The organism is Arthrobacter sp. NPDC080086 (genome assembly GCF_040702285.1).
The window spans coordinates 1-115099 of the sequence record NZ_JBFBKP010000004.1 but is presented as its reverse complement, the minus strand read 5'-3'; the positions used below and the strand labels follow the sequence as shown (position 1 = coordinate 115099).

The following is a 115099-nucleotide window of genomic DNA, read 5'->3' as shown; positions in this document are numbered from 1 at the left end:
GCGGCGAAGGCGCTCAGGGAAACGAGGAACGCGAAGGCAAACGCCGCCCGGGAACCCCGCCAAAGGACGGCGACGGCGGCGAGCGCGGCGGCGGCCGCCTCGACGACAAAGAGCGTGCCCTGTCCGAGTCCCTGCGGCGAGCCGGCCTGGTAGCCGGGCGCCAGGTGAAGATGGACCCCGGCGTCGACGGCCAGGCAGCCGGCCGTCAGCAGCCGCAGGGCAAGGCCCCGGCTCCGGTGGCCGGCAACGCCCCGGTGTGCGGTGGCGCTCATTTGACCACCAGCGTTCCGTGCATGTTGGGGTGGAAGGTGCAGTGATAGGTGTAGGTGCCGGGCGTCCCCGGCGCGGTGAAGGTGGCCGTGCCGCCGCTGCCCTTGACCGTGACGTCGAAGGTGCCGCCCTGATCGGCGGTGACGGTGTGCGCGGCGCTGTCCGTGTTTGTGACCGTGACGGTGCTGCCCGCCGCCACCTCAAGGGTCGGGCCGTAGGCGAAGTTCTTGATGGTTATGGCGGCCCCGGCGGACGGTGACGTCGACGCGCCGGAAGAGGCAGTGGTAGCGGACGCGCCCGTGCTTGTTGAGGCGGCTGTGCTCGTCGAGGTGCCGGCGGTGTCCATCGGCATGGCGGCGCTCGCGGAGGTGCCGGACGGGGGAGCCGTGCCGCCTCCCGAGCCGCAGCCGGCCACACCCAGCACCAGGGCCGCGAGCGCAGCGACGACGCCACATTTTCTTCCGGTGACCATGACCCACCTCCGGCGAATCAGTTGACCTAAGCAACCCGCCTTAATTCTGCTCCTCATCGGTGCGGATGGCGCCGGGCATTTTGGCGGGTATTGCGGTGAGGGGGGCCGGGGCCGCCGCCGAGACGGCCTCGGTCCTAGCGTGACCCCGAGCGGGTGGCCTCCCACTCGCCGCGAAGGATCGAGAAGACTTCCTTGTCGTAGCGGGACCCGTCGAACACCCAGCTGCTGCGGAGCACGCCCTCCGAACGCATGCCGAGCCGCCGGGCGATGGCGACGCTGCGCAGGTTGTCGGTCCGGCACCGCCACTCCACCCGGGAGACGCCGCGTTCCTCGAAGGCCCATTCCATCAGCAGGGCGACCGAGCGGGTGACGAGTCCGCGGCCCACCGCGCCGGGTTCCAGCCAGCAGCCGACCTCGCAGATGCCCCAGCCGGCGTCGAAGGCCACGAACATGACGCCGCCAATGATGCTGTCCCCGTCCCAGAGGCCGTAGATGCGGGCGCCGTCGCGGGCGGTGGCCGTGGCGTAGCGCTGCAGGGTGGCCCGGGCGCCCTCGACGGTGTCGGTGACGAAAGCCGGTCCCACCCAGGGGCGGATGTGGTCCCGGGCCCGGTCCATGTGCTCGGCGAAGGCCGGGGCGTGCCACGGCTCCAGGGGTTTCAGGACGACGCCGTCCCGGACGGCCGTTTCAAACAGTGAAGAAGGCATGCCGGGAGCTTAGCTGATAGGCCGGCGCGGTCAGGCGGCCTTGACCAGGGGGAGTTCGTCCCAGTGGGTGGTGTAGCGGGGGGAGAGCATGTCCCGCCTCATGCTCCAGTCCGGTCCGCCCCGGATGCCGCCGAAGCCCAGTCCGATGGAGCCGCGGCCGTAGCGGCGTGTGATGTCCTCCACCAGGCTCCCGATGTGGCGTTCCTCGCGCGGATTTTCGAACGGGGACAGCGGTGCCTGGTTCCCGGTGGGCCGAAGGTCGGTGACCATGATGCCGGCCTTCGCGTACTTCACGCCGTCCACGATGCGGGGCAACAGCGCATGCGCCGCCCGCGTCAGGATCACCGGATCCGCCGTCGGCATCGGCAGGACCACACTGACCGTGGGGAACGAGACGTCCCGGGCGTTGAAGTGCGAGGTGCCCGCGAACGCGGTGAGGAGCTTCGCCTGCAGTCCGTGCCGGGACAGCCGGGCGGAGGCCTGTTGCCCGTAGACGCTCAGGACCTGCCGGAACCCGGCTGCCGAAGTCAGCGGGGTGGAGAAGGAACGGGAGAAGATCAGTTGGTCCCGTCCGATGCGTTCCTCTTCCAACGGGATGCATGGGGTGCCCTGCAGTTCCAGGACGGTGCGCATCATGACCACGGAGAACCGGTCGCGGATCATCACCGGGTCCGCGCGGGCCAGGTCCAGGATCGAGTGGATGCCGAGGGCGTTGAGCCGCTTGGTCAGCCGGGTGGCGACGCCCCAGATTTCGATCACCGACAGGCTTCGCATCAGGCGCTCGCGGGCGGCGGCGGGCACGGACTCCCAGTGGCAGACGCCGTCGAAGGCAGGATTGTTCTTGGCCCACTTGTTGGCCAGCTTCGCCAGCGTCTTGGTGGGGGCGATGCCGACGCAGACGGGCACGCCGACGTTGCGTCGCACCGCCGTCTTCATCTGTCCGCCCAGCGCCAGCAGTTCCGCAGGGGTGCCCTTCACCCCCAGGAATGCCTCGTCGATGCTGTACACCTCCAGCCAGGCGGAGAAGCGGCCCAGCAGTTCCATCACCCGGGCGCTGATGTCGCCGTAGAGTTCGTAGTTGCTGGACAGCGCCACCAGTCCCCACTCCCTGGCCCGTGGGGCGAGCTTGAACCACGGCTCGCCGAGGGGAATCCCAAGCCGCTTCGCCTCGGGTGACCGCGTGACGGCACAGCCATCGTTGTTGGACAGCACGACGACGGGACGGCCCTCCAGGGCGGGGTTGAAGGCGCGCTCGGCGGACGCGTAGAAGCAGTTGACGTCCACAAGGGCGATCTGGGGCAGCTGGCGCATCGGGGCGGGCCTGGCCATGACGGCGCCCTAAACCACGTGGAGGCAGCGCGTGGCGACGCCCCAGACCACGAGTTCGGACAGGGACGGAACCCTGATGTCCGGGTAGGCCGGGTTCTCGGCCTGCAGCACCACCCCGTTGCGGGTGATCCGTAGCCGCTTGATGGTCAGCTCGCCGTCCAGGACCGCGACGACGACGGATCCGTCCACGGGTGTCAGCGCCCGGTTGACGATCAGTTCGTCCCCGTCGCTGATCCCGGCGCCCTCCATGGAGTCCCCGGAGACCCGGACCACGTAGGTGCTGGTGATGTCCTTGATCAGGTGCTCGTTCAGGTCGATGCGGCCGTCGAAGTAGTCCTGCGCGGGCGAGGGATAGCCGGCCGCCACCGGCACCGGCGAGATCAGCACCGAGAGGAGGGAAGTGCCCGCGTCTATCACGCGGGGTCCGATAATTGCGCCCACAACACACCTTAGTTCGAATATATGTTCTAATCTAAGTGTAAACCCGGGGGCGGACACTGGACCGGGGGAAGCCCTTCGGTAGTAGGCTTCGGGGGTTGGCCGCGCCGGGCGGCCCGCTGTTTGGGGGTAGTGGTGGCACGAGCACGTTGGCTGGCGGTTGTGGCTGTGGGAGCTGCCCTGTGCGGCGGGGCTGGGCAAGCCGTCGCGGCCCAGGCCGTCGCGGCGCCGGCCGCCTTGGCGCCGGCGGAGGTGGTATCGACGGGCGGGACGCCGGTCGACGTCGTCGTCGGCCCGGACGGAACCGCCTACATCGGCGGCTACGACGGCCCCGGCGGGGTCCTGGTGATTCCGCCGGGCGAGCCGGGCCCTACGCGCCGGATCACGACCGGCCCCAACGTGGCCGGACTGGCCCTGGGGCCGGACGGAACGCTCTACGTGGCCCAGCAGCAGGGTGGCTCCGTCGGCGGGGCCGAGATCGGCGTCGTGCCTCCCGGTGCCGCGGCCGTCGCCCGGACCATCCCGGTGTCGAGGGGCAACCACCTGATTGCCGCCGGCCCTGACGGCACAGTGTATGTGCCGAACCCGGAGAACAAAACGGTGCTTGTCCTTGCCGCCGGGGGCACGGCGGTGGACCATGTCATCGGGGTCGGGGCGGGACCGGTGGAAGTCGCCGTCGGCGCGGACGGCACCGCCTACGTGGTCAACCAAATCGAGGGCACGGTCTCGATCGTTCCCGCCGGCCAGGCCGCGGCATCCCACACGATTCCCACCGGGACGGTGGCCGGCACCACGGAGAATCCCCACGACATCGCCGTCGCCCCGGACGGCACGGTCTACGTCACGAACATCAGCACGAACAAGGTTGCGGTCATCGGGACGGGGGCGGACCGGGTGGGCTACACCATCTATGTCCCCGGCGGCCCCACCGAGGCGGCGCTCGGACCCGACGGGACGCTCTACGTGTCGAGTGTCCTCACCCCGGGGATATCGGTGATCAAGCCAGGCTCCCGGACCGTCGATTCCACCATCCCGACCGAGGGACGCCCCGGGCACCTCGCGGTGGCCCCGGACGGCAGCATCATCGCGGCGACGCCGGGCACCGGCCTGGGCAACGGGTCGGTCTCCCGCTACGCACCGCCGGCGCCGTTCCCTGCCCCGGGCCCGGCCGGCCCCGGGGCAGGGAACGGCGCAGGAGTGGGGAACGACGCCGCGGTGGGAAACAATGCCGGGCCCTCGCCGTGGAGTTCGCCCGGCGTCGTTGCGGGTGCCGGCGGAGTGGCGGTGATCGTCGTCGCCGCCCTGGTGCTGTTGCTGGGCCGACGCCGTTCCCTCAGAGCCGACGGACGCGACGGCGACGTTACCGCCGAACAGGCGTAGGGCTGGGCCGTCCCGATCCAGTAGCGGCGCTTGCCGTTCCGGGTGTCCTCGTAGGCGCCGCCGTTCTTTTCGATCGTGGCGCGGGAGCCCGCGTTGTCCTCGTCGCAGGTCAGGAGTGCCCGATCGATTCCCAGGCCGCGGGCGATCGGCAGCGCCTCCGCCAAGGCTCCGGCGGCATGACCGCGCCGCCGCGCCGACGGGCGGACGCTGTAGCCGATGTGCCCCACCTCGTTGAGGAGGAATTCGTTCAGGTGGTGGCGGACCGCCAGGGAGCCAAGGAATTCGCTGCCCTCGACAATCCAGAGATACGTACAGGGCACGTAGCCGGGCTTCCGCGGAGTCCCCGGTCGCGCGTCCCGGCGCAGAGCCTCCACAAAATCGGCGAACGCGGCGGAACCCGCCAGGTCCGCGTCGGGCCGATGCTCTATCCCGCCGCCATCCTGGTGCGCGCCGTCGAACTCGGCAAAGGCCTCCAGCCAGGAGGCGTGATACGTGTTGTCGGGTACGGTAAGCCGGGCCATGCCCCGATCCTAGCCGGGCCGCGGTGTAACCCTGTGGACCCGTGCGGCTACTCGAAGCGGGACGGGTCACCCATGCCGCGGCGGACCACCTCGGCGGCACCGCCTGAAAAGTCGATCACGGTGGTGGGCTCCGCGCCGCACTCGCCGGAGTCGATGACGGCGTCGACCACGTGGTCCAGCCGCTCCTTGATCTCCCAGCCCTGCGTCAGCGGCTCCTCCTCGTCCGGCAGCAGCAGCGTGCTGGAGAGCAGCGGTTCGCCCAGCTCCGCCAGGATGGCCTGGACCACGGTGTGATCCGGAATTCGCACCCCCACGGTCTTCTTCTTCGGGTGCAGCAGCCGCTTCGGGACCTCCTTGGTGGCCGGCAGGATGAAGGTGTAGCTGCCGGGGGTCACCGCCTTGATGCTCCGGAAGACGTCGTTGTCGATCTGGACGAATTGACCCAGCTGCGCGAAGTCCTTGCAGACCAGGGTGAAGTGGTGCTTGTCGTTCAGGTGCCGGATGGCCCGGATCCGGTCCAGCGCCTCCCGGTTGCCCAGCTGCGCGCCGAGGGCGTAGCAGGAGTCCGTCGGGTAGGCGATCAGGCCCCCGGACTTGAGCAGCTCCACCACCTGGGTGATGGAACGCGGCTGCGGGTTGTCGGGGTGGACATCGAAGAATCTCGCCATGGCATGAGCTTACGCCCGGCCGCGCGGGGCACATCCATTCCGGCCCGGCGGCTGTGTCGCGTTTCATTTGGGCCCGGATCGGTGCTACCCCTTGAGGGACACCGCGCGACGGACGCACCGATGCAGCACCGACGAAGAGGAGTAGTACATGACTTTGCCCCGGGATGAAGACAGCTCACTGCGGCACTGGAGCGCGCGTCTGATCCAGGCCCTGCAGATCCTCGACCTGGAGGTGGACCACGAGAAGCTCGTGCAGCTCGCCGACGAATCGGTCAAGGCGGTGGGTCCGCACGCCGACGCCGTCAGCGCCTTCATCGTCGGCTTCGCCGCCGGAACGGCGTCCACCCACGGGCGCAAGAGCGTCGACGAGGCCGTCACGGCCGCCGCGGACAAGGTGATCGAGCTGTGCGAGCACGGCGAAGAGGGCGGCCCGGACGAGAAGGGCTGGACCAAACGGGCCCAGTAGCCCGCACAAAACGCACAGGCAACAGCCGGCAGGCCGCATCCCCGAGGGGACGCGGCCTGCCGGCTTTTCCGGAGAGATGCTAGGCGGACACCGTCACGCCGGGGGCGGCGTGCAGGCGTCCCGGGCCGTCCGGCTGCTGGTCCGCGCTGGCTTCGAGCCGCACGATGACGGCCTTCGAGATGGGCGTGTTGCTTCCCTCCGCGGTGTGGTTCAGCGGCACCAGGACATTGGCCTCCGGGTAGTACGCTGCGGCACAGCCGCGCGACGTCGGGTACGAGACCACGCGGAACTTGCGCAACACGCGCTCCTCGCCGTCGTCGTGCACGCCGTGAATGTCCACGTACAGACCGTCCGTGAGCCCCAGCTCGGCGATGTCGTCCGGGTTGACGAACACCACGTGGCGGCCCTTCTTGATGCCGCGGTACCGGTCGTTGTGCCCGTAGATGGTGGTGTTGAACTGGTCGTGGGAGCGCATGGTCTGCAGGATCAGCGTGCCCTCGGGGCGTTCGACGTGTTCGAGGTAGTTCACCGTCAGCACGGCCTTGCCCGTGGGCGTGGCGAAGGTGCGCGAATCGCGGGGACCGTTCTCGAGGATGAAGCCGCCTTCCTGGCGGATCCGCTCGTTGTAGTCCTGGCAGCCGCCCACCACCCGGGAGATGTGGTCGCGGATCAGATCGTAGTTCTTCTCGAAGCCGTCCCAGTCCGCCGCGATCCTGTCGCCCACCAGGGCCTTGCCCAGGCGGCTGAGGATCGCGGGTTCGGAGAGCAGGTGGTGGGAGACCGGTTCCACGCTGCCCCACGAGGGGTGCACGGCGCAGACGGTGTCCTCAACGGAAACGAACTGCTCGCCGGATTCCTGGATGTCGATCTCGGTCCGGCCCATCGTGGGCAGGATCAGCGCCTCGGCGCCGGTCACCACGTGCGAGCGGTTGAGTTTGGTGGAGACCTGTACGGTCATCTCCGTGCCGGCCATGGCGGCCTCCGCGGCGTTGGTGTCCGAGACGGCGGCCACGAAGTTACCGCCCATCGCCATGAAGAACTTGATCTCGCCTTCGCGCATCTTGTTGATGGTTTCGACGGCGTCCACGCCGTGTTCGCGCGGCGGCTCGAAGTCGAACTCCTTTCCGAGCGCCTCCATGAAGGACTGCGGCATCTGCTCCCAGATACCCATGGTCCGGTCACCCTGGACGTTGCTGTGGCCGCGGATCGGGGAGGCGCCGGCCCCGGGCTTGCCCATGTTGCCGCGCAGCAGCAGGAGGTTGATGATCTCCTTGATGGTGGCCACGCCCTTCTTCTGCTGCGTGACGCCCATGGCCCAGGTGATGATGACCTTGTCCGCCTTCAGGTACCGGGCGGCCAGCTCGTCGATCTCCTCGGAACGCAGCCCGGTGGCCTCCAGGACCTCCCGCTCGTCCAGCTGCGCGAGGTGTTCCTTCAGTTCGTCCAGGCCCTCGCAGTGCTCGGCCAGGAACGCATGGTCCAGGACCGTCCCGGGGTTGCGGGCCTCGGCGTCGAGGACGCGCTTGGAGACGGCCTGCAGCAGGGCCATGTCCCCGCCGATCCGGATGTGCATGAACTGGTCGGCGATGGAGGTTCCGTGGCCGATCACGCCGCGGACCTTCTGCGGGTTCTTGTAGCGGTGCAGCCCGGCCTCCGGGAGCGGGTTCACGGCCACGATCTCGCCGCCGTTGTGCTTGCAGTTCTCCAGCTCGGTCAGCATGCGCGGGTGGTTGGTACCCGGGTTCTGGCCCATGATGATGATCAGGTCGGCGTCGGCGTAGTCGTCGAAGTTCACGGTCGCCTTGCCGATGCCGATGGTCTGGCCCATCGCCCAGCCGGAGGACTCGTGGCACATGTTGGAGCAGTCCGGCAGGTTGTTGGTGCCGTAGCCGCGCACCAGCAGCTGGTAGAGGAAGGCCGCCTCGTTGGAGGTGCGGCCGCTGGTGTAGAAGGACGCCTCGTCCGGGGAACCCAGGCCGTGGAGCTTGTCCGTGACGATCCGGATTGCCTCATCCCAGGAGACGGGGCTGTAGTGGTCTTCGCCGGCGGCCTTGAACACCGGTTCGGTGAGGCGGCCCTGCATGCCGAGCCAGTAGTCGGACCGGTCGCGCAGTTCGCTGACCGAGTGCTCGGACCAGAACGACGACGGAATCACCAGCGGCGTCGCCTCCCAGGTGACGGCCTTGGCGCCGTTCTCGCAGAACTCGAACGCCTTGCGGTGGTGCGGGTCCGGCCAGGCGCAACTGGGGCAGTCGAAGCCGTCCTTCTGGTTCATCTTGAGGACCGTTTTGCGGGTCCGGTTGGGACCCATCTGCTTGATTGCCGGCTCCATGGAGTGGTAGACGCCGGGAACTCCGGCCGCCCAGTGCTTGGGCCGGTCGCCGACCTCCAGGTCCTTTTCGTTCGGTTCCTGTACCTCAGGTGTCTTGCGAGCCACGACAACTTCCCTTCTGCAGACGCCGCCGTTAGCCCGGCGGCGGGCACAACTCCTCTACGCACCCTACCCGCCTACGTGAGACACGACTCTCAGCCGGACCGGAGCGCCGCGGGGAATCGGCGGGGGCGGGCTATTCGGCCGCGCGTTCGGCGAGCGTCGCCTGGATCTCCCGACGCAGGACCTTACCGATCAGCGAGCGCGGGAGCCGCTCCATGACCACCACCCGCCGCGGCACCTTGTACGCGGCCAGGTGTTCCCGCGCGAAGTCCCGCAGGGCGCCGGGGTCCACGGCGCCGCCGGCGTCGGGCACGACGGCGGCCACCACGTCCTCGCCGCCGCCGGGCCGGGGGACGCCCACCACGGAGACCTCCGCGACGCCGGGGAACCTGGCCAGGACGTCCTCCACCTCGGTGGGCGAGACGTTGAAGCCGCCGGTGATGATCAGCTCCTTGATCCGGTCCCTGATGGTCACGAAGTGGTCCTTGTCGACGGAGACGATGTCACCGGTCCGGAACCAGCCGCCCTCCAGCAGGGCCTCCTCGGTCTCCTGCGGGCGGTTCCAGTAGCCGGCGAAGACCTGCGGGCCGCGAATCAGCAGTTCGCCTTGTTCGCCGGGCGCCCGGTTGACGGCGACGTTCCGGGGATCGACCACGCGGATGTCGGTGAGCGGGAAGGGGACCCCCACGGTGCCGGGCTTGCGGCTCGGGCCGAAGGGGTTGCCCACGGAGATCGGCGAGGTCTCGGTCAGGCCGTAGCCTTCGATCAGGTACCCGCCGGTGGCCTTTTCCCAGGTCTCCACCGTGGCCACCGGGAGGTTCATGGCTCCGGAGATGGAGTACCGGATGCCCCGCAGGCTCACGCCCCGGCGGGCTGCCTCCGCGGCGAGCCGGTCATAGATCGGCGGGACGGCGGGCAGGAACGTCGCCGGCGAGCGCCGGTGCGCCTTCAGGACCAGGCCGGCGTCGAACTTCGGGAAGAGCACCAGCCGCGCCCCGATGCTCAGCGAAAAGGTCATGCAGAGCGTGAGCCCGTAGGCATGGAACATCGGCAGGACGGCGTAGACGGTTTCCTTCCCGTCCTGGAGGCCGGGTACCCAGGCGCGGCCCTGCGCGGCGTTGGCCTGCAGGTTCGCGTGCGTGAGCATGGCACCCTTCGGTGCGCCGGTGGTGCCGCTGGTGTATTGCAGGACCGCCAGGTCCCCGGGCGCGGGCCGCTGGTGGCGCCGCTTGAGCCGCCCGGCGTCCAGCAGCCGGTGCCATGGCAGCACCTGCCGTTGAACGACGGCGGCCCGGGTTCCGCGCGCCGGCTTCCCGGCGGCCAGGGCGGCGCGTGCCTTCCGTGCGGAGGGCAGTGGAAGCCGCAGCGCCAGCCGTTTGCCCAGCGGCATGGCCGGGATCAGCTCCACCGACACCACGGTGCGGACGCCGATGTCCGCCGGCAGCCGCAGCACCCGGTCCACGGCCTTGTCCCAGACGATCGCGACGGTGGCGCCGTGGTCCTCGAACTGATGGCGCAGCTCGCGGTCCGTGTACAGGGGGTTGTGTTCGACGACGACGGCGCCCAGGCGCAGCACCGCGTAGAAAGCAATGACGTGCTGCGTGCAGTTGGGTAGGACCAGGGCCACCCGGTCCCCGGCGGCCACCCCCAGCTTCTGCAACCCGGCGGCCACACGGTTGATCTGCGCGCCGAGCTCCCGGTAGCTGGTCCGCGCACCGAAGAACTCCAGCGCCGTCCGGCTGCCGTAGCGCCGAACGGACGCCTCCACCATGTCCACCAGCGACCCGGTGGGCAGCACCAGGTCGGCCGGAACGCCGTCGCTGTAGAGGGCGGTCCAGGGGCGGTCCGCCCACGGGAGGCCCGGCACCTGTGGTTCCGGGAGATTCTTCTGCTTCATGCCTGGTCCTTGCCGTGGGGAGGGGGTCCGGCCGCTGACGGGTCGGGGCAGTGGTTCGCGGCGGCTGCGGGACAAGTCGGCCGCCCCGAAAAAGCCTACTGCCCGGTACCGGGTCCCGGAGCGATGGGCGCTCCCAGTGGGCGGTCACGGCGGGCTGTCCGCACGGTGGCGAGGGGCGCCGCGGCGCCGTGACTTTCGGCCCTAGGGAGCGTGGGCGATTGCGCGGAAGGTGGGGGTGACGGACTCGGGAACGGAACGCACCATGACACACGACCGGCCTTCCCTGCGGTTCCTCGGTGCGACAGACACCGTGACCGGTTCCCGGTACCTGCTCGAATCCGGCGGCCGCCGCGTCATGGTGGACTGCGGGCTGTTCCAGGGCTACAAGCGGAGCAGGGAACGCAACCGGACCCCGTTTCCCGTCCCGCCGCACACTATCGACGCCGTCGTCCTCACCCACGCCCACCTGGATCACACGGGCTACGTCCCGGCCCTGGTCCGGGACGGCTTCAAGGGGCCCGTCTACGCCACCGACGGCACCACCGAACTGTGCAAGCTGATCCTGCCGGACAGCGGCTACCTCCAGGAGGAGGAGGCCAAGTACGCGACCCACCGGGGGTCGGCCAGCCACTCGCCGGCCCTCCCGCTTTATACGGCGGCGGACGCGGTCAGGTCGCTGAACAGCTTCAAGGTCAGGGAGTTCGATGACCCGCTGGAGCTCGGCGGCGGCATGGAGTTGACGTTCGTGCCGGCGGGCCACATCCTGGGCGCCGCCCAGGTGCACGTCCGGTTCGGCTCGCAGTCGCTCCATTTCACCGGGGACCTGGGCCGGAGCGATGATCCGTTCATGTATCCGCCCCGGCCGCTGGGAGATGTGGACGTCCTGGTCACCGAATCCACCTACGGGAACCGGAAACACGCGGAGGCGGACCCGGAAGAGCAGCTGGGGGAGATCGTCCGGCGGGTAGCCAAACGCGGGGGCGTGGTCCTGTTCGCCGCGTTCGCCGTCGGCCGCGCTGAAACCCTGATGCTCTACCTCTCCAGGCTGCGGCGGAAGAACGCCATCCCGGACATCCCCATCTACCTCAACAGCCCCATGGCCATCGACGCCTCGGACATGTACCAGCGCCACCCGGAGGAACACCGGCTCCGGCCCGAGGAGTACCGGGGCATGTACACCGTGGCCACCTTCACCCGCAGCGTGGACGACTCAAAGCTGCTAAACCTGCGCGGCGGGCCGATGATCATCATCTCCGCCAGCGGCATGCTCACCGGCGGCCGGGTGCTGCACCACCTCGCGGCGTACGGGACGGACCCGAAGAACGCCGTCGTCCTCAGCGGCTACCAGGCCGGCGGGACCCGGGGAGCGGCGCTCGCCGCCGGCGAGCGCAACGTGCGGGTCTACGGCGAGGACCTGACCATCCGGGCCGAGGTCATCCAGATGGAGAACCTCTCCGCCCACGCGGACACCGACGGGCTGATCGCCTGGATGAAGGCCGCGCCGCGGGCCCCGCGCATCGCCTACGTCACCCACGGCGAGCCGGACGCCGCAGACGCCCTGCGGCTGCGGATCAAACGGGAGCTGGGCTGGCGGGCCCGGGTTCCGGAGTACCTGGAACGGGTCGACCTGGGGAACCCGCGGTGAGCGCGCAGGTCACCCGCTCGGCGGTGTTGAGTGAGATCCACGCCCTGGCCCGGCCTTTGCGCAGCGACCGGGACCTCGACGCCGTCGTCCGGCGCGCGGCGGACTGCCGGTTCACCGCCATCGGGGAGGCCTCCCACGGCACGCATGACTTCTATACCTGGCGGGCCACGTTGAGCCGCCGGCTGATCGAGGAGCTGGGCTACACCTGGATCGGGGTGGAGGGGGACTGGCCGGACTGTTGGCGGATCAACCAGTGGGTGCGCGGCATCACGGGGGCGGAACAGGGCGTGCATTCGCTGCTGGCGGGGTTCCAGCGCTGGCCCACCTGGATGTGGGCGAACGAGGAGGTGGCGGCGTTCCTGGACTGGCTGCGGACCTGGAACCTGCACCGGCCGTTGTCCCGGCGCGTGGGCTTCTACGGCTTGGACGTGTACTCGCTCTGGGACTCGCTGCGGGAGATCATCGCCTGGCTCCAGGCCCACCAGCCCGACGCCGTCCCCGCGGCGATGCGCGCCTGGCAGTGCTTCCTGCCCCACCACGAGGACCCGCACCAGTACGCGTGGAGCACGCGCCTGGTCCCGCAGTCCTGCGAGGCCGACGTTGTCGCCCTTCTTCGGGAGATCCGCGCCCGGGCCTTCGACGCCGCGGAGCACGAGGACGACGACGCGTTCGACGCCGTCCAGAACGCGGAGGTCGCCGCCAACGCCGAGCACTACTACCGGATCATGGTCCGCGGCGACCGGCAGTCCTGGAATGTCCGGGACCATCACATGGCGGACAGCATCGACCGGCTGAGCCACCACCTGGGGCCGGAGTCCCGCGGCATCGTCTGGGCCCACAACACGCACGTGGGCGACGCGCGGGCCACGGACATGGCGGTGGACGGGCTGGTCAACGTGGGGCAACTGCTGCGGGAGCGGCACGCCGCCGACGGGGTGGCGCTGGTGGGCTTCGCCGGCCACCGCGGCACCGTGCTGGCCGCCGGGGCCTGGGGGACCCCGGAACGGATCCTGGAAGTCCCGGTCGCCCGGCCGGACAGCCACGAGGCGTTCCTGCACGAGGCGCTGGGTGTGCCCGCGGTGCTGGACTTCGGCGAGGACCGCACCGGCCCGTGGCTGGGCACCTGGCTGGGGCACCGGGCGATCGGCGTCGTCTACAACCCGGAGCGCGAGCGCGGCAATTACGTGCCCACACGGATGGGGGACCGCTACGACGCCCTGATCTGGCTCGAGGAGACCTCCGCCGTCCGGCCGGTCCACCACGAGGGACCGCCGCGCGAACCCGAATTCGAGACCGAGCCCAGCGGCTTTTAGCCCCTGCCGCAGCGGCGTGCCTGCCCCGAAAAGGTGCGGGGCTTAAGGCCCTAACCCGCCCCGCGGACCCGGGACACACTGAGGTGTCGGCGGCTCCCAGGGGCGGCCGGCGCGTCATGCCAGACAGCAGCGGCCACGGCAGCGGCTCGTGCGGCGTCCGGGCGCAGCGGTCACAGAAGGGTGCGCTGCCGGGACCGCCGCGGCGGGGCGGCCAGCCTGGCCTACGACGGAAAAGAGCGATCAGCATGAGTAAACCAATCGTCGTCGGCGTCAACGGGTCCGCGGGCAGCGACGCCGCGCTGGCCTGGGCGCTGGAACGGGCCGCCGCGGACAACGCCCCGGTCCTCTGCGTCCACGCCGTGGACGACCGCTGGATGTCCCCGGACTTCCAGTACCACGAGCTGATCCGCCAGTCCGGGATGGAGCTGCTGGAGAAGGCCAAGGCCGCCGCCGCTAAGCAGGCCCCGGACGTCACGGTCGACACCGAACTGCGGCACGGCAGCCCGGGCGCGGCGCTGCGCGAGGCGTCCCAGTCTGCCGCCCTCGTGGTGGTGGGCGGCCACGACAAGCACTGGCTCGACGGCGGCCCCATGACGGACCGCGCGCTGCAGGTGGCGTCCGCCTCCGAATGCCCGGTGGCGGTCATCCCCACCCAGCGCGGCACCGGCAACCGGGGCGTGGTGGTCGGCGTCGACGGCTCCGAGGAATCCCTGCAGGCCGTGGCCTACGCCGCCGCCGAGGCGGACCGCGGCGGCGACGAACTGACCGCGGTCCTCGCGTTCCGGAACCCGGCCCGCTGGGTGGAACGGCAACTGCCCGAGAGCGGACTGGCCGAGACGATCGTCGAGGAGGACCGGGTGGTGCTGGCCGAATCCGTCGCCGGGCTGCACGACAAGTACCCGGACCTGGTGGTCCATCAGCGCCTGGAAACAGACACCGACCCCGCGAAGGCCCTCTCGGACCTGGCGGGGGAGGCGCGCCTGCTGGTGATCGGAAGCCGCGGACGCGGCGGCTTCTCCCGGCTGGTGCTCGGCTCGACCGCACACGCGGTGCTCCTGAATGTCCCGTGTCCCACCGTCGTGACACGGGTCCACAAGGTCAAGCACGGCGACTGAGCGGTCCTGCCGACGGGAAGCCCCCTCCACGGAGGGGGCTTTTCCCGTGTCCGGGCCGGTGCGAGGATGGGGCGGTGGATTCGATACTGACCTTCGTGGGCCATTACTGGTGGCTCGTGTTCCCGCTCAGCGCCCTGGGCGGCAGCTGGGCCGGCGCCTGGCGGAAGGCCGCCGAACGGCGGCACCGGCGCCGGGTGGAGCTGTACCAGCTGAAGAACCGGCAGGCCGAGGCGGAGCAGAGCAGCCGGGCGGAGGTGCAGCAGGTCCTGGACGCCCATGACGCCGTCAACCGCCGCTGGCTGGACTATGAGCTCGACGTCGGCAAACTCATCGACTTCCCCGCCATGACGGACGTCCGGGAACCCCTCACGGTGGCGTTCCTGCGCGCCAAGCGGGACGCGGACGGCCTCCGCCCGGCGGGAACGGAGCCGCCGGCCGCCGCCCGGCTCGCCGAGTACCGGAACGCCGTCAACGCCTTCGAGGTGGCCTTCGACGTCGCCGAACGCGAGGCCAGGCGGATCCGCGACAGCAAGTTCACCGGCCCGGAACGCGACCGGCTCGCCACCGCCCGGAAACTGCTCCGGATCGCCTCCGACGCCGGGTCCACCCCGGCCGAACGGCAGACGGCGTACAAGCGGGCGCGGCGGGAACTGGACGGGCTGATCGTGCTCCCGGACGCGACGACGGCGGCCCTGGAGGCCAGGATCGCCGTCGCCCTCGACGCCGGGACGAGCGAAGACCTCCCGCGCCCCTGAGCGGGCGGCGCCGCTTCGGCCGCCCCCGGGTGCCGGGGCAGGCTTTCCCGCTGTTTTGCCGTGCCCCCGTTGGCACGTACGATCTATAGGGTTTCAGGACAGCTTTGGTGAACCGCGCAAGTGGCACCTGCCAAACGGCGGGTGAACAGTGAATGACAAGGCCGCCACGGGGAATGAAACTGCTGACCGTCGACTCTGCAGATTGGGCAACAGGTGGAAATCACCGTAATGGTGGCGCTAGTCATAGCACTGGCGCTGTTCTTCGACTTCACAAACGGGTTCCATGACACCGCCAATGCGATGGCCACGCCCATCGCCACCGGTGCCATCAAGCCCCGCACCGCCGTCGCACTCGCCGCGGTGCTGAATCTCGTGGGCGCGTTCCTGTCCACCGAGGTGGCCAAGACCGTCTCCGGCGGCATCATCCGTGAGGGCTCGGACGGCATCCAGATCACCCCGGAAATCATCTTCGCCGGCCTCATGGGCGCGATCCTCTGGAACATGATCACCTGGCTCAAGGGCCTGCCCTCGAGCTCCTCGCACGCGCTGTTCGGCGGGCTCATCGGCGCCGCCATCGCCGGCATCGGGCTGCACTCGGTCAACTTCACCTCCGTCCTGCAGAAGGTGCTCCTGCCCGCCGTGTTTGCGCCGGTGATCGCCGCGATCGTCGCCTACATCTGCACCCGGCTGGCCTACGCCCTGACCGCCCGGCACGATCCTGAGACCGGGAGCAAGCTGACCCAGAAGCGCGGCGGCTTCCGCACCGGCCAGATCTTCACCTCCAGCCTGGTGGCCCTGGCCCACGGCACCAACGACGCCCAAAAGACCATGGGCATCATCACCCTGGTCCTCATCGCCGCCGGCAGCCAGGCACCGGGCACCGGACCCCAGCTCTGGGTGATCGCTGCCTGCGCCCTCGCCATCGCCATCGGCACCTATTCCGGCGGCTGGCGGATCATCCGCACCATGGGCTCGGGCCTGACCGAGGTCAAGCCCGCGCAGGGCTTCGCCGCCGAGACCAGCACCGCCGCCGCCATCCTGGCCTCCTCGCACCTGGGCTTCGCGCTTTCCACCACGCACGTGGCCTCTGGCTCCGTCATCGGCTCCGGCATGGGCCGCCGCGGCACCACCGTGCGCTGGGGCACCGCCGGCAAGATCGTCATTGGCTGGCTCTTCACCCTCCCCGCAGCCGGCATCGTCGGCGCCCTCACCGCCCTGCTGGTGCACACCGGAACGGTCGGGTTCATCATCGCCGCCGTCGCCGGCACGGCCGCGGTGGTCTACATGTTCGTCGCCTCCCGGAAGTCCCACGTCGGCAGCCACAACGCCGTCGAGGTCGAAGAGGCCGGCCAGGCCATCCGGTTCGCGAAGAAGAAGGCAGCAGCCGTCAGCCGCGGCAACAAGTCCAAAGGTGGCCGTAAGTAAATGAAATGGCTTGAACTCTTCCAGGTGGCCGGCGCGACCCTCGTCGCCGCGGTGCTCATCACCGTTTTGTACTCACTCGGGGTGCGGCTCACGGCCATCGCCGGCGACAGCAGGACCGAGCAGCCCGGCTGGGTCCGGCCGCTGTCCTACGCCTGCTTCGGCCTCTGCGGCATCGCCGTCCTGGCCGGGCTGTACCTGATCATTCCCTACTTCTCCAAGTAGCGGCTCAAAGTAGCGGCGGGGTCCGGGCCCCCGCGGGGCTGGGAACCCGGCGGGCCCTTGGCTAGGCTGGGCCCATGGCTGACTTCCAGTACTTTGTCGCGGCATCCCTGGACGGCTACATCGCCACGGACGCGGACGGCCTCGACTGGCTGCTGCAGTTCGACGGGTTCGACGGCGGCGCCGAGAGCTACGATGCGTTCCTCGCCGGCGTCGGGTGCGTCGTCATGGGCGGCGGGACCTACGCGTGGCTGCTGGACCACCTGTCCGAGGGCTGGCCGTACCCCGGCATCCCGTGCTGGGTCTTCACCCACCACGAACTCGGGCACGTGCCCGGGGCGGACATCACCTTCGTGCGGGGTCCCGTCGCCGAATTCGCCGACGACCTCAGCTCCGCGGCAAAGGGCCGGAACGTCTGGGTGGTGGGCGGGGGAGTGCTCGCCGCACAGTTCGCCGACGCCGGGCTCCTGGGCGAGCTGATTCTCTCCGTCATCCCGGTGGTCCTGGGCCGGGGCAAACCGCTGCTGCCCCTCGCCGGTCCGACGGCGCCGCTGGAGCTCCTGGAATCCCGGACGATGGGCCGGGGCGTGGTAGAGCTGCGATACCGGCTGCCCGCCCGTTCCTGAGCCGACCGGCCGAGCCGACCTGCCCGGCGGCTACTGGGCCGGGTCGACGGCGGTGTCGGGGGCGTTGTCGCGCAACAGGTTGGTGATGCGGGCGGTGGAGAGCCGGCGGCCCTGCTCGTCCGTCATGACAATCTCGTGCGTGGTGAGGGTGCGGCCCAGGTGGATGGCCGTGCACGTTCCCGTCACGGTGCCGGAGGCTATCGACCGGTGGTGCGTCGCGCCGACGTCGACGCCGAGCGCGTGCCGGCCCGGGCCGGCGTGCATGGCCGCGGCGAACGACCCCAGGGTCTCGGCGAGCACCACATGGGCTCCGCCGTGCAGGATCCCGGCCACCTGGGTGTTGCCCTCCACGGGCATGGTGGCCACGGTGCGTTCCGGGCTGAGCTCCACGAACTTGATACCCATCTTCACCACCAGGGACCCGACGCCCATCCGGCCCAGCCAGCCATGCAGTTCCGCGGGAATGCCGGCGGCTTCCAGTTCGGCGGCGTACGGGGCCGGCGTGAAATTGTCGATCATGCCAACTAGGCTGGCACCTGTGAGCGAAACTACCAAACCGGCCCCTTCCGCGTCCGCAGTGGACACCCTTCAGCCAGCCGCACCGGCGGCGGAGAGCCCCGCCGGGAAGGCCCCGGCCAAGGCGGCCGGCCACAGCCTCGCCGACCACCCCTCGGCCACCGAAGCCCCCGTCATCCCGATCACGGACCAGCCCCGGCTCCTGGTGCTCGACGGCCACTCCATGGCGTTCCGCGCGTTCTTCGCGCTGCCCGCGGACAAGTTCTCCACGGCCACCGGCCAGCACACCAACGCCATCCACGGCTTCACCTCCATGCTGATCAACCTGATCAAGGAGCTGAAGCCCACGCACATCGCTGTCGCCTTCGACGTCTCCGACGACACCACCCACCGCAAGGCCGAATACGACGGCTACAAGGGCGGCCGCAACGAGACCCCGCGCGAAATGAGCGGGCAGATCGACCTGATCGATAGGGTCATGGGCGCCTGGGGCATCAAGACCATCAAGCTGCCGGGCTGGGAAGCGGACGACATCCTGGCCACCCTCGCCGCCCAGGGCGAAGCGGCTGGCTTCGAGGTCCTGCTGGTATCCGGTGACCGTGACGCGTTCCAGCTCATCACCGACAACGTCTTCGTTCTCTACCCGCGCAAGGGCGTCAGCGACATTCCCCGGATGGACGCGGAAGCCATCCAGGAGAAGTACTTCGTCAGCCCCGCCCAGTACTCCGACCTGGCCGCCCTGGTGGGCGAAACCGCCGACAACCTTCCCGGCGTCCCCGGCGTCGGACCCAAGACCGCGGCCAAGTGGATCAACCTCTATGGCGGCCTCGAGGGCGTGCTGGAGAACATCGACTCGATCGGTGGCAAGGTCGGCGACGCCCTCCGGGAGAACGTCGACGCCGTCAAGCGCAACCGCAAGCTCAACCGGCTGCGGACCGACCTGGAACTGCCCGTCACGCTCGAGGAGCTCGCCGATCCCAGGCCGGACCAGGGCGCGCTCGAGGAACTCTTCGACACCCTCGAATTCAAGACCATCCGCACCCGGCTCTTCGCCCTCTACGGCAGCGAGGTCACCGAGGCCGAACGCGAAACCCTGGCCACCCCGGACTACACCGTCCCGGCCACGGCCGAGGAACTCGCCGCATTCCTCGCCGGCACGCAGGGCAAGCGCGCCGCCGTCGCCGTGGACCTGGTCCCCGGCCGGATCGGCGAGGACGCGGCCGCCGTCGCGATCGTCCACGGCGAATCCGCCGTCTACCTCGACCTCACCACCCAGGACGCCGACACCGAGAACATCCTCGCCGCCTGGCTCCGGGACCCCTCGGCCGCGAAGGTGATGCATGGGTTCAAGGGTGCCCTCAAGGCGCTCTCCGCCCGCGGCATGGAGCTGGACGGCGTGGTCGATGACACGGCCATCTCCGGCTACCTCATCCAGCCGGACCGCCGCAGCTACGAGCTCGCCGAACTGGCCCAGCACCACCTCAACCTCACCGTCTCTAAGGAAGAGGCGAAGGCGGGGCAGCTGGAGCTGGCGTTCGACGGCGACGACGAGGCCTCGGCTGGCGCGTTGGTGCACGTCGCCGCCGTCGTCCAGGCCCTAAGCCGATTCTTCGAAGACGAACTCAAGGACCGCGGCGCCCTGGACCTGCTGACCACCCTGGAACTGCCGGTCAGCCGCGTCCTGGCGGACATGGAACTCGCGGGCATCGGCATCGACATGCAGCGCATGGACGAGCAGCTCTCCGACCTGGCCCGGGTGATCGACAACGCCCAGCAGCAGGCCTTCGCCGCGATCGGCCACGAGGTGAACCTCGGCTCGCCCAAGCAGCTGCAGACGGTGCTGTTCGAGGAACTCGGCCTGCCCAAGACCAAGAAGATCAAGTCCGGGTACACCACGGACGCCGCGTCGCTGAAAAACCTTCTGGAGAAGACGGGGCACGAGTTCCTGGTCCAGCTGATGGCGCACCGCGAATCCTCCAAGCTCCGGCAGATGCTCGAGTCGCTGAAGAAGTCCGTGGCGGAGGACGGCCGGATCCACACCACGTACGCGCAGAACGTTGCCGCCACCGGCCGGATCTCCTCGAACAACCCGAACCTGCAGAACATCCCGATCCGCAGCGAGGAGGGCCGGCGCGTGCGCGGCATCTTCGTGGTCAGCGACGGGTATGAGTGCTTGCTCTCCGCCGACTACTCGCAGATCGAGATGCGCATCATGGCGCACCTCTCCGGCGACGCCGGCCTGATCCAGGCGTACAAGGACGGCGAGGACCTGCACCGCTTCGTCGGCTCAAACATCTTCCACGTCCCCACGGACCAGGTCACCAGCGCCATGCGCTCCAAGGTCAAGGCCATGTCTTACGGCCTGGCGTACGGGCTGACCTCCTTCGGCCTGTCCAAGCAGCTGGAGATCTCCGTGGACGAGGCCCGGACCCTGATGAAGGACTACTTCGACCGGTTCGGCGCCGTCCGCGACTACCTCCGCGGCGTGGTGGAGAAGGCGCGGGTGGACGGCTACACGGCCACCATCGAGGGCCGGCGCCGGTACCTGCCGGACCTGACCAGCACGGACCGGCAACTGCGCGAGAACGCCGAACGCATCGCGCTGAACTCGCCCATCCAGGGTTCCGCGGCGGACATCATCAAGCGCGCCATGCTGGGCGTCTCCGGGGCCCTGGCGGAGCAGGGGCTGAAATCCCGGATGCTGCTGCAGGTCCATGATGAACTGGTCCTGGAAGTCGCCGCCGGCGAACGCGACGCCGTCGAGAAGCTCGTCACCGAGCAGATGGGCGCCGCCGCGGAGCTGTCGGTGCCGCTGGAGGTCCAGATCGGCATCGGCACCAGCTGGTACGAGGCCGGACACTAGCCGGAGCGCCGGGGGCAGCCGGCCACCGTCAGGCAGCCACCGGCAGGCGAACGCCGGGTTTACGTTTCACACAGTCATCAGGGGGAGTAGCACGTGTCAGAACAGTATGAGATCCGGCGGTTCACGCCCGCGGCCAAGGGCGAGACGGCCTACCCGGAGGCGGTTGCCTGGATGCGCGCCGTCGCCTTCGGCTTCCACGACGACCGCCGCACGGAGGAACGCGTGGACCGCGGCATCGCCATGCAGCGGACCGACGGCCGGGTGATGACCGGCGCCTACCAGACCGGCCGGGTCGCCGCGCACTCGCTCGACGCCGACATCCCGGTGGCCACCTTCGGCACCATGAACAAAACGCTCAACATCGGGTTCGGGCGCCTGCTCGACGCGCGGCTGGTGACGGCCGTGACGGTCCGGACCTCGCACCGCCGGCGCGGGCTGCTGCGCCGCATGATGGTGCAGGAAATGGAACTCGCCCGGAAGGAAGGCTTCGCCGTGGCGGCGCTGACCGCCTCGGAGGCGTCCATCTACGGCCGCTTCGGCTACGGGGTCGCCACGGCGGAACAGTCCATCAAGGTGGACACCAGCGCGCGCTTCGTCCTCAACCACGTGCCCGTGGGCAGCGTGGAGGTCGCCGATCCCAAGGTTCTCCTGGAGCTCGCCCCGCAGATCTTCGACCGGGTCCACCGCCAGACGCCCGGCTCCGTGGGCCGGCATGAGTTCTACCGGCAGTTCGTCTCCGGTGAGGTCAGCCGGGAAGCCAACGAGGACCCGAAGATCAAGACCGCGCTGCACTATGGCCCGGACGGGACCGTGGACGGGTACGTCTCGTACAAGTTCGGCGGCTGGTCCAGCACGCCGGCCACCATGGAGGTCGTGGACCTGGTGGCCGCCACCCGTGACGCCTACCTGGAACTGTGGCAGTACCTCGGCGCCATCGACCTCGTGGAGCGCGTCACGTGGCAGGAGGCTCCCGTGGACGACCCGCTGCCGTGGGCGCTCAAGGACCCCCGCTGCGTGGAGGCCTCGGAACCCCGCGACATGCTCTGGCTGCGCATCCTGGACGTGCCCCGGGCCCTGGCGGCCCGGCACTACCCGGCCGACGGCCGCCTGGTGCTGGCGGTCGCCGACGGCCTTGGGATCGCCGGCGGCACGTTCGCCCTCGACGTCGACGGCGGGACCGCCACGGTCGCCGACGTTACCGGGCAGGGCGCTGACCTGCCCGCGGACCTGGAACTGGACATCGCCGACCTGTCCTCGATGTTCGTCGGCGGCGTCAACCCGGTCACCCTCGCGGCCGCCGGCCGGATCCGGGAGCTCACGCCGTCGGCCGCGTTCCGCGCCGCCCGGATGTTCGCCGTCGAACGCCCCCCGCACTGCCTCACGCACTTCTAAGCGGGCCGCCCGTGGAGGGGCTGTTCAGGATCTCGCGCAGCCCGGCACCCGCCCGGTGCCGGGCTGCGCCGCGCCCGCATGCGCTTTGACCGGGCTTGGCGGATGGCACTAGACTAAGCGGGCGTGTACTACGTGTGCGCAACCAAATCCACAGAATCAGGATGACCCGGCAGATCGCCCGCGATCTGCCGTGCTTTCTCCCCGTGTCGCCGATGCGGGCTGGACGGTCTGCCTGACCGACTCACTATCCACAACGGAGCCCCTACTACATGACCATCACCTCTACCGAGAAGTCCGGTACCCCTGTCGTCGCGATCAACGACATCGGGTCCGCTGAGGATTTCCTCGCAGCTGTCGACGCGACCATCAAGTACTTCAACGACGGAGACCTCGTTGAAGGCACCGTCGTCAAGGTCGACCGCGACGAAGTCCTGCTCGACATCGGTTACAAGACCGAAGGTGTCATTCCCTCCCGCGAGCTGTCCATCAAGCACGACGTTGACCCCGGAGACGTTGTCTCCGTTGGCGATCAGGTCGAAGCCCTGGTGCTCACCAAGGAAGACAAAGAAGGCCGTCTGATCCTCTCCAAGAAGCGTGCTCAGTACGAGCGTGCCTGGGGCGACATCGAGAAGGTCAAGGAAGAAGACGGCGTCGTCACCGGTACTGTCATCGAAGTTGTCAAGGGTGGTCTTATCCTCGACATCGGTCTGCGCGGCTTCCTGCCCGCATCCCTCGTCGAGATGCGCCGCGTGCGCGACCTCGCTCCGTACATCGGTCAGCAGATCGAAGCCAAGATCATCGAGCTGGACAAGAACCGCAACAACGTGGTGCTGTCCCGCCGTGCATGGCTCGAGCAGACCCAGTCCGAGGTCCGCTCCACGTTCCTCAACAAGCTGGAAAAGGGCCAGGTCCGTCCCGGCGTCGTTTCCTCGATCGTCAACTTCGGTGCCTTCGTGGACCTGGGCGGCGTCGACGGCCTGGTTCACGTTTCCGAGCTGTCCTGGAAGCACATCGACCACCCGTCCGAGGTTGTCGAAGTCGGCCAGGAAGTCACCGTCGAGGTTCTCGAGGTCGACCTGGACCGCGAGCGCGTTTCCCTGTCGCTCAAGGCTACGCAGGAAGATCCGTGGCAGACCTTCGCCCGCACCCACGCCCTCGGCCAGGTTGTTCCGGGTAAGGTCACCAAGCTCGTTCCGTTCGGTGCGTTCGTTCGCGTCGAAGACGGCATCGAAGGCCTGGTCCACATCTCCGAGCTCGCCGTGCGCCACGTTGAGCTGGCCGAGCAGGTCGTCTCCGTTGGCGACGAGCTCTTCGTCAAGGTCATCGACATCGACCTCGAGCGCCGCCGCATCTCGCTGTCCCTCAAGCAGGCCAACGAGGGCGTCGACGCCGACAGCACCGAATTCGACCCGGCTCTGTACGGCATGGCCGCAGAGTACGACGAAGAGGGCAACTACAAGTACCCGGAGGGCTTCGACCCGGAGTCCAACGAGTGGCTCGAGGGCTACGAGACCCAGCGCGCCGCTTGGGAGCAGCAGTACGCTGACGCCCAGACCCGTTGGGAAGCCCACAAGAAGCAGGTTGCCCAGCACGCTGCCGACGACGCCGCTGCTGCGACGTCCGGTGACAGCGACTCCGGCACCACCAGCTACTCCTCGGAGCCGGCTGCGTCCGAGTCCAACACCGGTGGCGGCACGCTCGCTTCCGACGAGGCTCTCGCCGCCCTGCGTGAGAAGCTGACCGGCAACTAATTGCCAGCGGCCCGGGTTTCCCGGGCCACACACCGAGGGCCCCTGCACCATGCAGGGGCCCTTGGTGGTTTAAGTGGCGTCTTCAGCCGGCGAGGATCCGGTCCGTGGCGTCGTCCGCCGTGCCGTCGAAATACCGGTCGAGCAGTTGCTGGAATTCCGGTTGCCCGGGATCGGCCCGGAGGAACAGGGTCGCCGAGGACTGCAGCTTGCGGGCGTCGATGCCGCCGAAGATCTGCACGGCGCTGCGGCCGTCGACTTGGAGCACGGCGCGGGCACACTCCAGCAGCCGGGGGCCGAGCACCGGATGCGCCAGATAGGCGCGGGCCTCGTCCAGCGACGCGATGGCATACATGCGCGACGTCGCGCTCATGCCCAGGCCGGCGACCTGCGGGAAGACGAACCACATCCAGTGGCTGCGCTTGGCCCCGGCCTCCAGCTCGGCCAGCGCCTGCCGGTAGGTGCCGCCAGAGTCCTGCGCCGTCACGAACCGCTCCAAGTCATAGTTGCCGCTCATGCCGCTGCTCCCGTCCTTTGCCCTCGGCTGTTTCCTCCCATCGTGGCACACCCAAGTGACTCGCAGCTGAGGCCGTTATCAATGCTCACAACGGCCTCAGCTGCCAGTCAGATGGGTTGAGATCCTAGGGGAGCGGGATCCGGGCCGTGACCCGGGTGCCGTCGTCGGCGAGCGTCGCACCAAGGCCCGCCAGCAGGGACCGGGCCGCGGCGTTGACGGTGGCGGTGTCCGCCGTGAGGACCGCGGCCCCTGTGGCCGCCGCCTGCACCGTGACCAGCCGCAATGCCTCCCGGCCGATGCCCCGGCCGCGCAGGCTCCGGCGCAGCCAGATCCCGGTTTCAAGCACCAGGGAGCCCCCGGCGGTCCCCGGGACAGACACAGCCTTGAGCCGGACGGCACCGGCAAGCGTACCTCCCGCCGTGACCGCCCAGGTTTTCTCCCGGGCCGGCCCCTCCAGCCCGGCTGCCGCGGCCCGGTGGTAGGCGCGGAACCATCGGACGCGGTCCGCATTCCAGCCCGGAGACCCGCCCCCCGGTGGGGTTACCTCGTCGGCGTCCGCATCGTCCTGAGCGACGGCCAGCAGCCGCTTCAGCACGGCCTCCGTAACGTCGAGAAGTGCTACGTCGATGGGTGCCAGGTCAATGGGCGGCACGTCGGTCGGCTCTGCGGCGTCAGGGGAGCGGGACATCGACCCACTCCGTCCCGCCCGGTTGCAGGGAGGCCCCGCCGGCGGTGAGGGCGGCCACCCGCTCCGCGGCCCGGTCCAGCCCGGCGGGATCGTCCGGCAGCGCCAGCCGCAAGACGGTGGCGTGCTGCTCGTAGGCGGCCTCCGTCATCACGAACCCGGCGGCGCGGAGGTCGTTCTCCAGCCTTCCGGCGGTGGCGTGCGGCGCGGCGACGGAGCAGGTCCTGAGCCGCTGCCGGCGCACCATTGGCGCCAGGTCCAGGGCGGCGGACACCGATTCGGAGTAGGCGCGGACCAGGCCGCCGGCGCCCAGCAGGATACCGCCGAAGTAGCGGACCACGACGGCGGTGACGTCGCTGAGGTCCGCGGCGCCCGGGACGGTTTCGCGTTTCAGGAGCGCCTCCAGCATCGGGATTCCGGCGGTGCCGGACGGCTCGCCGTCGTCGCTGGAACGCTGGACGTCCCGGTCGGGGCCCAGCACGAACGCTGAGCAGTGGTGCCGCGCGTCGTGGAATTCCCGCCGCAGCCCGGCGACCACGGCCCGGGCCTGGTCCTCGTCGGCGGTGCGGGCGATCACCGTGATGAAGCGTGAGCGCTTGATCTCCAGCTCGTGCCGGAACTCCGGACCGGCGGGGACGGTGTAGGCGGTGGCCCGGCTCTCCTGGAATTCGGCGTCGTCAGGCACCCGTTCAGTTTAGTCTTGAGGTGTGCTGAAGATCGGTTTGACCGGCGGGATCGCCTCGGGAAAGTCAGTGGTGGCTTCACGGCTGCGCGAGCTCGGCGCCGTCCTGGTCGACGCCGACGCGCTGGCCAGGGAAGTGGTGGAGCCGGGCACGCCGGGGCTCGCGAAGGTGGTGGAGGCGTTCAGCTCCGCGGTGTTGGGACCCGACGGGCGCCTGGACCGGCCCCGCCTCGGCGCCCTCGTGTTCGGCGATCCGGAGCGGCTCGCCGTGCTCAACGGCATCATCCACCCGCTGGTGCGGGAACGGGCCGCGGCCCTCACCGCCGCGGCCCCCGCCGGCGCCGTGCTGGTCCAGGACATCCCGCTGCTGGTGGAGACGGGGCAGGGCGCCCACTTCCACCTCGTGGTGGTGGTCGACGCGCCCGAACCCGTCCGGGTCCGGCGGATGGTGGAGCACCGGAAGATGACCGAGGATCAGGCCCTCAGCCGGATCGCCGCGCAGGCCGGCCGGGAGGAACGCCTGGCCGCCGCCGACGTCGTGCTCGAGAACGCCGGCTCCAAGGACGAACTCCGGGACGCCGTGGACCGGCTCTGGAAGTTCCGCCTCACCCCCTACGCCGACAACCTCAACCGGCGCCGCGTGGCGGCCCGCACCGGTGGCCCCGCGCTGACCCCTGCCAACCCGGACTGGCCGGCGCAGGCCGCCCGGATCATCGCCCGGCTCCGGGTGGCGGCGGGGGAGGAGGCCCTGACGCTGGACCACGTGGGGTCCACCGCCGTGCCCGGTCTGGCGGCCAAGGACGTGCTGGACCTGCAGCTGGGCGTCGCGGACATGGCCGCCGCCGACCGGCTGGCAGCCGCCCTGACCGGCGCGGGTTTCCCGGTCTGGCCGGGCGTCCTCGCCGACCACCCCAAACCCGCGGACGCGGACCCCGGCCAGTGGGGGAAGCGACTGCACGGCAGCGCCGACCCCGGCCGGGCCGTGAACCTCCACCTCCGGGCCGCCGGCTCCCCGGGCTGGCGGTTCGCGCTGTGCTTCCGCGACTGGCTGCGCGACGACGACGGTGCCCGCGCGGCCTACCTCGCGGAGAAGCGCCGCGCCGCGCGCCTGCACGAGGTGGACCGGTCGACCGCCGGGTACGCCGCGGACAAGGAGAACTGGCTGACCGCATACGCCGTTCCCCGGATGGAGGAGTGGGCGGCCCGCACCGGCTGGCAGCCGCCGTCGTACGGCCTCCCCGGGGGCGGCCGTACCGCCCAAAGCTGAATCGGCTGTTCCTGTCGGTGCCCGGCGGTAAATTAGATTCATGAGCCTTGCCCAGGAAATCAACCGTGTCGTGGCGCCCTTCGAAGTCATCAGCGAGTTCAAGCCCGCCGGTGACCAGCCCGCGGCGATCGCCGAACTCACCGAACGGATTACCAACGGCGAGAAGGACGTGGTGCTCCTGGGCGCCACCGGTACCGGTAAGAGCGCGACGACGGCCTGGCTGATCGAGCAGGTCCAGCGGCCCACCCTGGTGCTGGTCCAGAACAAGACCCTCGCCGCCCAGCTGGCCAATGAGTTCCGCGAACTGCTGCCCAATAACGCGGTCGAGTATTTCGTCTCCTACTACGACTACTACCAGCCCGAGGCCTATGTCGCGCAGACGGATACCTTCATCGAAAAGGACTCCTCCATCAACGAGGAGGTCGAACGGCTCCGGCACTCGGCCACCAACGCGCTGCTGACCCGGCGCGACGTCATCGTGGTCGCCACCGTCTCCTGCATCTACGGCCTCGGCACGCCGGAAGAGTACATCTCCGGGATGGTCACGCTCCGCCGGGGCGCCGAGATGAACCGCGATGATTTGCTGCGGAAGTTTGTCTCGATGCAGTACGCGCGCAACGATATCGACTTCCACCGCGGCACCTTCCGGGTCCGCGGCGATACCGTCGAGATCATCCCGATGTATGAGGAACTGGCCATCCGGATCGAGTTCTTCGGCGACGAGATTGAGAACATCCAGACCCTGCACCCGCTCACCGGCGAGGTGCTCCGCGACGAGGATGAGATGTACGTCTTCCCCGCCTCGCACTACGTCGCCGGGCCGGAGCGGATGGGCCGCGCCATCAAGCGGATCGAGGACGAACTCGCCGACCGGCTCAAGGTCCTGGAGAGCCAGAACAAGCTCGTCGAGGCCCAGCGTCTCCGGATGCGCACCACCTACGACCTGGAAATGATGCAGCAGATGGGGTTCTGCAACGGCATCGAGAACTACTCCGCCCACATCGACGGCCGTGAACCGGGCACCGCCCCGCACTGCCTCCTCGACTACTTCCCGGACGACTTCCTGCTGGTCATCGACGAATCCCACGTCACGGTGCCGCAGATCGGCGCCATGTACGAGGGCGACATGTCCCGCAAGCGGAACCTGGTGGACTTCGGCTTCAGGCTGCCCTCCGCCATGGACAACCGGCCGCTGAAGTGGGACGAGTTCCTCGAACGCGTCGGCCAGACCGTGTACCTCTCGGCCACGCCGGGCAAGTATGAACTCGGCAAGGCGGATGGTTTCGTCCAGCAGATCATCCGCCCCACGGGCCTCATCGACCCCGAGGTGATCGTGAAGCCCACCAAGGGCCAGATCGACGACCTGCTCGGCGAGATCAAGACCCGCACGGCCAAGAACGAGCGCGTCCTGGTCACCACGCTGACCAAGCGCATGGCCGAGGACCTCACCGACTACCTCGTGGGCCACGGCGTGAAGGTGGAGTACCTGCACTCCGACGTCGACACGCTGCGCCGCGTCGAGCTGCTGCGCGAGCTGCGGATGGGCGTGTTCGACGTCCTCGTCGGCATCAACCTGCTTCGTGAGGGCCTCGACCTGCCCGAGGTGTCCCTGGTCAGCATCCTGGACGCGGACAAGGAAGGCTTCCTCCGCTCCGCCACCTCACTGATCCAGACCATCGGCCGTGCCGCGCGTAACGTCTCCGGCGAGGTGCACATGTACGCGGACAAAATCACCGACTCGATGGCGCAGGCCATCGACGAGACGAACCGCCGCCGCGCCATCCAGGTTGCCTACAACAAGGACCACGGCATCGACCCGCAGCCGCTGCGGAAGAAGATCGCCGACATCACGGACCAGCTGGCCAAGGAGGATGCGGACACCCGCGAATTGCTCGCCAGCGCCGGAAAGGGCAAGGGCAAGAACGGCGGCAAGGGCGGAGCGAAGGTCCGCGCCGACGGCCTCGCCGCGGCGCCCGCGGAGGACCTGGTGGGCCTGATCGAACAGCTCACCGAGCAGATGCACGCCGCCGCCGGCGAGCTGCAGTTCGAGCTCGCCGCCCGGCTCCGGGACGAGGTCGGCGACCTCAAGAAGGAGCTCCGGCAGATGCAGTCGGCAGGTCACGCCTGAGGTAAACTGGGAGGCACGTAGGGGAGTATCCCAAAGCGCTACGATCGTCAGCACGCATGGCACGGACGCCATGCCGGACGTAGCGGGCACCACACCAGATCCAGGAACGCGTTCCTGGCCGCCGTGGGGCCGGAGAGACTTACACCGCTGAGTCATGCCCTCCGAAAGGTTTCTACGTGCCTGAACTTCCCCTCTGGTTTGAGATCGGCTCCTTCGCCGTCCTCGGCCTGATCCTTGCCATCGACCTGCTGCTGGTCCTGAAGCGGCCGCACGAGCCGTCGATGAAGGAAGCCGGCCTCTGGGTCTCGTTCTACATCGGCCTGGCGCTGCTGTTCGCGGGCGCCATGTTCCTCTTCACCGGCCCCGAGTACGGCGGCCAATTCGTCTCCGGCTGGGTCACCGAGTACAGCCTGAGCATCGACAACCTGTTCGTGTTCATCATCATCATGGCGCGCTTCTCGGTGCCCCGGAAATACCAGCAGGAAGTCCTGATGGTGGGCATCATCATCGCCCTGATCCTGCGCGGCATCTTCATCATGCTCGGCGCGATCGTCATCGAGCAGTTCAGCTGGGTGTTCTACATCTTCGGCGCGTTCCTTCTCTGGACCGCCTGGAAGCAGGCCCAGGACGAGGGTGAGGACGAAGAGGACCGGGAGAACCCGCTGATCGCAAGGATCCGCCGCGTCCTGCCGATGTCCGAGAAGTTCGACGGCGGCAAGATCCGCACCGTGGTGGACGGCAAGAAGGTCTTCACCCCCATGGTGATCGTCTTCGTCACCATCGGCCTGACCGACCTCCTCTTCGCGGTGGACTCCATCCCGGCGATCTTCGGCCTGACGCAGAGCGCGTTCATCGTCTTCACCGCCAACCTGTTCGCCCTGATGGGCCTGCGCCAGCTGTACTTCCTGCTGGGCGGCCTGATGACCCGGCTGGTCTACCTCAAGCACGCGCTCTCGGTGATCCTGGCCTTCATCGGCGTCAAGCTGGTCCTGCACGCCATGCACGTCAACGAGCTGCCCTTCATCAACGGCGGCCGGCACATCGAATGGGCCCCGGAGATCCCCACCTTCGTCTCCCTCGGCGTCATCGTCGGCACCATCATCATCGCCGTCGTCGCCAGCCTCTACAGCTCCAAGGCCACCACGGCCAAGCTGGACGCCCGGCTCGAGGAAGACTCCCGCAAGAGCCTCACCGACGCCGAGTAGCGCCGACCCAGTACCGGCTAGCGCCGGTCGCGCTGGCAACAATGCCCGGGGAAGCCAGCGCTTCCCCGGGCATTGTTGTGCCCAGGCTGTGCCGGGCGGTGTCAGGCCGTGTGGGCCCGTGCCATCCCCAGCAGGCGGCCGAAGATCGCCTCGCCGTCGTCGGCAATGCCGTCGTGGTGGAACTCGTCCGTCTCCCAGACCTGCAGCCCGCGCACCGCGCGGGCGGTTTCCAGCGACAGGTCGCGGTCCACGTAGATGTCGTCGGTGTAGACGGCGGCCGCGACCGGCACCGTGGTGGCGGCCAGTCGGTCCAGGTCGTACAGCGGCGCCCAGTCGTCCTTCTCTGCCAGCAGGGCGGCGACGGCGCGCAGCGGCTCCAGCGCCGGGTCCTGCTCGAAGTACCAGGGGTAGACCATCTCGCCGGTGAGCAGCGGGGCCGGCACGTCCGGGCGGAACTCTGGGTGGTCCTGCAGCACCCGCAGCGCCGCCCAGTCCGTCGCCTCGCCCTGGCCGTAGATGGATTCGTGCATCAGCGCGTAGAGCGGGTTGGCGGCGCGGGTGACCAGGCCGCGGACCTGCTCCAGGAAGGTGTCGGAGAGCCGGTCGCCGTCGGGAGTGGCGGTGAAGGCGTCCTCCAGCAGGTGGTGGAGGCCGTCCACGCGGGTGTTGCCGCCCAGGAAGGAACCCACCATCTGGAACCGCTCCACCGTCAACGGGCTGCCGTCCGCCAGCACCTCCGGCGTCTCCCGCAGGTGCCGGGCGATCCGGTTCACGGTCTCCCGGTCCTCCGGGTACCAGCCGAAGTATTCGGCGTTGCGGGCGGCGACCCGGCGGAACGTGGCCTGGTAGACCCGGTCCGCGGGGCCGGTGAGGGGAGCGAGGCCCCCGGTGATCAGCACCTCGCGCAGACCCTCCGGGGCGAAGGACAGGTAGGTCAGGGCGCAGAAACCTCCGTAGCTCTGCCCGTAAATGGTCCACGGCGCCGCGCCGAGGGTCCGGCGGATCGCCTCGGCGTCGGCCACGATCGAGTCGGCGCGCAAGTGGGTTAGGTACTCGGCCTGGTCCCGGTCGCTGCCCCGCAGCGGCAGGGTGTGCCGGTCCGCGGGGGAGGACAGGCCGGTGCCGCGCTGATCCAGCATGAGAATCCGGAAGTCCTTGGCCGCGGCCTTGCCCCAGCCGCCCAGGGACGGGAACCGGTTGCCGCGGCCGCCGGGGCCGCCCTGCAGGAAGAGCAGCCAGGGCAGCTCCTGCGCCTGCTCCTCGGTGTGGTCGGCGGAGACGTACTCGCGGGCGAAGACAGTGATGGTCTCGCCCGCGGGATCCGCATGGTCCAGGGGGACCTCGAAGTAGTGTTCGGTGGTGCGCATCCCCCGGTAGCTGTGCCGGCCCTTGACCACGTGCGGGACGGAGCCGGACTCGAGGACGGGCAGCGGGGCGTGCGCGGCGGGTGCCGGGGCCACGGTGTCAGCCACGGGCCGCCTCCGCGCGGGAACCGAACCCTGCCAGGGCGTCGCCGGTGAGCCGGAAGGTGGACCATTCGTCCATCGGCGCCGCGCCGAGGTTCCGGTAGAACGCGATCGAGGGCTCATTCCAGTCCAGGACGCTCCACTCCACCCGGGCGTAGCCGCGTTCGACGGCGGTGGCAGCCAGGTGCTGCAGCAGGGCCTTGCCGTGCCCGGCGCCGCGGGCCTCCGGCTTGACGTACAGGTCCTCGAGGTAGATCCCGTGGACGCCCTCCCAGGTGGAGTAGTTCAGGAACCACAGAGCGAATCCCTGCACCTCGCCCGCCTCGTTCTCGGCCATGGTGGCGAAGACCCGCGGGTTCTCCCCGAACAGCACTTCGGTGAGCATGTCAGGGGTGTTCCGGACCGCGTCCGGCTCCTTTTCGTAGATGGCCAGGTCGTGGATCATCTGCAGGATGGCGGGGACGTCGGAGGCGGCCGCGGGCCGGATTACAGTCATGGACTGCAGTTTACTAGCGGCTACAGACGGTTAACGTCGGTCACGCGCACCACCGCGCTGCCGGCCTCGTCGGAGGCGGCGAGGTCCACCTCGGCGGAGATGCCCCAGTCGTGGTTGCCCTCCGGATCGTCGAAGATCTGCCGGACCTTCCAGCGGCCCGGCTCCTCGGTGATGATCAGCAGCCCGGGTCCGCGCGCGTCCGGCCCGGTGCCGATGTCGTTGTGTTCGTCGAAGTAGTCGTCCAGGGCGTCCTCCCAGCGCTCGGCGTCCCAGCCGGCGGCGCCGTCGAGCTCCCCGAGTTCGGTGGCGGCCTCGTCCGCGAAGAGCTCAACGCGGCGGAACATCTCATTCCGCACCATCACCCGGAAGGCCCGGACGTTGGATGTCAGCGACGGCGGCGGGGGAGGGGGAGCGTCGTGCGGGGTGGGCGCGGCGCCGGAGGTGAGTTCCTCCCATTCGTCCAGCAGGCTGGAGTCGACCTGCCGGACCAGCTCGCCGAGCCACGCGATCAGGTCCTCGAGGTCCTCGCGCAGGGCGTCCTGCGGCACGGTCTGTCGGAGCGCCTTGAAGCCGTCCGCCAGGTAGCGGAGCACGATCCCCTCGGAGCGGGCCAGGCCGTAGAACTGGACGAACTCGCCGAAGTTCATGGCCCGTTCGTACATGTCGCGGATGACGGACTTGGGTGCGAGTTCGAAGTCGCCGATCCAGGGCGCGGCCTTGCGGTAGACGTCGAACGCCTCGCCGAGGATTTCGGCCAGCGGCTGCGGGTAGGTGACTTCCTCCAGCATGGCCATCCGCTGGTCATAGTCGATCCCGTCCGCCTTCATCGCGGCGACGGCCTCGCCGCGGGCCTTCTTCTGCTGCGCGGAGAGGATCTGCCGCGGCTTCTCCAGCGTCGATTCGATCACCGAGACAACGTCCAGGGCGTACGACGGCGACTCCGGGTCCAGCAGGTCCAACGCCGCCAGGGCGAAGGGGGAGAGCGGCTGGTTCAGTGCGAAGTTGGCCTGCAGGTGCACGGTCAGCCGGACCGACCGGCCGTCCGGGCCCTGCTCGGCGGCCGGGATCCGCTCGACGACGCCCGCCGCCAGGAGCTCGCGGTAGATGCCGAGAGCGCGCTTCATCAGCTTCAGCTGCGCGGGCCTCGTTTCGTGGTTCTCGGTCAGCAGCCGGCGGGCGGCCTGGAAGGGATCGCCGGGGCGTTCCATCAGGTTCATCAGCATCGCGTGCGTGACGGTGAAGCTGGAGACCAGGGGATCCGGCACGGACTCGACCAGCCGCTGGAAGGTCGGCTCACCCCAGGACACGAAGCCCTCGGGCGGCTTCTTCTTGACCACCTGGCGGAGCTTCTTCTGGTCGTCGCCGAACTTGGCGGTGGCCTTGGCCATCGCCTTGACGTTCTCGATCACGTGCTCGGGCGCCTGGACCACCACGGTGCCGGCGGTGTCGTAGCCTGCGCGGCCCGCGCGTCCGGCGATCTGATGGAATTCGCGCGAGTTCAGCAGACGGGTGCGGACGCCGTCGTACTTGCTCAAGGCGGTGAGCAGCACGGTGCGGATGGGAACGTTAATGCCCACGCCCAGGGTGTCCGTGCCGCAGATGACCTTCAGCAGCCCCGCCTGCGCCAGCTGCTCCACCAGGCGGCGGTACTTGGGCAGCATGCCCGCGTGGTGGACGCCGATGCCGTGCCGGACCAGCCGGTTCAGCGTCTTGCCGAACCCGGGCGCGAACCGGAAGCCGGCAATGAGTTCGGCGATCCGGTCCTTTTCCTCCCGGGTGCAGACGTTGATGCTCATCAGCGTCTGGGCCCGGTCGATCGCCTCCAGCTGGCTGAAGTGCACCACGTACACCGGGACCTGTTTCGTGGAGAGCAACTCCTCCAGGGTCTCGTGCACCGGCGTCTGCTGGTAGTAGAAGTGCAGCGGGATGGGCCGCTCCGCGGAGCTGACCGTGGTGGTGGGGCGGCCGGTCAGGTCGGTGATGCCGGTTTCGAAGCGGCTGACGTCGCCGAGGGTCGCGGACATCAGCAGGAACTGGGCCTGCGGCAGTTCCAGCAGCGGCACCTGCCACGCCCAGCCGCGCTGGGGGTCCGAATAGAAGTGGAACTCGTCCATGATCACGGAGCCGAGTTCGGCGGCCGAGCCCTCCCGGAGGGCGATGTTGGCCAGGATCTCGGCCGTGCAGCAGATGATCGGGGCATCCTGGTTGACGCCGGAGTCGCCGGTGATCATGCCGACGTTCTCGGCGCCGAAGATGTCGCAGAGCGCGAAGAACTTCTCGGAGACCAGGGCCTTGATCGGGGCGGTGTAGTAGCTGCGCTGTCCGCGGGCCATCGCCTGGTAATGGGCGGCAATCGCTACCAGCGATTTACCCGAACCGGTGGGGGTGGCGAGGATGACGTTGGCCCCGGAGGCCAGTTCCATGACGGCCTCGTCCTGGGCGGGGTAGAGGGCGATTCCGCGGCTCTCCGTCCACTCGACGAAGCGGGTGTAAAGCTCGTCCGGGTCCACACCCGCGCCGCCTGAAACGCGGGCGGCCGGGGCGGGGAGCTGATCTACGAGTTTCATTGCCTTCCAGCTTAGTGCCGCGGCCGTCGGGCGGGATTCCGCACCGGCGCAGCAAACACTTGAACATTCAACTGCAGCGGCGTAGTTTTAGTTGTAGCTTCAACTTATCAATTCGATCCCGGCAGAACAGAACCCCATGAAAAACCTCCTGGCACGCCTCTTTGGAAAGAAGAACCCCATGACTGACATCACCATCATCGGCAACGGCTCCATGGCCCGTGGCATTGCCACCCGCGCCCTCGCTGCCGGCCGCACCGTCGAAATCCTTGGCCGGGACGCGGACAAGGCCCGGACGCTGGCTGGTGAACTCGGCGCAGGCGTCGGCCACGGCAGCATCGGGAGCGCCCCCGCCGGCGGCCTCCTCGTCCTCGCGGTTCCGTTCGACGCCGCCAGGGACGTGGTGGAGAGCTATGGCGCCGCCCTGGCCGGCAAGGTCATCGTTGACATCACGAACCCCGTCAACTTCGAGACCTTCGACTCCCTCGTGGTCGCCCCGGGCAGCTCCGCGGCCGAGGAAATTGCCGCCCTGGCCCCCGCCGGTGCGCCCGTCGTCAAGGCCTTCAACACCACCTTCGCCGGAACCCTCATGACCGGCCAGTCCGCCGGGCAGCCGCTGGACGTCTTCATCGCCGGCGACGACGAGGCGGCCACCGCCGCCGTCGCCCGCTTCGTCAGCGACGCCGGCATGCGGCCCCTCGCCGTCGGACCGCTCAAGCGCGCCCGCGAACTCGAAGGCTTCCAGTTCGTCCTCATGACCATGCAGGCCAGCCCCGCGTTCCCCGACTTCACCTGGGACACCGGCCTGAAGGTGACGAAGTAAATGACGGACACCTATCCGGCGCCGGTGGTGGCGACCGCAGGGTCCGCAGACCCGAAGGCACCACTCGTGGTCCTGCTGCACGGCCGGGGATCGAACGAACGCGACATCCTGGGCCTGGCCGGCGCGTTGCCCGAGGGCGCCGCCTATGCCGCCGTGCGGGCCCCCATCGCCGAGGGCGGCGGCTATGCCTGGTTCGCCAACCGCGGCATCGGACGGCCCGTAGCCGAATCCCTGGCCGGGACCATGGCCTGGTTCCGGACATGGTTGGACGGGGCCGCCCCGGCCGGCCGCCCCGTGGTGCTGGTGGGCTTCAGCGGCGGCGCCGCCTTCGCCGGCGGCCTGCTGCTCTCCGACCCGGTCCGCTACGCCGGCGCGGCCATCCTCTACGGGACGCTGCCCTTCGACGCCGGAGTCCCCGTGACCCCTGGCCTGCTCGACGGGACGCCCGTCTTCGTGGCCCAGGGCGAGCAGGACCGGGTGATCCCCGCGGAACTGCTCGACCGCACCTGGCGGTACTTGCGGGGCGAATCATCCGCGGCCGCCCGCTCCCGGCGCGACCCGGGCGGCCACGGCATCTCGCCCCGGACCCTGGCGGAGCTGGGCTCCTGGATCGCGGACCTCACGGCGGGCGCCGCGCGGACCACGGACCGTGACGCCCCGGCGGCCCCCGCCCGGGCTTAGGCTTCCCCTGGAAGAACACTGCGGGTGAAAGAACACTGCGGTTAAAGAGCATCGCGAGGCGGGGGAACTCATGAAGTGGGATGCGGCCAAGTATGCACAGTTCGGCGACCACCGGGACCGGCCCTTCTTCGACCTGACCGGGCGGATCCGGGCCGAAGCGCCGCGGCAGGTGGTGGACCTCGGCTGCGGACCGGGCAACCTGACGGCTGCCCTCGCCGCCCGCTGGCCAGGTGCCGACGTGGTGGGTATCGACTCCTCACCGGAGATGCTGGAACGTGCAGCGGCGCTGGCCGGCGGCGGCCTCCGCTTCGAGCGGGCCGACATCGCCGGCTGGCAGCCCGGTCCGGAAACCGACGTCGTGGTCACCAACGCGGCCCTGCAATGGGTCCCGGGCCACCGCGGGCTGCTGGAGGGCTGGCTGGCCGCGCTCCGCCCCGGCGCGTGGTTCGCCCTCCAGGTCCCGGGCAACTTCGATGCCCCCTCGCACGCGCTGATGCGCTCCCTGGCCGGGACGGGGGAGTGGGCCGAGCCGCTCGCCGGAGTCCTCCGGCACGACGACGTCGTGGGCCAGCCCGCCGACTACCTGAAGCTGATGCTTGATGCCGGCTGCGACGCGGACGTCTGGGAGACCACCTACTTGCAGGTGCTTCAGGGCCCGGACGCCGTCCTGGAGTGGGTCCGCGGCACGGGGCTGCGGCCGGTTCTCGCCGCACTCGACGGCCCGGACGCCGAACGCTTCGAGGCGCAGTACGGAGCGATGCTCCGGGAGGCCTACCCGCGGGGGCCGCACGGGACGGTCTTCGAGTTCCGCAGGGTCTTCGCCGTCGCCCGCAAGCGCGGCGGTTCCCTCCTCGATTGACGGATGTGACACGCCGTGTGACAACTTCCGCTGAGTCGTAGGCATACAATGACAAAGCGGTCTGGGGGCGGCCGCGCGACTCTCCGCTTCCGGGTACCTTTCCGCCGCCAGGCCGGGGGACGGTACCGGCCCGGCGGGCGACGGCTACGACGTCCGCCATCACGCTGCGTGACCCGACGTTGGAGGTTCTATGCTGTTTGCCCTGATCAGACGGGCGCTGGCCGCGCATCGGGGCGCGGTCGCGGCCATCATCGGGCTTCAGCTGCTCCAGACCACCGCCAACCTGCTCCTTCCCACCCTGAATGCGGCGATCATCGACCAGGGGATCGTCGCCGGCGACACCCCGGCCATCCCGCGCCTGGGGGCCGTCATGGCCGCCGTCGCCGCGGTGCAGGTGGTCACGGCCCTCGCCGCAGGCTACCTCGGCGCCGTCGTCGCCATGCGGGTCGCCCGGGACCTGCGCAGCGACCTCTTCGCCACCGTGCAGACCTTCTCCTCGCAGGACATCGCCGGCTTCGGCGCGTCCAGCCTGGTCACCCGGGCCACCAACGACGTCGTCCAGATCCAGAACCTCACCCTGCTGGTCCTGACAATGCTGGTGGCGGCGCCCGCCAGCTTCGTCGGCGGCATCGTGCTGGCGGTTCACCAGGACGTGGCGCTTTCCGGCATCGTGGTCGCCGTCATCCCGCTCCTGGCAGCGATCATGTTCCTGATCGTCCGCCGGCTGATCCCGCTCTACCGGGCGGGCCAGCAGCTCATCGACCGCGCCGGCCGGACGCTGCGGGAGCAAATCATCGGTGCCAACGTGATCCGCAGCTTCGTGCGGCAGGAGCACGAGATGCGGCGCTTCGGCGCGGTCAACCGGGACCTCACCCGGAACAACCTGGATTCGGCGCTGTTGGTGGCCGGGATGAATCCCCTGATCATGATCGTGGTGAACCTGTCATCCGTGGCGGTCGTCTGGTTCGGCGGGCACCGGATTGCCGCCGGGCAGATGAAGGTGGGCGCCCTGGCCGCGTTCATCGCCTACATCCTGCAGATCATGATCGCGATCGTCATGGCCATGTATGTGTTCACTACGGCGCCCCGGGCTGCCGTCTGCGCCGAACGGATCCGGGCGGTGCTGGACACCGAGCCGTCCATCGCCGACCCCCGCACCGCCGTCGTCGGCGCTGCAGTCCGGACGGTCGAACCCCGCGCCGCCGCCGGGACGGTCGAGTTCCGCGACGTCGGCTTCGCCTATCCGGGGGCAGAGAAGCCCGTGCTCTCCGGGATCAGCTTCACGGCCCGCCCCGGCACCACGACCGCGGTCATCGGCGCCACCGGCAGCGGGAAGACCACGCTGGTGAACCTCCTGCCACGCTTCCTGGATCCGACGCACGGCACCGTCTTCCTGGGCGGGGCCGACATCGCCACGCTGCCCCTGGACCAGCTGCGCGGCAGGATTTCGCTGGTGCCGCAGCACTCCCACCTTTTCGGCGGGACCGTGGCGCGGAACCTCCGGGTGGGCGGGCTCGACGCCACCGACGCCGAACTGTGGGAGGCGCTGGAGGCTGCGCAGGCCGACGTCTTCGTCCGCGAACTCGACGGCGGGCTCGACGCCCCGCTCAGCCAGGGCGGCGGCAACCTCTCCGGCGGCCAGCGGCAGCGGCTCTGCATCGCCCGGGCCCTGCTCCGCCACGCCGACATCTACCTCTTCGACGACAGCTTCTCGGCCCTGGACTACGGCACCGACCACCGGCTGCGCCGCGCCCTGCAACCCCTGCTGGCGGACGCCACCGTGCTGGTGGTGGCCGAACGGGTGGCCAGCATCGCGGACGCGGACACCATTCTCGTGCTGGAGGAGGGGCGGGTCAGCGCGCAGGGCAGCCACGACGCGCTGCTGGCCGGCTCCCCGGCGTACCGGGACATCGCCGCCTCCCAGCTGATCCTGGCGGACAGCCTGTGACCGCCGACGGCGCCGCCGACACGGCCGTCACCCCGCCGCCCCCGCCGCGGCGGCGGACGGCAGCCCGGCTGCTCGGACTGCTCCGGCCCGTGCGGCTCAGGATGGCAGGCGTCGTCGCGGCAACCTGCGGCTTCGCCGCCCTGAACGTCGCCGCACCGAAGTACCTGGGCGACGCCACCGACATCGTGGTCCGCGGCGTCATGGGCCGGGGCTTCGACGAGGCGCACCTGGGCCGGCTGCTGCTGGCGGTGTCGCTGATGTACCTCGGCGCCTCCGTCTTCAGCTGGATCCAGGGCGCCCTCACCGCCACCGCCGTGCAGCGGCTCAGCTACGGCCTCCGGGCCGCCGTCGAACGCAAGGTCCACGTCCTGCCGTCCGCCCACTTCGAGGGCCAGCACCGCGGCGACGTGCTGAGCCGGGCCACCAACGACGTCGACAACGTCTCCCAGTCCCTGAACCAGCTGCTCAACCAGTTGATCATGTCCGTCCTGATGCTCACCGGGGCGCTGACCATGATGATCTGGCTTTCGCCGCTGCTGGCGCTCATCGCGCTCGTCTCCGTGCCGGTGTCCACCCTGGTCACCGTCCTGGTGGCTCGCCGGTCGCAGGCGCACTTCGGCGAACAGTGGAGCAGCACGGGCGCCGTCCAGGCCCACCTCGAGGAATTCTTCTCCGGGCACGAGGTGGTCAAGGCCTTCGGCCGCCAGGAGGCCGCCGCCACGGTCTTCCGCGCCGGGAACGAGCGGCTCTACCGGGCCGCCTCCAGCGCGCAGTACCTCTCCGGGATGGTGCAGCCGCTGATGCTGTTCGTCGCCAACCTCAACTACATCGCCGTCGCCGTCATCGGGGCACTCCAGGTGGCCGCGGGAACCATGAGCATCGGCGGTGTCCAGGCCTTCATCCAGTTCAGCAGGCTCTTCAGCCAGCCGATGGGGCAGATCGGCGGCATGCTCACCCTGATCCAGTCCTGCCTGGCCTCCGCCGGGCGCGTCTTCGCCCTGCTCGACGCGGACGAAATCCCCGCCGACACCGGAGAAGTCGCCGTGCCAGCCGGCACCGGCAACGCCGCCCTTCCGGCCGGACGGATCCGCTTCGAGGGGGTCAGCTTCGGCTACCGCCCGGACGCACCGGTGGTCCGCGACCTCAGCTTCACGGCCGAACCCGGCCAGACGGTGGCGATCGTCGGCCACACCGGCGCCGGGAAGACCACGGTGGTCAACCTCCTGATGCGCTTCTACGAGCCCGACGCCGGCCGCATCACCATCGACGGCGTCGACATCGCGGAGCTGCCCAGGGACGTCCTCCGGGCGGGCATCGGAACCGTCCTGCAGGACGCCTGGCTCTTCACCGGCACCATCCGGGACAACATCGAGTACGGCCGGCCCGGCGCCCCCGACGCGGACATCATCGCCGCAGCGCAGGCCAGCCACGTCGACCCGTTCGTCCGCGCCCTCCCGGACGGGTACGCCACCGTCCTCGGCAACGACGGCGGCTCGCTCAGCCGCGGCCAGCGCCAGTTGATCTCGATCGCCCGCACCCACCTGGCCGGCGGCAGCATCCTGGTCCTGGACGAGGCCACCAGCTCCGTGGACAGCAGGACCGAGCTGCAGATCCGGGAAGCGATGGCACGGCTCCGGGAGGACCGGACCAGCTTCGTGATTGCCCACCGCTTGTCCACCGTCCGGGACGCTGATCTAATTCTCGTCATGGACCAAGGACGCGTCGTTGAGCAGGGCACCCACCAGGAACTGACCGGACGGGGAGGCCACTACGCCGCGCTGTGCCGCGCCCAGTTCGCCGGGCTGCCGGCCGCCGCGGACGCCCTGGAGTCCGGCCGGTGACGCCTCCGTCCGCCGGCACGGCCGCCTTTCCGGGCACCTGGAAGCCCAGCACCGCCAGCTCCGTCCCGCTGTTCGAGCAGCTGCGGCTGAACATCATCGAACGGGCCGACGACGGCACGCTCGCCCCCGGAACCCGGCTCCCCGCCGTCCGCAGCCTGGCCGCCGAGCTGGGCGTCGCGCCGCACACCGTGGCCCGCGCCTACAAGGAACTCGAGGCCGCCGGCGTCGTCAGCACCCAGGGCCGCAACGGCACGGTGGTCTGCGCGCGGGACGAGGCCTGGGGGTCCCTCGCCGAGTCCGCCGCCGACTACGCCGCCGCCGCGCGGGCCAAGGGCGCCAGCTTCGCCGAGGCGGTCCAGCTGCTCGCCGCCGCGTACGACCGCCACTGAGCGGCGTTGAGCGCCCCTGACCGGGGTGCCCTAGCACACGCACCGCCCGAATAGCGATTCGAAGAAGTTTTCGATTAGCATGGTAAGCGTGCCTAAAGCCGTAGCTGAAGAACCCGCCGTCGTTATCCAGCCTGACGCCACCGCGCCGGAGCCCGGAAAAGCCGTGTCCCGGACCGAAGGAAAGACGGCCCGGGTGGCCACCGCGGTGCCGGAACGGCCCGACCTGTCCCGCCTGGTGGTGAAGGGCGCCCGCGAGCACAACTTGCGCAACGTTGACCTGGACCTGCCGCGCGACGCGATGATCGTCTTCACCGGCCTCTCCGGCTCCGGCAAGTCCTCCCTGGCGTTCGACACCATCTTCGCCGAGGGCCAGCGCCGCTATGTCGAGTCGCTCTCCGCCTATGCCCGGCAGTTCCTGGGCCAGGTGGACAAGCCCGACGTCGACTTCATCGAGGGCCTCTCGCCCGCGGTCTCGATCGACCAGAAGTCCACCAGCAAGAACCCCCGCTCCACCGTGGGCACCATCACCGAGATCTACGACTACATGCGCCTGCTCTGGGCCCGTGTGGGGCGCCCGCACTGCCCGGTCTGCGGCGAGCCCGTCACCAAGCAGACCCCGCAGCAGATCGTGGACCAGCTGCAGGAACTGCCCGAGGGTACCCGGTTCCAGGTCCTTGCGCCCGTGGTCCGCGGCCGTAAGGGCGAATTCGTCGAGCTCTTCAAGGAGCTCAGCGCCAAGGGCTACTCCCGTGCCCGGGTGGACGACAAGCTGGTCCAGCTCAGCGACCCGCCCAAGCTGGGCAAGCAGTTCAAGCACACCATCGAGGTGGTGGTGGACCGCCTGGTGGTGAAGGAAGGCATCCGCCAGCGCCTGACCGACTCGGTGGAGACCGCCCTGGGGCTCGCCGAGGGCCGCGTCCTGGCAGAGTTCGTGGACCTCGACGCCGATGATCCCGAGCGGATCCGCGCGTTCTCCGAGCACCTCGCCTGCCCCAACGAGCACCCCCTCGCGCTGGACGAGATCGAGCCCCGCTCCTTCTCCTTCAACAACCCGTTCGGTGCCTGCTCGGTCTGCAGCGGCATCGGCACCCGGCTCGAGGTGGACGAGGAACTCATCGTCCCCAACCCCGAGCTGTCCCTGGCCGAGGGAGCCATCGCCCCCTGGTCGATGGGCGCCGCCACCACCGAATACTGGATTCGTCTCCTCAGCGGCCTCGCCAAGGACGTCGGCTTCTCCATGACCACGCCCTGGGAGAAACTCTCCAAGGATGCCCGCCAGACCGTCCTGCACGGCAAGGACCACAAGGTGGTCGTGCAGTACCGCAACCGCTTCGGCCGGGAACGCAAGTACAGCACCGGCTTCGAGGGCGTCGTGCAGTACGTGCACCGCAAGCACACCGAGACGGATTCCGACTCGGCCCGCGACCGGTACGAGGAATACATGCGGCAGGTCCCGTGCCCGGCCTGCAATGGCGCGCGCCTGAACCCGGCCTCGCTGTCCGTGCTGATCAACGGCAAGTCCATCGCCGAGGTCGCCGCCCTGCCGATGCGCGAGTGCGCCCACTTCCTGGACACCCTGGTGCTCACCGGCCGCGAGGCCCAGATCGCCAACCAGGTGCTCAAGGAGATCCAGGCCCGCCTGACCTTCCTGCTGGACGTCGGCCTCGAATACCTGAACCTGGAACGGTCCTCGGGCACCCTGTCCGGCGGCGAGGCCCAGCGCATCCGCCTGGCCACCCAGATCGGCTCCGGCCTGGTGGGCGTGCTCTACGTCCTCGACGAGCCCTCGATCGGCCTGCACCAGCGCGACAACCGCCGGCTCATCGAAACCCTCACCCGGCTCCGGGACCTCGGCAACACCCTGATCGTGGTCGAACACGACGAGGACACCATCCACGAGGCCGACTGGGTGGTGGACATCGGACCGGGCGCCGGCGAGCACGGCGGAAAGGTGGTCCACTCCGGCTCCTACCAGGACCTGCTGAAGAACACCGAGTCCCTCACCGGCGACTACCTCTCCGGCCGGAAGGCCATCGCGGTGCCGAAGAAGCGCCGCAAGTACGACAAGAAGCGCGAGCTGAAGGTCGTCGGGGCCAAGGAAAACAACCTCCTCAACGTAGACGCCTCCTTCCCGCTGGGGCTCTTCACCGCAGTCACCGGCGTCAGCGGCTCCGGCAAGTCCACGCTGGTCAACGAGATCCTCTACAAGGTCCTCGCAACCAAGCTCAACGGCGCCAAGCAGGTGGCCGGCCGGCACAAGACCGTCCAGGGCCTCGAGCACCTGGACAAGGTGGTCCACGTCGACCAGAGCCCCATCGGCCGCACGCCCCGGTCCAACCCGGCCACGTACACCGGCGTCTTCGACCACATCCGGAAGCTCTTCGCCGAGACCACGGAGGCCAAGGTCCGCGGCTACCTGCCCGGCCGGTTCTCCTTCAACGTCAAGGGCGGCCGTTGCGAGGCTTGCTCCGGCGACGGCACCCTGAAGATCGAGATGAACTTCCTGCCGGACGTCTACGTCCCCTGCGAGGTCTGCCACGGCGCCCGCTACAACCGGGAAACGCTCGAGGTCCACTACAAGGGCAAGACCATCGCGGACGTGCTGAACATGCCGATCGAGGAGGGCGCGGAGTTCTTTGCCGCGTTCTCGCCGATCGCCCGGCACCTGCGCACCCTGGTCGACGTCGGCCTCGGCTACGTGCGGCTGGGCCAGCCGGCCACCACCCTCTCCGGCGGCGAGGCGCAGCGCGTCAAGCTGGCAGCGGAACTGCAGAAGCGCTCCAACGGCCGCAGCGTCTACGTCCTGGACGAGCCGACCACCGGCCTGCACTTCGAGGACATCCGCAAGCTCCTCATGGTGCTGCAGGGCCTCGTGGACAAGGGCAACACCGTGATCACCATCGAGCACAACCTTGACGTGATCAAAAGTGCGGACTGGATCGTGGACCTGGGTCCCGACGGAGGCTCCGGCGGCGGGCGGATCGTCGCCTCCGGCACCCCGGAACAGGTTGCCAAGTCCAAGGACAGCCACACCGCGGCGTTCCTCGCCGAAATCCTCGGCTAGCCCCTTCTCGACGCATCAAGAGGCTGTCGACACGCAAATGCCCTGCCGCACCCGGAATTCCGGGCGCGACAGGGCATTTGTGCGTCGAACGACACCCGTGGCAGCGTGCCGCACGGGATCCGGCCTCCGGTTAACCGTTCGTCTGGACGAATTTCGGCCTTCCGGCCCCTCGTGAGAAACTAGGGCCCGTGATGCCAACCCCCGTGCCCGTGATCTTCGACCTGGACGGCACCCTGGTGGACCCGGCCGGCGGCATCACCGGAGGCATCGCCGCCGCCCTGCGGCAGCTCGGGATGCCCGTTCCGGGCCCCGCCGACCTGGACGCGATGGTGGGCCCCAAGCTCAGCCACTCCCTGCTGGAGATCGCCGGCGTCCCCGCCGACCGGCTCGAGGACGTCATCCGGCTCTACCGGGCGCACTACCTCGCCGAGGGCATTGCCCGGAGCCGGGTCTACGACGGGATCCGCGAACTGCTGGAGACCTTCGCCGCCGACGGCCGGCCCGCCGCGGTCGCCACCCAAAAACCCGAGCACCTGGCCCGGATCGTCCTGGACCACCACGGCCTGACCGGTTTGTTCCACACCATCCGGGGCTCCGCCGCGGACGAGTCCGCCTCCGCGCACGGACCGGCCGGGAAGGCCGGGATCGTCGCCGCCGCCCTCGCCGACCTCGGCACCGGCTACGCCGTCATGGTGGGGGACCGCGCCCAGGACGTCGCCGGAGCGGCTGCCAACGGCCTGGAGTGCATCGGGGTAGGCTGGGGTTTTGCGCTCGACGGCGAACTCGCCGGGGCGGGCGCGGTGGCGGTCGTGCACAGCACCTCCGACCTAACCGACACGATTACCCGGCTGGACGCCGTCCGGACCGGTGCCCTGCAGGCCCTGAACGAGGTGCACACCGATGGCAATGTTTGACGCGATCCGCTGGACCACGCGGGGGCTGGTCAGCTCGACCTGCCGCCCCACGGTCATCGGACTCGAGAACGTCCCCACCACGGGACCGTTCATCGTGGCGCCGAACCATCTGTCCTTCCTGGACAGCGTGATCGTCCAGGCCCTCATGCCGCGGCCGGTGGCGTTCTTCGCCAAGGCCGAATACTTCACCACCAGCGGCGTCAAGGGCCGCCTGATGAAGGGCTTCTTCGAGGCCGTCGGTTCCATCCCGGTGGAGCGCGGCGAGCAGGCCGCCAGCGTGCAGGCACTCAAGACGCTCCTGGACATCCTCGAAGCCGGCAAGGGCATCGGCATCTACCCCGAGGGCACCCGCTCCCGCGACGGCATCCTCTACCGCGGCCGCACCGGCGTCGGCTGGCTCGCCCTGACCACCGGGGCCCCGGTCATCCCGGTGGGCCTGATCGGCACCGAGAACCTGCAGCCGGCGGACAGCAACAAGGTCCGCCCGCAGCACTTCACCATGAAGGTGGGGGAGCCGCTCTACTTCGAGAAGACCGGCCCGGACCACTCGCTCCCGGCCCGGCGCCAGGTCACCGACAAGATCATGGACGCCATCGCCGAGCTGAGCGGCCAGGAACGCGCCACCACCTACAACCAGAGCAAAACCGTCGAGTAGCGCCAACTCCGATACGGGAGGGCGGCGCGTGCGGCGTGCCCCGATGCGGGGGCGGGGCGTGCCGCTCAGTAGAATGAACTAGTGGCACATCCAGCGAGTTACCGCCCCAAGACCGGGGAAATCCCTACCAATCCGGGCGTCTACCGTTTCCGGGACCCGCACGGCCGGGTCATCTACGTCGGCAAGGCCAAGAACCTCCGCTCCCGGCTGAACTCGTACTTCGCCAACCCCGCGGGACTGCTGCCCAAGACCCACGCCATGGTTCACACCGCCAGCAGCGTGGAGTGGACGGTCGTCGGCAGCGAGCTGGAATCCCTGCAGCTCGAATACACCTGGATCAAGGAATTCAAGCCGCGGTTCAACGTGATGTTCCGCGACGACAAGAGCTACCCCTACCTTGCGGTCACCATGTCGGAAAAGTACCCGCGCGTGCAGGTGATGCGCGGCGACCGGCGCAAGGGCACCCGCTACTTCGGCCCCTACACGGCCGGCGCCATCCGCGACACCATGGACACGCTGCTGCGCGTCTTCCCGGTCCGCAGCTGCAGCCCCGGGGTGTTCAAACGCGCCGAGGCCAGCGGCCGGCCCTGCCTGCTCGGCTACATCGACAAGTGCTCCGCCCCCTGCGTCGGCCGCATCTCCCCGGAGGACCACCGGGTCCTGGCCGAGGACTTCTGCGCCTTCATGGGCGGCGAAGCCAAGCGCTTCGTCTCCCGGCTGGAAAAGGACATGGCCGCCGCCGTGGCCGAACTCGACTACGAGCTGGCCGCCCGGGTGCGCGACGACATCGTCGCCCTGAAAAAGGTCTTCGAACGCAACGCCGTCGTCCTCGCCGAGGACACCGACGCCGACGTCTTCGCCCTTTACGAGGACGAGCTGGAGGCGGCCGTGCAGGTCTTCCACGTCCGCGGCGGCCGGATCCGCGGTCAGCGCGGCTGGGTAGTGGAAAAGGTCGAGGACTCCACCACCCCGGACCTCGTCGAACACCTCCTGCAGCAGGTCTACGGCGCGGAGGGCGAGGTCCAGGGCCGGCTTCCGCGCGAGATACTGGTCCCCGCCGAACCCAGCAACGCCGAGGAGCTGGCCCAGTGGCTCAGCGGCCTGCGCGGCGCCCGGGTGGACATCCGGGTCCCGCAGCGCGGGGACAAGGCCACACTGCTCTCCACCGTCCGGGATAACGCCGAACACGCCCTCAAGCTGCACAAGTCCCGCCGTGCCGGCGACCTGACCATGCGGTCCCAGGCGCTGAACGAACTGCAGGAGGCGCTGGACCTGCCGGTGGCGCTCCTGCGGATCGAATGCTTTGACATCTCGCACGTCCAGGGCACCAACGTGGTCGGTTCCATGGTGGTGGTCGAGGACGGCCTGCCGAAGAAGTCGGACTACCGCAAGTTCTCCGTCACCGGGCCCGCCGCCAACGACGACACCGCGGCCATGCACGACGTCCTGACCCGCCGCTTCCGCAACTACCTGCAGGAGCAGGCCGTCACCGCAGGCTCAAACTCGGAGCCGGGCTCCGGCCCGCTGGCCGCCGCCCAGGCCGCCGCCGTCGCCCCCGCCGCCCCCGCCGCCGGGGCCCCTTCAACCAGCTCCGGCTCCGGCCCGGTCACCGACACCACGACGCCGGCGCCCAAGGCGAAGTTCGCCTATCCGCCCAACCTCGTCGTCGTCGACGGCGGCAAGCCCCAAGTCAACGCCGCAGCCAAGGCCCTCGCCGACCTCGGCATCCAGGACGTCTACGTCGTCGGCCTGGCCAAGCGGCTCGAGGAGGTGTGGCTGCCGGACAGCGACTTCCCGGTCATCCTGCCCCGCGCCTCCGCCGGGCTCTACCTGTTGCAGCGGATCCGCGACGAGGCCCACCGCTTCGCCATCACCTTCCACCGGCAAAAGCGCGGCAAGGCCATGACCGTCTCCGTGCTCGACGGCGTGCCCGGCCTCGGCGAATCCAAACGCAAGGCCCTACTGAACCAGTTCGGCTCGGTCAAGAGCATCAAGGCCGCCAGCGTCGAGGAGCTCACCGCGGCCAAGGGCATCGGTCCCGCGCTGGCCGCCGCGATCGTGAAGCATTTCGACGCCGGCGACGGCGGGGACGAGCCCGCCGCGCCCGCGATCAACATGACCACGGGAGAAATCCTGGAAACTTAGCCCGGGCCGGCAAACTTGGCTAGGGTTAGAGGCTGATGCACGACGCGCGGCCGGCAGCACTTGCCCCGCGCGCCGTGCCGACGGCAGAGCAGACAGCAGAGATGGGGCACGACCGATGACAGAGTCACCTGCGGGAACCGGAGCAGAGGACGACCTGACCCCGGTGAAACCCGTCGAGGGGGAGCTGCTGGTGGTCACCGGCATGTCCGGCGCCGGGCGCAGCACCGCCTCCGACGCGCTCGAGGACCACGGCTGGTACGTGGTGGAAAACCTCCCGCCGCAGATGCTAGGAACCCTCGCGGAGCTGGTCTCGCACGCCCCGGGCTCCATCTCCAAGCTCGCCGTCGTGGTCGACGTCCGCAGTAAGGACCTGTTCGCGGACATCCGCGCCGCGCTGCGCAACCTCGAGGCCAGCGGCGTGACCTTCCGGGTGTTGTTCCTCGACGCCAGCGACGACGTCCTGGTCCGCCGCTTCGAGCAGGGCCGCAGGCCGCACCCGCTGCAGGGCGGCGGCCGGATCCTCGACGGCATCTCCGCCGAACGGGAACTGCTCCGCGAGCTGCGCGAGTCCTCCGACATCGTCCTGGACACCTCCCCGCTGAACGTCCACGGCCTCGCCACCGCCATCACCGAACTCTTCAGCGAGACCGGACCCGTGGCGCTCCGCCTGAACGTCATGAGCTTCGGCTTCAAGTACGGCCTGCCGGTGGACGCGAACTTCGTCGCCGACGCCCGCTTCATCCCCAACCCGCACTGGGTCCCGCAGCTGCGCCCGCACACCGGGCTGGACAAGGACGTCAGCGACTACGTGCTGGAGGCCGAGGGCGTCAGCAACTTTGTGGAACGCTACGTGCTGGCCCTCGAACCGGTCCTGGACGGTTACCGGCGCGAGAACAAGCACTACGCCACGATCGCCGTCGGCTGCACCGGCGGCAAACACCGCTCCGTCGCCGTTGCCGTCGAACTCTCCCGCCGGCTGGCCCAGTACCCCCGGGTCACGGTCACCACGACCCACCGGGATCTGGGCCGCGAATAATGGCGCTCCTCACCGGCCCCCTGCCCCTGGTCCCGGCCGCCAGCGCCGCCTCCGCCGGCCAGCAGGACAAGGGCCCCTCCGTCGTCGCGCTCGGCGGCGGCCACGGGCTCGCCGCCTCGCTCTCCGCCCTGCGCCTGCTTACCTCCGAACTCACCGCGATCGTCACGGTCGCGGACGACGGCGGCTCCTCCGGGCGGCTGCGCGAGGAGTACGGCGTGCTGCCCCCCGGTGACCTGCGGATGGCCCTCTCCGCCCTGTGCGATGACACCGACTGGGGCCGGACCTGGCGCGATGTCATGCAGCACCGCTTCAAGCCCGGCCGCGGCACGGGCGGCTCGCTCGACGAACACGCGATGGGCAACCTGCTGATCGTGACCCTCTGGGAACTCCTCGGCGACACGGTGGCCGGGCTGCAGTGGGCCGGCGCGCTGCTGGGCGCCCGCGGCCAGGTGCTGCCGATGTCCACCACCCCGCTGACCATCGAGGGCCAGGCACGGGTCCCCGGACCGGACGGCACCCCCGTCCTGGAAACCATCCGCGGCCAGGCCCGCTGTGCCGTCGCCGGCACCCTCGAGGCCGTGAGGCTGCTGCCGGAGGCGGCCCCGGCCTGCGTCGAGGCGCTCACCGCAATCGAACTCGCGGACTGGGTGGTCCTCGGACCCGGGTCCTGGTACACCTCCGTGCTGCCGCACCTGCTGCTGCCGGAGATGCGCACCGCGCTCTGCAACACCGAGGCCCGGCGCTGCCTGACCATGAACCTGGCGACCAACACCAAGGAAACCGCCGGCATGTCCGCCGCGGACCACCTCCGGGTGCTGCGGGACTACGCTCCCGACTTCACCGTCGACGTCGTCCTCGCCGACCCCGCCTCCGTGCCGGACACCGCCGACTTCGAGCGGGCGGCCGCGATGCTCGGGGCCGAGGTGGTCTTGGGTAAGGTTAGGGCGTCGAGCCGCCGGCCCGTGCATGATCCGCTGCGCCTGGCGACGGCGTACCACGACATTTTTGGAAACAGGTAGGAAGGTGCCATGGCACTGACAGCATCGGTCAAGGAAGAACTTTCCCGGCTGGACATCAAGAAATCCTCGGTCCGCAAGGCCGAGGTCTCCGCCATGCTGCGCTTCGCGGGCGGCCTGCACATCATCTCCGGCCGGATCGTGATCGAGGCGGAGGTGGACCTGGCGTCCACCGCCCGCCGGCTCCGTGCCGCGATCGCCGAGGTGTACGGCCACCAGAGCGAGATCATCGTCGTCTCCGGCGGCGGCCTGCGCCGCGGCAGCCGCTACGTGGTCCGCGTGGTGCGCGACGGCGAGGCGCTGGCCCGCCAGACCGGCCTGCTGGACGCCCGCGGCCGGCCCGTCCGCGGCCTTCCTTCCGTCGTCGTCAACGGCTCGGCCGCCGACGCGGAGGCCGTCTGGCGCGGCGCGTTCCTGGCCCACGGCTCGCTGACCGAACCGGGCCGGTCCTCCGCGCTCGAGGTCACCTGTCCCGGCCCCGAATCGGCGCTGGCCCTGGTCGGCGCCGCCCGCCGGCTCGGCATCCAGGCCAAGGCCCGCGAGGTCCGGGGAGTGGACCGCGTGGTGATCCGCGACGGCGACACCATCGCCGCGCTGCTGACCCGGATGGGCGCGCACGACGCGCTCATGGTCTGGGAGGAGCGCCGGATGCGCAAGGAAGTCCGCGCCACCGCCAACCGCCTGGCCAACTTCGACGACGCCAACCTGCGCCGCTCCGCCCAGGCCGCCGTCGCCGCCGGTGCCCGCGTGGACCGTGCCCTGGAAATCCTCGGCGACGACGTCCCGGACCACCTGAAGTACGCCGGCGAACTCCGCGTGGCGCACAAGCAGGCCAGCCTGGACGAGCTGGGCCGCCTGGCCGACCCGGTGATGACCAAGGACGCAATCGCGGGCCGCATCCGCCGCCTCCTGGCCATGGCGGACAAGCGCGCCCAGGACCTCGGCGTCCCCGGCACCGAGGCCAACGTGACCCCCGAGATGCTGGACGAGTAGCGGCACCCGCGGATCAGCGACAGAATCGGATCCAGGGCACGGGAATACCTCGCCGCCAGCGGAGGCTATGCCCACCGGGTCCACCCACAATCTTCCGGATGTCCAAGCATCCGGAGGCACAATCCGAGAGTTAGCAAAACCGGACCGTCGGGTCCACGACATTGGAGGATTTTGTGACCGAGTACGTACTGCCAGAGCTGGACTATGATTACGCCGCGCTGGAGCCCCACATCTCCGCAAAGATCATGGAGCTGCACCACAGCAAGCACCACGCAACCTACGTCGCCGGCGCCAACAACGCGCTGGCACAGCTGGCCGAGGCCCGCGAAAAGGGCGACTTCGCCAACATCAACCGCCTCTCCAAGGACCTCGCGTTCCACACCGGCGGCCACATCAACCACTCCGTCTTCTGGAAGAACCTCTCCCCGGACGGCGGCGACAAGCCCGAGGGCGAGCTGGCCGCCGCGATCGATGACGCGTTCGGTTCCTTCGACGCCTTCCGCGCCCAGTTCAGCGCCGCGGCGCTGGGCCTGCAGGGCTCCGGCTGGGGCTTCCTGGCCTACGAACCGATCGGCGGCAACCTGGTCATCGAGCAGCTCTACGATCAGCAGGGCAACGTGGCTCTCGGCACCACCCCGCTGCTGATGCTGGACATGTGGGAGCACGCCTTCTACCTGGACTACGTCAACGTCAAGGCCGACTACGTCAAGGCGTTCTGGAACATCGTGAACTGGGCCGACGTCGCCAAGCGTTTCGACGCCGCCCGCAGCAACGCGACCGGCCTCATCACCCTCTAGCCGGACCCCCGGCGGAAACCCGCGTGTAACAAACCTCACATTTTGTTGCGCAAGGGGCCGAATCACGGAAGGCCCGCCCCTTTTGTTGCAGGGGCGGGCCACCTTAAACGTAAGATGGATCACGGAAGGCGGTTAGCCTTCAGCAACGTGGCTGGTCGCCCTCCGATCTGGTAATCATCTCTGCCCAATGGCGTGCGGGATCTGTTAGTTGGCTTGAACGCCTACTCAACTAATCGTGCTTGAGAGAGCACCAAGGAGACTGAAAACGTGACGACACGTATTGGTATCAACGGCTTCGGCCGCATTGGCCGCAACTACTTCCGCGCCGCCCTCGCACAGGGCGCCGACCTTGAGATCGTTGCCGTCAACGACCTCACCAGCCCGGAAGCCCTGGCCCACCTCTTCAAGTACGACTCCGTCGGCGGCCGCCTGGCCGAGTCGATCGAGGTCAAGGACGGCAACATCGTCGTCGACGGCAAGACCATCAAGGTCCTGGCCGAGCGCGATCCCGCGAACCTGCCCTGGGGCGAGCTCGGCGTGGACATCGTGATCGAATCCACCGGTTTCTTCACCAAGGCCGCCGATGCCAAGAAGCACATCGACGCCGGCGCCAAGAAGGTCCTGATTTCCGCACCCGCCTCGGACGAGGACATCACCATCGTCATGGGCGTCAACGACGGCCTGTACGACAACGATGCGCACCACATCATCTCGAACGCCTCCTGCACCACCAACTGCCTCGGCCCGCTGGCCAAGGTCGTCAACGACGCGTTCGGCATCGAGCGTGGCCTGATGACCACCGTGCACGCCTACACCGCCGACCAGAACCTGCAGGACGGCCCGCACAAGGACCTCCGCCGCGCCCGCGCCGCAGCCATCAACATGGTCCCCACCTCCACCGGTGCCGCCAAGGCCATCGGCCTGGTCCTCCCGGAGCTCAAGGGCAAGCTGGACGGCTACGCCATCCGCGTTCCCGTCCCCACCGGCTCCGCCACCGACCTCACCGTCACCGTCTCCCGCGAGACCACCGTCGAGGAAGTCAACGCCGCCCTCAAGGCCGCCTCCGAGACCCCGGAACTCAAGGGCCTGCTGACCTACACCGACGAGCCGATCGTCTCCTCCGACATCGTCGGTGACCCGGCCTCGTCGATCTTCGACTCCGGCCTGACCAAGGTCATCGGCAACCAGGTCAAGGTTGTGTCCTGGTACGACAACGAATGGGGCTACTCCAACCGCCTCGTCGACCTCACGGAGCTCGTCGCATCCAAGCTGGGCTAGGGTAAGAGCCATGACATTCCACACCCTCGACGAACTGATCGCTGAAGGTGTCCGCGGGCGGTACGTTCTGGTCCGAAGTGACCTGAACGTGCCGCTCGACGGCTCTACAGTGACTGATGACGGCCGGATCAAGGCCTCCCTGCCGGTCCTCACGAAGCTCACCGACGCCGGTGCACGCGTGCTGGTCACGGCGCACCTGGGCCGCCCCAAGGGCGCCCCGGAGGAGAAGTACTCGCTCAAGCCCGCCGTCGCGCGCCTGGCCGAGCTCGCCTCCTTCCCGGTCACCCTCGCCGACGACACCGTGGGGGAGTCCGCCACGGCGGCCGCCGCCGCGCTGTCTGACGGTGCGGCTCTGGTACTCGAGAACGTGCGTTTTGACGCGCGGGAGACCTCCAAGGACGACGCCGAACGCGGCGCCTTCGCGGACGAGCTGGTCGCCCTCACCGGCGGCAACGGCGCCTTCGTGGACGACGCCTTCGGCGCCGTGCACCGCAAGCACGCCAGCGTCTACGACGTCGCCACCCGCCTGCCGTCCTACCAGGGCGACCTGGTCCGGACCGAGGTCGAGGTGCTGCGGAAGCTCACCACGGACACCCAGCGGCCCTACGTGGTGGTGCTCGGCGGTTCCAAGGTCTCGGACAAGCTCGCCGTGATCGAGAACCTCATCGGCAAGGCCGACACCATCCTGGTGGGTGGCGGCATGCTGTTCACCTTCCTCGCGGCGGCGGGCCACAAGGTCGCCGGCAGCCTGCTCGAAGAGGACCAGATCCCCGTCGTCCAGGACTACCTGAAGCGCGCGGCCGACGCCGGCACCACCTTCGTCATCCCCACCGACGTCGTCGTGGCCGCCAAGTTCGCCGCCGACGCCGAGCACGAGACCGTGCAGGCGGACGCGATCGAGGAGAGCCGCTTCGGCACCTCCGGCATCGGCCTGGACATCGGCCCCGACTCCGCGGCAGCCTTTGCCGCGAAGATCGCCGAGGCGAAGACCGTGTTCTGGAACGGCCCCATGGGCGTCTTCGAATTCCCGGCCTTCGCCGGCGGCACCCGTGCCGTCGCCGAGGCGCTGACGAAGACCGGTGCCTTCACCGTGGTGGGCGGCGGCGACTCCGCCGCTGCGGTCCGGACCCTCGGCTTCGCCGACGACCAGTTCGGGCACATCTCCACCGGCGGCGGCGCCAGCCTCGAGTACCTCGAAGGCAAGGACCTCCCCGGCCTGAGCGTGCTGGACCGCTAGACCCTTCCGGCCGGCCGGGCGCCCACGGGTGCCCGGCCGGCCCCTTTTTCACCGCAACGACTTTTGGAGACCTCGTGACCACGTCAACCAACGGCAAGTTCGACCGGAAGCCCTTCATCGCGGGCAACTGGAAGATGAACATGGACCATGTCCAGGGCATCACCCTGCTGCAGAAGCTCGCCTGGACGCTCTCGGACGCCAAGCACGACTACAACCGCGTGGAGGTGGCCGTCTTCCCGCCGTTCACCGACCTCCGCGGCGTCCAGACCCTGGTCCAGGGCGACGACCTGCAGGTGGCCTATGGCGGCCAGGACCTGAGCCAGTTCGACTCCGGCGCCTACACCGGCGACATCTCCGGTGCCTTCCTCGCCAAGCTGGGCTGCAGCTACGTTCTCGTCGGCCACAGCGAACGCCGCACCATCCACCAGGAGACCGACGAGGTCCTCAACGCCAAGACCAAGGCCGCCTTCAGCCACGGCCTCACCCCGGTGCTGTGCGTGGGCGAAGGCCTCGAGGTCCGCCAGGCCGGAACCCACGTCGAGCACACCCTCGCCCAGCTCCGCGCCGGCGTCGAGGGCCTCACCGCCGAGCAGGCCGCCGAACTGGTCGTGGCCTACGAGCCCGTCTGGGCCATCGGCACCGGCGAGGTCGCCGGACCGGAGGACGCGCAGGAAATGTGCGCCGCGATCCGCGCCGAGCTCGAAAAGCTCTTCGACGGTTCCGTGGCCGCGAAGACGCGCCTGCTCTACGGCGGTTCCGTGAAGGCCAACAACGCTGCCGCTATCCTGAAGGAACGCGACGTGGACGGGCTGCTGGTAGGCGGTGCCAGCCTGGACGCGGCCGAGTTTGCTAATATTGTCAGGTTCGAGAGCCACCTCACGGCGGAGTAGTCCGCCGCAGGTACCGGTTCCCGCAATCCCCTCTTTCGAAAGGCCGTCGTGGACGTTCTTCATGTCATCCTGCAGGTGCTGCTGGGTATCACCAGCCTCCTGCTGACCCTGCTCATCCTGCTGCACAAGGGTCGCGGCGGCGGTCTGTCCGACATGTTCGGCGGCGGCATGAGCTCCGGGCTCAGCTCCTCCGGCGTGGCGGAGCGGAACCTGAACCGGTTCACGATCGTCCTCGGCGTCACCTGGGGCGTGGTCATCATCGCCCTCGGCCTGCTGATGCGCTTCAGCACCGGCGCCGACTCCTAGCGCCGGCCGCGGGCCCCTCACGGGGCCGGTGCAGACAATTTCATACGGGCCCTCCGGCCCTGACCGCATCGGGAACTTCCTGCTTACACTGTCGCTTGCAACCGCCAACGGACCATGACAGTAGCCAGGAGTTCCCGATGCTGCATTCTGCGACAGGTTTCAGGGGTATCCGCGTCGGCGCGGTGGCCGGCGCGTCCGCCCGCCACGAGCCGTTCGACGGCGGCGCCACCCCGCCCCGGGTCAGCGTGTGCTTCCGCTGCGCCAAGGGCCACGAGACATCCGTCGTCTTCGCCCGGCTGCCCGAGGACCAGATCCCGGGCGTCTGGGACTGTCGCCGCTGCGGTTGCCCGGCCACGCGGGACGAGGCCCGCTTCGCCCTCGAGGACGAGCCGGGGGACAGCTACAAGACCCACCTCGAATACGTTAAAGAGCGGCGCTCCAGCCAGGACGCCGAAGACGTCCTGGCCGGAGCGCTGGAAAAACTACGCGCCCGACGCGCTTTTGCGGACCAGTTGCTCCGGGACACGTGAGGCCGCTTCCTCGTCGATCAGCCAGAGCGTCTCCAGGCGACCACGCGGCCCGGCCGCCGGGACCTGGACGGGGTTGGCGCCGGCCAGGGCCAGGCCCACGGCACCGGCCTTGTCGTCACCGGCCACCACCATCCACACCTCGTCCGCGGTATTGATCGTCGGCATCGTCAGCGAGACGCGCAGCGGCGGCGGCTTGGGGGAGTTTCGGACCCCCACCACCGTCAGCTGCTTTTCCCGGATGCCCGCCTGCTCGGGGAACAGCGAGGCCACGTGGGCGTCCGGGCCGACGCCGAGAAGAACGATGTCCAGCCGCGGGAGCGTGCCCGGCTCCTCCGGACGGTCATCGGACGTGTCCGCCGCGTGTTCCGCGGCGGCGGCCTCGGCCAGCCGGCGCGCGTAGTCCGCGGCCGCCTCCTCCGGGGTGTCGAATTCGTCCGAGGAGCCAGGGACCTGCACCCGGGCGGGGTCGACGTCGATGTGCGCGAGCAGGGCCTCCTGCGCCTGGCGGGCGTTCCGGTCGGCGTCGTCGCGGCCGACGAAGCGCTCGTCGCCCCACCAGAAGTTGACCTTGGACCAGTCCACCGCGCGGACCGCGGGGGATTCGGCCACGGCCTTGAGCGATCCAATGCCCATGGTGCCGCCGGTCAGGACCACCGTGGCCTGGCCGTGCTTGTCCTGGATGTCCACCAGCTTGGTGATCAGCCGGGCGGCGATCGCCGCCATCAGGACCTTGGAGTCGGGGTGGATGCTAACTCTGGGCTCAACGCTCACTGGGACGGACACTCCTTAGGTTGGTACGCGGCAGTCCAATGGTAATCACTTCGCCGAAGACCTCATCCGGGTCCAGGCGCCGGAGTTCCTCGGCCAGGCAGTCCTTGAGGCTGCGCCGCGGCAACGAGATCCGCTGCACGGGCTGTCCCGGCTGGCTCAGCTCGGCCACGTCCAGGCCCGGCCGGAACAACTGCACGTCCCCGCCGGTCCGGCAGAGCCGCACCCGGCGGATGCCGGTGCCGGCCGGGTCGGCGACGATCGTCACCGGTGCGTCGAGTGCCAGCGTGAGCCAGGCCGCGAGCAGCAGCGTGCTGGGGGAGTCGGAGGCGCCCTCGACGGCGACGGCGGTCACCGGGGAGGCATCGACCTGGTCCAGCGCGGCGGCCAGCTGGATCCGCCAGTTGGTCAGGCGGGTCCAGGCCAGGTCCGTGTCGCCGGCCTTGTAGGTGCTGCGGATGTTCTCGAGCGCCGCGTACGGGTCCGGCTCGTTGGCCGAGTCCGTGATGCGGCGGTGCGCGATCCGTCCGATTGAGGTCTCGCAGGCGTTGCGCGGGGCACCGTGCGGCCACCAGGCCACGATCGGAGCGTCCGGCAGCAGGAGCGCGGCCACCAGGGACTCGCTCTCCTCGGCCAGTTCGCCGTAGCCGCGCAGCACGATCACCTCGGAGGCACCGGCGTCGCCGCCCACCCGGATCTGGGCGTCCAGCCGGGTGGGGGCGGAGGCCCCGGCGTCGGCGAGAACGATGATCCGGCAGGGGTGCTCCCGGCTGGCCTCGTTGGCCGCCTGGATGGCTTCCTCCTCCAGGCCGGACTTGGTGACCACCACAAGGGTCAGCACTCGGCCCAGGGCGATCACCCCGCCGCGTTCGCGCAGCGACATGATCTCCTTGGAGATCTTGGACGTGGTGGTATCGGGAAGATTGACGATCATGGCCTTCTCCAGGTCCGCCCGTCGCGGGCAAGCAGTTCATCGGCGGAGGCGGGGCCCCAGCTGCCGGGCGCGTACGGCTCCGGTTGTTCCTTCTTCGCGGCCCAGTGTTCCTCGAACGGGTCGAGGATCTTCCAGGACAGCTCCACCTCCTGGTGCCGCGGGAAGAGCGGCGGCTCACCCAGGAGCACGTCCAGGATCAGACGCTCGTAGGCCTCAGGGCTGGACTCGGTGAACGAGTGGCCGTAGCCGAAGTCCATGGTCACGTCGCGGACTTCCATCTGCGTGCCGGGAACCTTGGACCCGAAGCGGATGGTCGCGCCCTCGTCCGGCTGGACGCGGATGACGACGGCGTTCTGCCCGAAGGTGTCCTCGCCGTGGTCGCGGAACAGCAGGTTGGGGGCGCGTTTGAAGACGACGGCGATTTCGGTCACCCGGCGGCCCAGGCGCTTGCCGGCGCGCAGGTAGAACGGCACCCCGGACCAGCGGCGGGTGTTGATGTCCACCCGGATGGCGGCGAAGGTCTCGGTGTTGGAGTCCTTGGGGATGCCCTCTTCCTCCAGGTAGCCGAGCACCTCCTCGCCACCCTGCCAGCCGCCGGCGAACTGGCCGCGCGCCGAGTGGGCGGACAGGTCCTCTGGCAGCCGGACGGCGGCGAGGACCTTTTCCTTCTCCGCGCGCAGGTCGTCGGCATTGAAGGAAATGGGTTCCTCCATGGCCGTCAGCGCCAGCAGCTGCAGCAGGTGGTTCTGGATGACGTCGCGGGCCGCGCCCACGCCGTCGTAGTAGCCCGCGCGGCCGCCGGTGCCGATGTCCTCGGCCATGGTGATCTGCACGTGGTCGACGTAGTTGGCGTTCCAGAGCGGCTCGAACAGCTGGTTGGCGAAGCGCAGCGCCAGAATGTTCTGGACCGTTTCCTTGCCGAGGTAGTGGTCGATGCGGAACACGGCGTCCGGCGGGAAAACGGACTCGACGATGTCGTTGAGCTGCCGGGCGGACTCCAGGTCGTGGCCGAACGGCTTCTCGATCACCACGCGGCGCCACTTGTCGCCCTCGGCCTGGGCCAGGCCGTGCTTGGACAGCTGGCGGCAGACCAGCTCGAAGGCCTTCGGCGGGATCGAGAGGTAGAAGGCGTGGTTGCCCTGGGTGCCGCGCCGTTCATCGAGCTCGTTGATCGTCTCGCTCAGCCGTTCGAACGCCTCGTCGTCGTCGAATTCGCCCTGGACGAAGCGGATGCCCTCGGACAGCTGCTCCCAGACGGTCTCGTCGAACGGGGTGCGGGCATAGCTCTTGACCGACTCCTTCACCTCGGCGGCGAAGTCCTCGTCCTCCCACTGCCGCCGCGCGAAGCCCACCAGGGCGAAGCTGGGCGGCAGAAGTCCGCGGTTGGCCAGGTCGTACACGGCCGGCATGAGTTTCTTGCGGGCCAGGTCACCGGTGACGCCGAAGAGCACCAGGGATGAGGGGCCGGCGATGCGGTTAAGTCGGCGGTCCCGCGGGTCGCGGAGCGGATTGCGCCCCCGGCCCGCGGCCTTCTGACCGCCGTTGTGCGTGGATGGCATGGTTGGTCTGGTGCCTTAGCTTTCGGGGGACGAGGGGGAGTGGCCGGTGCCTGCCGCGCCGGGCAGCGAGCGGACCAGCTGCTGCAGCTGGGCGACGCCGGCGGCCCGGTCGGTCAGGTGCAGCCGCAGGACGGGACGGCCGTGCTCGGAGAGTACCTGCGCGTCGCCTGCGGCCTGGGCGGAGATGAGTTCGCCGAAGCTGAACGGCCGGTCCGGGATGGCCAGGTCCGTCGCGGAGGCCGCGGTGACCTGCAGGAACACGCCGATCGCGGGGCCGCCCTTGTGGAACTGCCCGGTGGAGTGCAGGAAGCGCGGGCCCCAGCCGAAGGTCACCGGCCGGCCGGTGGCCGCGGCGAGCTCGTCGCGGACGCCCTCCAGCGGCGCGTAGCTGAGCCGGTCGAAGTAGGCCTGGACGCTGAGGTAGCCGTCCGAACCGAGCTGGCCGAGCAGCGCGGTGACGGCCTCGGCGGCCGTCCCGGCCCCGCCCAGCCAGTCGCCGCCGCGGACCTCGATGGCGCCGTCGGTGAAGTTGGCGGGCGTGGGTTCGGGCTGGGCGTCCAGCAGGCCGCGGGCGGCCACCTTGGCGGCCTCCACGTCGGGCTGGTCGAACGGGTTGATGCCCAGCAGCCGTCCGGCGACGGCGGTGGCGAATTCCCAGGTCATCATCTGGGCGGCGAGGCCGCCGGCGATGGCCGCCTGGTCGCCGGAGAGTTCGACGTCGGCGTCGGCCGCCACGAGCCGGACGACGAGCACGTCGGCGGCGCCGGAGGTGACCTCCGGGGCGTGGGGGCCGGCGACGACGGGCAGCACGCCGGTGCCCAGCTTGCCGGTGGATTCGGCGATCAGCTGCTCGGCCCAGTCGGCGAAACCCTTGATCCCGGAGCCGTCCTCGGCGATGACGATCTTGTTCCGCAGCGGGCTGGTGCCGCCCAGGGCGGCGCCGAGGGCCAGGCCGATGTTGTCCTCGCTGTCCTCGTTGAGGATCTCCGCGGTCTCCTCGGCCTCGTCCAGGAACGCCTGGATGTCGACGCCGGCCAGGCCCGAGGGGACCAGGCCGAACGCGGTTAGTGCCGAGTAGCGGCCGCCGACGTTGGGGTCGGCGTTGAACACGGCACGGTAGCCGGCCTCGCGGGCGGACGTGTCCAGCGGCGAGCCGGGATCCGTGACGATGATGATGCGGCTCTTGGCGTCCAGGCCGGCCTCGGTGAAGGCGTGCTCGAACACCCGGCGCTGCGAGTCGGTCTCCAGCGTGGAGCCGGACTTGGAGGAGACCACGATGGCGGTCTCGGCCAGGCGGTCCGCGAGGGCGGCGGAGACCTGTTCGGGGTCGGTGCTGTCCAGGACCGTCAGCTCGACGCCGGCGGTGCCCGCGATGACCTCGGGGGCCAGCGAGGAACCGCCCATGCCGCAGAGGACGATGCGCGTCACCCCTTCGGCGTGGAGCTCGTCACGAAGGGCCAGGATGTCCTGGACCAGCGGCTGGGAGACCGTGGCGGCCTCCACCCAGCCGAGCCGGACCGAGGCCTCGGACTCGGCGTCGGCGCCCCAGAGCGTGGGGTCCTTGGCGAAGATCCGGGTGGCGACCCGGTCCTCCAGCAGGGCGGGCAGGTGCTGTTCGTGGGCCGAGCGGGCTGCTCCCGCGGCGTCGTAGCTGAGAGTGGTCATGGGGACTAGGCGTCCTTCCGTGCAGCGGCGAGGGCGCCCTCGACGTCGGCCAGCAGTTCCTTCCAGCTTGCCACAAACTTCTCCAGGCCCTCGGACTCGAGCTGGGCGACGACCTCGTTGTAGGAGATCCCCAGCTCATCGAGGGCGTTGAGGGTGGCGTTGGCGTCGTCGTAGCCGCGGGTGACGGTGTCGCCCGTGACGGCGGCGTGGTCGAAGGTCGCGTCCAGGGTCTTCTCCGGCATGGTGTTCACGACGCCGGGGGCCACCAGTTCGGTGACGTACAGGGTGTCCGGGTAGGCGGGGTCCTTCACACCGGTGGAGGCCCAGAGCGGACGCTGCGGGCGGGCCCCGGCGTCGGCGAGGAGTTCCCAGCGTTCGGTGGAGAACAGTTCCTGGTAGACCTGGTAGGCCAGGCGGGCGTTGGCCAGGCCGGCCTTGCCCTTGAGTGCCTTGGCCTCGTCCGTGCCGATCGCGTCGAGTCGCTTGTCGATCTCGGAATCCACGCGGGAGACGAAGAAGGACGCCACGGAGTGGATCTTCGAGAGGTCGTGGCCGTTCTCCTTGGCCTGCTCCAGGCCGCTCTGGAAGGCGTTGATCACGGCGCGGTAGCGTTCGAGGGAGAAGATCAGGGTGACGTTGACGCTGATGCCGGCCGCGAGCGTGGCGGTGATGGCCTCGAGGCCCTCGAGGGTGGCAGGGATCTTGATCAGGACGTTGTCCTTGTTGACCCGCTCGTAGAGTTCCTTGGCCTCGGTGATGGTGCCCTGGGTGTCCCAGGCCAGGCGCGGGTCCACCTCGATCGAGACGCGGCCGTCGACGCCGTGGGTGGCCGCGGCGACGGGGGCGAAGAGATCGCAGGCGTCGGCGACGTCGGAGGTGGTGATCGAGAAGATCGTGTCCTCGACGTTCGCGCCGGCGGCGGCCTTCTCCTTGATGATTTCGTCGTAGTCGTGGCCGGAGGTGATGGCGGCCTGGAAGATGCTGGGGTTGGTGGTGACGCCAACGACGTTCTTCTCTTCGATGAGCTTGCGCAGGGTGCCCGTGGTGAGGCGGCCGCGGGAGAGGTCGTCCAGCCAGATGGAGACGCCGGCGTCGGAGAGTTGCTGCGTGGGGGTGGTGTTCATGGGTTACTCCTGAAAAATCTGGGGCCGCCGCCGGTGGGCGGCGGCCCAGGGGATGAAGAGTGTTAGGCCGTGAGGCCGGCCAGGGATTCCTTGGCGGCGGCGGTGACGGCTTCGGCGGTGATCCCGAACTCCTGGAAGAGGCGCTTGTAGTCGGCCGAGGCACCGAAGTGCTCCAGGCTGACGGACCGGCCGGCGTCGCCGACGTAGGTCCGCCAGGTCAGGGCCAGGCCGGCCTCGACGGAGACGCGGGCCTTGACGGCGGCGGGCAGCACGGCTTCACGGTAGGAGGCGTCCTGGCGTTCGAACCACTCGACGCAGGGCATCGAGACCACGCGGGTGGGGATGCCCTCGGCCTGCAGCGCCTCGCGGGCCGCGACGGCCAGCTGGACCTCGGAGCCGGTGCCGATCAGGATGACCTTCGCCTCGGCGGTGGCGCCGTCCTTGGACGCTTCGGCCAGGACGTAGCCGCCCTTGGCGACCCCGGCGGTGGAGGCGAAGGTGTCGCCCTCGGCCTCACCGGTGCCACGGTCCCAGGTGGGGATGTTCTGCCGGGTCAGCACGATGCCGGCCGGGTTGGCGTGGTTGGTCAGCATCGCCTGCCACGCCGCTGAGACCTCGTTGGCGTCGCCGGGGCGGACGACGTCCAGGCCCGGGATGGCGCGCAGGGACGCCAGCTGCTCCACCGGCTGGTGGGTGGGGCCGTCCTCGCCGAGGCCGATCGAGTCGTGCGTCCAGACATACAGGGACGGCACGCCCATCAGGGCACCGAGCCGGATCGCGGGGCGCTGGTAGTCGGAGAAGATCAGGAACGTGCCGGAGAACGCCCGGGTGGGCCCGGCGAGGGTGATGCCGTTCACGATCGACGCGGCGGCGTGTTCGCGGATGCCGAAGTGCAGGACGCGGCCGTAGGGGTTGCCCTTCCACGCCTCGGTCTGCCGGGACGCGGGGATGAAGGAGGGCGAACCCTCGATCGTGGTGTTGTTCGACTCGGCGAGGTCGGCGGAGCCGCCCCAGAGTTCGGGCATGACCGGGCCGATCGCGTTCAGTACCTTGCCGGACGCGGCACGGGTGGAGACGTCCTTGCCGGCCTCGAACACCGGCAGGGCGGCGTCGAAGTCTTCGGGCAGGGTCTGGGACTCGACCCGCTGCAGCAGGGCGGCGGACTCCGGGTAGGCGGCCTGCCAGGCGTCGAAGCCTTCCTGCCAGGTCTTGCGCTCCGCGGCGCCGCGGTCGGCCACGGCGCGGGTGTGGGCCAGGACCTCCTCGTCGACCTGGAAGGACTTCTCCGGGTCGAAGCCCAGGACCTGCTTCAGGCCGGCGACCTCGTCGGCGCCGAGGGCGGAGCCGTGGATCTTGCCGGTGTTCTGCTTCTTCGGTGCGGGCCAGCCGATGATGGTGCGCAGCGAGATGATGGAGGGCTTGTTCGTCTCCGCCTTGGCCGCGAGGAGGGCGGCGTGGAGTTCGGCCACGTCTTCCTTGTATTCACCGGTGCGGGTCCAGTCGACGCGCTGGGTGTGCCAGCCGTACGCCTCGTAGCGTGCCAGGACGTTCTCGGTGAACGCCACGTCCGTGTCGTCCTCGATGGAGATGTGGTTCTCGTCGTAGATGACCACGAGGTTGCCCAGTTCCTGGTGTCCGGCCAGCGAGGACGCCTCGGAGGTCACGCCTTCCTGGAGGTCGCCGTCGGAGGCGATGACCCAGACGGTGTGGTCGAAGGGGCTCTCGCCGGCGGGAGCCTCGGCGTCGAACAGGCCGCGCATGCGGCGCTGGGAGTAGGCGAACCCGACGGCGGAGGCCAGGCCTTGGCCCAGCGGGCCGGTGGTGATCTCCACGCCCTTGGTGTGCTTGTACTCCGGGTGGCCCGGGGTCAGCGAACCCCAGGTGCGCAGCGCCTCAAGGTCCTTCAGCTCCAGGCCGTAGCCGGAGAGGAAGAGCTGGATGTACAGCGTGAGGGAGGTGTGCCCGGGGGAGAGGATGAACCGGTCCCGGCCCAGCCACTGCGGATCCGACGGGTCGTGCCGCATCAGCTTCTGGAAGAGCAGGTAGGCGGCCGGGGCCAGGCTCATGGCCGTGCCCGGGTGGCCGTTACCGACCTTCTCCACCGCGTCCGCGGCCAGGACCCGGATGGTATCCACGGCCTTCTGGTCCAGGCTGGTCCATGACAGTTCTTGCTCTTCCAAATGTGGCACGTAAACCGGGCCCCTCTCTGTGCTGACGGCCGGAGGTACGGGGCATGGCCTCGAGAGGCGTCCGCCGGGGCACACGAGGTGCCCGCGTGGGTGTACCAGCCGTTCACCATCGAAACGTTGATCTATCACTCAGTCGCAAGCGCAGGGGCGTGGAATGCCGCCGGGGCGGTATGCCCGCGCGAGCCGATCTGTCAGCCAGCTTAGTCCCATTCCGGCGGCCCTGAGGCGTATGTGTCGGGATTTGGACGGGTTTCCCGCGTAGCTGAATTCGAGCCGCTTCCCGACCGGCCGGAGCGGGGGCAACGGCCGCCGGGTCGGGGACCGGCGCGGCGCCACGGTATGATGGTCGGAGGCTCCGGAAGGGGCGCTTTTTGGCCTGCGCGCCGCGCGGTTCCCGGCGGGAACCGAGCCCCGCCCGGGCACTGTCGGCCGCCGTCCGGTCCGTGGCTTTTCCTTAGGTCCGGGACCCTGCGGGCCTGGCCGACTGATCCAGCAGACAGAACAGCAGACAGAACAGAGTGACTGCCACCGTGAGCACAACAGAAACGCCGTTGAGCGTCCCCCAGGCCCGGATCGGCTTCCGCCGCAAGGCCAAGGCCTACCTGGCGCTCACGAAACCGCGGGTCATCGAGCTCCTGCTGGTCAGCACCCTCCCCACCATGATTTACGCCGAGCGCGGCTTCCCGTCGCTGGGCCTGATCCTGGCAACCCTGGTGGGCGGCGCCTTCGCCGCCGGCAGCGCGGGGTCCTTCAACTGCTACATCGACCGGGACATCGACAAGCTGATGCACCGGACCGAGAACCGCCCGCTGGTCACCGGCGAGGTGACGCCCCGCGAGGCGCTGGTCTTTTCGTGGCTGCTGGGTGCCGCCGCGATCGTGATCCTCTGGTTCGGCGCGAACCCGCTCTCCGCCTGGCTGGGCCTGGGCGCCATCGTCTTCTACGTGGTGATCTACACCATGATCCTCAAGCGCCGGACCGCGCAGAACATCGTCTGGGGCGGGGCCGCCGGCTGCTTCCCCGTGCTGATCGCCTGGGCCGCGGTGACGAACACCGTTCAGTGGCCCGCCGTCGTGCTGTTCATGGTGATCTTCCTCTGGACCCCGCCGCACTACTGGCCCCTGTCCATGCGCTACGGCGAGGACTACCGCAACGCCAATGTCCCCATGCTCGGCGCGATCGCCGGGGCCCGCGTGGTCTCCGTCCAGGTGGTCCTCTACGCCTGGGCCATGGTGGCCTGCTCGCTTCTGCTGATCCCGGTCGGCGGCGCCGGCTGGGTCTACACCATCACCGCCGTCGCCGCGGGCGCCTGGTTCCTCTACGAGTCGCACGCCCTCTACGCCCGCGCCCAGGGTGGGGACGTGTCCAACAAGGGCGCCATGAAGGTCTTCCACGGCTCCATCAGCTATCTGACCCTGCTCTTCATCGCCCTCGCCGTTGACCCGTTCGTGGGTTCCGCGCTCGTCGGTTAGGATTCCCAGGAAGAACACCCGCTTGGGAGACCTCCGCTAGGCCTCTTCGGAGGCCGCCGGTTCCGGTTCCCGGCGTGCCCTGCGGGAGCGCCGCAGGTGCCAGACGATCAGGCCGACAATGCCCAGCACCACGATGACTGCGGTGATGTCCTGCCCGGCAGCCTTGGCGACGGCGTCGTAGGAGTTGCCCGCGAAGAAGCCCAGCAGCACGAATCCGGTGCCCCAGACCAGGCCGCCGGCGGCGTTGAAGGCCAGGAACCGGGGGTAGTGCATCCGCGAGGCCCCGGCCAGCGCGGGCATCACGGCGCGGAAGAAGGCCACGAACCGGCCCAGGAACACCGCCGAGCCGCCGCGCCGGCGCAGGAACGCCTGGGCTTTGGCCAGGCCGCGGCGGCGCCGCTTCATGATCCGGATGTCCAGCAGCCGCGGTCCCACGTGCTTGCCGATCTCGTAGCCCACGGTGTCCCCGGCGATCGCGGCGGCGACCACGACGGCGGCCATGCCCCAGAGCGGGACCTCGCCGCGGCTGGAGATGACGCCGCCGAGGACCGCCGCGGTCTCACCCGGGATGACGAAGCCCACGAAGATGGCGTCCTCGGCAAAGACCAGGCACGCCACGATGGTGAAGGCCAGCGCCGGGCTGATGTTCAGGATTCCCTCGACAACCGCGCCCACATTCCCTGCCCTCCTCCGCCGCGATTCCGGCGGTTCAAGGGTCAGGGTACCGGGTCAGACCCGGGGGCTGCTGTGAGCCAGGTCCGCGGCGTTGGTGGAGGCCGCCATCAGCAGGGCGGCGCCAAGCATGTGCGCGGCCACCAAGAGCGCGGGGATGCCGTTGTAGTACTGCGTGAAGCCGATGACAGCCTGCAGGACCGTGACGCCCAGGAGAAGGAACGCGGCGGTCCGGAACGGTCCGGTGATCCGGCCGCGGAGCACCAGGTAGACGCCAAACAGGGCGCCGGCGGTGACCAGGTAGGCCGGGACGGCGTGGATGTGGGAGACGAAGTCCCAGTCGAGGTTGTTGCGCGGGGCGTCGGCGTCGCCGGCGTGCGGTCCGGCACCGGTCACCACGACGCCGAGGCAGACGGCGACGGCGGAGAACAGGGCGGCGGCGGTCAGCACCGGCCGCGCGGCGCCCGGCAGGGCCGGGAGGGTGCGGTTGCGGGCCCGGCCGGTCCGGCCGTAGGCGCGGTTGACCAGCAGGGTCGCGAGGACCACCAGGGCCATCGAGACCAGGAAGTGCAGGCCCACCACCCAGGGGTTCAGGCGGGTCAGGACGGTGATGCCGCCGATGATGGCCTGCGCGGGAATGCTGGCCAGCAGGCCCAGGGCCAGCAGGAACAGGTCGCGGCGCTCCTTGCGGAGGTTCCACAGGTAGACCAGCATGGCGACGGCCACGGCGGCGAGGGCGAAGGTCAGGAGCCGGTTGCCGAACTCGATGAAGCCGTGGATGCCCATCTCCGGGGTGTTGACCAGGGAGTCGCTGGTGCAGCGCGGCCAGGTGGGGCAGCCGAGGCCGGAGGCGGTGAGGCGGACGGCGCCGCCGGTGACCACCAGGACGGTCTGGCCGATCAGCGACAGCAGCGCCAGCCGGCGGATCGCCGGGTTGACGGTGGTGGGCAGCCGGGAGGACATCCGGGACAGGATTCGGGCGGGGCGGGATACCGTGCTCACATCATTCTCAATTCCACTTGAACCAACGGGCCGCCGCGGCGCCGGCGAGGGCCGTCCACAGCAGCAGGATAAGGACGGCAAAACCATTGACGGTGCCGGTCAGGAGCGCGTCGCGCAGCGCCTGGCCCAGCGCGCCGGAGGGCAGGAAGTGCACCACCGCCTGGGCCAGGGCGGGGAGCCGTTCGGCGGGCAGGACGATGCCGCCGAGTGCGCCGAGGAGGATCCAGAGCAGGTTGGTGATGGCCAGCGTGGCCTCCGGCCGCACCGTTCCGGCCACCAGCAGGCCGAGCGAGGTGAACGCGGCGGCGCCCAGGACCAGCAGGAGCAGGGCGGGCAGCAGTCCGGCGGCTTCGGGACGCCAGCCCATCGGCAGGGCGACGGCGGTGACCACGAGTACCTGGACCACCAGCACGGCCAGGACGGCCAGGATCTTGCCGACGATCAGGCCGGTGCGGCCCAGGGGTGTGCTGGAGAGGAAGCGGAGCACCCCGTACCGGCGGTCGAAGCCGGTGGCAATGCCCTGCCCGGTGAATGCCGTCGACATGGCGCACAGGGCCAGGATGCCGGGCACGGCGATGTCGACCCGGCTGTGGCCGAGGCCGTCCAGCAGGGGAGTGACGGCCAGGCCGATCAGTGCCATCAGCGGCAGGATGACGGCCAGGATCAGCTGTTCGCCGTTGCGCAGCATGGTGACCGTCTCGTAGCGGCCCTGCAACAGGATGCGGCGGACCAGCGGCGCGGGTTCGCTGCCCAGCGGGGCGGGCGCGGCGGCGGCCTGCGGTGCGGGGGCGGAGCTCATCGGGTCTCCCTTCCGGAGATGTCGAGGAACACGTCCTCCAGGCTGCGGGCGGCCAGGCTCATCGAGGCCGGCATGATGCCGCGGGCCGCCCACCAGGCGGTGACGGCGGCCAGGTCGGCCGGCGTCAGGGCGCCGGAGACGCTGTAGCTGCCGGCCCGGGTCTCGCGGACATCGACGGCGGCGGGCAGCACCCCGGTCAGGTCCAGCCCGGGCTCGGCCTCGAAGAGCAGGGTGCGGACGTTGCCGCCCGGAGCGTCGGGGGTCAGTTCGTGGCGCAGCAGCTGGGCGACGGTGCCCTCGGCGACGTTGCGGCCGTTATCGATGATGTAGACGTAGTCGGCCAGCCGCTGCGCATCATCCATCAGGTGGGTGGTGAGGATGATGGCCATGCCGCTGTCGCGGAGTTCGCCGATCAGGTCGAAGACCAGCTGGCGGGACTGGGGGTCCAGGCCCGCGCTGGGCTCGTCGAGGAACAGGACCTCGGGCCGGCCGGCCAGGGCGGCGGCGAGGGCCAGCCGCTGCTTCTGCCCGCCGGAGAGGCGCCGCACGCCGGTACGGCTGAAGCTGTCGATGCCCAGCCGGGCCACCAGGTCCTCAACCGGCCACGGATCCTTGTACATGCCGGCGATGTGGTGGAGCAGGGGGATGGGACGGGCCGACGGCGGGAGGCCGCCGTCCTGCAGCATCACCCCCACCCGGGAGCGCAGCTCGGCGCCCGCGGTGTCCGGGTCCTGTCCCAGCAGGCTGATACTGCCCCCGGTGCGCTTCTGCATCCCCTGGGCGCACTCGATGGTGGTGGTCTTGCCCGCACCGTTGGCGCCCAGCAGGGCCGTCACCTGGCCGCGCTCGGCCACCAGGGACACGTCGCTGACCACCCGCAGCATCTTGCCGTCCAGGCTGGGGACGGGGCCAACATCCTTGATGAGACCCTGAATGGCCAGGGCGGGGGATTCGGGAGATCGCACCGGAACATTCTACGGGATGTAGTAGGGAGCGAAGCTGGGAGCGGGCCGGGGCCCGGGTGCGGAGGTTCCCGCCGCCGGCCTCCGCCGCCGGGGAAGCCATGCCTTACTGGAACGCCGGACTAAATTACGACATGATTGTGTTGTGTATTCCATGAGTTCTGTGACTGCTTCCGCCGCGCCTCCCGCGCGTGGGGATCAGGCGCGCCCGGGCCCCGGGCCGCGGGAGACTCCGGCGCAGCCGGTCACCGCCGCGGATGCCGAGGAGCGCACCCGGGACCGCGTGCTGAGCGCGGTGCTGGAACACGGCCCGATCAGCGCCGCCGAGCTCGGCGAACTGCTGGGCTTCACCCCGGCCGCCGTCCGCCGGCACCTGGACCACCTGTCCCGCCGCGGTGTCATCGAGGTCAAGCGTGTCGCGCGCGCGGGCGCCGGAGCCGGCCGTCCCGCCCGTCGCTACGTGCTGAGCTCCCAGGGCCAGTCCAGCCTCGGCAACGACTACCTGGACATCGCCGCGTCCGCCCTGCGCCGCCTCGGCGCGGCCGCCGGGGATGACGCCGTCCGGGAGTTCGCCGTCGAACGCTTCGAAGCAATGGAGCGACGCTACGCCCCCGCGATCGAGGCCGCGGGCAGCGACATCACCGCCCGCGCCCAGGCACTCTCCGACGCCCTGAGCCGGGACGGCTTCGTCGCCTCCGCCCAGACGATCGAGGCGAAGGCGCCCCTGCCGGCGGCGCTCTCCAGCGTGCAGCTCTGCCAGGGCCACTGCCCGATCCAGCAGCTCGCCGCCCAGTTCCCCGTGTTCTGCGACGTGGAGACCGAGGTGTTCTCCCGGCTGGTCGGCGTCGACGTCCGCCGGCTCTCCACCCTGGCCCGCGGCGGCCACGTCTGCACCACCCACATACCTACGGGCCGTCCGGCCAGCGTCGGGACCACCGGTCCCGACGCTCCGGGCAACCCGGACGAAGTATCCAACCATCTGCAAGAAAGGCCGTGATGACGGACCAACTATCAGAGAAGAAGGTTGCTGAATCCACTGTGATCTCGGAGATTCTGGAAAAGAACCCCGAGTTGCACGGAATTGGCACCTATGAGTACGGCTGGGCCGACAAGAACGACGTCGGCGCCAACGCCCGCCGTGGCATCGATGAGGAGGTCGTCCGCGATATCTCGGCCAAGAAGAACGAGCCCGAATGGATGCTCGACCTTCGCCTCAAGGGCCTGAAGTACTTCGACCGCAAGCCCATGCCCACTTGGGGCGCGGACCTCTCCGGCATCGACTTCGACAACATTAAGTACTTCGTGCGGTCCACCGAGAAGCAGGCCGCCAGCTGGGAAGACCTGCCCGAGGACATCCGGAACACCTACGAGAAGCTGGGCATCCCGGAAGCCGAGCGCAGCCGCCTGGTCTCCGGCGTCGCCGCCCAGTACGAGTCCGAGGTGGTCTACCACCAGATCCGTGAGGACCTCGAGGCCCAGGGCGTCATCTTCCTGGACACCGACACCGCCCTGCGCGAGCACCCGGAGATCTTCCAGGAGTACTTCGGCACCATCATCCCGGTGGGCGACAACAAGTTCGCCTCGCTGAACACGGCCGTCTGGTCCGGCGGTTCCTTCGTGTACGTGCCCAAGGGCGTACACGTGGACATCCCGCTGCAGGCCTACTTCCGGATCAACACCGAAAACATGGGCCAGTTCGAGCGGACCCTGATCATCGCCGACGAGGACTCCTACGTCCACTACATCGAAGGCTGCACCGCGCCGATCTACACCTCGGACTCGCTGCACTCGGCCGTCGTCGAGATCGTCGTGAAGAAGGGCGCCCGCGTCCGCTACACGACCATCCAGAACTGGTCCAACAACGTGTACAACCTGGTCACCAAGCGCGCCATCTGCGAAGAGGGCGCCACCATGGAGTGGGTCGACGGCAACATCGGCTCCAAGGTCACCATGAAGTACCCGGCCGTCTACCTGGTCGGCGAGGGCGCCAAGGGCGAGACCCTCTCGATCGCGTTTGCCGGCGAGGGCCAGCACCAGGACACCGGCTCCAAGATGGTCCACATCGCGCCGAACACCAAGAGCTCGATCATCTCCAAGTCCGTGGCCCGCGGCGGCGGCCGTGCCGCCTACCGCGGCCTGGTCCAGGTCCGCGAAGGCGCCAAGCACTCGGCCAACACCGTGCGCTGTGACGCCCTGCTGGTGGACACCATCAGCCGCTCCGACACCTACCCCTACATCGACATCCGCGAGGACGACGTCGTGATGGGGCACGAGGCGACCGTCTCCCGCGTCAGCGAAGAGCAGCTCTTCTACCTGATGTCCCGCGGCATGCGCGAGGACGAGGCCATGGCCATGATCGTGCGCGGCTTCATCGAGCCGATCGCCCGTGAGCTTCCCATGGAGTACGCGCTGGAGCTGAACCGCCTGATTGAACTGCAGATGGAAGGATCGGTCGGTTAATGACTGACATCACTACTGAAAAGGCCCGCATCGGCGCGCCCTCGACCCAGCCGCTGATCGACGGCTTCACCGAGGAGGGCGAAAACCTCTCCCCGCTGAACACCGTCGATTCCAAGGCGCCGCTGGGCGGGGACGCCGTCAAGGCCCACTCGCACGGCGGCGGCGTCGGCGTCCCGGACAGCTCGCGCGCCGGCCGCCTGACCTCCTACGCCCTGGCGGACTTCAAGCCGCTGACCGGCATGGAGGAGGACTGGCGGTTCACCCCGCTCAAGCGCCTCCGCGGCCTGCACACCGAGGTCCTGAACGGCGCGGCCCCGGCCGTTACCGTCACCGCTCCGGACAGCGTCCGGGTCGAGACCGTTGACCGCGGCGACGCCCGCATCGGCTCGGCAGCGATCCCGGAGGACCGGGTCTCCGCCAACGCCTGGGAGAACTTCGCCGGCGCCACCGCCGTCACCATCCCGGCCGAGGTCCAGGCCGAGGGCGAGATCACCCTCGTGCTCACCGGCCAGGGCGACGCCCCGGCCGCGCAGCACATCGTCATCACCGCGGAGAAGTTCTCCAAGGCCGTCGTCGTCCTGGACCACCAGGGCAGCGCCGTCGTCTCCGAGAACGTCGAAATCCTGGTCGAGGACGGCGCCGAACTGACCGTCATCTCGCTGCAGGAATGGTCGGACGACTCCGTCCACGCCTCCTCCCAGCAGGCCAAGCTCGGCCGCGACGCCAAGTTCAAGCACATCGTCGTCAGCCTCGGCGGCGACCTGGTCCGCGTCACGCCGTCGGCCCGCTTCACCGCCCCCGGCGCCGAAGCCGAAATGTACGGCCTGTACTTCGCCGACGCCGGCCAGCACCTGGAGCAGCGGCTCTTCGTCGACCACGCCGTCGCCAACTGCAAGTCCAACGTCCTCTACAAGGGCGCGCTGCAGGGCAAGAACGCGCACACCGTCTGGGTGGGTGACGTCCTGATCCGCAAGGAAGCCGAAGGCACCGACACGTACGAGGCCAACCGCAACCTGGTCCTCACCGACGGCGCCCGCGCCGACTCCGTACCGAACCTCGAAATTGAGACCGGCCTGATCGCCGGCGCCGGCCACGCCAGCGCCACCGGCCGTTTCGACGACGAGCACCTGTTTTACCTGATGGCCCGCGGCATTCCGGAGAAGGTGGCCCGCCGTCTGGTGGTCCGCGGCTTCCTGAACGAGATCATCCAGCAGATCAAGGTCCCCGCCATCGAGGAACGCCTCACGGCCGCCGTCGAGCGCGAGCTCGCCGCGACGGACAACTAGGGCGCGGCAGCGGCGGACACGGAACAGGACGGGCACATGACGGAACAGCCCAAGGGCGAGCTGGTATGCACTGCCAGCGAAATCCAGGTCAAGCAGGCCCTGCGGATCCTGATCGACGACTACCCGGTAGCCGTGGTCAAGGACTCGATGGGGGAGATCCACGCGATCGGGGACACCTGCTCGCACGCGGACATCTCCCTCTCCGAGGGCGAGGTGGAAGGGTGCGCGATCGAGTGCTGGGGCCACGGCTCCCAGTTCGACCTGCGCTCCGGCCAGCCGTTGCAGCTGCCCGCCTATGACCCGGTGCCCGTCTTCGCCGTCACCATCGCGGACGGCGACGTCTACGTTGACATCAGCACCGTGCTCAACGGCGCCGAGGCGCCCAACGCCGGCTGACGCCGCCGCACCGCAGTCCATCGCACCGCACCCGGCAACTACCCACACTTTTTCGACGAGAACCATCCGGCCGCAGAGGCAGCCGGACAGAGGAGAACACGACACATGTCCACTCTTGAGATCAAGGACCTGCACGTCAGCATTGACACCGAGCAGGGCACCAAGGAAATCCTGAAGGGCGTCAGCCTGACCATCCGGACGGGCGAGATCCACGCCATCATGGGCCCCAACGGCTCCGGCAAGTCCACCCTGGCCTCCACCATCGCCGGCCACCCGCGCTACAACGTGACCAGCGGCTCCATCACCCTCGACGGCGAAGACGTCCTGGAGATGAGCGTCGACGAGCGCGCCCGCGCCGGCCTCTTCCTGGCCATGCAGTACCCGGTGGAGGTCCCCGGCGTGAGCATGACCAACTTCCTGCGCACCGCCAAGACCGCCATCGACGGCGAGGCTCCCAAGCTCCGCACCTGGACCAAGGACGTCAAGGCCGCCATGGAGCAGCTGCGCATCGACGCCGACTTCACCCAGCGAAACGTCAACGAGGGCTTCTCCGGCGGTGAGAAGAAGCGGGTGGAGATCCTCCAGCTCGAGCTCTTCAAGCCGAAGTTCGCCATCCTCGACGAGACCGACTCCGGCCTCGACGTCGACGCTCTGAAGGTCGTCTCCGAGGGCGTCAACCGCGCCCAGTCCGGCGGCAACATGGGCACCCTGCTGATCACCCACTACACCCGGATCCTGCGCTACATCAAGCCGGAATTCGTGCACGTGTTCGTCGACGGCAAGGTCGTCGAGGAGGGCGGCCCGGAGCTGGCCGACCGCCTCGAAGAAGAAGGCTACGACCGCTACGTCCAGGGTGCCGGAGCCGCAACCATCGCTGCCGACGCGGCAGCTCAGGCCTAGTAAGGACTACGCCATGACCGAAACGAATACGGCCCGCACGGGCCTCGAGGACGTCGAGGAGGCGCTCAAGGACGTGATCGACCCCGAACTCGGGGTTAACATCGTGGACCTTGGCCTGCTCTACGGTCTGAAGTACTCCGACGACGACGGCGCCCTGCTGATCGACATGACGCTGACGACGGCCGCGTGCCCACTCACCGACGTGATCGAGGAGCAGGTCGGCCAGGCCCTCGACGGGATCGTCGACGACTGGCGGCTGAACTGGGTCTGGATGCCGCCGTGGGGTCCTGAACGGATCACCGAGGACGGCCGCGACCAGATGCGCGCCCTCGGGTTCAACATCTAGGTCCGTCCCCACCGCCTCCGGGCAACGGCTTAACCACGACGGCGGCCGCCCACCTTCACTGCGAAGGTGTGCGGCCGCCGTCGGCGTTTAAGTCAGCGCTCGAGTGAGCGCAACAGCCTAGGGGGCGGCGACCTTGAAGGTGTCGCACTGGTTGATGTCGCCGGTGGTGTAGCCCTGGTAGAACCACTTCTGCCGCTGGGCGCTGGAGCCGTGGGTCCAGCTCTCCGGGGACACCCGGCCGGTGGCGGCCTTCTGGATCCGGTCATCGCCCACGGCGGAGGCCGCGGACAGCGCGTCCTGCAGGTCCTTGTCCGTGACGGCCGCAAGGAACGGCTGGCCGGATGCGGGATCCTTGGCTGTGGTGGCGTGCTTGACCCAGAGACCGGCATAGCAGTCGGCCTGCAGCTCCACGCGGACGCCGCCGGACTCGGGGCCCTGCGGGTCCTGCTGCGCCCTGTCGATGGTTCCCAGCAGGTTCTGGATGTGGTGGCCGAACTCGTGCGCGACCACATACTCCTGCGCCAGGGGACCGCCGGAGGACCCGAACCGGTCCACGAGCTCCTGGAAGAAGCCAGGGTCGAAGTAGGCGGTGCGGTCCACCGGGCAGTAGAACGGGCCAACGTCGGACGTGGCGTTGCCGCAGCCGGTGCTGGTCGCGTTGCTGAAGATCACGGTCTTGGGCCGCGGATACTGCTTGCCGTACTGGGCCAGGTACTCCGGCCAGAAGGCGTTGAGGCTGTTGACCGTGCCGTTGATCCGGCAGTCGAGCCGCCTATTGGCGTCCGCGCCGGTGGTGCAGGCCGGCGCGGTGCCCTGGCTCTGCGTCTGGTCCTGGGTGCCGGAGGTCAGGCCGCCGAGGACGTTCGGATTGATGCCGAAGAGCAGGGCCAGCAGCAGGACGACGCCGCCGCCGATCCCGCCGCCGATCTTGAGGCCGGAGCCGCCGCCGCGGCGGTCCTGCACCTGGGACGGGTCAAGCTGGACGTTGTCATTGAAGCTCATGCAAGTCACAGTAGCCGCTCCCGCCCGCGTGGGGGTGCCGTCCCGGTAAAATTGCCCCGATGCCTTTTCTCGACCGACTCCAGCGCTGGGCCGACAGCCGCCCCGACGACACCGCCGTTGTCGTCGGCGGCGCTCGGCTGACCTGGGCGCAGCTGCGGGACGGGGCCGCCGGCCTGGTCGCGTCGGCGCCGCCGGTGTCCGTGCTGGCCGAAGCCAACTCCACGGGATTCGTCGCCGCGTTTGCCGCCGCCGTCGCGGGGTCCCGCCGCTGCGCCGTCCTGGATGCCACCTGGCCGGCGGCGTTGCGCGCCGCCATCACGGAGCGGATCGGGGAGTACGCCCGCGGCCTGCCCGCCGATTCCGTCCATTCCGGCGACCTGGTCGACGGGCCGCCCCAAACCCCGTTCCTGATCGGGCTGACCTCCGGCACCACGTCCCTGCCCAAGGCCTTCACCCGGGCCCGCCGGTCCTGGCAGGTCTCGTTCGAGTCCTCGATCGAGTTGTTCGGCCTCCGGCCCGGCGACCGGACGCTCGCTCCCGGGACCATGGCGGCCAGCCTGAACCTTTACGCGCTGGCCGAGTGCCTCTACGCCGGCACCGAGTTCCACACCCTGACCGGCTTCGACGTCGGCGACGCCCACGCCGCCATCAGCCACGACGGGATCACCCGGCTGGTCTTGGTCCCCACCATGCTGCGGCTGCTCAGCGAACGCGGCCTGGCCGGCGGCGTTGATGCCTCCGGGCTGCGCAGCATCATCTGCGCCGGCTCGAAGCTGGACGCCCGCACCCTCGAGGCCGCCCGGCGCTGGGCCCCCAACGCCACCATCTTCGAGTACTACGGCGCGGCCGAACTGAGCTTCGTGGCCGGCGGCGGCCTCTGCCCGGGCGGCTCCGCGACGGCCACGCCCGCCGGGACCCTGATCGGCACGCCCTTTCCCGGCGTGGAACTTCGCATCCTGGACGAGGACGGGAACCCGGTCCCGGACGGAACCCCCGGCGACGTCTGCGTACGCAGCGGCATGGTCAGCGACGGCTACCTCTGGGGCGACGACGGCGCCGCCCTCCGGACCGTGAACGGCTGGTACACCGTCGGCGACCAGGGCTACCTCCAGGACGGTGCGCTGCACCTGCTGGGACGCCGGTCCGAGATGATCAACACCGCCGGCACCAACGTCTACCCGCACGAGGTGGAACTGGCCCTCGCCTCAGTTCCCGGTGTCGCCGCCGCCGTCGCGGCCGGACAAACCGACGAGGTCCGCGGGCAGCGGCTGGTGGCGGGCGTCGTTCCGGCCCACGGCGGCCTGTCCGCCACGCAGCTGCGCACCGGGCTGGAGTCACTGCTGCCGCGGAGCAAACGCCCCCTGGACTACTACCTCCTGACCGAGCTGCCGCTCACGGACCGTGGCAAGCCCAGCCGGGCGCTGCTGCTGTCCTGGATTGCCGACGGCGACCCGCGGGCCCGGCGTCTTGGCTGAGCCGCACCCGGCGCTGCCCCCGGAGCGGCAGCCGGTGATCATCGGGGCGCTCCGCACCCCGGTACGCCGTGCCCACGGCGCGTTCGGCCGGCTGGAGGCGCAACAGCTTCTCGCCCCGGTCCTGGGCCGGCTGCTGGCCGACGCCGGCGTCCCCGCCCGGCAGGTCAGCGACGTCGTGATCGGCAACGCCGTGGGCGGCGGCGGGAACGTCGCCCGGCTCGCCGCCCTCGAGGCTGGCCTTCCCGTCACCGTGCCCGGCCTCACCGTCGACCGCCAGTGCGGCTCCGGCCTGGACGCGATCGTGCTGGCCTCCCGCATGGTCGCCGGCGGGGACGGGACTGAGCTATACCTGGCCGGCGGCGTGGAGAGCATCAGCACCGCGCCGCTGCGCGCCCGCCGCGGCCCGGACGGCGAACCCGCGTTTTACGGCCGCGCCCGGTTCGCGCCGGAGCGGTTCGGCGACCCTGACATGGGCGCCGCCGCCGAGAACGTGGCGGAGGCCTGCGGCATCGGCCGGGAACGGCAGGACGAGTTCGCGCTCCGCAGCCACCGCCGGGCCCTGACCGCCGCCGCGGCGGGTGCCTTCGACGCCGAAACCGTCCCCGTGGACCTAGTGCCGCACGGCGGGACCGGCACGGTGACCCACGACGACGGCCCGCGCGCCTCCCTGACGCCGGCCATCCTCGCCCGTTTCCCTGCCGCCTTCGTCCGCGGCGGCACGGTCACGGCCGGGAACTCCTGCTTCGACGCGGACGCCGCGTCCGCCGTCGTGGTCACCTCCCTGGCCCACGCCCGTGAGGTGGGCGCCCGCGACGGGCTGCTGGTGCTCGGCACGGATACAGCGGGGGTGGACCCACGGCTCCTGGGCCTGGGCGCCGCCGACGCCGGGGCCCGGCTGCTGGATCGGACCGGAACCACAGCGGACGCGGTGGACCTGGTGGAGTTCAACGAGGCCTTCGCGTCCCAGACCCTGGCCTGCCTGGACCGGCTGGGCATCGACGCGGACCGCGCCAACCGGGACGGGGGAGCACTGGCGCTGGGCCACGCCTACGGAGCCTCGGGGGCCGTGCTCGTGACCCGGCTGCTCGCCCAGGCGCGGCGCGCCGGCACAGACGATCAAGTGGCCCTGGCGATGATCAGCATCGCCGGCGGCATGGGCACCGCGGCGCTGTTCCGGTACCGGAGGCTCGCCTAGCCGGCGTCGGCGTCGCCCAGGCCGCGGGCCGCCAGCGCCTCACCGGTCTGCCGGGCGAAGGCAACCGTGGTGATGAAGACCGGCAGGACCAGGGCCCGGGGATTGCGCTCCAGGCCGCGGGCCCGGGCGGAGTCCCGGACGTCGGCGAACGCCCCGGCGATGAAGGGGATGCTGCGCACCATGATGGCGATGGTCAGGGCGAAGCGCTCCGGATCCGCGCCGAACCGTTCCAACGGCCGGGCGAGGGAGGCGGCGCCGTCCAGCAGCTCCCGCACCGGGGTCGTGGCCGTCACGATCGAGGCCGCCACCACGCAGACCAGCACGTTCAGCACGATCCGCGCCGCGGTGGGGCCGCCCAGCTGCCACCACTGGAACGCGCCCACCAGCGCCAGTATGGGCAGCACCGGCCGGACCGCCGTCGCCAGCCGCCGGATTCCGGCACCGCTGGCCAGGAAGACGGCGGACAGCAGGGCAAGGGCCGCCGCGGACACGGCCCAGTCGGAGACCAGCCAGGACCCCGCGCCGCAGAGCAGCACCAGCAGAAACTTCGCCCACAACGGGGCACGGTGCACCATGGAGCGGCCGGGAACGTAGCCGGCAAGGAGGAAACCGTGGCCCCTCACGGCCGCGCCGGCATCCCGCACAGGGCGCGGTAGCAGGCCACTGCCTCCGGCGCCGCACCGTCGAAGACGACCGTCCCGGCGTCGATCACCAGCACGCGGTCCATGTCCGCGGCGATCTCCAGGTCGTGGGTGGAGAGGACCACCTGCTGCCCGAGCCCGGCCAGGGTGGTGCGCAGCAGCTCACGGTTCCGCAGATCCAGCAGCGTGGACGGCTCGTCCAGCACCAGGATCTCCGGCTCCACGGCCAGCACGGCGGCCAGAGCCGCGAGTTGCCGCTCCCCGCCGGAGAGTTCGTAAACGCTCTGGTCCGCCATGCCCAGCAGGCCGAACCGGTCCAGCACGGCCTCGGCCCGGGCACGCCGTTCCACGCCGTTGCGCACCAGGCGGCGCAGCGAAAGTTCCACGTCCTCCCGCGGTGTAGGCATCACCAGCTGGGAGAGCGGGTCGGTGAAGACGAATCCCACCCGGCGCCGCACCGCCCGCACCTCCTTGCCTGTATCTAGGCCACCCACGGTGACCCGGCCCGCGGTGGGAAGCACCAGACCGTTGAGCAGCCGCAGCAGGGTCGACTTCCCGGACCCGTTGGCGCCGATGACCCCGATCCGGTGCTCGGCCAGGGTCAGCGCGGGCAAGTCCAGCAGGGTCTTCGGTTCGGCCCGGCCGTCCACGTCAATCCGGACCGCGGGACGGTCCAGGATGATGCTCACGGCCGGGCGGTGCCGCGACGCACCCGGCGCAGCAGCAGGTCCGGGAATGCCCGGTGCAGCGCCAGGGCGATAATCACGGCGAGGACGTTCTTGATGATGTCCCCGGGGTAGAACGGCAGGTCGGCCAGGAACGCGGCCGCCAGGCTCAGCTTGGCATTGACCATCATGCCCAGGATGCCCAGGCCGTGGATGAAGACGATGCTGGCTGCCATGGCGGCGAAGAACAGCAGCACCGGGCGCAGTGTGCCGCGGCGGCCCGCGCCCGTTCCCGCCGAGGTCCGGCGGAGGACGACGGCGGTCAGGGCGCCGACGGCGGTGGCGCCCAGCAGGAAGCCGATAATGTAGCCGCCGGAGGGGCCGGCCAGCACGCCCAGGCCGGCGCGGCCGCCGCTGAAGATGGGCAGGCCCGCGAAGCCCAGCAGCAGGTAGAGGCCGACGGCGGCGAACGCCCGGGCCGGCCCCAGGGCCAGTCCGGTGAGGATGACCGCCAGCGTCTGCAGGGTGATGGGCACGCCGAGGCCGCCCACGGGGATGGCCGCGACCAGGGCGGATCCCGCCACCAGGGCGGCGAAGACGGCCACCAGGGCCAGGTCGGTGGCGTCCCATCGGCGGGCGGCGGGAGCCACAGCGGTTCCGGCAGCGCCGTCGTCGGTGGATGGCTGCGCGTAAGCGGAGGGCGCGGCGGGGGTGCCGGTCGGTGCGGAGGTGTTCTCGGTGCTGGCCATGCTGTGTCCTGTTCGTCACGGAATTCGGGTCCTGACTCCGACGGTACGTCCTGGGTGACGGCCCGTTTTTGTAGCCCCTCCACTAGTGGCGGGGCCACCCGCTGGGGGACTCCACCAAAAGTGGCCGGCCCGGCCGCCCACCGCCCCGATGCGGGCCGGCGGGGGTGCTGCCGGTAGACTGGAACAGACCGTGTTCTCGGCCCCACCGCCCCGGCGCCTTGCAGGCATGACCGCCGCGCCGCGGCGTTCCCTGTTGTGAAAGGCCTTAGCTGCATTGATTACCGTCCAGGATCTCGAACTGCGCGCCGGCGCCCGCCTCCTTATGGACCAGGTGAGCTTCCGGATCGACAAGGGAGACAAGATCGGCCTCGTGGGCCGAAACGGTGCAGGTAAGACCACGCTCACCCGTGTGCTCGCCGGCGAGGGCCTGCCCGCGGCCGGCAAGGTGACCCGCAGCGGCGAGATCGGCTACCTGCCGCAGGACCCCCGCACCCCGGACATGGAGCAGCTGGCCCGCGACCGGATCCTCTCCGCCCGTGGCCTGGACATCGCCGTCGGCAAGCTCCGCGCCGCGCACGAGGAAATGGCCAGCGAGGACCCTGCCGTCCAGCGCAAGGCCATGAACCGCTACGACCGGCTGGAGTCCGAGTTCCTCGCCGCCGGCGGGTACGCCGCCGAGGCCGAGGCCGCCGCGATCTGCTCCAACCTCGCCCTGCCGGACCGGCTGCTGAACCAGCCGCTGAAGACCCTTTCCGGCGGTCAGCGCCGCCGCGTGGAGCTGGCCCGCATCCTGTACTCGGACGCCGAGACCATGCTCCTCGACGAACCGACCAACCACCTCGACGCCGACTCGATCGCCTGGCTCCGGGATTTCCTCAAGAACCACCAGGGCGGCCTGATCGTCATCAGCCACGACACCGAGCTGCTTGAGGCCACGGTGAATAAGGTGTTCCTGCTCGACGCCAACCGCGCGCAGATCGACATCTACAACATGGACTGGAAGCGCTACCTGACCCAGCGCGAGACCGACGAGCGCGCCCGCAAGCGCGAACGCGCCAACGCCGAAAAGAAGGCCCAGGTCCTGATGGACCAGGCCAACAAGATGCGCGCCAAGGCTACCAAGGCCGTCGCCGCGCAGAACATGGCCAAGCGCGCCGAGCGCCTGCTCGGCGGCCTCGAGGCGGTCCGCGAGAACGACCGGGTGGCCGCGCTGCGCTTCCCGGACCCCTCGCCGTGCGGCAAGACCCCGCTCACCGCCGACGGGCTCAGCAAGTCCTACGGCTCGCTGGAGATCTTCACCGACGTCGACCTCGCGATCGACCGCGGTTCCAAGGTGGTCATCCTGGGCCTCAACGGTGCCGGCAAGACCACCCTGCTGCGGATGCTCGCCGGCGTGGACAAGCCGGACACCGGCAAGGTGGTCGCAGGCCACGGCCTCAAGGTGGGCTACTACGCGCAGGAGCACGAGACCCTGGACGTGGACCGCACCGTGCTGCAAAACATGCGCTCCGCGGCGCCGGACATGAACGACTCCGAGGTCCGCGGCATCCTGGGCTCGTTCCTGTTCTCCGGGGACGACGTCGACAAGCCCGCCGGCGTGCTTTCCGGCGGTGAGAAGACCCGCCTGGCGCTGGCCACCATCGTGGCCTCCAGCGCCAACGTGCTTCTCCTCGACGAGCCCACCAACAACCTGGACCCCGCCAGCCGCGGCGAAATCCTGGGCGCCCTGCGCAACTACACCGGCGCCGTCGTCCTGGTCAGCCACGACGAGGGCGCCGTCGAGGCGCTCAACCCGGAGCGGGTCGTCATGCTGCCCGACGGCGTCGAGGACCTCTGGAACGAGGACTACCTGGACCTGATCACGCTGGCGTAGGCTGCCGGCCCCGGTCGCCTTCGCGGCCCGGCTCGCCCGATTTGCCACGAAGGGCCGCTAACCGTCAGGTTTAGCGGCCCTTCGTGGCAAACGGGTGGCACTCGCCGTGGCTGCGGCGTCGGAAGCCATGCCGTCCTTGCTCAGAAGCCCTGGGCGTCGAGGATGGCGTCTTCCTCTTCCTCGGCCGTGGCGTTCTTTCGCTTCCGGGGAGCCGGACGACGGCGGGGCGCATTCGCGGCGGAGTGGTACGCCGCCTCGCCCCGGGCCTCTGCCTCCTCGGCGTCTTCGGCGTCGATGGCGGCGTTGCGCGCCTGCTGCCGGGCCGCATAGCCGAAGGCGAAGAACATCAGCACGCCGAACGCGAACCACTGCAGCGAGTAGGACAGGTGGGTGCCCTCGTCCGTGGACGGCTTCGGGAAGCCCAGCGGCATGGTCGCGGCAGCGGGACTCTCGCTGGCCACCTGTCCATACGCGCCGGTCAGCACCGGGTAGCCCAGCTGTCCGGCGTACGTGGGAAGGTCAATGGAGGCCAGCTGCCCCTCCGGGGCGCCGCGCTGCAGGGTCGGCTCCGAGGGCTTGAGCCGGGCGACGACGGTGACGTTGCCTTCGGGCGGCGCCGGCACCGAGTCCGGGCTGCCGGGCGTCTTGTTGCCGATCGGCAGCCAGCCGCGGTCGATCACCACGGTGTCGCCGGAATCGAGCTTCAGCGGGACCACCACCTCGTAGCCGGGCTGGCCGTTGAGCGGCCGATTGCGCACCACCCGCTGGCCGGCGGTGTCATAGACGCCGTGGAGCTCCACCTGGGTCCATTCGCGTTCCGCATCCAGCCGGACGAACTCGTTGCGTACCTCGGTGAACGGCAGCGGGGTGGCCGAGTAGTTCGAGACGACGCGGTTGATCTCGGCCAGCGTCTCGGCCCGGCGGTCCATCTGCCAGCGGCCCAGGAAGACGCACGCCGTGGCGAAGATGGCGGCCAGCAGCAAATAGCCCAGCCACTTGCTGGAAAAGAGAAAGCGGTACATTCAGGCGGCCCCGCCCGGGGTCGCGGGGGACTCGTCAGTCACGAGGGGGAGGGTTTCCTTCCAGAGGCCGCGGGTCCGGAGGTAGTCCTCCAGCCACTCGCGGTGGTCCCCGCACGCCAGCCAGGTTTTGCGCCGGTCGGGGGTGTGAATCTTCGGATTGTTCCAGAGCAGCCGCCACTCTGCTCCGGCACGGCACGCCTTGCGCGAGCAGATGGCGGTTTCCGGCGCGGCGGTCCCGCCGGCCAGGTCGAGGAGGTTCATGAAGCGGCCCGTCTGTGGTCTTCGTCGTCATCGTCGTCGTCGATGATCTCGCCCTGAAGCAGGGTGACCGGCCCGTCGTCGTCGGGCATGTCGCCGAAGGACTCCGCCGGCGGCGGTCCCTCCAGCTGGCCCAGCGGCACGTAGTCGATCAGTGACTCGCTGTGTACCTCCGTCTTGTCGTTGCCGTTGGCGACCACCACCGCAAACCAGGGCAGGAACACGGCCCCGATCACCGGGAGGATTTTGAACCAGCCGTCAACCACAAAGATCAGAACCAGGCAGACCATGCGGATGCCCATGGCCAGGGCATACTTGACCATCCGCGAACGCATCTCTTCCGAGTGGGCGGTGGCGGCGTCGGTGATGCTGTGGACCTCGGTGTCCTCGAAGTCCTCGCCGGGCGTGGTGCCGCCGGGCCGGTTCTTGTTTGTCACAGCTGTCAGATCACGCTCCATAGGCTCACCGTCAATTCTCGCACCATCGGCGGAAGCGCCCAAACGGCTCCGGCACCGGAACACTGGCTAAGATCGAAGGCAGGAAACCCAGCCCCGAGCGGCGCCACTGAGCCGCAGAATCCCGGAGACCACCATGACCGAAGCAAGCTCCACGGGACGCAGCGTCCTCATCACCGGCGGCAACCGCGGCATCGGACTGGCCATCGCCGAGTCCTTCCTCGCCAACGGCGACAAGGTAGCCGTGACCTACCGCAGCGAATCCGCCCTGCCCGAGGGCATCCTGGGCGTCAAGGCGGACGTGACGGATGAGGCCTCCGTCGACGCCGCCTTCGCCGAGGTCGAGGCGGCCCACGGTCCGGTGGAGGTGCTGGTGGCCAACGCCGGCATCACCAAGGACACCCTGCTGATGCGGATGAGCGAGGACGACTTCACCTCCGTCATCGACACCAACCTCACCGGAGCCTTCCGCGTCATCAAGCGCGCCTCCAAGGGCATGATCCGGGCCCGCAAGGGCCGTGTGGTGCTGATCTCCTCCGTCTCGGGCCTCTACGGCGCGCCGGGCCAGATCAACTACTCCGCTTCCAAGGCCGGCCTCGTGGGCATCGCCCGCTCGCTGACCCGCGAACTCGGCGCCCGGGGCATCACCGCCAACGTGGTGGCCCCCGGCTTCATCAACACGGACATGACCGCCGAACTGCCGGAGGCCACCCAGAAGGACTACCTGACCAAGGTTCCCGCCGGCCGCTTCGCCGAGGCGTCCGAGGTGGCCAACGTCGTCCGCTGGATCGCCAGCGACGAGGCCGCCTACATCTCCGGCGCCGTGATCCCGGTCGACGGCGGCCTCGGAATGGGCCACTAGCCTTCTTCGCCGGGCGCGTCCCGGGAGTTTAACGGCGGCGCCGGACCCTGCGGGGACCGGCGCCGCCGTCGGCCTTTTGGCCCTAGCCGCCCAGCCCGCGCCGTCATGTACTGGACGCACAGCCCCCACCACACCGAGGCGGGGCGTGCACCCAGGAGGAAAGATCGTGACCGAACTCAGCAAATGGGCTCCCTCGGACATGCTGGAACCCGTCCGCCGGTTCCTCGACGGTGACTTGTCCATGACGCCGTCCATGAAGGTCGAGCAGTTCCAGGACGGCAACACCCTGGTGGTCCGCGCGGAGGTCCCGGGCATCGACCCGGACAAGGACGTGGACGTCTCTGTCAGCGACGGCATGCTGCACATCCGGGCCGAACGCGAGGAAAAGTCCGAGCACAAGAGCAAGAACGGCTACCGCTCCGAATTCCGCTACGGCTCGTTCTCGCGCAGCGTCGCCCTGCCGGCCGGCGCGAAGGAAGAGGACATTACCGCCACCTACAAGGACGGGGTCCTCGAAGTCCGCGCCCCGGCCCCGGCAACGGCCGCCGCGGAAGCCAGCAAGAAGATCCGGGTGGACCGGGGTTAGGTTTCCAGCGGATTGGTCCAACCGGCTGCCCGTCTCCCGGGGCGGGCCGCCGTGCCTTGCCGGCTGCCCGTCCCCGGCACGCCGCGGACGGACCGCCGGAACTAGGCTGCTCCGGCTTCTTTGTGGGTCCCGTACAACCGCTTTGCCCGGCGTCGCTGGCATGATGGACAGCAGACCCCACGCAATTTGGATGGATGGAACAAAGGAGCTCGAATGGGACTGCTGGAGAACAAGACCGCGATCGTGACCGGTTCGTCGCGCGGCATCGGCGCCGACGTGGCGAAATTCCTGGCCGCCGAGGGCGCCGCCGTGATCGTGAACTACCGCCAGAAGGCACCTCGGGCCAACAAGGTCGTCGCGGAGATCGAGGCCGCCGGCGGCCGGGCCGCCGCGGTCGGAGCGGACCTGACCACCCAGGAAGGCGTCCAGGCCCTGGCCAGCGCCGCCATGGAAAACTTCGGCTCCCTGGACCTGCTGGTCCTCAACGCCTCCGGCGGCATGGAAAGCGGCATGGAGGAGGGCTACGCGCTCAAGCTCAACCGCGACGCCCAGGTCAACATGCTCAACGCCGCCGTGCCGCTGATGCCGGAGGGTTCCCGCGTCGTGTTTGTCACCAGCCACCAGGCCCACTTCATCGACACGGTTCCCACCATGCCCGAGTACGAGCCGGTGGCCCGCAGCAAGCGCGCCGGCGAGGACGCGCTGCGCGAGCTGGTCCCGAGCCTGGCCGACAAGGGCATCTCCCTGGTGGTCGTCTCGGGCGACATGATCGAGGGTACGGTCACCGCCACCCTGCTGGACCGCTCCAACCCCGGCGCCATCGAGGCCCGCCGCGCCGAGGCCGGCAAGCTGTACTCCGTCAACGAATTCGCTGCCGAGGTCGCCAAGATGGCCACAGCCGACGTCGAGAGCGGCCACACCGAGTACGTCGGCGGCGCCGACTACTTCGAGAAGAGTGGCAGCAACTAGCCGATTCTCCCACCGCGGAATTTCCCGCGGACACGGCAAAGGCCGGGGCAGGCGCCCCGGCCTTTGCCGTGTCCGGTGTGTCCGGAATCAGAGCCCGGTCAGACCCCGGCGATGTGCCGGACCGTGTCGAGGTAGGGCAGGTCGACGGCGGCATCCGCCGCGGCGCGGACGGCGGGCTTGGCGTTGAACGCCACCCCGATGCCGGCGGCGCCGAGCATGTCCAGGTCGTTGGCGCCGTCGCCGACGGCGATCGTGTGCTCCAGCGGGATGCCCTCGGCCGCCGCCCACTCGCGGAGGTATTTTTCCTTCGCCGCCCGGTCGATGACGTCCCCGAGGACGCGGCCGGTGAGGGCGCCGTCGACGATTTCGAGCTCGTTGGCGATCCAGTAGTCCAGCCCCAGGCCGGCCGCCAGCGGGCCGAGGATCTGGTTGAAGCCGCCGGACACCACCGCCACGGCATGACCGGCCGCCTTGAAGGCCGCCACCAGTTCTGCGGCCCCCTCGCTGAGGCTGACCTCGGCGCGGACATCGTCCACGACGGCGGCCGGCAGGCCGGCAAGCACCGCTACCCGGGCGTGGAGGCTCTGGGCGAAGTCCAGCTCGCCGCGCATCGCGGCCTCCGTCACGGCGGTGACCTCCTCCCGCTTGCCCGCGTAGGCCGCCAGCAGTTCAATCACTTCCTGCTTGATCAGGGTGGAATCGACGTCCATCAGCAGGAGCTTCCGCGGCGCGCTCCGCAGCCCGTCCGGCACCAGGGCGGTGCCGAAGCCGGCGCCGACGGCCGGGGAGACGGCCTTCCGCAGTCCGGCCAGTGCGGCGTCGGTCAGCGGTTCCGAGGTCGTGCACTCCGCGGTGTGGACCGTGTAGCGGCCGTCGCCGGCGGTGTCCTCGTCGGTGATGGCCAGCCCGGCGGCGGCCAGTGCGCCGCGGACCTGCCGGAGGTCGTCGTCGGACAGGGCGGGGCCGTAACTGACCGCGGTCACGTGGGAAATCATGGCCCCAATCCTATCGAGCGGGCCGGTGCCGGCCCGCATCCATGACGCCGCGAAGGGGTCGCGGTGACCCCCGTCACCGCCAGGACGCAGCGCCGCCGCAGTACTGGTCAGGCCATGGGGTCGCGCCCGGACGGTGGCGCCGGGGGAGGTGCGCCGCTCCGGTTATCAATCGTCAGCTTTTTTGTCCTAGTGTCTACTCCTATGAGTGAAGTTCTTGAATTGGCCGCCGTCAGCGTTGTCCGCGGGGCGAAGACGCTCCTGGACAAGGTGGATTGGCAGGTCAAGGAGGGCGAACGCTGGGTGGTCCTCGGCCCCAACGGCGCCGGCAAGACCACGCTCCTGCAGGTCGCCGCGGCCCGCCTGCACCCCACCTCCGGCAAGGCCGGCATCCTCGACGAGGTCATGGGCGCCGTCGACGTCTTCGAACTCCGGCCCCGGATCGGCCTGTCCTCCGCGGCGCTGGCCAACCAGATCCCCGAACATGAAAAGGTCCTCAACGTCGTCGTGACGGCCGCCTACGGGGTCACCGGCCGCTGGCGCGAGGGCTACGAGAAGGACGACGAGCGCCGCGCCTTCGCCCTGCTCAACGAATGGGGGATGGGCCCACTGCTCAACCGCCCCTTCGCCTCCCTCTCCGAGGGCGAACGCAAGCGCGTCCAGATCGCGCGCGCCCTGATGACCGATCCCGAACTGCTGCTGCTCGACGAACCGGCCGCCGGCCTGGACCTCGGCGGGCGCGAGGACCTGGTCCAGCGGCTGAGTGAACTCGCCGCGGACGAGGACGCCCCCGCCATCGTCCTGGTGACCCACCACCTCGAAGAGGTGCCGCCGGGCTTCACGCACGCCCTGCTGATCCGCGACGGCGGCATCGTCGCCGCCGGGCCGCTGCGCGAGACGCTCACCGCGGAGAACCTCGGCGAGACCTTCGGCGTCGAGCTGGACGTCACCGAAACCGGGGGCCGCTACACCGCCACCGCCCGCCGCTAAGCGGGGTCCCTGAACGCGCGTGGACCTTCTCGGCAGCATCTTTGTCTTCTTCGCCGGCCTCTGGGCCGGGACCATCAACTCCGTGGTGGGCTCCGGCACGCTGGTGACCTTCCCGGTGCTGATCGCCCTCGGCTTCGCGCCGGTCACGGCCTCGATCAGCAACGCCACCGGACTGGTGGCCGGCAACGCCGCGGGCGCCTGGGGCTACCGCAAGGAACTCGCCGGCCGCCGCAGCCAGCTCATCCGTCTGCTGCCCGCCTCCCTGCTGGGCGGCATCACCGGCGCCTACCTGCTGCTGCACCTTCCCGAGGTGGTCTTCCAGTACGCCGCCCCGGGACTGATCGTCCTGGCCCTGCTCATGGTGGCCTTCCAGCCGCGGCTGCAGCGCTGGGTGCAAAACCGGGAATCGGATCCGGAGACCGCCGCCAGGGACAAGAGGCACAGCGCCCTGCTCGTAGTGCTGGTCTACCTGGCAGGGGTTTACGGCGGCTACTTCGTGGCCGCGCAGGGCATCCTCCTGGTCGGGATCCTCGGCGTCTTCATGGCCGGAACCATCCAGAACGCCAACGCCATGAAGAACATCCTGGTCCTCGGCGTGAACATCGTCGCGGCGGCGTCCTACCTGCTCTTCGCGTTCGACCGGATCAGCTGGCCCGCCGTGGCGCTGATCGCCGTCAGCTCCCTGATCGGCGGGTTCATCGGCTCCAAGGTGGGCCGCCGGCTCCCGCCCGCCGTGCTGCGCGGCGTCATCTTTACCCTGGGCCTGGTAGCCCTCGGGTTCATGATCGCGAAGCTGGTGAACTGAGATGCCCCTGCACCACCTCGAGTCCGCGGACGATCCCCGCGTCGCCGACTACACCCAATTGACCGACGTCCACCTCCGCAAGATCCGCGAACCCGCCGAGGGCCTCTACATCGCCGAGTCCTCCCGTGTGCTCCGCCGGGCCCTCGCCGCCGGCCACCGGCCCCGGTCCTTCTTCCTCGCCGAAAAGTGGCTGGCGGACCTGGCGGACGTGTTCGAGCAGTACCCGGACGTCCCGGTCTACGTCGGCCCGGCCGCCCTGCTGGAGGAGATCACCGGATTCCACCTGCACCGCGGGGCCATGGCCGCCATGCACCGGCCGGCCCCGGTGCCGCTGCCGGAGCTGCTCGCCGGCGCCCGCCGCATCGCCGTGCTCGAAGACATCGTGGACCACACCAACGTCGGCGCCATCTTCCGCTCCGCCGCGGCCCTGGGCCTGGACGCGGTGCTGGTGACGCCGCGCTGCGGGGACCCGCTGTACCGCCGCAGCGTCCGGGTCAGCATGGGCACGGTCTTCCAGGTGCCCTGGGCGCGGCTGGAGGACTGGCCCGCGGACCTTGCCGTCCTCCGGGACCACGGCTTCACCGTGGCCGCCATGGAGCTCACTGACGACGCCGTCGACGTCGACGAGCTCGCCGCACGCAACCCGGAGAAGCTGGCGCTGGTCCTCGGCACCGAGGGCGCCGGCATGAGCCCGGAGACCCTCGCCGCCGTCGACCTCGCGGTCAAGATCCCAATGCGTCCCGGCGTGGACTCGCTGAACGTCGCCGCGGCCTCCGCGGTCGCGTTCTGGGAACTCCGCGCCCGCTGAGGCGGCGCCCTGGCCTGCGCACGTACCTGGCGCCGGCACCTGCGGCCCCGCGTTCGCGGGAGGCCCGTGACTGCGGTATCATTTACAGCTGGCCGTGCCGTGTGATCGGCACGCCAACTCCAACTCATACCTGGCAGCTGGCAAAATCCAGTTGCGCGAACAAAGGTCCAATTATGCAGGCAGATATCCACCCGAAGTACGAAGCTGTTGTTTTCAACGACCTGGCTTCCGGCGTCAAGTTCCTGACCAAGTCCACCGTTTCTTCCTCGAAGACCATCGAGTGGGAAGACGGCAACACCTACCCGGTCATCGACGTCGAAATCTCCTCCGAGTCCCACCCGTTCTACACGGGTAAGCAGCGCATCATGGACTCCGCAGGCCGCGTCGAGCGCTTCAACGCTCGCTTCAAGGGCTTCGGCGGCAAGAAGTAATTCTGCTCCAAGGTCTTGGGAGGCCCGCACCGGCAACGGTGCGGGCCTTTCGCGTTAACCGCCGCCCTGTCCCGCCGCCGCGCTCGTGGCAGGATTGAGGGTATGACTTCCTCCTCTTCCACCCCCGCAACGGCAGACGGAAACGGCGACGGCGGCCGCCGCCACGGCGAATACAAGGTCCCCGGCGGCAAGCTGGTGGTCGCCGACCTCGAGGTGGACAACGGCGTGCTCAGACACGTGTCCATCAGCGGCGATTTTTTCCTCGAGCCCGACGAGGCGCTGCCGGAGATCAACCGGGCCCTCACCGGGCTCCCCGCCGAGACTCCGGCGGCCGACCTCGCCGCCGCCGTCACCGCGGCGCTGCCGGAGGGCACCGTGCTGTTCGGCCTGTCCGCCGAGGCCGTCGCGATCGCCGTGCGCAGGGCCTTGGCCAAGGCCACCGGCTGGGGCGACCACCACTGGAACGTCATCGCCCCCACGGTGCTGCCCACGCAAGTGAACGTTGCCCTGGACGAGGTCCTCACCGAGGAGGTCGGTGCCGGGCGCCGCAATCCCACCCTGCGGTTCTGGGACTGGGAGGAGCCCTCCGTGGTGATCGGCAGCTTCCAGTCGGTCCGCAACGAGGTCCAGCCCGAGGGCGTCAGCCGGCACGGCATCAGCGTGGTCCGGCGGATCAGCGGCGGCGGCGCCATGTTCATGGAAGCCGGCAACTGCATCACCTACTCGCTCTACCTGCCGCAGACTCTGGTGGACGGGCTGAGCTTCGCCGACTCCTACGGCTTCCTGGACGCCTGGGTCCTCGCCGCCCTGGAAAAGGTGGGCATCAACGCCTTCTACGTCCCGCTCAACGACATCGCCACGGACCAGGGCAAGATCGGCGGCGCCGCGCAGAAACGGCTCGCCAACGGCGGCATGCTGCACCACGTGACCATGAGCTACGACATCGACGCCGACAAGATGGTCGAGGTGCTCCGGATCGGCAAGGAGAAGCTCTCGGACAAGGGCACCACCAGCGCCAAGAAGCGCGTGGACCCGCTGCGCCGCCAGACCGGCCTGAGCCGGGCCGACATCGTGGCGGCGATGATCGAGGTGTTCACCGACCGGTACGGCGCGACGCCGGCCGAGCTTACCGACGTCGAACTCGACGCCGCGCGGGCGCGGGTGGAGGCCAAGTTCGCCACCGAGGAGTGGCTGCACCGGGTCCCGTAGCCCGCACCCGCCACGTCCGTAAACGGCAGCCAGCCGGCTGCCGTTGCCCGCTGGAGGTAAGTTAGCGGGCGGGTGCGTTAGCCGGCGGCCTGCGCGGTGAGCGCCCGCAGCAGGTGGCTGCGCTGCTCGATGACGATCCGTCGGAGGGCCCGCGGCGCGTCCGCGTGTTCGGTGAGCCAGCGGTCCGTCCTGACCACCACCGGGTGCTCTGCCGGGGCGTGGCCGCTGAGATCCTGCCCCGCCGGGTACAGCCCGCGGACGATCCTGCTGGCGATTTCGATGCTGCGGCTGCCCCAGACCCGCTCCAGCGCCTCAAAGTAGGGGTCCACGAAGCCGGCCAGCAATTCCGCGCGCGCCGTGGTGAAGCCGGCGATCGTGGCGCTGAGCTGCTGGTTGGACAGGTCCGTGCCGTTGACAGCGGCCTCCCACGCCTTGGCCTTGACCTGCGGGTCGGGCCGTGCGGCCAGGGCCGTGGCGTGTCCCGAACGGCCGGAGGCGGTGTTGTCGCGGGAGAGTTCGGCGTCGAGCTCGTGCGGGTCGGCCTGGCCGTTGGCGGCGAGGGCGTGCCAGAGGTTCCAGCGGAGTTCGGCGTCGACCGCCAGCCCCTCAATCACGGTACTGCCGTCCAGCAGGCCGCGCAGCAGGGGCAGGCGGCTGCCGTCGTGGCGGCTGGCCGCGGCAACGGTGCGGGCCCAGGCCAGCTGCTGGTCCGAGCCGGGGCCGGCCTGCTCGAGCTGGGCGACGGCGGCGTCCAGGAAGGTGCGGCGCACGGCGTCCCGTTCCGCGGCGGGGACGTAGCGTTCGACGGCGGTGGCGGCGTTGCCCAGAATCGCGAGCAGCACGCCGATGCCGGTTTCCGCGGGACCGAACCGCTGCACCGCTGCCACGTAGTCCGCGGCGGGCGTGACGGCGTCCCGGGCCGAGTCCCAGAGCGCGGTCCAGCAGAGCGCGCGGGCCATCGGGTCGGTGATGCGGTCCAGGGATTCCCGGACCGTGGCCTCGGACACCGGATCCAGCCGGACCTTGGCGTAGCTGAGGTCCTCGTCGTTGACCAGCAGCAGCTCCGGCCGGGGCTTTCCGGTGAGGTCCGGAATGGCGGTGTGTCCGCCGTCAACGTCGGTTTCCACGCTGGCGGTGCGGACCAGGGCGCCGTCCGCATCCCGGTTGTAGAGGCCGATCCGCAGCCGGTGCGGGCGGGGTTCGGGGGAGCCGGTCACCGGGTCGGTGGCGTCCTGTCGCACGCCCACGGCGGTCAGCACCCCGTCCTCGTCGGTGATCTCGGGTGTGAGAGTGGAGATCCCGGAGGTCTGCAGCCACTGCCGGGCCCAGGGGCCCAGGTCCCGGCCGGAGGCGGCGCTGAGGGCGGCCAGCAGGTCGGCCAGGGTGGTGTTACCGAACGCGTGGTCGCGGAAGTAGCGGCGTGAGCCGGCGATGAAGTCCTCAAACCCCACATAGGCCACCAGCTGCTTGAGGACCGAGGCGCCCTTGGCATAGGTGATGCCGTCGAAGTTTTGCTTGGCGGCCTCCAGGTCCGGGATGTCCGCCACGATCGGGTGGGTGGTGGGCAGCTGGTCCTGGACATAGGCCCACGCCTTGCGGTTGTTGGCGAAGTTCACCCAGGCGGTGTCCCAGTCCGTGGTCCGGTCCACGCCCAGGGTGCCCATGTAGTCGGCGAAGGATTCCTTGAGCCAGAGGTCATTCCACCACTGCATCGTGACCAGGTCGCCGAACCACATGTGCGCCATCTCGTGCAAGAGGGTGTTGGCCCGGCCCTGGTACTGCGAATCCGTGGCCCGGGAGGTGAAGACGTAGCTCTCGGTGAAGGTCACCAGGCCCGGGTTTTCCATCGCCCCGAGGTTGTATTCGGGGACGAACGCCTGGTCGTATTTGCCCCACGGGTAGGGGTAGTCGAAGAGCCGATTGAAGAAGTCCAGGCCGTTGCCCGTCAACCGGAACAGCTCATCGGTGTCGAAGGAGGAGGCCATCGACGCCCGGCAGTACACGGCCAGTGGCACCTCCAGTGCGGTCCCGTCGGAGAGGGTGCCCTGCCAGCTGCTGTCCGCGCGGAAGTAGGGGCCGGCGAGGACGCTGGTGATGTACGTGGACACCGGCTTGGTCGGGGCGAAGTCCCAGCGGCTGGTGGCCGGGTCGCTGGTGAGCTGGGTACGGGCGGCCTCGACGCCGTTGGAGGCGACCTGCCAGCCCGACGGCGCCATCACATGGAAGGTGAACTCTGCCTTGAGGTCCGGCTGTTCGAAGTTGGCGAAGACCCGGCGGGCGTCAGCCGGCTCGTACTGGGTGTACAGGTAGCACTGGCCGTCGGCGGGGTCGAAGAACCGATGCATGCCTTCCCCGGAGGTGCTGTACAGCGCGGTGCCGGTGACGGTGACCTGGTTCTCGGCCTGCAGGTTGTCCAGCCGGATCCGGGATCCGTCGACGACGTCGGCCACGGGCAGGCCCTTGCCGTTGAGGAACACGCTGTGCACCTCGGAGCTGATGAAGTCCAGGAAGGTGCTGGACCCTGGTTCGGCGGCGGCGAAGGTGATGACGCTGCGGCTGGGGTAGCCGGCCACCGTGGGGTCCGCGGCCTGCCGGACATCGAGGGACACATCGTAGCTGTGCGTGGTGATCAGGGCCGAGCGGGCGGCCGCTTCTTCACTGGTCAAATTCTGGTTGGACACGCTGCTATCTAATCACGCAGGCGCCCCGCGCAGCTCAGTGCCCGGGCAGCATCAGGACCGCCGCGCCCAGGCCGAGGGCGGCGATCAGCAGCCACGCCGCGAGGGCCGCGAGCAGCGCCCGGGTGCCGGTCCGCAGCAGTTCGCGGACCCGGACGGCGGACCCCAGCCCGAACAGGGCCATGCCCAGCAGGATGTCCTGCAGCAGGGCGGCCGCCTCCAGCACGCCCGCGGGCAGCACCCCGGTGGAGCGGAGCGCGGCCATCGCGACGAACCCCAGCACGAACAAGGGCACCACCGGAGGCATGGTCCCGCCGGAATCATCGCGGAGCCGGTGGTGCAGCCCGGCGACGGCTACCATCGGGGCCAGCAGCAGCACCCGGGTCAGCTTCACGATCACCGCCACCGCCAGGGCCGCGGCGCCGGCGGTCTGCGCGGTGGCCACCACCTGGCCGACGTCGTGCACGGATGCCCCCACCCAGGCGCCGAAGAGCTGCGGGCCTAGTCCCAGCGGGCCGGTGAGCAGCGGCAGGACGCCGATCGCGAGGGTGCCGCAGAGCGTCACCAGGGCCACCGGCAACACCGTGTCCTGCTGCCGGATGCGGCGGACCGCGGCCATGGCCCCGATCGCGGAGGCGCCGCAGATCGCGAAGCCAGTGGCGATGAGCAGCGACACGCTCGGGGGCAGCCGGAAGATCCGGCCGATGCCATAGGTGCCGGCGAACGAGACCAGGACGACGCCGGTGATCAGCAGCAGCGCGGGCCAGCCGAGGCCCAGGACGTCCACCACGCTGACCTTGAGGCCCAGCACCACGATGCCGCTGCGCATCAGGTGCTTCCCGGCGAACCCCAGTCCCGCCCGGCCCGGCCCGGACGTCCAGGCGGAAATGCCCGGGAGATTCGCGGCGAGCAGGCCGAGCACGACGGCAACCGTCATGGCGGGCAGCGCGGGCACCAGCGCGTGGACGGCCAGGGCGGCAGCGACGGCGGCGGCGCAGGCCAGCAGCCCGGGAAGTAGCGGCGGCAGGCCGCGCAGGGAAGCGGTGAAAGGGTGAAGGTCTCGTGGCACGGGTCCACTGTGCCGCATCGGGCCCGGAATCCCCATTTCGGCGGGAAAACCCTGCCTGCCATGCCACCGGATCGGTCGCCGTCACCCGCCCCGGAGCCGGCGTGAGCTGTACCACGGCACCGCGTGGGCTGCAACACGCCAAAAGGGGTGCGCCGATATGAAATCGGGACCAAAAAATGGTTGGCTAGTGGGCATGTCTGACCTTTTTCAGGATTACTCCGAGGCCGCCGGCCGCAGCGGGGCGTACGACGAGATGTTCGCGCCCGGCCAGCAGGCCCGCCGTTCCTACGGCCAGGTGGCCGGGGCGCTCCGCGAACTCTCCCTCGCCGACGTCACCGCCCGCGCCGATTCGATGGCCCGCACCTTCCTGGACCGCGGCGTCACCTTCGACTTCGCGGGGGAGGAGCGGCCGTTCCCGCTGGACATCGTGCCGCGCGTCATCCCGGCGGACGAGTGGACCGTCCTGGAACGCGGCGTGGCCCAGCGGGTCAAGGCGCTCGAGGCGTTCCTGAATGACGTCTACGACAAGATGGCCGTCGTCTCCGACGGCGTTATCCCGCGGCAGCTCGTCACCACCAGCGCGCACTTTCACCGCCAGGTCCACGGGTTCGAGCCCGCCGGCGGCGTCCGCGTGCACATCTCCGGCATCGACGTCATCCGTGACGAGGCCGGAACCTTCCGCGTCCTGGAGGACAACGTCCGCGTCCCCTCCGGCGTCAGCTACGTCCTCGAAAACCGCCGCGCCATGGCCAAGGGCCTGCCCGAGGCCTTCGGCCAGCAGCGCGTCCGCCCGGTCGAGGAATACCCCCGCCGCCTGCTTTCGGCCCTGCGTAAGACCGCGCCCTCCGGCGTCGACGACCCCACCGTCGTCGTCCTGACCCCGGGGGTCTTCAACAGCGCCTACTTCGAACACACCCTGCTGGCCGGCCTGATGGGCGTCGAACTGGTGGAGGGCCGCGACCTGATCTGCCGCGGCAACCGCGTCTACATGCGCACCACCGCCGGTGAGCAGCGCGTGGACGTCATCTACAAGCGCATCGACGACGAGTTCCTCGACCCGCTGCAGTTCCGCTCCGACTCCATGCTCGGCTGTCCGGGCCTGGTCAACGCCGCCCGCGCCGGCGGCGTGACCATCGCCAACGCCGTGGGCAACGGCGTCGCCGACGACAAGCTGGTCTACAGCTACGTCCCGGACCTGATCCGCTACTACCTCAACGAGGAACCGGTGATCGCGAACGTGGACACCTTCCGGCTGGAGGAGAAGGAAGCCCGCGAACACGTCCTGGACCGGCTGGATGAACTGGTGGTCAAGCCCGTGGACGGCTCCGGCGGCAAGGGCCTGGTGATCGGACCCGACGCCTCCCGCGAGGAGCTCGACGCCCTGCGCAAGCGGATCATCAGCGACCCCCGCGGCTGGATCGCGCAGCCGGTGCTGCAGCTTTCCACCGTCCCCACCCTCAGCGGCGACAAGTTCGGCCCCCGGCACGTGGACCTGCGCCCCTTCGCGGTCAACGACGGCGACGACGTCTGGGTGCTCCCCGGCGGCCTGACCCGCGTAGCGCTGAAGGAGGGCTCCCTGATCGTGAACTCCAGCCAGGGCGGCGGGTCCAAGGACACCTGGGTGCTGGCCGATTCGGCGCAGGTGCCCGTGGAGGTCATCCCGAAGCCGGCCTTCGCCATCCGGGAGCGGGTCTCGGTCTGGCCGGTGGAAAGCAACTGGCGCGACAGCCAGAAGGAACAGCAACAGCAGCAGATGGCCGAGGCCCAGGAGGTACCCGAGCATGCTTAGCCGGATCGCGGAATCATTGTTCTGGATCGGCCGCTATGTGGAGCGGGCCGACGGCACCGCGCGCATTCTGGACGTCCACCTGGAGCGCCTGAACCACCTGCCGATGGAGGAACAACGCAGCGTCGCCCGGGAGCTGCTGGCCGTCATGGGCGCCCGTCCCCAGTCCGAGGACTTCGGCCTGGACGAGCTGCTGCACGACCTGGCCTACGACAAGCACAGCGCCACCTCCATCGCCGGATCGCTCGGCGCCGCCCGGGAGAACGCCCGCCGCGCCCGGGAAACCGTCTCCTCCGGCCTCTGGGAGAGCCTGAACACCACCTACTACGGGCTGAATCAGCACCGTAAGGACGTGGTGGGCACCTACCGGTTCTGCAACTGGGTGCTGGAGCGGACCGCCATGGTCAGCGGCCTCGCCGACACCACCGTCAGCCACGACGAGAGCTGGCTCTTCCTGGTCCTCGGCCGGTCGCTGGAACGCGCCGACATGACCGCGCGCATGCTCTCCACTCGCGACGTACTCTCCGCCGGCATGTCCTGGGTGAACATGCTCCGCTGCGCCGGCGCCTACGAATCCTTCCTCCGCACCCGCCGGGCGGCCTTCGGCGACCAGCACGCGGCCGAGTTCCTGCTGCTGGACCGGCTCTTCCCGCGCTCGATCGTGTACGCGCTGCGCGACGCGGACGATTGCCTGGCCAAGCTGGACCCGTCGGCCCAGCGTGTGGGCTTCATCAACGATGCGCGCCGGATCGTGGGCCAGGCCCGCACCTTCCTCGAGTTCCACCGGACCGATGACCTGATGTCCGAGCTCCCCGAGCACATGGAGCGCGTGCAGAAGGCCGTCTCGCAGGCCTCGGACGCCATTTCCCGTAAGTACTTCAATCAGGCAGACGAACTGGCCTGGGTGGGAGAAGTTTCATGACCCGGCTGAGCATCACGCACCGGACCGCGTACAAGTACAACAAGCGCGTCACCCTCTCCTACAACGAGGCCCGGATGACGCCGCTGACGGACCCCCAGCAGGTGGTTCTGGAGTCTTCCATGAAGGTCTCACCGTCGCAGGCAGCGCTCAGCAGCTACCGGGACTACTGGGGCACCCGGGTCACGGCGTTCGACATGCAGATGCCGCACGAGCACCTCGAGGTCCTCTCCACCACCACCGTGGAGGTGCATCGGGTGGAGCGGATCCCTTCGGAGGCCGACATCGTGGGCTGGGACGTGCTCACCGCCCCGGAGACGCTGGACCAGTTCAGCGACTGGATCCCGCAGTCGCAGCTGACCGGTCCCGGCGCGGAGGTCCTGGACATCGTCCCCGGCGTCGTCGCCGGCCGCAACCCGCACGAGGCGGCCATGGCCGTGTTCGAGTGGATGCGCGGGGAGATGACCTACATGAAGGGCTCCACCGGCGTTACCACCAACGCCGAGCAGGCCTGGAACCAGCGTCAGGGCGTCTGCCAGGACCTGGCCCACCTGGCCATCGGCGCGCTGCGTAGCTGCGGCATCCCCGCCCGCTATGTCTCGGGTTACCTGCACCCGCGCTCGACGGCGGCCATCGGCGAGACCGTCGCCGGCCAGTCGCACGCGTGGCTGGAGTGGTGGGACGGCGAGTGGCGCAGCTGGGACCCGACGAACCACAAGCCTGCCGGGGATTTCCACGTCACCGTGGCCCGCGGCCGGGACTACCGGGACGTGCCCCCGCTGAAGGGCATCCTCTCCGGCGGCGGCGGTTCGGCACTGTCCGTGACGGTGGAGATCACCCGCCTGGCCTGAGCAGGCACCGGATAGGGCAACGCCGTCCGGCTACTCCAGGCCGGAGCGGGTGGCGTCGTCCAGCGGCGTCCACCAGGTCAGGGGCGGCACGATCTTGAAGCGGCGTCCGGTCACGGAATCCGGGGTGATCCGGACGAAGTGTTCCTTCTTTCCCGCCTGCCACGGGAAGAGGAGCAGGCCCACGGTGTCCAGCACTTCCTCCTGGTTTTTCACCGGGGCGGCCTGGCCCTTGACCACCACGCTCCACGCGATCCCGGTGTCCGCGTCCACGCCGTCGGCCTCCACCGCCACCGGAGTGTCGCCCGTGGCGGCCTGGAGCTTGGTGCCGTCCGCGGTGCGGAACACCAGGGTGCCGTGGTCCACCTTGTAGTTGATCGGGAAGATATCCGGATGGTCATCCACCCAGACCGCCATCCGGCCGACGCTGACGCTGCGCAGCAGCCGCCAGCATTCGTGGTTGTCCAGGTTTTCGACGGCGTGCGGTCCTGATGCGGCGTCCTTTTTGTCCACGGGGTGCCCTGTCTGCTGCGGGTCAGTGCTCATGGCGGCGAGCTTATGCCAGAGGGCCCGGGGCAATCTAGGGACCAACGTCCCGCCGGGCCGCAAGTGGGGTGCTTCGGCTCTGGCCCCCGGCGCCCGGGAGTGGGAGTATTCTGACAGCAAACCATCAGCGTGGATGGTGGATGTCAGCATCTTGCACAGTTTGCGGGGGCACCATGCAGTCTCTTGATCAGGGACCGGACTCAATAGCGTCCGGCAACGCCAAAGCCGAAGACGTACTCAGGGATCTCGTCACCCGGGGCGGGGAACTGATGCAATCCCGGGAACGAATGGCCGGACTGCTGGAAGCGGTGGTGGCCCTGGCCGAGGACCTGAGCCTCGACGCCGTACTGGAACGCCTCGTCCAATCCGCCTGCACCCTCCTGCACGCACGTTACGGCGCCCTGGGCGTGATGGGAGAGGACAACACCCTGAACCATTTCGTCACCGTCGGCATCGACGCCGCGGCTGCCGCCCGGATCGGCCGCCAGCCCACCGGCCACGGGGTCATGGGCCTGCTGGTCAGCGACCCCAAGCCTCTGCGACTGCACAAGCTCGGCGCCCACCCGGAGGCCACCGGCTTCCCGCCGAACCACCCGCCGATGAACACCTTCCTGGGCGTCCCCATCCGCGTCCGGGACAAGGTCTTCGGCAACCTCTACCTGACCGAGAAGGCCGGGGGAGAGGACTTCAGCGATGAGGACGAGGCCCTGGCCGTGGCGCTGGCCGCGGCGGCCGCCGTCGCGATCGAGAACGCCACCCTGTACGACGACGCCCGGCGCCGCGCGCGCTGGCTGGAGGCGTCGATGGATGTCACGGGCACGATGCTCGCCGGCGACGGAGACCACCTCGAATCCGACCTCGATCCCATTGCCGAGCGGGCCCGGCTCGAATCGCGGTCCCGGCTCGCTCTGATTGTCGCCCCAGCCGACTCAGCCGCTGGCCACGTGGTGGTCGGCGCGGCGGGGGAGCAGGCTGCCGACTTCAGCGGCGCCCCGCTCCTACTGAACCATCCCGAACTGCAGGATGTCCTCGCCGGTGGCGAACCGGTCCTCTTTCCCTCGGCCTCCAGCGTGCTGGAACTATGCGATGACCACAGCACCGGACCGTTGCTGGCGGTCGGCCTCAGCGCCCGCGGCTCCCACCACGGACTTCTGTTGCTTGCCCGGGAGCCCGAGGCCGCCCCGTACGACCGGACCGATCGGGAGATGGGGGCCGTGTTTGGCTCGCACGTGGCGCTGGCCATGGAACTGGCGCGCGTTCACCGGCTCCGGGAGGAACTGCTCGTCTTCACAGACCGGGACCGGATCGCCCGTGACCTGCACGACCTGGTCATCCAGCGGCTCTTCGCCGCGGGCCTCAGCGTCCAGAGCCTGGCACGTTTCACCAAGGACGACCTCGCCACCGAACGGATCCGGAACATTACCGGCGAGCTCGACGAAGCTATCCGCAGTCTCCGGGATACCATCTACTCGCTCCGGCACAGCCAGACCGATTCCGACCCGCTCAGCGGACGGATCCGCCGCGTGGCCAGGAGTTCGGCGAAATCGCTGCCGTTCACGCCGCGGCTGACGCTGACCGGCCCGATCGACACCGTCCCGGCGGAGAAGGCCGACAATGTGGTGGCCGTGGTCTCCGAGGGGCTGAGCAACGCCATCCGGCACTCGGGCGCGGACGCGATTTCCGTTTCGGTGGCCGTGGTGAAGGGCCGGGTCACGGTGGTGGTGACGGACAACGGGTCGGGTTTCACCAACGCGGCGGCCCGCAACGGCCTGGCCAATCTGGAGGACAGGGCACGGATGCTCGACGGCGAGTGCGTGATCGTCTCAGCCCCGGACGAGGGAACCAGCGTGGAGTGGTCCGTCCCGCTCTAGCCCGGGCGCAGGCCGGCGTCGTTTTCAGGCCTGCGTGCCCGGGGACCTGTGGCGACCGGCTCAGGCGCCGTTGGCGTGCTGCGCGGCCGGGCTGGCGATGAACACCGCGGCCTGGGTCCGCCGCTCGAAGCCGAGCTTGGCCAGCAGCGAGGAGACGTAGTTCTTCACCGTCTTTTCGGCGAGGAACATCTCGGCGGCGATCTGCCGGTTGGTGAGTCCCTCGCCCACGAGCTCCAGCACGCGGCGTTCCTGCGGCGTCAGCGCGGCGGTCCGCGGATCGACTTCCTCCGGTTCCACCAGGCTCTCCATGACGCCCTCCGCCACGCCCTTTTCGTAGAGCGACTCGCCGGCCGCGGCGCGCCGCAGCGCCCCGATCAGGTCGGTCCCGCCGATCTCTTTGAGGATGTAGCCGGACGCGCCGGCGAGGACCGCGCCACGCAGTGCCTGGTCGTCGTCGAAACTCGTGAGGATGATGCAGTTCAACGAGGGATCGATGGAGCGGACGTCGCGGCAGACCTCGATCCCGGTTCCATCCGGCAGCCGGGCGTCCAGGACACAGACGTCCGGATGCAGGGCCGGGATGCGTCGGGTGGCCTCCACTGCGGAGCCGGAACTTCCGACGACTTGGAATCCCTCGCCCTCGAGGAGTTCCTGCAATCCGCGGCGGACCAGCTCGTGGTCGTCGAGGATGAAGACCTTGATCACCGCCGCGGTGCCCTCTGGTGCGGTGAGACCGGCATCTGCCCAGGCAATCATGTGTTTCCCATCCGGCCGCCGTCCGAGGCTGCCCGGGAGCCTGACGGACCCCGGCGCCCGGCCGGCGCCCTGTTCACGCGTCCTGCCGGCAGCGGACTGCGGCAGACTGACGATCCAACCTTCATGCAACTGTGGCTCCCCCCGAAGCCACGGCGGCGGCGGTGCGCCCGAAACCGTGTCCCCGGGTGGGCTGTGCCGACGGGATCTCCGCCGGTAAACCGCTGCCACGGCCATTCTCATCCCCCGTGCTCACCTGCGTAAAGGGCCGTTCGTCCCCCGGCGCGGCGGAGCCGGGAAAGGTGACCTTTGGCCCTAGCCGGGGAACGCCGTCGCCGTAGTGTTTGAAGCCATGCCCCACCGGTGCAACGGGTTCGGGCACGGCACAAGGCAACACAGGCGGGCAAGCGAAGGGGAACACAGATGAGCGAGGCACAGGGCATCCGCAGCATCCTGGTAGGCGTCGACGGTTCGGACGCCTCGGTGGAGGCCCTCCGGCAGGCACGGGTCCTGGCCGAGCCGTTCCATGCCCGCGTCACCGCCCTGGCCTGCTGGGACTTCCCGCCGGTCTACGACGGGTATGTGGCCATGGGCATCAACGACTTCGACGTCCGGGCCGGAGAGATCCTGCAGGACGCGCTGAACACCGCCTTCGGCGACACGCTCCCGGAGAACGTCGAATCCCGGTTGGTGCAGGGCAACCCGCGGCGGGTCCTCATCGACGAGTCCCGCAACGCGGACCTGATGGTGCTGGGCCGGCGCGGCCACGGCGGCTTCGGCGGACTGTTGCTCGGCTCGGTCAGTTCTGCACTCGTGGCCCATGCACACTGCCCGGTCCTCGTGGTGCACACGCCGGAGAAGCGGCGCTAGGAAGAGTTGCCGGCGCCCCCGAAGGCTCTACTCGAAAGAGGCTCGCCGCGGGTCCGCCAGCCGGGTCTTCCAGACATCGGGCTGGGTCACCTTGAACCGGCGGCCGGTCAGCGCCTTGGGCGGCACCCGCACGTAGAAGCTCTTCTCTCCCGGCTGCCAGGGTTCCAGCAGCAGGGCGTCCACCGCGTCCTTCTCGGCCTGGTCCTCGACCAGTTCCGCCTCGCCGCGGGCCATGACGCTCCAGGCTGTTTCCTCGTGCGCGTCGTAGCCGTCGATTTCGAACGCCACCGGCTTCGCGGTGATTGCGCCCCAGAGCTTCGTGCCGCCGGCGGTGCGGAAGACGATCGAGCGGCGGTGCAGGACAAAGTTCACCGGGAAGACCTCCGGATGGCCGTCCACGATCAGCGCGACCCGGCCCACCACCTCGCTGTCGAGGAGGGCCCAGCACTGGTCCATGGACAGGTTGAAATCCGGCGGAGGCGTCGTCGTAGTCACAGGTCCACGGTACGGAGGCGCCCCCGCACGGATCAGGGCCATTAGGCCCGTGGCGTCACCAGGGGCTGGGCTTGTAGTCCTTCAGGAACACCCCGTACTGGTCCTCCCCGGCCTCGCCCATGACGATCGGGTCGTAGACCCGCGCGGCACCGTCCACGAGGTCCAGCGGGGCGTGGAAGCCTTCCTCCATCAGCCGGACCTTGGTGTAGTGCGGCCGCTCGTCGGTGATCCAGCCGGTGTCGACGGCGGTCATGAGGATCCCGTCGGTTTCCAGCATCTCCTTGGCGCTGGTGCGCGTCATCATGTTCAGCGCGGCCTTGGCCATGTTGGTGTGCGGGTGGCCGGGACCCTTGTAGGCACGGGAGAACTGGCCCTCCATGGCGCTGACGTTCACGATGTACTTGCGCCGGGCGTCCGAGCGCCGCATCGACGGCCGCAGCCGGCTGACCAGCAGGAAGGGTGCGGTGACGTTGCAGAGCTGGACCTCGAGCATCTCCAGCGGGTCCACCTCGTCCACCACCTGGGTCCAGCTGTTGATGGTGGCCAGGTCCGGGACCAGGCCACCGGCGTCGATTGCGGTGCCCGAGGCGATGCGCTCCAGCGATGCCGAGCCGGTCGAGAGCGCCAGCGAGGTGATGGCGTCCCCGGCCAGCACCGGGTGGTCCAGCACGGAGGAGGCCAGGGCCAGCGGGTGCTTGTCGTGGGCGTGACCGAAGGTGACCAGCTCGGGGCCACCGTTCGCGGCCTGCAGCTCGGCCGGCAGCGGCTCATCCTCGGCGTCGACCAGGGGCTTGTAGGCGTTGCCGGAGCGGCGCACGGTCTGGGCGGCGTTGTTGATGATGATGTCCAGCGGGCCGGCGGCGTCCAGGGAATCGGTCAGGGCCATCACCTGGGAGGGGTCGCGCAGGTCGATACCCACGATCCGCAGCCGGTGCAGCCAGTCGGCGCTGTCCTCCATGGCGGCGAACCGGCGGGCGGCGTCCTTGGGGAACCGGGTGGTGATGGTGGTGTGGGCGCCGTCACGGAGCAGCCGCAGGGCGATGTACATGCCGATCTTGGCCCGGCCGCCGGTCAACAGCGCCCGGCGTCCGGTCAGGTCCGTGCGGGCGTCGCGCTTGCTGTGGCTGAAGAGCGCGCACTCCGGGCAGAGCTGGTGGTAGAAGGCGTCCACCTGGGTGTAGTGCTGCTTGCAGATGTAGCAGGGCCGGGACCGGATCAGGTGGCCGGCAACCTCCCCGGTGGCGGAGGTGGCGAGCTTGTTGCCGCGGGTCTCGTCGTCGATCCGGTCCGGGGCGGCGGTGGCGGTCTGGGCGATCACGGCCCGGTCCGCCTCGGCGATCAGGTCCCGCTTGGTGGTCCGCCGGTGCCGTTTGACCGCCTTGAACATCTTGCCGGTAGCGCGGCGGACGGCGACATAGTCCGGGTGCTCGTCGTCGTAGGCGTGGATGGTGTTCAGCACCTTGAGACAGGCGGCGATCTCTTCGGGGCTGAGGTCGGCCACCGGCACGGCCTCCGCGGGGGTGTCGCTGGCCGGTTCGGAGGGCAGGTCGGGGGAGCTCATTGTGCCAATTTTACCGGCAGCGCAGGGCTCCTCCCGACGCCCCCGTCGGTTACGGGGCCTGGGTGTGCGGGGCGGCCGGGGTCTCGACGCCGACGGCGGCGGCGTGCACCTCGCCCACCTTCTCCATCGACTCCCGGCCGGCCGGCCAGTTCTCGGTGGCCGTCCGGACAGCATCCGGCACCTGGTACAGGTTCGCTGCGGAGAGGGCGCGCTCGGCCTCACCCGGCTCCGGGACCTCCTGGCCCTTGGCGAGGACCGTGATGCCGGAGTCGGTGACCTTGAAGCCGCGGGCGCGGTCCAGGTCCGGGTCCAGGCCGATCGCCGCGCCGGCGGGGATCCGGACGTTCTTGTCCACGATCGCGCGCTTCACGACGGCGCCCGGGCCGACCTGCACCTTGTCCATCAGGACCGAGTCCAGGACCCGGCTGGCGGTGCTGACGTAGACGTCGTTGGAGAGCACGGAGCCCTCCACGATGCCGCCGGAGATGACGACGCCGCTGGCGACGATGGAATCCAGGGCAGTGCCGACGGTCTTGCCCTCGCCGCGGACGAACTTCGCCGGCGGGGAGATGCTCTGCCGGGTGTAGATCGGCCACTCGGAGTTGTAGAGGTTGAACACCGGGACGGGGGAGATCAGGTCCATGTGCGCGTCGTAGAACGAGTCGATGGTGCCGACGTCGCGCCAGTAGGTGCGGTCCCGTTCGGTGGAGCCGGGGATGTCGTTGGTGGTGAAGTCGTAGACGCCGGCCTCGCCCTTGTCCACGAAGTAGGGAATGATGTCCCCGCCCATGTCGTGCTTGGTGTCGAGCCGTTCGGCGTCCACGTGCAGGGCCTCCACGAGGGCATCGGCGTCGAAGACGTAGTTGCCCATCGAGGCGAGGAACTGGCTGGGGTCGGCGGCGAGGCCCGGGGTGGAGGAGGGCTTCTCGACGAACGCGGCGATCTTCTGGTGGTCGTTCTGGTCCACCTCGATCACGCCGAACTGGTCCGCCATGTGCAGCGGCTGGCGGACCGCCGCCACGGTGGCCTTGGCGCCGCTGGCGACGTGCTGTGCCACCATCTGGGCGAAGTCCATGCGGTAGACGTGGTCGGCGCCGACCACGACGACGATGTCCGGGTTGGCGTCGTGGATCAGGTTCAGGGACTGGTAGATGGCGTTCGCGCTGCCCAGGAACCAGCTCTTGCCCACGCGCTGCTGGGCGGGGACGGAGGCGATGTAATTGCCGAGCTGGGTGGACATCCGCCAGGTTTCGGAAATATGACGGTCCAGGCTGTGGGATTTGTATTGAGTGAGCACCACAATCTGCAAATAACGGGAATTCACGAGGTTCGAAAGAGCGAAATCAATGAGCCGGTAACTGCCGGCGAAGGGGACGGCCGGCTTGGCCCTGTCCGCCGTCAACGGCATCAGCCGATTCCCCTCGCCACCTGCGAGGACAATGGCCAAGACTTTTTTCTGCTGCGGCATGGTGATCGCTCCTGAACGCCTTCGTAACTCCCCAAAACAGTCCGGTGTGCCCGGACCTCTTCACACTAGAACAGATCAGCCCGAACGACTACCTTGGGGAATGTGCGAATAGACATAGTGACCAAGGAATTTCCGCCCGAAATCTACGGAGGCGCCGGCGTCCACGTGGCCGAACTGAGCCGCGTCCTGGCCAGCCACGTGGACCTGCAGGTGCGGGCCTTCGGCGCCCCCCGCGATCCCGACTACCACGGTGCCACCGTGACCTCCTACCCCGTCCCGGAGGACCTGGCCGGCGCCAACGCCGCCGTCCAGACCCTCGGCGTCGACCTCCGGATCGTCCCCGACGTCGCCGGGGCCGACCTTGTGCACTCGCACACCTGGTACGCGAACATGGCCGGCCACATCGCGGCCCTGCTGCACGGCATCCCGCACGTGCTCAGCGCCCACAGCCTGGAACCGCTGCGGCCGTGGAAGGCCGAGCAGCTCGGCGGCGGCTACGCCGTGTCCTCCTGGGTGGAGAAGACCGCCTACGAGTCCGCCGCCGCGATCATCGCCGTCTCCGAGGGCATGCGGCAGGACATCCTGCGCAGCTACCCGGACGTGGACCCCGCCAAGGTGCGGGTGGTGCACAACGGCATTGACGTCAGCCTGTGGAACCGGGACGAGAACGACGATGCCATTCGCGCCCTCGGCATCGACCCGGCCCGGCCCAGCGTGGTCTTCGTCGGCCGCAACACCCGGCAGAAGGGCGTCCCGTACCTGCTGCGGGCGGCCGCCGAACTCCCGGCCGACGTGCAACTGGTGCTCTGCCTCGGCGCCGCGGACACTCCGGAACTGGCCGCCGAGACCGCGCGCCTGATCGAGGACCTGCAGGCCCGGCGCAGCGGCGTGGTCCTGATCGAGCGGATGCTGCCGCGGCACGAGCTCATCCAGGTGCTCAGCCACGCCACCGCGTTCGCCTGCCCCTCGATCTACGAGCCGCTCGGCATCGTCAACCTCGAGGCGATGGCCTGCGGCGCTGCGGTGGTGGCCAGCGCCACCGGCGGCATCCCCGAGGTGGTGCAGCACGGCGAGACCGGACTGCTCGTGGTACTCGAACAGGTCACCGACGGCACCGGAACCCCGCTGGATCCCGAGAAGTTCGTGCGCGAATTCGCCGCCGCCCTCACCGAGGTCGTCTCCGATCCGGAGCGTGCCCGCGCCATGGGCCGGGCCGGCCGGCGCCGGGCCGAGGAGCACTTCTCCTGGGAGTCGATCACGGAGACCACGCTTGAGGTCTACCGCTCGGTCCTGCCGCAGTAACCTTGCCCGCAAGGCGGACCGGCCGGCAGTAGCCCGGCCGGTCAGCACGGCAGATTAACGACGGCGGCGCCGTCCCCATCCCTGGGGGCGGCGCCGCCGTCGTCGTATCGGACGCGGGGTGCGGACCTAGCGCTTGGCCTTACCCGCGGCCTTGGCAGCCTTCTGCTCCCGCGCCTCGCGGGCCAGGAGAGTCTTCTCATCCACCGGGGCCTGGCCGCTGGCGCGCTGATGCCGGAAGTACTCCCGCGCCTCATCCTGCCGGGTCTTCTCGGCGCCGGTGGCGATCGCGGCCCGGAGGTGCTCGGGGCCGAAGCCGAAGGCGTCCACCAGGTCCAGGGCGTGCGGGCGGATCTTCACCAGCAGGCGGTTGATGTATTCGCCCACGGTGCGGGCGCGCTGCATGGAGAGGCGGCCGTTCATCAGGTACCAGGAGAGGTGCTTCTCGATCAGGGAGAGACCGAACAGGTCACGCAGCCAGGTCAGCACGGTCTTGGTGCCGGGGTCGGTGACCCGGTGCAGGGCCTCGGTGAAGGCCTCCCACTGCAGCAGCTCGGCGTGCGCCAGGGCCGCCTCGATGAGTTCGTCCTGGTGGCTGTTGAAGAGGGCGGCGGCCTTCTCCTGCGGGAGCTTGTTCGCCCCGCGCAGCGCGGATCCGACCTCGGCCACCATGGCCTGGACGCGCTCGGTGAGCAGCGCGCGCTGGTTGGCCTCGTCCTTGATGGCGCTGGCGGCCTTCTGGACCGAGCCGGTGTCCACCACGAACTGTGCCACGCCGCGCAGGCCGGTGCGGTGGATCGCCGCGCCGCCGGCCTGGCCGACGACGTAGCGGGCCAGCACGCCGAAGTCGGCGCCGCGGAACTCCTTGGCGTAATCGGCCAGCAGGCGCTTGGCCACGAGCTGCAGCAGGACGGTGTTGTCGCCCTCGAAGGTGGCATACACGTCGAGGTCCGCATGCAGCGAGGCGAAGCGGTTCTCGATCAGGAAGCCGGCGCCGCCGCAGGCCTCGCGGCACTCCTGGATGGTGTCCAGGGCGTGCCAGGTGCTCAGCGGCTTGAGGGCCGCGGCCAGGGTTTCCAGGTCCTGGCGGTCCTCGTCCGTGTCGGCGCGGCCGGAGAAGACGTCGTCGAACTTCTCCAGCAGCTGCTCGCTGGCGAAGCCGGCCGCGTAGGTGGTGGCCAGGCGGGTGAACAGGCGGCGCTGGTGCCGCTGATAGTCCAGCAGCACCTCTTCGTCGGTGTGCGAGGAGGCGTTGAACTGGCGGCGTTCGGTGGCGTACTGGATGGCGGTCTTGAGTGCCAGCTTGGAGGCGGTCACGGCGGCGCCGTCGAGGGACACACGGCCCTGAACCAGGGTGCCCAGCATGGTGAAGAAGCGCCGGCCCGGGCTGCCGATTGGCGAAGTGTAGGTACCGTCGGCGTCGACGTTGCCGTAGCGGTTGAGCAGGTTGGTGCGGGGGACCCGGACCTGGGTGAAGTGCAGCCGGCCGTTGTCGATGCCGTTGAGGCCGCCCTTGACGCCGTCGTCCTCGCCGCCGATGCCGGGCAGAAACTCCTTGGTCTCCGGGTCGCGCAGCTCCACGTAGAAGGCGTGCACGCCGTGGTTGACGCCCCGCGTCACCAGCTGGGCGAATACGACGGCGGCCAGGCCGTCGTTGGCGGCGTTGCCGATGTAGTCCTTCCAGGCGGCGCGGAACGGCGTGTGCAGCACGAATTCCCCGGCGTCCGGGTCATACGTGGCGGTGGTGGCGATGCTTGCGACGTCGGAGCCGTGGCCGGTCTCGGTCATGGCGAAGCAGCCGGGGATCTCCAGGCTCATGATGCCCGGGAGCCACTTCTTGTGGTGTTCCTCTGTGCCCAGGTGGTTGACGGCGGAGCCGAACAGGCCCCACTGGACGCCGGCCTTGATCTGCAGCGACGGGTCGGCCACCACGAGTTCCTGGAAGCCGGCAATGTTGGCGCCGTGTTCGTCCGCGCCGCCGAGTTCCTTCGGGAAGGCCCGGTGCACGGCGCCGTTGTCCACCAGGATGCCGAGCTGGCCGAACACGCGCTTGCGGTGATCGGTGTGGGTCAGGCCCTCGATCTTGTGCAGTTCCTCGCGGCCGGCCAGTTCGCGGGCCTGGCGGCGGACGTCCGCCCATTTGCCCAGCAGCTGCTCACCGAGCGCGGCGACGTCGACGGCGGGGGCCGCGTCCCGGGTGGCACCCGCTGCGGGGCTGCCGGTGCCCTGCGGGCGGGCGGCGGCGGGGCGGGAGGAGCTGGTGGTGTCCGGGGTGCGGTCGGCTAGTTCAGTCATGTCGATTCCTTCGTTGGCACTGACATCGTTCAGGTGTTGCGGTTTCCGGCGCGGGGCCGGGTGGATCGTGGTGCTGGTGGGCGGGTGCAGGGGCAAGGGTTCAGGGGGAGGGCAGGTCGGAGAGTTCGGGGGCGATGCCGAAGCAGAGCCAGTCGGTGATCTGCCGCGCCATCGCCTCCTGCCCGGGTTTGGCGGGGGAGTCGGGGCTGGCCAGCCACTGTTCGCCGGCGTTGCGGACCAGGCCGATCGCGGCGTTGGGCCAATAGCCGATCACGGCCTCCTTGCCCGGGGCCGCGCGCAGCTGCTGGCGCATGGGGGCGGCGATCATCTCGCTGATGGCGTCGAAGAAGTGCCCGAGGGCGCCGGCGGCGGCAGGCCCGTTCTGGCTTTCGGGCTCGCCTGGCGCGGACCGGGTCACGAACGTGTAGACGTTGGGGCTGGTCTCGGCCATCTGCAGGTAGGCCGACACCATCGCGAAGAGGCCCTCCCGCGGAGTCTGTGCGGCCTGTGCGGCCTCACCGATCCGGCGCTGCATCTGGTTCAGGACAACCTCGCCAACGGCCTGCTGCAGGCCGGCCTTGTCCCCGAAATAGCGGTAAAAGACCGACTTGGAGGTCCCGGCGGCGGCGGCGATGTCCTCCATCGAAGCCTCGCTGCCCAGGGCATGGACCGCACGGCGGGCCGACTTGATGAGTTCGCGGCGGCGTTCCTCGCGGTGTGACTGCCAGCGGGAGGCGCGCCCGTCGACGGCGGCGCCGGGCGTGCCGGAGGACGCGCCGTGCGCGGCGGGGTCTGCTTCCAGGATGTTCACGATACCCAGCGTATCAGGTACGCTGGGTATCAGTAACCGTTCAGATCCCTAGGAGACAGCCCATGCCTGAAAACGGAACGCCCGCACCCGGCCCGCAGGACTCTGTAGCTCGCCCGGCGGCACCGGTGCAGCAGCTGCGCAAGGCCGTCGTCGTCGGCGGCAACCGCATCCCGTTCGCCCGCACCGGCGGCGCCTACGCCAAGTCCTCCAACCAGGACATGCTGACCGCCGCACTGGACGGTCTGATCGCCCGCTTCGGCCTGCAGGATGAACGGATCGGCGAGGTGGCCGCCGGCGCCGTGCTGAAGCACTCGCGCGACTTCAACCTCACCCGCGAGGCCGTCCTGGGTTCGGCCCTCTCCGCCGAGACCCCCGCTTACGACCTGCAGCAGGCCTGCGCCACCGGTCTGGAGACCGTGCTGGGCCTGGCCAACAAGATCAAGCTCGGCCAGATTGACTCCGCCATCGCCGGCGGCGTTGACTCCGCTTCGGACGCCCCGATCGCCGTCAGCGAGGGCCTGCGCGAAATCCTTCTGGACCTCAACCGCGCCAAGACCCTGCCGCAGCGGCTCCAGATCCTCAGCCGCATCCGCCCCAAGGACCTGGCCCCCGACGCGCCCAACACCGGCGAGCCGCGCACCGGCCTGTCCATGGGTGAGCACCAGGCCCTGACCACCGCGCAGTGGAAGATCACCCGCGAGGCACAGGACGAGCTGGCGTACAACAGCCACCGCAACCTGGCCGCCGCCTACGACGACGGGTTCTTCGACGAACTCATCACCCCGTACCGCGGCCTGAGCAAGGACTCCAACCTGCGCCCGGACACCACCCTAGAAAAGCTCGCCACGCTCAAGCCAGTCTTTGGGAAGAACCTCGGCGCCGAGGCCACCATGACCGCCGGCAACTCCACCCCGCTGACCGACGGTGCCGCCACGGTGCTGCTGGCTTCCGAGGAATGGGCCGACGCCCACGACCTGCCCAAGCTCGCCACCGTCCTGGACGGCGAGGCGGCCGCGGTCGACTTCGTCCACGGCAAGGACGGCCTGCTGATGGCCCCCGTCTTCGCCGTGCCGCGCCTGCTGGCCCGCCACGGACTGACCTTTGACGACATCGACTTCTTCGAAATCCACGAGGCCTTCGCCGGCACCGTGCTTAGCACCCTCGCGGCCTGGGAGGACGAGGAGTTCTGCCGGACCCGGCTGGGGCTCGACGGCGCGCTGGGTGCCGTGGACCGGGCCAAGCTCAACGTCAACGGTTCCTCCCTGGCCGCCGGCCACCCGTTCGCCGCCACCGGCGGACGGATCGTCGCCTCGCTGGCAACCATGCTGCACCGCAAGGGCACCGTGGACGGCCGCCCCGCCCGCGGCCTGATCTCCGTCTGCGCCGCCGGCGGCCAGGGCGTCGTCGCCATTCTGGAAGCACACTAGGGGGAACCGGATGACTGACAAATACACCCAGTTCGTGAGCCGCGGCCTCGGCCGGGACATCGCGAAGAAGCTCGGCCTGCCGCAGCCGGTGGAACTCCGCCGCTACCGGCCCGGCCAGCCGCTGATCGAAGGACCCATCCTGGTCCAGGGCGCCGGTGCCGGCGCGGACGAGCTCGCCGCGGCGCTGCTGGCGTGGGATCTCGACGTCCGCCGCCACGCCGTGCCCCGGGAGAAGCTCGGCGCCATCATCCTGGTCCTCGACGAGGCCGCCCGGCCCGAGGACCTTGAGAGGCCCGTCCTGACCGCCGCCGCCTCGCTGCGCGACCTCGCCTCCGGCGGCCGCGTCGTCACGATCTCCCGTTCCGCCGCCGAGGCGACGGATCCGGCCGCCGCGGCGGCCCGGCAGGGAGTCGACGGCCTGCTCCGGTCCCTCGCCAAGGAACTGCGCGCCGGGGCCACCGGCAACGGCATCGTCCTGGCCGACGGCGCCCGGACCACCAGTCCCGGAACGCTCGGCGCCCTCCGGTTCTTCCTCTCCGGCCGTTCCGCCTTCGTCGACGGCCAGTTCCTCACCGTCACCTCCGACGCCGGCGAACTGCCCGCGGACCCGGAGAAGCCGCTGACCGGCAAGGTCGCGGCAGTTACCGGCGCCGCGAGGGGGATCGGCGCCGCGATCGCCCGCACCCTGCACCGCGACGGGGCCACCGTGATCGTCATCGACATTCCCGCCGCCGGGGACCACCTCGCGGCCGTCGCCAACGAGGTCCACGGAACTGCACTGCAGCTGGACATCACCCGCGAAGATGCCGGCCAGCGGATCATCGACCACGCCGTGCAGCGCCACGGCCGCCTCGACATCGTTGTCCACAACGCCGGCATCACCCGCGACAAGCTGCTGGCCAACATGGACCAGTCCCGCTGGAGCTCGGTGATCGGGGTCAACATCGCCGCGCAGCTGCGCATCAACGAGGCCCTGCTCGCCTCCGAGCACTTCCGGACCTCGCCGCGGATCGTTTCCGTGGCTTCCACCAGCGGCATCGCCGGAAACCGCGGCCAGACCAACTACGCCGCCTCCAAGGGCGGCGTGATGGGCATGGTCCGGGCCACCGCACCGCTGCTCGCGGAGCACGGCGGGTCGATCAACGCCGTCGCCCCCGGCTTCATCGAAACCGAGATGACGGCCAAGATCCCCTTCGCCACCCGCGAGGTGGCGCGCCGACTGAACTCCCTGCAGCAGGGCGGCCGGCCCGGCGACGTGGCCGAGGCCATCGCGTTCCTGGCCAGCGACGCCGCCGGCGGCATCTCCGGAGAGGTGTTGCGGGTCTGCGGCCAGAACCTGGTGGGAGCATGAGTCCGGCGCCTGTGCTGCTGGCGGAGATGCCGTCGCTGTCCAAGTTGTACGTCAACGCTGCCGCGTCTGCGGCGCGTAGACGGCTGCTCGGGGCCCACGGCGGCACCGCGCTGCCGGCCGAGAGCCACGAGGTCCGCGGAGTCCGAGCCGGCGTCGACAACCTGACCGCCTACCAGCACCTGATCGGTGAAACGGCCAGCGACATCCTGCCGGCCGGTTTCATCCACGCCCTGGCGTTCCCGCTGGCGATGTCCGTGATGAACCGGGACGATTTCCCGCTGCCGCTTTTGGGCATGATCCACCTCGAGAACACGGTGGAGCAGTCTGCGCCGGTGCTGTTCACCGAGCCGCTGGACATCCGGGCCTGGGCGGAGAACCTGCGCGGCCACCGCGCCGGCACCCAGCTGGACCTGGTGGCCGAGGTCCGCGGGGCGGCCGAGGACGGCAACGCCGCTGACACTGTCCGGTGGCGGGGCGTGTCTACCTACCTCGCCAAGGGTGTTTTCCTGCCCGGCATCGACAAGCCCTCCACGGCCCAGGCGCCGGCCGCGTTCACCGCGCCGGACCCGACGGCGCTGTGGCAGCTGGGCGTGGACACCGGGAGGGCCTACGCCGCGGTTTCGGGTGACTTTAACCCGATCCACCTGAGCGTGCTCAGCGCCAAGGCTCTGGGCATGCGCCGTTCGATTGCGCATGGGATGTACCTGGCGTCCCGCGCGCTGGCCGACGTCGGTGCCGCCAAGGGCGACGCGTTCCGCTGGGACGTCCGCTTCGAGGCGCCGGTGTTCCTGCCGGCCCGCGTGGCGCTGGACATCAGCACTACGCAGGCCGAGGAGGGCACCTGGCTCGGCTCGGAGTACGTGGCGTGGAGCCCGCGCTCGGGCCGGAAGCACTTCAGCGGTTCCGTCACGCCCCTGTCG

103 protein-coding genes and 1 pseudogene (1 of these 104 cut by a window edge) are annotated in these 115099 nt (G+C 69.7%); 61 read left to right on the top strand and 43 right to left on the bottom strand.

What is annotated here, in order from left to right; translation table 11 throughout:
* The 5 genes from AB0305_RS03355 to umuD all read right to left on the bottom strand — a co-directional run.
* On the bottom strand, positions 1–272 hold the 5' portion of the coding sequence (locus AB0305_RS03355) for a hypothetical protein (protein ID WP_364137501.1). Its footprint begins 175 nt before the window's first position; the window shows 272 of its 447 coding nt (coding positions 1–272); the start codon lies at positions 270–272; the stop codon falls past the left edge of the window.
* Entirely contained in the window at positions 269–742 is a 474-nt protein-coding gene (locus AB0305_RS03350) for a cupredoxin domain-containing protein (RefSeq protein WP_364137499.1), read from the bottom strand. Before AB0305_RS03350 ends, AB0305_RS03355 begins: the two co-directional genes overlap by 4 nt.
* A 134-nt stretch (positions 743–876) precedes the next feature.
* A complete protein-coding gene (locus tag AB0305_RS03345; protein WP_364137497.1) occupies positions 877–1449 on the bottom strand; it encodes a GNAT family protein in 573 nt (190 codons plus the stop codon).
* A gap of 30 nt (positions 1450–1479) precedes the next feature.
* Positions 1480–2778 (bottom strand): Y-family DNA polymerase, encoded by a 1299-nt coding sequence (locus tag AB0305_RS03340; protein WP_364137495.1) that lies wholly within the window; start codon positions 2776–2778, stop codon positions 1480–1482.
* A gap of 9 nt (positions 2779–2787) precedes the next feature.
* Positions 2788–3219 carry a translesion error-prone DNA polymerase V autoproteolytic subunit gene (gene umuD, locus AB0305_RS03335; RefSeq protein ID WP_364137493.1) on the bottom strand — a complete coding sequence of 144 codons (432 nt, stop codon included), beginning with the start codon at positions 3217–3219 and terminating at the stop codon, positions 2788–2790.
* Between the two features lie 159 nt (positions 3220–3378).
* Here umuD and AB0305_RS03330 point away from each other — a divergent pair, with 159 nt between their 5' ends.
* Entirely contained in the window at positions 3379–4596 is a 1218-nt protein-coding gene (locus AB0305_RS03330; RefSeq protein WP_364137492.1) for a hypothetical protein, read from the top strand.
* A 71-nt stretch (positions 4597–4667) separates the two neighbouring features.
* On the opposite strand, the pseudogene AB0305_RS03325 reads toward AB0305_RS03330, so the two are convergent.
* Positions 4668–5117: pseudogene (locus AB0305_RS03325) on the bottom strand (GNAT family N-acetyltransferase); the annotation flags it as partial.
* Positions 5118–5164: 47 nt separating this feature from the next.
* Positions 5165–5785, bottom strand: a complete 621-nt coding sequence (locus tag AB0305_RS03320; RefSeq protein ID WP_364137490.1) for an L-threonylcarbamoyladenylate synthase — start codon at positions 5783–5785, stop codon at positions 5165–5167.
* Between the two features lie 148 nt (positions 5786–5933).
* Here AB0305_RS03320 and AB0305_RS03315 point away from each other — a divergent pair, with 148 nt between their 5' ends.
* Positions 5934–6251, top strand: a complete 318-nt coding sequence (locus tag AB0305_RS03315) for a DUF6457 domain-containing protein (protein WP_290257957.1) — start codon at positions 5934–5936, stop codon at positions 6249–6251.
* A gap of 79 nt (positions 6252–6330) precedes the next feature.
* Here AB0305_RS03315 and AB0305_RS03310 read toward each other — a convergent pair whose 3' ends face one another.
* Positions 6331–8688 carry an FdhF/YdeP family oxidoreductase gene (locus AB0305_RS03310; RefSeq protein WP_364137488.1) on the bottom strand — a complete coding sequence of 786 codons (2358 nt, stop codon included), beginning with the start codon at positions 8686–8688 and terminating at the stop codon, positions 6331–6333.
* Between the two features lie 130 nt (positions 8689–8818).
* Entirely contained in the window at positions 8819–10582 is a 1764-nt protein-coding gene (locus tag AB0305_RS03305; protein ID WP_364137486.1) for a long-chain-fatty-acid--CoA ligase, read from the bottom strand.
* Between the two features lie 262 nt (positions 10583–10844).
* Here AB0305_RS03305 and AB0305_RS03300 point away from each other — a divergent pair, with 262 nt between their 5' ends.
* The 7 genes from AB0305_RS03300 to AB0305_RS03270 all read left to right on the top strand — a co-directional run bounded on the left by AB0305_RS03300 (position 10845) and on the right by AB0305_RS03270 (position 17680).
* Positions 10845–12227, top strand: a complete 1383-nt coding sequence (locus tag AB0305_RS03300; protein WP_364137485.1) for an MBL fold metallo-hydrolase — start codon at positions 10845–10847, stop codon at positions 12225–12227.
* Positions 12224–13540, top strand: coding sequence for an erythromycin esterase family protein (locus AB0305_RS03295; RefSeq protein WP_364137483.1), 1317 nt, complete (start codon positions 12224–12226; stop codon positions 13538–13540). Before AB0305_RS03300 ends, AB0305_RS03295 begins: the two co-directional genes overlap by 4 nt.
* Positions 13541–13785: 245 nt before the next feature.
* The gene (locus AB0305_RS03290) at positions 13786–14655 is read left to right on the top strand and encodes a universal stress protein (RefSeq protein WP_364137481.1); all 870 of its coding nucleotides are present in this window, start codon (positions 13786–13788) and stop codon (positions 14653–14655) included.
* A gap of 74 nt (positions 14656–14729) precedes the next feature.
* Positions 14730–15410, top strand: coding sequence for a hypothetical protein (locus tag AB0305_RS03285; protein ID WP_364137479.1), 681 nt, complete (start codon positions 14730–14732; stop codon positions 15408–15410).
* A 213-nt stretch (positions 15411–15623) separates the two neighbouring features.
* The gene (locus AB0305_RS03280; protein ID WP_364137477.1) at positions 15624–16835 is read left to right on the top strand and encodes an inorganic phosphate transporter; all 1212 of its coding nucleotides are present in this window, start codon (positions 15624–15626) and stop codon (positions 16833–16835) included.
* Positions 16836–17057, top strand: coding sequence for a hypothetical protein (locus AB0305_RS03275; RefSeq protein WP_364137475.1), 222 nt, complete (start codon positions 16836–16838; stop codon positions 17055–17057).
* 74 nt (positions 17058–17131) lie between these two features.
* Complete coding sequence (locus AB0305_RS03270) at positions 17132–17680, top strand: dihydrofolate reductase family protein (protein ID WP_364137473.1); 549 nt, start codon at positions 17132–17134, stop codon at positions 17678–17680.
* 30 nt (positions 17681–17710) lie between these two features.
* Here the strand turns inward: AB0305_RS03270 and AB0305_RS03265 are convergent, their stop codons facing one another.
* The gene (locus tag AB0305_RS03265) at positions 17711–18199 is read right to left on the bottom strand and encodes a hotdog fold thioesterase (protein ID WP_364137471.1); all 489 of its coding nucleotides are present in this window, start codon (positions 18197–18199) and stop codon (positions 17711–17713) included.
* Between AB0305_RS03265 and polA the strand changes: the two genes are divergently transcribed.
* The 3 genes from polA (at position 18198) to rpsA (ending at position 24202) form a co-directional block, all read left to right on the top strand.
* A complete protein-coding gene (gene polA / locus AB0305_RS03260; RefSeq protein WP_364137469.1) occupies positions 18198–21059 on the top strand; it encodes a DNA polymerase I in 2862 nt (953 codons plus the stop codon). The two genes, AB0305_RS03265 and polA, sit on opposite strands and share 2 nt — an antisense overlap.
* A 93-nt stretch (positions 21060–21152) precedes the next feature.
* The gene (locus AB0305_RS03255) at positions 21153–22451 is read left to right on the top strand and encodes a GNAT family N-acetyltransferase (protein WP_364137467.1); all 1299 of its coding nucleotides are present in this window, start codon (positions 21153–21155) and stop codon (positions 22449–22451) included.
* 269 nt (positions 22452–22720) lie between these two features.
* Positions 22721–24202 (top strand): 30S ribosomal protein S1, encoded by a 1482-nt coding sequence (gene rpsA, locus AB0305_RS03250; protein WP_290257943.1) that lies wholly within the window; start codon positions 22721–22723, stop codon positions 24200–24202.
* Positions 24203–24284: 82 nt separating this feature from the next.
* Here the strand turns inward: rpsA and AB0305_RS03245 are convergent, their stop codons facing one another.
* The 3 genes from AB0305_RS03245 to AB0305_RS03235 all read right to left on the bottom strand — a co-directional run bounded on the left by AB0305_RS03245 (position 24285) and on the right by AB0305_RS03235 (position 26086).
* Entirely contained in the window at positions 24285–24716 is a 432-nt protein-coding gene (locus AB0305_RS03245; protein WP_364137465.1) for a DUF1810 domain-containing protein, read from the bottom strand.
* A gap of 124 nt (positions 24717–24840) precedes the next feature.
* The gene (locus tag AB0305_RS03240; RefSeq protein WP_364137463.1) at positions 24841–25404 is read right to left on the bottom strand and encodes a GNAT family N-acetyltransferase; all 564 of its coding nucleotides are present in this window, start codon (positions 25402–25404) and stop codon (positions 24841–24843) included.
* A complete protein-coding gene (locus AB0305_RS03235; RefSeq protein ID WP_364137461.1) occupies positions 25388–26086 on the bottom strand; it encodes a YigZ family protein in 699 nt (232 codons plus the stop codon). Before AB0305_RS03235 ends, AB0305_RS03240 begins: the two co-directional genes overlap by 17 nt.
* Before the next feature lie 22 nt (positions 26087–26108).
* Between AB0305_RS03235 and coaE the strand changes: the two genes are divergently transcribed.
* From coaE to AB0305_RS03220, 3 genes are all read left to right on the top strand, one after another.
* Positions 26109–27350, top strand: coding sequence for a dephospho-CoA kinase (coaE, locus tag AB0305_RS03230; protein WP_364137459.1), 1242 nt, complete (start codon positions 26109–26111; stop codon positions 27348–27350).
* A gap of 40 nt (positions 27351–27390) precedes the next feature.
* A complete protein-coding gene (gene uvrB / locus AB0305_RS03225; protein ID WP_364137457.1) occupies positions 27391–29478 on the top strand; it encodes an excinuclease ABC subunit UvrB in 2088 nt (695 codons plus the stop codon).
* A gap of 176 nt (positions 29479–29654) precedes the next feature.
* Positions 29655–30683 (top strand): TerC family protein, encoded by a 1029-nt coding sequence (locus tag AB0305_RS03220; RefSeq protein ID WP_364137455.1) that lies wholly within the window; start codon positions 29655–29657, stop codon positions 30681–30683.
* A 101-nt stretch (positions 30684–30784) separates the two neighbouring features.
* Here AB0305_RS03220 and AB0305_RS03215 read toward each other — a convergent pair whose 3' ends face one another.
* The 3 genes from AB0305_RS03215 to AB0305_RS03205 form a co-directional block, all read right to left on the bottom strand.
* Positions 30785–32050, bottom strand: a complete 1266-nt coding sequence (locus tag AB0305_RS03215) for an alpha/beta fold hydrolase (protein WP_364137950.1) — start codon at positions 32048–32050, stop codon at positions 30785–30787.
* Positions 32051–32147: 97 nt separating this feature from the next.
* Positions 32148–32645, bottom strand: a complete 498-nt coding sequence (locus AB0305_RS03210; RefSeq protein ID WP_364137453.1) for a GNAT family N-acetyltransferase — start codon at positions 32643–32645, stop codon at positions 32148–32150.
* A gap of 20 nt (positions 32646–32665) precedes the next feature.
* Positions 32666–35212 (bottom strand): RNA helicase, encoded by a 2547-nt coding sequence (locus AB0305_RS03205; RefSeq protein WP_290257935.1) that lies wholly within the window; start codon positions 35210–35212, stop codon positions 32666–32668.
* 178 nt (positions 35213–35390) lie between these two features.
* Between AB0305_RS03205 and AB0305_RS03200 the strand changes: the two genes are divergently transcribed.
* From AB0305_RS03200 to AB0305_RS03110, 19 genes are all read left to right on the top strand, one after another.
* A complete protein-coding gene (locus AB0305_RS03200; RefSeq protein ID WP_364137451.1) occupies positions 35391–36032 on the top strand; it encodes an NAD(P)-binding domain-containing protein in 642 nt (213 codons plus the stop codon).
* Positions 36033–36713, top strand: coding sequence for a serine esterase (locus AB0305_RS03195; RefSeq protein ID WP_364137449.1), 681 nt, complete (start codon positions 36033–36035; stop codon positions 36711–36713).
* A gap of 70 nt (positions 36714–36783) precedes the next feature.
* Positions 36784–37572, top strand: coding sequence for a trans-aconitate 2-methyltransferase (locus tag AB0305_RS03190; RefSeq protein ID WP_364137447.1), 789 nt, complete (start codon positions 36784–36786; stop codon positions 37570–37572).
* A gap of 190 nt (positions 37573–37762) precedes the next feature.
* Positions 37763–39520, top strand: a complete 1758-nt coding sequence (locus tag AB0305_RS03185; RefSeq protein WP_364137445.1) for an ABC transporter ATP-binding protein — start codon at positions 37763–37765, stop codon at positions 39518–39520.
* Between the two features lie 101 nt (positions 39521–39621).
* Positions 39622–41361, top strand: a complete 1740-nt coding sequence (locus AB0305_RS03180) for an ABC transporter ATP-binding protein (protein ID WP_364137948.1) — start codon at positions 39622–39624, stop codon at positions 41359–41361.
* Positions 41358–41750, top strand: coding sequence for a GntR family transcriptional regulator (locus AB0305_RS03175; protein WP_364137443.1), 393 nt, complete (start codon positions 41358–41360; stop codon positions 41748–41750). The genes AB0305_RS03180 and AB0305_RS03175 overlap by 4 nt, the downstream gene beginning before the upstream one ends.
* A gap of 163 nt (positions 41751–41913) precedes the next feature.
* Positions 41914–44814 carry an excinuclease ABC subunit UvrA gene (gene uvrA, locus AB0305_RS03170; protein ID WP_290258249.1) on the top strand — a complete coding sequence of 967 codons (2901 nt, stop codon included), beginning with the start codon at positions 41914–41916 and terminating at the stop codon, positions 44812–44814.
* Between the two features lie 191 nt (positions 44815–45005).
* Positions 45006–45728 carry an HAD hydrolase-like protein gene (locus AB0305_RS03165; RefSeq protein WP_364137946.1) on the top strand — a complete coding sequence of 241 codons (723 nt, stop codon included), beginning with the start codon at positions 45006–45008 and terminating at the stop codon, positions 45726–45728.
* On the top strand, positions 45715–46383 hold the full coding sequence (locus tag AB0305_RS03160) for a lysophospholipid acyltransferase family protein (protein WP_290257928.1): 669 nt from the start codon (positions 45715–45717) through the stop codon (positions 46381–46383). The genes AB0305_RS03165 and AB0305_RS03160 overlap by 14 nt, the downstream gene beginning before the upstream one ends.
* Positions 46384–46464: 81 nt before the next feature.
* Positions 46465–48528, top strand: a complete 2064-nt coding sequence (gene uvrC, locus AB0305_RS03155; RefSeq protein ID WP_364137441.1) for an excinuclease ABC subunit UvrC — start codon at positions 46465–46467, stop codon at positions 48526–48528.
* Positions 48529–48643: 115 nt separating this feature from the next.
* Positions 48644–49564: an RNase adapter RapZ gene (gene rapZ / locus AB0305_RS03150; RefSeq protein WP_290257926.1), complete on the top strand. Its 921-nt coding sequence runs from the start codon at positions 48644–48646 to the stop codon at positions 49562–49564.
* Entirely contained in the window at positions 49564–50583 is a 1020-nt protein-coding gene (yvcK, locus tag AB0305_RS03145) for a uridine diphosphate-N-acetylglucosamine-binding protein YvcK (protein WP_364137439.1), read from the top strand. The genes rapZ and yvcK overlap by 1 nt, the downstream gene beginning before the upstream one ends.
* Before the next feature lie 9 nt (positions 50584–50592).
* Positions 50593–51573, top strand: a complete 981-nt coding sequence (gene whiA, locus AB0305_RS03140; protein ID WP_290257924.1) for a DNA-binding protein WhiA — start codon at positions 50593–50595, stop codon at positions 51571–51573.
* A 173-nt stretch (positions 51574–51746) separates the two neighbouring features.
* Complete coding sequence (locus AB0305_RS03135) at positions 51747–52370, top strand: superoxide dismutase (protein ID WP_364137436.1); 624 nt, start codon at positions 51747–51749, stop codon at positions 52368–52370.
* Between the two features lie 267 nt (positions 52371–52637).
* On the top strand, positions 52638–53648 hold the full coding sequence (gene gap / locus AB0305_RS03130) for a type I glyceraldehyde-3-phosphate dehydrogenase (protein WP_290257922.1): 1011 nt from the start codon (positions 52638–52640) through the stop codon (positions 53646–53648).
* A gap of 10 nt (positions 53649–53658) precedes the next feature.
* On the top strand, positions 53659–54885 hold the full coding sequence (locus AB0305_RS03125; protein WP_364137434.1) for a phosphoglycerate kinase: 1227 nt from the start codon (positions 53659–53661) through the stop codon (positions 54883–54885).
* 74 nt (positions 54886–54959) lie between these two features.
* Positions 54960–55775 carry a triose-phosphate isomerase gene (gene tpiA / locus AB0305_RS03120; RefSeq protein ID WP_290257920.1) on the top strand — a complete coding sequence of 272 codons (816 nt, stop codon included), beginning with the start codon at positions 54960–54962 and terminating at the stop codon, positions 55773–55775.
* A 48-nt stretch (positions 55776–55823) separates the two neighbouring features.
* Complete coding sequence (gene secG, locus AB0305_RS03115) at positions 55824–56081, top strand: preprotein translocase subunit SecG (protein WP_290257919.1); 258 nt, start codon at positions 55824–55826, stop codon at positions 56079–56081.
* Between the two features lie 137 nt (positions 56082–56218).
* Positions 56219–56611 carry an RNA polymerase-binding protein RbpA gene (locus tag AB0305_RS03110; RefSeq protein WP_364137431.1) on the top strand — a complete coding sequence of 131 codons (393 nt, stop codon included), beginning with the start codon at positions 56219–56221 and terminating at the stop codon, positions 56609–56611.
* Here AB0305_RS03110 and pgl read toward each other — a convergent pair.
* The 6 genes from pgl to tkt form a co-directional block, all read right to left on the bottom strand.
* Positions 56564–57382, bottom strand: coding sequence for a 6-phosphogluconolactonase (pgl, locus tag AB0305_RS03105; RefSeq protein ID WP_364137429.1), 819 nt, complete (start codon positions 57380–57382; stop codon positions 56564–56566). The two genes, AB0305_RS03110 and pgl, sit on opposite strands and share 48 nt — an antisense overlap.
* The gene (locus AB0305_RS03100; RefSeq protein ID WP_364137427.1) at positions 57372–58313 is read right to left on the bottom strand and encodes a glucose-6-phosphate dehydrogenase assembly protein OpcA; all 942 of its coding nucleotides are present in this window, start codon (positions 58311–58313) and stop codon (positions 57372–57374) included. The genes pgl and AB0305_RS03100 overlap by 11 nt, the downstream gene beginning before the upstream one ends.
* Positions 58310–59872, bottom strand: coding sequence for a glucose-6-phosphate dehydrogenase (gene zwf / locus AB0305_RS03095; RefSeq protein WP_290257915.1), 1563 nt, complete (start codon positions 59870–59872; stop codon positions 58310–58312). The genes AB0305_RS03100 and zwf overlap by 4 nt, the downstream gene beginning before the upstream one ends.
* A 15-nt stretch (positions 59873–59887) precedes the next feature.
* Positions 59888–61537 (bottom strand): glucose-6-phosphate isomerase, encoded by a 1650-nt coding sequence (locus AB0305_RS03090; RefSeq protein ID WP_364137425.1) that lies wholly within the window; start codon positions 61535–61537, stop codon positions 59888–59890.
* Positions 61538–61542: 5 nt separating this feature from the next.
* Positions 61543–62661 carry a transaldolase gene (gene tal, locus AB0305_RS03085; RefSeq protein WP_290257913.1) on the bottom strand — a complete coding sequence of 373 codons (1119 nt, stop codon included), beginning with the start codon at positions 62659–62661 and terminating at the stop codon, positions 61543–61545.
* A 62-nt stretch (positions 62662–62723) separates the two neighbouring features.
* The gene (tkt, locus tag AB0305_RS03080; protein WP_364137423.1) at positions 62724–64841 is read right to left on the bottom strand and encodes a transketolase; all 2118 of its coding nucleotides are present in this window, start codon (positions 64839–64841) and stop codon (positions 62724–62726) included.
* A gap of 527 nt (positions 64842–65368) precedes the next feature.
* Between tkt and AB0305_RS03075 the strand changes: the two genes are divergently transcribed.
* On the top strand, positions 65369–66322 hold the full coding sequence (locus AB0305_RS03075) for a heme o synthase (RefSeq protein WP_290257911.1): 954 nt from the start codon (positions 65369–65371) through the stop codon (positions 66320–66322).
* Positions 66323–66358: 36 nt separating this feature from the next.
* Here AB0305_RS03075 and AB0305_RS03070 read toward each other — a convergent pair whose 3' ends face one another.
* The 4 genes from AB0305_RS03070 to AB0305_RS03055 are packed head-to-tail and all read right to left on the bottom strand — an operon-like array spanning position 66359 to position 69760.
* On the bottom strand, positions 66359–66997 hold the full coding sequence (locus AB0305_RS03070) for a DedA family protein (protein WP_364137421.1): 639 nt from the start codon (positions 66995–66997) through the stop codon (positions 66359–66361).
* 54 nt (positions 66998–67051) lie between these two features.
* Entirely contained in the window at positions 67052–67996 is a 945-nt protein-coding gene (locus tag AB0305_RS03065; RefSeq protein WP_364137419.1) for a COX15/CtaA family protein, read from the bottom strand.
* Positions 67997–68003: 7 nt separating this feature from the next.
* On the bottom strand, positions 68004–68795 hold the full coding sequence (locus AB0305_RS03060) for an ABC transporter permease (RefSeq protein ID WP_364137417.1): 792 nt from the start codon (positions 68793–68795) through the stop codon (positions 68004–68006).
* Positions 68792–69760 (bottom strand): ABC transporter ATP-binding protein, encoded by a 969-nt coding sequence (locus AB0305_RS03055; protein ID WP_364137415.1) that lies wholly within the window; start codon positions 69758–69760, stop codon positions 68792–68794. The genes AB0305_RS03060 and AB0305_RS03055 overlap by 4 nt, the downstream gene beginning before the upstream one ends.
* A gap of 151 nt (positions 69761–69911) precedes the next feature.
* Between AB0305_RS03055 and AB0305_RS03050 the strand changes: the two genes are divergently transcribed.
* The 6 genes from AB0305_RS03050 (at position 69912) to AB0305_RS03025 (ending at position 75145) form a co-directional block, all read left to right on the top strand.
* Entirely contained in the window at positions 69912–70754 is an 843-nt protein-coding gene (locus AB0305_RS03050; RefSeq protein WP_364137413.1) for a helix-turn-helix domain-containing protein, read from the top strand.
* Complete coding sequence (gene sufB / locus AB0305_RS03045; RefSeq protein ID WP_290257905.1) at positions 70754–72217, top strand: Fe-S cluster assembly protein SufB; 1464 nt, start codon at positions 70754–70756, stop codon at positions 72215–72217. The genes AB0305_RS03050 and sufB overlap by 1 nt, the downstream gene beginning before the upstream one ends.
* Complete coding sequence (sufD, locus tag AB0305_RS03040) at positions 72217–73503, top strand: Fe-S cluster assembly protein SufD (RefSeq protein WP_364137411.1); 1287 nt, start codon at positions 72217–72219, stop codon at positions 73501–73503. Before sufB ends, sufD begins: the two co-directional genes overlap by 1 nt.
* Positions 73504–73539: 36 nt before the next feature.
* Positions 73540–73899, top strand: coding sequence for a non-heme iron oxygenase ferredoxin subunit (locus AB0305_RS03035; protein WP_364137409.1), 360 nt, complete (start codon positions 73540–73542; stop codon positions 73897–73899).
* A 105-nt stretch (positions 73900–74004) separates the two neighbouring features.
* Entirely contained in the window at positions 74005–74799 is a 795-nt protein-coding gene (gene sufC, locus AB0305_RS03030) for a Fe-S cluster assembly ATPase SufC (RefSeq protein ID WP_290257902.1), read from the top strand.
* Between the two features lie 13 nt (positions 74800–74812).
* Positions 74813–75145, top strand: a complete 333-nt coding sequence (locus tag AB0305_RS03025; RefSeq protein WP_290257901.1) for a metal-sulfur cluster assembly factor — start codon at positions 74813–74815, stop codon at positions 75143–75145.
* A 117-nt stretch (positions 75146–75262) separates the two neighbouring features.
* On the opposite strand, the gene AB0305_RS03020 is transcribed toward AB0305_RS03025, so the two are convergent.
* Entirely contained in the window at positions 75263–76147 is an 885-nt protein-coding gene (locus AB0305_RS03020; protein ID WP_364137406.1) for a neutral zinc metallopeptidase, read from the bottom strand.
* Between the two features lie 59 nt (positions 76148–76206).
* On the opposite strand from AB0305_RS03020, the gene AB0305_RS03015 reads away from it, so the two are divergent.
* Positions 76207–77622: an AMP-binding protein gene (locus tag AB0305_RS03015; protein ID WP_364137404.1), complete on the top strand. Its 1416-nt coding sequence runs from the start codon at positions 76207–76209 to the stop codon at positions 77620–77622.
* Positions 77615–78817, top strand: a complete 1203-nt coding sequence (locus AB0305_RS03010) for a thiolase family protein (RefSeq protein ID WP_364137402.1) — start codon at positions 77615–77617, stop codon at positions 78815–78817. The genes AB0305_RS03015 and AB0305_RS03010 overlap by 8 nt, the downstream gene beginning before the upstream one ends.
* Here AB0305_RS03010 and AB0305_RS03005 read toward each other — a convergent pair.
* The 3 genes from AB0305_RS03005 to AB0305_RS02995 are packed head-to-tail and all read right to left on the bottom strand — an operon-like array spanning position 78814 to position 80872.
* Positions 78814–79440: an energy-coupling factor transporter transmembrane protein EcfT gene (locus AB0305_RS03005; protein ID WP_364137400.1), complete on the bottom strand. Its 627-nt coding sequence runs from the start codon at positions 79438–79440 to the stop codon at positions 78814–78816. The genes AB0305_RS03010 and AB0305_RS03005 overlap by 4 nt on opposite strands.
* A complete protein-coding gene (locus tag AB0305_RS03000) occupies positions 79437–80147 on the bottom strand; it encodes an ABC transporter ATP-binding protein (protein ID WP_364137398.1) in 711 nt (236 codons plus the stop codon). Before AB0305_RS03000 ends, AB0305_RS03005 begins: the two co-directional genes overlap by 4 nt.
* Complete coding sequence (locus AB0305_RS02995) at positions 80144–80872, bottom strand: biotin transporter BioY (protein WP_364137396.1); 729 nt, start codon at positions 80870–80872, stop codon at positions 80144–80146. The genes AB0305_RS03000 and AB0305_RS02995 overlap by 4 nt, the downstream gene beginning before the upstream one ends.
* Before the next feature lie 274 nt (positions 80873–81146).
* On the opposite strand from AB0305_RS02995, the gene AB0305_RS02990 reads away from it, so the two are divergent.
* On the top strand, positions 81147–82745 hold the full coding sequence (locus AB0305_RS02990; protein ID WP_290258902.1) for an ABC-F family ATP-binding cassette domain-containing protein: 1599 nt from the start codon (positions 81147–81149) through the stop codon (positions 82743–82745).
* A 140-nt stretch (positions 82746–82885) separates the two neighbouring features.
* Here the strand turns inward: AB0305_RS02990 and AB0305_RS02985 are convergent, their stop codons facing one another.
* From AB0305_RS02985 to AB0305_RS02975, 3 genes are read right to left on the bottom strand one after another with little or no spacing between them, the layout of a single operon-like run.
* Positions 82886–83767: an SURF1 family protein gene (locus AB0305_RS02985; RefSeq protein ID WP_364137394.1), complete on the bottom strand. Its 882-nt coding sequence runs from the start codon at positions 83765–83767 to the stop codon at positions 82886–82888.
* Positions 83768–84028 (bottom strand): hypothetical protein, encoded by a 261-nt coding sequence (locus AB0305_RS02980; protein ID WP_290258900.1) that lies wholly within the window; start codon positions 84026–84028, stop codon positions 83768–83770.
* Positions 84025–84483 (bottom strand): DUF3099 domain-containing protein, encoded by a 459-nt coding sequence (locus AB0305_RS02975; protein WP_364137392.1) that lies wholly within the window; start codon positions 84481–84483, stop codon positions 84025–84027. Before AB0305_RS02975 ends, AB0305_RS02980 begins: the two co-directional genes overlap by 4 nt.
* A 133-nt stretch (positions 84484–84616) precedes the next feature.
* Here AB0305_RS02975 and AB0305_RS02970 point away from each other — a divergent pair, with 133 nt between their 5' ends.
* From AB0305_RS02970 to AB0305_RS02960, 3 genes are all read left to right on the top strand, one after another.
* Positions 84617–85342 (top strand): beta-ketoacyl-ACP reductase, encoded by a 726-nt coding sequence (locus AB0305_RS02970; protein ID WP_290258898.1) that lies wholly within the window; start codon positions 84617–84619, stop codon positions 85340–85342.
* 166 nt (positions 85343–85508) lie between these two features.
* Positions 85509–85928 (top strand): Hsp20/alpha crystallin family protein, encoded by a 420-nt coding sequence (locus AB0305_RS02965; protein ID WP_290258897.1) that lies wholly within the window; start codon positions 85509–85511, stop codon positions 85926–85928.
* A 213-nt stretch (positions 85929–86141) separates the two neighbouring features.
* Positions 86142–86897 carry an SDR family oxidoreductase gene (locus AB0305_RS02960; RefSeq protein WP_290258896.1) on the top strand — a complete coding sequence of 252 codons (756 nt, stop codon included), beginning with the start codon at positions 86142–86144 and terminating at the stop codon, positions 86895–86897.
* A gap of 98 nt (positions 86898–86995) precedes the next feature.
* Here AB0305_RS02960 and serB read toward each other — a convergent pair whose 3' ends face one another.
* A complete protein-coding gene (serB, locus tag AB0305_RS02955; RefSeq protein WP_364137389.1) occupies positions 86996–87892 on the bottom strand; it encodes a phosphoserine phosphatase SerB in 897 nt (298 codons plus the stop codon).
* 201 nt (positions 87893–88093) lie between these two features.
* On the opposite strand from serB, the gene AB0305_RS02950 reads away from it, so the two are divergent.
* The 5 genes from AB0305_RS02950 (at position 88094) to AB0305_RS02930 (ending at position 92132) form a co-directional block, all read left to right on the top strand.
* Entirely contained in the window at positions 88094–88879 is a 786-nt protein-coding gene (locus AB0305_RS02950; protein ID WP_364137387.1) for an ABC transporter ATP-binding protein, read from the top strand.
* Between the two features lie 19 nt (positions 88880–88898).
* Positions 88899–89684 carry a sulfite exporter TauE/SafE family protein gene (locus tag AB0305_RS02945; protein ID WP_364137385.1) on the top strand — a complete coding sequence of 262 codons (786 nt, stop codon included), beginning with the start codon at positions 88899–88901 and terminating at the stop codon, positions 89682–89684.
* 1 nt (position 89685) lies between these two features.
* A complete protein-coding gene (locus AB0305_RS02940) occupies positions 89686–90492 on the top strand; it encodes an RNA methyltransferase (protein ID WP_364137383.1) in 807 nt (268 codons plus the stop codon).
* Between the two features lie 173 nt (positions 90493–90665).
* Positions 90666–90923 carry a type B 50S ribosomal protein L31 gene (locus AB0305_RS02935; protein ID WP_290258891.1) on the top strand — a complete coding sequence of 86 codons (258 nt, stop codon included), beginning with the start codon at positions 90666–90668 and terminating at the stop codon, positions 90921–90923.
* A 102-nt stretch (positions 90924–91025) separates the two neighbouring features.
* On the top strand, positions 91026–92132 hold the full coding sequence (locus AB0305_RS02930; RefSeq protein WP_364137380.1) for a lipoate--protein ligase family protein: 1107 nt from the start codon (positions 91026–91028) through the stop codon (positions 92130–92132).
* A gap of 77 nt (positions 92133–92209) precedes the next feature.
* Here AB0305_RS02930 and pepN read toward each other — a convergent pair whose 3' ends face one another.
* Together pepN and AB0305_RS02920 are read right to left on the bottom strand one after the other, a co-directional pair.
* Entirely contained in the window at positions 92210–94813 is a 2604-nt protein-coding gene (gene pepN / locus AB0305_RS02925; protein ID WP_364137378.1) for an aminopeptidase N, read from the bottom strand.
* Between the two features lie 34 nt (positions 94814–94847).
* Positions 94848–95879, bottom strand: a complete 1032-nt coding sequence (locus tag AB0305_RS02920; RefSeq protein ID WP_364137376.1) for a putative sulfate exporter family transporter — start codon at positions 95877–95879, stop codon at positions 94848–94850.
* Positions 95880–96072: 193 nt separating this feature from the next.
* On the opposite strand from AB0305_RS02920, the gene AB0305_RS02915 reads away from it, so the two are divergent.
* Genes AB0305_RS02915 through AB0305_RS02905 form a run of 3 tightly spaced genes read left to right on the top strand, consistent with a single transcriptional unit; the run spans position 96073 to position 99435 of the window.
* Entirely contained in the window at positions 96073–97668 is a 1596-nt protein-coding gene (locus AB0305_RS02915; protein WP_364137374.1) for a circularly permuted type 2 ATP-grasp protein, read from the top strand.
* Complete coding sequence (locus AB0305_RS02910; protein ID WP_290258886.1) at positions 97661–98587, top strand: alpha-E domain-containing protein; 927 nt, start codon at positions 97661–97663, stop codon at positions 98585–98587. The genes AB0305_RS02915 and AB0305_RS02910 overlap by 8 nt, the downstream gene beginning before the upstream one ends.
* Entirely contained in the window at positions 98584–99435 is an 852-nt protein-coding gene (locus tag AB0305_RS02905; protein ID WP_364137372.1) for a transglutaminase family protein, read from the top strand. The genes AB0305_RS02910 and AB0305_RS02905 overlap by 4 nt, the downstream gene beginning before the upstream one ends.
* Before the next feature lie 30 nt (positions 99436–99465).
* Here AB0305_RS02905 and AB0305_RS02900 read toward each other — a convergent pair whose 3' ends face one another.
* Positions 99466–99978, bottom strand: a complete 513-nt coding sequence (locus AB0305_RS02900; RefSeq protein ID WP_364137370.1) for a pyridoxamine 5'-phosphate oxidase family protein — start codon at positions 99976–99978, stop codon at positions 99466–99468.
* Positions 99979–100151: 173 nt separating this feature from the next.
* Here AB0305_RS02900 and AB0305_RS02895 point away from each other — a divergent pair, with 173 nt between their 5' ends.
* The gene (locus AB0305_RS02895) at positions 100152–101849 is read left to right on the top strand and encodes a GAF domain-containing protein (protein WP_364137368.1); all 1698 of its coding nucleotides are present in this window, start codon (positions 100152–100154) and stop codon (positions 101847–101849) included.
* A gap of 60 nt (positions 101850–101909) precedes the next feature.
* On the opposite strand, the gene AB0305_RS02890 is transcribed toward AB0305_RS02895, so the two are convergent.
* Entirely contained in the window at positions 101910–102605 is a 696-nt protein-coding gene (locus AB0305_RS02890) for a response regulator transcription factor (protein ID WP_290258882.1), read from the bottom strand.
* Between the two features lie 420 nt (positions 102606–103025).
* Between AB0305_RS02890 and AB0305_RS02885 the strand changes: the two genes are divergently transcribed.
* A complete protein-coding gene (locus AB0305_RS02885) occupies positions 103026–103472 on the top strand; it encodes a universal stress protein (protein WP_364137366.1) in 447 nt (148 codons plus the stop codon).
* A gap of 27 nt (positions 103473–103499) precedes the next feature.
* On the opposite strand, the gene AB0305_RS02880 is transcribed toward AB0305_RS02885, so the two are convergent.
* The 3 genes from AB0305_RS02880 to glgC form a co-directional block, all read right to left on the bottom strand.
* Positions 103500–103928 carry a pyridoxamine 5'-phosphate oxidase family protein gene (locus tag AB0305_RS02880; RefSeq protein ID WP_364137944.1) on the bottom strand — a complete coding sequence of 143 codons (429 nt, stop codon included), beginning with the start codon at positions 103926–103928 and terminating at the stop codon, positions 103500–103502.
* Positions 103929–104022: 94 nt separating this feature from the next.
* Positions 104023–105474 (bottom strand): SDR family NAD(P)-dependent oxidoreductase, encoded by a 1452-nt coding sequence (locus AB0305_RS02875; protein ID WP_364137942.1) that lies wholly within the window; start codon positions 105472–105474, stop codon positions 104023–104025.
* Positions 105475–105577: 103 nt separating this feature from the next.
* Positions 105578–107002 (bottom strand): glucose-1-phosphate adenylyltransferase, encoded by a 1425-nt coding sequence (gene glgC / locus AB0305_RS02870; protein WP_364137940.1) that lies wholly within the window; start codon positions 107000–107002, stop codon positions 105578–105580.
* Between the two features lie 96 nt (positions 107003–107098).
* Between glgC and glgA the strand changes: the two genes are divergently transcribed.
* Positions 107099–108298: a glycogen synthase gene (glgA, locus tag AB0305_RS02865; RefSeq protein WP_364137364.1), complete on the top strand. Its 1200-nt coding sequence runs from the start codon at positions 107099–107101 to the stop codon at positions 108296–108298.
* Positions 108299–108424: 126 nt separating this feature from the next.
* On the opposite strand, the gene AB0305_RS02860 is transcribed toward glgA, so the two are convergent.
* Together AB0305_RS02860 and AB0305_RS02855 are read right to left on the bottom strand one after the other, a co-directional pair.
* Positions 108425–110590: an acyl-CoA dehydrogenase gene (locus AB0305_RS02860; protein WP_364137362.1), complete on the bottom strand. Its 2166-nt coding sequence runs from the start codon at positions 110588–110590 to the stop codon at positions 108425–108427.
* Between the two features lie 100 nt (positions 110591–110690).
* A complete protein-coding gene (locus AB0305_RS02855; RefSeq protein WP_364137938.1) occupies positions 110691–111395 on the bottom strand; it encodes a TetR/AcrR family transcriptional regulator in 705 nt (234 codons plus the stop codon).
* A 68-nt stretch (positions 111396–111463) separates the two neighbouring features.
* On the opposite strand from AB0305_RS02855, the gene AB0305_RS02850 reads away from it, so the two are divergent.
* The 3 genes from AB0305_RS02850 to AB0305_RS02840 form a co-directional block, all read left to right on the top strand.
* Positions 111464–112828: an acetyl-CoA C-acetyltransferase gene (locus tag AB0305_RS02850; RefSeq protein WP_364137360.1), complete on the top strand. Its 1365-nt coding sequence runs from the start codon at positions 111464–111466 to the stop codon at positions 112826–112828.
* 10 nt (positions 112829–112838) lie between these two features.
* Positions 112839–114179 (top strand): 3-oxoacyl-ACP reductase, encoded by a 1341-nt coding sequence (locus AB0305_RS02845; RefSeq protein WP_364137358.1) that lies wholly within the window; start codon positions 112839–112841, stop codon positions 114177–114179.
* The coding region (locus tag AB0305_RS02840) for a MaoC/PaaZ C-terminal domain-containing protein (protein WP_290258873.1) at positions 114176–115099 on the top strand (924 nt) is incomplete at its 3' end. The genes AB0305_RS02845 and AB0305_RS02840, both read left to right, overlap by 4 nt.

Coding starts and splice junctions, on each gene's coding strand:
- AB0305_RS03350 (WP_364137499.1), bottom strand. CDS start 742: ATGGTCACCGGAAGAAAATGTGGCGTCGTCGCTGCGCTCGCGGCCCTG.
- AB0305_RS03345 (WP_364137497.1), bottom strand. CDS start 1,449: ATGCCTTCTTCACTGTTTGAAACGGCCGTCCGGGACGGCGTCGTCCTG.
- AB0305_RS03340 (WP_364137495.1), bottom strand. CDS start 2,778: ATGGCCAGGCCCGCCCCGATGCGCCAGCTGCCCCAGATCGCCCTTGTG.
- AB0305_RS03320 (WP_364137490.1), bottom strand. CDS start 5,785: ATGGCGAGATTCTTCGATGTCCACCCCGACAACCCGCAGCCGCGTTCC.
- AB0305_RS03315 (WP_290257957.1), top strand. CDS start 5,934: ATGACTTTGCCCCGGGATGAAGACAGCTCACTGCGGCACTGGAGCGCG.
- AB0305_RS03305 (WP_364137486.1), bottom strand. CDS start 10,582: ATGAAGCAGAAGAATCTCCCGGAACCACAGGTGCCGGGCCTCCCGTGG.
- AB0305_RS03300 (WP_364137485.1), top strand. CDS start 10,845: ATGACACACGACCGGCCTTCCCTGCGGTTCCTCGGTGCGACAGACACC.
- AB0305_RS03290 (WP_364137481.1), top strand. CDS start 13,786: ATGAGTAAACCAATCGTCGTCGGCGTCAACGGGTCCGCGGGCAGCGAC.
- AB0305_RS03275 (WP_364137475.1), top strand. CDS start 16,836: ATGAAATGGCTTGAACTCTTCCAGGTGGCCGGCGCGACCCTCGTCGCC.
- AB0305_RS03270 (WP_364137473.1), top strand. CDS start 17,132: ATGGCTGACTTCCAGTACTTTGTCGCGGCATCCCTGGACGGCTACATC.
- polA (WP_364137469.1), top strand. CDS start 18,198: ATGCCAACTAGGCTGGCACCTGTGAGCGAAACTACCAAACCGGCCCCT.
- AB0305_RS03265 (WP_364137471.1), bottom strand. CDS start 18,199: ATGATCGACAATTTCACGCCGGCCCCGTACGCCGCCGAACTGGAAGCC.
- rpsA (WP_290257943.1), top strand. CDS start 22,721: ATGACCATCACCTCTACCGAGAAGTCCGGTACCCCTGTCGTCGCGATC.
- AB0305_RS03245 (WP_364137465.1), bottom strand. CDS start 24,716: ATGAGCGGCAACTATGACTTGGAGCGGTTCGTGACGGCGCAGGACTCT.
- AB0305_RS03240 (WP_364137463.1), bottom strand. CDS start 25,404: ATGTCCCGCTCCCCTGACGCCGCAGAGCCGACCGACGTGCCGCCCATT.
- uvrB (WP_364137457.1), top strand. CDS start 27,391: ATGAGCCTTGCCCAGGAAATCAACCGTGTCGTGGCGCCCTTCGAAGTC.
- AB0305_RS03215 (WP_364137950.1), bottom strand. CDS start 32,050: ATGCGCACCACCGAACACTACTTCGAGGTCCCCCTGGACCATGCGGAT.
- AB0305_RS03210 (WP_364137453.1), bottom strand. CDS start 32,645: ATGACTGTAATCCGGCCCGCGGCCGCCTCCGACGTCCCCGCCATCCTG.
- AB0305_RS03205 (WP_290257935.1), bottom strand. CDS start 35,212: ATGAAACTCGTAGATCAGCTCCCCGCCCCGGCCGCCCGCGTTTCAGGC.
- AB0305_RS03200 (WP_364137451.1), top strand. CDS start 35,391: ATGACTGACATCACCATCATCGGCAACGGCTCCATGGCCCGTGGCATT.
- AB0305_RS03195 (WP_364137449.1), top strand. CDS start 36,033: ATGACGGACACCTATCCGGCGCCGGTGGTGGCGACCGCAGGGTCCGCA.
- AB0305_RS03190 (WP_364137447.1), top strand. CDS start 36,784: ATGAAGTGGGATGCGGCCAAGTATGCACAGTTCGGCGACCACCGGGAC.
- AB0305_RS03185 (WP_364137445.1), top strand. CDS start 37,763: ATGCTGTTTGCCCTGATCAGACGGGCGCTGGCCGCGCATCGGGGCGCG.
- AB0305_RS03180 (WP_364137948.1), top strand. CDS start 39,622: ATGGCAGGCGTCGTCGCGGCAACCTGCGGCTTCGCCGCCCTGAACGTC.
- AB0305_RS03165 (WP_364137946.1), top strand. CDS start 45,006: ATGCCAACCCCCGTGCCCGTGATCTTCGACCTGGACGGCACCCTGGTG.
- AB0305_RS03160 (WP_290257928.1), top strand. CDS start 45,715: ATGGCAATGTTTGACGCGATCCGCTGGACCACGCGGGGGCTGGTCAGC.
- rapZ (WP_290257926.1), top strand. CDS start 48,644: ATGACAGAGTCACCTGCGGGAACCGGAGCAGAGGACGACCTGACCCCG.
- yvcK (WP_364137439.1), top strand. CDS start 49,564: ATGGCGCTCCTCACCGGCCCCCTGCCCCTGGTCCCGGCCGCCAGCGCC.
- whiA (WP_290257924.1), top strand. CDS start 50,593: ATGGCACTGACAGCATCGGTCAAGGAAGAACTTTCCCGGCTGGACATC.
- AB0305_RS03125 (WP_364137434.1), top strand. CDS start 53,659: ATGACATTCCACACCCTCGACGAACTGATCGCTGAAGGTGTCCGCGGG.
- AB0305_RS03110 (WP_364137431.1), top strand. CDS start 56,219: ATGCTGCATTCTGCGACAGGTTTCAGGGGTATCCGCGTCGGCGCGGTG.
- AB0305_RS03100 (WP_364137427.1), bottom strand. CDS start 58,313: ATGATCGTCAATCTTCCCGATACCACCACGTCCAAGATCTCCAAGGAG.
- zwf (WP_290257915.1), bottom strand. CDS start 59,872: ATGCCATCCACGCACAACGGCGGTCAGAAGGCCGCGGGCCGGGGGCGC.
- AB0305_RS03090 (WP_364137425.1), bottom strand. CDS start 61,537: ATGACCACTCTCAGCTACGACGCCGCGGGAGCAGCCCGCTCGGCCCAC.
- tal (WP_290257913.1), bottom strand. CDS start 62,661: ATGAACACCACCCCCACGCAGCAACTCTCCGACGCCGGCGTCTCCATC.
- AB0305_RS03060 (WP_364137417.1), bottom strand. CDS start 68,795: ATGAGCTCCGCCCCCGCACCGCAGGCCGCCGCCGCGCCCGCCCCGCTG.
- AB0305_RS03050 (WP_364137413.1), top strand. CDS start 69,912: ATGAGTTCTGTGACTGCTTCCGCCGCGCCTCCCGCGCGTGGGGATCAG.
- sufB (WP_290257905.1), top strand. CDS start 70,754: ATGACGGACCAACTATCAGAGAAGAAGGTTGCTGAATCCACTGTGATC.
- sufD (WP_364137411.1), top strand. CDS start 72,217: ATGACTGACATCACTACTGAAAAGGCCCGCATCGGCGCGCCCTCGACC.
- AB0305_RS03035 (WP_364137409.1), top strand. CDS start 73,540: ATGACGGAACAGCCCAAGGGCGAGCTGGTATGCACTGCCAGCGAAATC.
- sufC (WP_290257902.1), top strand. CDS start 74,005: ATGTCCACTCTTGAGATCAAGGACCTGCACGTCAGCATTGACACCGAG.
- AB0305_RS03025 (WP_290257901.1), top strand. CDS start 74,813: ATGACCGAAACGAATACGGCCCGCACGGGCCTCGAGGACGTCGAGGAG.
- AB0305_RS03020 (WP_364137406.1), bottom strand. CDS start 76,147: ATGAGCTTCAATGACAACGTCCAGCTTGACCCGTCCCAGGTGCAGGAC.
- AB0305_RS03015 (WP_364137404.1), top strand. CDS start 76,207: ATGCCTTTTCTCGACCGACTCCAGCGCTGGGCCGACAGCCGCCCCGAC.
- AB0305_RS02995 (WP_364137396.1), bottom strand. CDS start 80,872: ATGGCCAGCACCGAGAACACCTCCGCACCGACCGGCACCCCCGCCGCG.
- AB0305_RS02985 (WP_364137394.1), bottom strand. CDS start 83,767: ATGTACCGCTTTCTCTTTTCCAGCAAGTGGCTGGGCTATTTGCTGCTG.
- AB0305_RS02980 (WP_290258900.1), bottom strand. CDS start 84,028: ATGAACCTCCTCGACCTGGCCGGCGGGACCGCCGCGCCGGAAACCGCC.
- AB0305_RS02975 (WP_364137392.1), bottom strand. CDS start 84,483: ATGGAGCGTGATCTGACAGCTGTGACAAACAAGAACCGGCCCGGCGGC.
- AB0305_RS02970 (WP_290258898.1), top strand. CDS start 84,617: ATGACCGAAGCAAGCTCCACGGGACGCAGCGTCCTCATCACCGGCGGC.
- AB0305_RS02960 (WP_290258896.1), top strand. CDS start 86,142: ATGGGACTGCTGGAGAACAAGACCGCGATCGTGACCGGTTCGTCGCGC.
- serB (WP_364137389.1), bottom strand. CDS start 87,892: ATGATTTCCCACGTGACCGCGGTCAGTTACGGCCCCGCCCTGTCCGAC.
- AB0305_RS02950 (WP_364137387.1), top strand. CDS start 88,094: ATGAGTGAAGTTCTTGAATTGGCCGCCGTCAGCGTTGTCCGCGGGGCG.
- AB0305_RS02940 (WP_364137383.1), top strand. CDS start 89,686: ATGCCCCTGCACCACCTCGAGTCCGCGGACGATCCCCGCGTCGCCGAC.
- AB0305_RS02935 (WP_290258891.1), top strand. CDS start 90,666: ATGCAGGCAGATATCCACCCGAAGTACGAAGCTGTTGTTTTCAACGAC.
- AB0305_RS02930 (WP_364137380.1), top strand. CDS start 91,026: ATGACTTCCTCCTCTTCCACCCCCGCAACGGCAGACGGAAACGGCGAC.
- AB0305_RS02915 (WP_364137374.1), top strand. CDS start 96,073: ATGTCTGACCTTTTTCAGGATTACTCCGAGGCCGCCGGCCGCAGCGGG.
- AB0305_RS02910 (WP_290258886.1), top strand. CDS start 97,661: ATGCTTAGCCGGATCGCGGAATCATTGTTCTGGATCGGCCGCTATGTG.
- AB0305_RS02905 (WP_364137372.1), top strand. CDS start 98,584: ATGACCCGGCTGAGCATCACGCACCGGACCGCGTACAAGTACAACAAG.
- AB0305_RS02900 (WP_364137370.1), bottom strand. CDS start 99,978: ATGAGCACTGACCCGCAGCAGACAGGGCACCCCGTGGACAAAAAGGAC.
- AB0305_RS02895 (WP_364137368.1), top strand. CDS start 100,152: ATGCAGTCTCTTGATCAGGGACCGGACTCAATAGCGTCCGGCAACGCC.
- AB0305_RS02890 (WP_290258882.1), bottom strand. CDS start 102,605: ATGATTGCCTGGGCAGATGCCGGTCTCACCGCACCAGAGGGCACCGCG.
- AB0305_RS02885 (WP_364137366.1), top strand. CDS start 103,026: ATGAGCGAGGCACAGGGCATCCGCAGCATCCTGGTAGGCGTCGACGGT.
- AB0305_RS02880 (WP_364137944.1), bottom strand. CDS start 103,928: ATGGACCAGTGCTGGGCCCTCCTCGACAGCGAGGTGGTGGGCCGGGTC.
- AB0305_RS02860 (WP_364137362.1), bottom strand. CDS start 110,590: ATGACTGAACTAGCCGACCGCACCCCGGACACCACCAGCTCCTCCCGC.
- AB0305_RS02850 (WP_364137360.1), top strand. CDS start 111,464: ATGCCTGAAAACGGAACGCCCGCACCCGGCCCGCAGGACTCTGTAGCT.
- AB0305_RS02845 (WP_364137358.1), top strand. CDS start 112,839: ATGACTGACAAATACACCCAGTTCGTGAGCCGCGGCCTCGGCCGGGAC.